This is a genomic window from Oceanobacillus timonensis, from assembly GCF_900166635.1.
Classification (GTDB): domain Bacteria; phylum Bacillota; class Bacilli; order Bacillales; family Amphibacillaceae; genus Oceanobacillus; species Oceanobacillus timonensis.
This window is the reverse complement of record NZ_LT800497.1, coordinates 702,988-818,330: the sequence shown is the minus strand read 5'-3', so window position 1 is coordinate 818,330 and position 115,343 is coordinate 702,988. Positions and strand designations below refer to the sequence as shown.

Annotated in this window: 97 protein-coding genes and 2 pseudogenes (2 of these 99 only partly in view); 20 read left to right on the top strand and 79 right to left on the bottom strand. The window is 35.9% G+C overall.

The features are described from left to right. The 14 genes and pseudogenes from B7E05_RS22040 to B7E05_RS04095 form a co-directional block, all read right to left on the bottom strand. Positions 1 to 22, bottom strand: the start of a protein-coding gene (locus tag B7E05_RS22040; protein WP_179134459.1) for a hypothetical protein. Its footprint begins 140 nt before the window's first position; 22 of the gene's 162 nt are visible here — the first part of the coding sequence; the start codon lies at positions 20 to 22; its stop codon lies beyond the left edge, outside the window. A 104-nt stretch (positions 23 to 126) separates the two neighbouring features. Further along, a pseudogene (locus B7E05_RS22640) lies at positions 127 to 297 on the bottom strand (winged helix-turn-helix domain-containing protein); the annotation flags it as partial. 435 nt (positions 298 to 732) lie between these two features. After that, entirely contained in the window at positions 733 to 1,617 is an 885-nt protein-coding gene (locus B7E05_RS04150; RefSeq protein WP_179134458.1) for a MurR/RpiR family transcriptional regulator, read from the bottom strand. Positions 1,618 to 1,849: 232 nt separating this feature from the next. Next, a complete protein-coding gene (gene ltaE, locus B7E05_RS04145; protein WP_080872742.1) occupies positions 1,850 to 2,887 on the bottom strand; it encodes a low-specificity L-threonine aldolase in 1,038 nt (345 codons plus the stop codon). Between the two features lie 191 nt (positions 2,888 to 3,078). Next, positions 3,079 to 4,464 carry a sodium/glutamate symporter gene (locus B7E05_RS04140; RefSeq protein WP_080872740.1) on the bottom strand — a complete coding sequence of 462 codons (1,386 nt, stop codon included), beginning with the start codon at positions 4,462 to 4,464 and terminating at the stop codon, positions 3,079 to 3,081. A gap of 478 nt (positions 4,465 to 4,942) precedes the next feature. Beyond that, positions 4,943 to 5,980, bottom strand: a complete 1,038-nt coding sequence (locus tag B7E05_RS04135; protein WP_080872739.1) for an ornithine cyclodeaminase family protein — start codon at positions 5,978 to 5,980, stop codon at positions 4,943 to 4,945. Positions 5,981 to 6,016: 36 nt separating this feature from the next. Continuing rightward, positions 6,017 to 7,051: a hypothetical protein gene (locus B7E05_RS04130; protein WP_218672692.1), complete on the bottom strand. Its 1,035-nt coding sequence runs from the start codon at positions 7,049 to 7,051 to the stop codon at positions 6,017 to 6,019. A gap of 719 nt (positions 7,052 to 7,770) precedes the next feature. Then, positions 7,771 to 8,520 carry an HAD family hydrolase gene (locus B7E05_RS04125; protein ID WP_281252496.1) on the bottom strand — a complete coding sequence of 250 codons (750 nt, stop codon included), beginning with the start codon at positions 8,518 to 8,520 and terminating at the stop codon, positions 7,771 to 7,773. A 102-nt stretch (positions 8,521 to 8,622) separates the two neighbouring features. After that, positions 8,623 to 10,731: a BglG family transcription antiterminator gene (locus B7E05_RS04120; protein WP_080872736.1), complete on the bottom strand. Its 2,109-nt coding sequence runs from the start codon at positions 10,729 to 10,731 to the stop codon at positions 8,623 to 8,625. Between the two features lie 155 nt (positions 10,732 to 10,886). Beyond that, the gene (gene hxlB / locus B7E05_RS04115; RefSeq protein WP_080872735.1) at positions 10,887 to 11,450 is read right to left on the bottom strand and encodes a 6-phospho-3-hexuloisomerase; all 564 of its coding nucleotides are present in this window, start codon (positions 11,448 to 11,450) and stop codon (positions 10,887 to 10,889) included. A gap of 1 nt (position 11,451) precedes the next feature. After that, a complete protein-coding gene (hxlA, locus tag B7E05_RS04110) occupies positions 11,452 to 12,090 on the bottom strand; it encodes a 3-hexulose-6-phosphate synthase (RefSeq protein ID WP_080872734.1) in 639 nt (212 codons plus the stop codon). Between the two features lie 18 nt (positions 12,091 to 12,108). Further along, positions 12,109 to 13,269 carry a mannitol-1-phosphate 5-dehydrogenase gene (locus tag B7E05_RS04105; RefSeq protein ID WP_080872732.1) on the bottom strand — a complete coding sequence of 387 codons (1,161 nt, stop codon included), beginning with the start codon at positions 13,267 to 13,269 and terminating at the stop codon, positions 12,109 to 12,111. Next, the gene (locus B7E05_RS04100; protein ID WP_080872731.1) at positions 13,266 to 13,700 is read right to left on the bottom strand and encodes a PTS mannitol transporter subunit IIA; all 435 of its coding nucleotides are present in this window, start codon (positions 13,698 to 13,700) and stop codon (positions 13,266 to 13,268) included. The genes B7E05_RS04105 and B7E05_RS04100 overlap by 4 nt, the downstream gene beginning before the upstream one ends. 97 nt (positions 13,701 to 13,797) lie before the next feature. Next, on the bottom strand, positions 13,798 to 15,282 hold the full coding sequence (locus tag B7E05_RS04095; protein WP_080872729.1) for a PTS transporter subunit EIIC: 1,485 nt from the start codon (positions 15,280 to 15,282) through the stop codon (positions 13,798 to 13,800). Positions 15,283 to 15,742: 460 nt separating this feature from the next. On the opposite strand from B7E05_RS04095, the pseudogene B7E05_RS22350 reads away from it, so the two are divergent. Beyond that, positions 15,743 to 16,035: pseudogene (locus tag B7E05_RS22350) on the top strand (transposase); the annotation flags it as partial. A 91-nt stretch (positions 16,036 to 16,126) separates the two neighbouring features. Here the strand turns inward: B7E05_RS22350 and B7E05_RS04085 are convergent. The 11 genes from B7E05_RS04085 to pgtP all read right to left on the bottom strand — a co-directional run bounded on the left by B7E05_RS04085 (position 16,127) and on the right by pgtP (position 30,148). Further along, complete coding sequence (locus B7E05_RS04085) at positions 16,127 to 16,810, bottom strand: copper homeostasis protein CutC (RefSeq protein WP_179134457.1); 684 nt, start codon at positions 16,808 to 16,810, stop codon at positions 16,127 to 16,129. A gap of 1 nt (position 16,811) precedes the next feature. Next, positions 16,812 to 18,188, bottom strand: a complete 1,377-nt coding sequence (locus tag B7E05_RS04080; protein ID WP_080872727.1) for a leucyl aminopeptidase family protein — start codon at positions 18,186 to 18,188, stop codon at positions 16,812 to 16,814. A 102-nt stretch (positions 18,189 to 18,290) separates the two neighbouring features. Then, a complete protein-coding gene (locus tag B7E05_RS04075) occupies positions 18,291 to 19,757 on the bottom strand; it encodes a M81 family metallopeptidase (protein WP_080872725.1) in 1,467 nt (488 codons plus the stop codon). Between the two features lie 33 nt (positions 19,758 to 19,790). Continuing rightward, positions 19,791 to 20,774: an ABC transporter ATP-binding protein gene (locus tag B7E05_RS04070; protein ID WP_245832950.1), complete on the bottom strand. Its 984-nt coding sequence runs from the start codon at positions 20,772 to 20,774 to the stop codon at positions 19,791 to 19,793. Beyond that, complete coding sequence (locus B7E05_RS04065; protein WP_080872722.1) at positions 20,764 to 21,762, bottom strand: ABC transporter ATP-binding protein; 999 nt, start codon at positions 21,760 to 21,762, stop codon at positions 20,764 to 20,766. Before B7E05_RS04065 ends, B7E05_RS04070 begins: the two co-directional genes overlap by 11 nt. A gap of 14 nt (positions 21,763 to 21,776) precedes the next feature. After that, positions 21,777 to 22,640, bottom strand: coding sequence for an ABC transporter permease (locus B7E05_RS04060; protein WP_080876209.1), 864 nt, complete (start codon positions 22,638 to 22,640; stop codon positions 21,777 to 21,779). A 105-nt stretch (positions 22,641 to 22,745) separates the two neighbouring features. Beyond that, positions 22,746 to 23,666, bottom strand: a complete 921-nt coding sequence (locus B7E05_RS04055; protein ID WP_080872721.1) for an ABC transporter permease — start codon at positions 23,664 to 23,666, stop codon at positions 22,746 to 22,748. Positions 23,667 to 23,774: 108 nt separating this feature from the next. After that, positions 23,775 to 25,346 (bottom strand): glutathione ABC transporter substrate-binding protein, encoded by a 1,572-nt coding sequence (locus B7E05_RS04050; protein WP_080872720.1) that lies wholly within the window; start codon positions 25,344 to 25,346, stop codon positions 23,775 to 23,777. Positions 25,347 to 25,448: 102 nt separating this feature from the next. After that, complete coding sequence (locus B7E05_RS04045) at positions 25,449 to 26,621, bottom strand: ROK family transcriptional regulator (protein ID WP_179134456.1); 1,173 nt, start codon at positions 26,619 to 26,621, stop codon at positions 25,449 to 25,451. 226 nt (positions 26,622 to 26,847) lie between these two features. Next, positions 26,848 to 28,482, bottom strand: coding sequence for an alpha-L-fucosidase (locus tag B7E05_RS04040; protein ID WP_080872717.1), 1,635 nt, complete (start codon positions 28,480 to 28,482; stop codon positions 26,848 to 26,850). Between the two features lie 307 nt (positions 28,483 to 28,789). Continuing rightward, positions 28,790 to 30,148 (bottom strand): MFS transporter, encoded by a 1,359-nt coding sequence (pgtP, locus tag B7E05_RS04035; RefSeq protein ID WP_080872716.1) that lies wholly within the window; start codon positions 30,146 to 30,148, stop codon positions 28,790 to 28,792. An 859-nt stretch (positions 30,149 to 31,007) separates the two neighbouring features. Here pgtP and B7E05_RS04030 point away from each other — a divergent pair. Continuing rightward, a complete protein-coding gene (locus B7E05_RS04030) occupies positions 31,008 to 31,733 on the top strand; it encodes a DUF981 family protein (RefSeq protein WP_080872714.1) in 726 nt (241 codons plus the stop codon). A 417-nt stretch (positions 31,734 to 32,150) separates the two neighbouring features. On the opposite strand, the gene B7E05_RS04025 is transcribed toward B7E05_RS04030, so the two are convergent. Beyond that, positions 32,151 to 32,846: a poly-gamma-glutamate hydrolase family protein gene (locus B7E05_RS04025; RefSeq protein ID WP_080872713.1), complete on the bottom strand. Its 696-nt coding sequence runs from the start codon at positions 32,844 to 32,846 to the stop codon at positions 32,151 to 32,153. Positions 32,847 to 33,246: 400 nt separating this feature from the next. On the opposite strand from B7E05_RS04025, the gene B7E05_RS04020 reads away from it, so the two are divergent. From B7E05_RS04020 to B7E05_RS04000, 5 genes are all read left to right on the top strand, one after another. Continuing rightward, positions 33,247 to 34,014: a DeoR/GlpR family DNA-binding transcription regulator gene (locus B7E05_RS04020; protein WP_342744975.1), complete on the top strand. Its 768-nt coding sequence runs from the start codon at positions 33,247 to 33,249 to the stop codon at positions 34,012 to 34,014. A gap of 245 nt (positions 34,015 to 34,259) precedes the next feature. Further along, a complete protein-coding gene (locus B7E05_RS04015; RefSeq protein WP_179134455.1) occupies positions 34,260 to 35,012 on the top strand; it encodes an HAD family hydrolase in 753 nt (250 codons plus the stop codon). Positions 35,013 to 35,088: 76 nt separating this feature from the next. Next, positions 35,089 to 36,084, top strand: a complete 996-nt coding sequence (locus B7E05_RS04010) for an ABC transporter substrate-binding protein (protein WP_179134454.1) — start codon at positions 35,089 to 35,091, stop codon at positions 36,082 to 36,084. A gap of 19 nt (positions 36,085 to 36,103) precedes the next feature. Beyond that, the gene (locus B7E05_RS04005; protein WP_080872709.1) at positions 36,104 to 37,786 is read left to right on the top strand and encodes an ABC transporter permease; all 1,683 of its coding nucleotides are present in this window, start codon (positions 36,104 to 36,106) and stop codon (positions 37,784 to 37,786) included. A gap of 24 nt (positions 37,787 to 37,810) precedes the next feature. Continuing rightward, complete coding sequence (locus B7E05_RS04000) at positions 37,811 to 38,881, top strand: ABC transporter ATP-binding protein (RefSeq protein ID WP_080872708.1); 1,071 nt, start codon at positions 37,811 to 37,813, stop codon at positions 38,879 to 38,881. A gap of 378 nt (positions 38,882 to 39,259) precedes the next feature. Here the strand turns inward: B7E05_RS04000 and B7E05_RS03995 are convergent, their stop codons facing one another. From B7E05_RS03995 to B7E05_RS03965, 7 genes are all read right to left on the bottom strand, one after another. Further along, the gene (locus tag B7E05_RS03995; RefSeq protein WP_080872707.1) at positions 39,260 to 39,478 is read right to left on the bottom strand and encodes a hypothetical protein; all 219 of its coding nucleotides are present in this window, start codon (positions 39,476 to 39,478) and stop codon (positions 39,260 to 39,262) included. Positions 39,479 to 39,966: 488 nt separating this feature from the next. Beyond that, positions 39,967 to 40,881 carry a cupin domain-containing protein gene (locus B7E05_RS03990; RefSeq protein ID WP_080872705.1) on the bottom strand — a complete coding sequence of 305 codons (915 nt, stop codon included), beginning with the start codon at positions 40,879 to 40,881 and terminating at the stop codon, positions 39,967 to 39,969. A 76-nt stretch (positions 40,882 to 40,957) separates the two neighbouring features. Then, positions 40,958 to 41,746: a class I fructose-bisphosphate aldolase gene (locus tag B7E05_RS03985; protein ID WP_179134453.1), complete on the bottom strand. Its 789-nt coding sequence runs from the start codon at positions 41,744 to 41,746 to the stop codon at positions 40,958 to 40,960. 255 nt (positions 41,747 to 42,001) lie between these two features. After that, a complete protein-coding gene (locus B7E05_RS03980) occupies positions 42,002 to 42,463 on the bottom strand; it encodes a PTS sugar transporter subunit IIA (protein ID WP_080872702.1) in 462 nt (153 codons plus the stop codon). Next, positions 42,453 to 43,904, bottom strand: coding sequence for a PTS fructose transporter subunit IIC (locus tag B7E05_RS03975; protein ID WP_080872701.1), 1,452 nt, complete (start codon positions 43,902 to 43,904; stop codon positions 42,453 to 42,455). The genes B7E05_RS03980 and B7E05_RS03975 overlap by 11 nt, the downstream gene beginning before the upstream one ends. Before the next feature lie 26 nt (positions 43,905 to 43,930). Continuing rightward, positions 43,931 to 45,949 carry a BglG family transcription antiterminator gene (locus tag B7E05_RS03970; RefSeq protein WP_179134452.1) on the bottom strand — a complete coding sequence of 673 codons (2,019 nt, stop codon included), beginning with the start codon at positions 45,947 to 45,949 and terminating at the stop codon, positions 43,931 to 43,933. A gap of 617 nt (positions 45,950 to 46,566) precedes the next feature. Beyond that, complete coding sequence (locus B7E05_RS03965; protein WP_080872698.1) at positions 46,567 to 47,655, bottom strand: CdaR family transcriptional regulator; 1,089 nt, start codon at positions 47,653 to 47,655, stop codon at positions 46,567 to 46,569. Positions 47,656 to 47,817: 162 nt separating this feature from the next. On the opposite strand from B7E05_RS03965, the gene B7E05_RS03960 reads away from it, so the two are divergent. The 5 genes from B7E05_RS03960 (at position 47,818) to B7E05_RS03940 (ending at position 53,179) form a co-directional block, all read left to right on the top strand. Continuing rightward, complete coding sequence (locus tag B7E05_RS03960) at positions 47,818 to 48,960, top strand: glycerate kinase (protein ID WP_080872696.1); 1,143 nt, start codon at positions 47,818 to 47,820, stop codon at positions 48,958 to 48,960. Positions 48,961 to 49,049: 89 nt separating this feature from the next. Further along, a complete protein-coding gene (locus B7E05_RS03955; protein WP_080872695.1) occupies positions 49,050 to 50,246 on the top strand; it encodes a CaiB/BaiF CoA transferase family protein in 1,197 nt (398 codons plus the stop codon). A gap of 129 nt (positions 50,247 to 50,375) precedes the next feature. Further along, positions 50,376 to 51,701 (top strand): GntP family permease, encoded by a 1,326-nt coding sequence (locus B7E05_RS03950; protein WP_080872694.1) that lies wholly within the window; start codon positions 50,376 to 50,378, stop codon positions 51,699 to 51,701. Between the two features lie 106 nt (positions 51,702 to 51,807). Beyond that, positions 51,808 to 52,614, top strand: coding sequence for an enoyl-CoA hydratase (locus B7E05_RS03945; RefSeq protein WP_080872692.1), 807 nt, complete (start codon positions 51,808 to 51,810; stop codon positions 52,612 to 52,614). Between the two features lie 52 nt (positions 52,615 to 52,666). Then, the gene (locus B7E05_RS03940; RefSeq protein ID WP_080872691.1) at positions 52,667 to 53,179 is read left to right on the top strand and encodes a gamma carbonic anhydrase family protein; all 513 of its coding nucleotides are present in this window, start codon (positions 52,667 to 52,669) and stop codon (positions 53,177 to 53,179) included. Positions 53,180 to 53,388: 209 nt separating this feature from the next. Here the strand turns inward: B7E05_RS03940 and B7E05_RS03935 are convergent, their stop codons facing one another. From B7E05_RS03935 to B7E05_RS03885, 11 genes are all read right to left on the bottom strand, one after another. Next, positions 53,389 to 53,973, bottom strand: a complete 585-nt coding sequence (locus B7E05_RS03935; protein ID WP_080872690.1) for a class II aldolase/adducin family protein — start codon at positions 53,971 to 53,973, stop codon at positions 53,389 to 53,391. Position 53,974: 1 nt separating this feature from the next. Then, on the bottom strand, positions 53,975 to 55,249 hold the full coding sequence (locus tag B7E05_RS03930; protein WP_080872688.1) for a four-carbon acid sugar kinase family protein: 1,275 nt from the start codon (positions 55,247 to 55,249) through the stop codon (positions 53,975 to 53,977). A gap of 88 nt (positions 55,250 to 55,337) precedes the next feature. Next, positions 55,338 to 56,708, bottom strand: coding sequence for a homoserine dehydrogenase (locus B7E05_RS03925; RefSeq protein ID WP_080872687.1), 1,371 nt, complete (start codon positions 56,706 to 56,708; stop codon positions 55,338 to 55,340). Positions 56,709 to 56,735: 27 nt separating this feature from the next. After that, positions 56,736 to 58,067 carry a GntP family permease gene (locus B7E05_RS03920; protein ID WP_080872685.1) on the bottom strand — a complete coding sequence of 444 codons (1,332 nt, stop codon included), beginning with the start codon at positions 58,065 to 58,067 and terminating at the stop codon, positions 56,736 to 56,738. A 689-nt stretch (positions 58,068 to 58,756) separates the two neighbouring features. Beyond that, complete coding sequence (locus B7E05_RS03915; protein ID WP_179134451.1) at positions 58,757 to 59,383, bottom strand: GntR family transcriptional regulator; 627 nt, start codon at positions 59,381 to 59,383, stop codon at positions 58,757 to 58,759. A 495-nt stretch (positions 59,384 to 59,878) separates the two neighbouring features. Then, a complete protein-coding gene (locus tag B7E05_RS03910; protein WP_080872679.1) occupies positions 59,879 to 61,648 on the bottom strand; it encodes a glycoside hydrolase family 2 protein in 1,770 nt (589 codons plus the stop codon). A 46-nt stretch (positions 61,649 to 61,694) separates the two neighbouring features. Further along, a complete protein-coding gene (locus B7E05_RS03905) occupies positions 61,695 to 63,242 on the bottom strand; it encodes an arylsulfatase (RefSeq protein WP_080872677.1) in 1,548 nt (515 codons plus the stop codon). Between the two features lie 169 nt (positions 63,243 to 63,411). Next, positions 63,412 to 64,335 (bottom strand): formylglycine-generating enzyme family protein, encoded by a 924-nt coding sequence (locus tag B7E05_RS03900; protein WP_080872675.1) that lies wholly within the window; start codon positions 64,333 to 64,335, stop codon positions 63,412 to 63,414. Between the two features lie 158 nt (positions 64,336 to 64,493). Next, positions 64,494 to 65,417, bottom strand: a complete 924-nt coding sequence (locus tag B7E05_RS03895; RefSeq protein WP_080872673.1) for a carbohydrate ABC transporter permease — start codon at positions 65,415 to 65,417, stop codon at positions 64,494 to 64,496. A gap of 1 nt (position 65,418) precedes the next feature. Continuing rightward, positions 65,419 to 66,294: a carbohydrate ABC transporter permease gene (locus tag B7E05_RS03890; protein WP_080872671.1), complete on the bottom strand. Its 876-nt coding sequence runs from the start codon at positions 66,292 to 66,294 to the stop codon at positions 65,419 to 65,421. 358 nt (positions 66,295 to 66,652) lie between these two features. Next, positions 66,653 to 67,954 (bottom strand): extracellular solute-binding protein, encoded by a 1,302-nt coding sequence (locus tag B7E05_RS03885; protein WP_080872669.1) that lies wholly within the window; start codon positions 67,952 to 67,954, stop codon positions 66,653 to 66,655. A 432-nt stretch (positions 67,955 to 68,386) separates the two neighbouring features. Between B7E05_RS03885 and B7E05_RS03880 the strand changes: the two genes are divergently transcribed. From B7E05_RS03880 to B7E05_RS03865, 4 genes are read left to right on the top strand one after another with little or no spacing between them, the layout of a single operon-like run. Continuing rightward, positions 68,387 to 69,571: a galactokinase gene (locus B7E05_RS03880; protein WP_080872667.1), complete on the top strand. Its 1,185-nt coding sequence runs from the start codon at positions 68,387 to 68,389 to the stop codon at positions 69,569 to 69,571. Further along, a complete protein-coding gene (galE, locus tag B7E05_RS03875; protein ID WP_080872665.1) occupies positions 69,568 to 70,566 on the top strand; it encodes a UDP-glucose 4-epimerase GalE in 999 nt (332 codons plus the stop codon). The genes B7E05_RS03880 and galE overlap by 4 nt, the downstream gene beginning before the upstream one ends. Positions 70,567 to 70,568: 2 nt before the next feature. Beyond that, on the top strand, positions 70,569 to 72,047 hold the full coding sequence (galT, locus tag B7E05_RS03870) for a UDP-glucose--hexose-1-phosphate uridylyltransferase (RefSeq protein ID WP_080872663.1): 1,479 nt from the start codon (positions 70,569 to 70,571) through the stop codon (positions 72,045 to 72,047). Positions 72,048 to 72,055: 8 nt separating this feature from the next. Beyond that, the gene (locus tag B7E05_RS03865) at positions 72,056 to 73,093 is read left to right on the top strand and encodes an aldose epimerase family protein (RefSeq protein ID WP_080872660.1); all 1,038 of its coding nucleotides are present in this window, start codon (positions 72,056 to 72,058) and stop codon (positions 73,091 to 73,093) included. A gap of 653 nt (positions 73,094 to 73,746) precedes the next feature. Here B7E05_RS03865 and B7E05_RS03855 read toward each other — a convergent pair. The 15 genes from B7E05_RS03855 to B7E05_RS03785 form a co-directional block, all read right to left on the bottom strand. Next, positions 73,747 to 74,919 carry an ROK family transcriptional regulator gene (locus B7E05_RS03855; RefSeq protein WP_080872656.1) on the bottom strand — a complete coding sequence of 391 codons (1,173 nt, stop codon included), beginning with the start codon at positions 74,917 to 74,919 and terminating at the stop codon, positions 73,747 to 73,749. A 257-nt stretch (positions 74,920 to 75,176) separates the two neighbouring features. Further along, on the bottom strand, positions 75,177 to 76,085 hold the full coding sequence (locus B7E05_RS03850; RefSeq protein WP_080872654.1) for an NAD-dependent epimerase/dehydratase family protein: 909 nt from the start codon (positions 76,083 to 76,085) through the stop codon (positions 75,177 to 75,179). A 19-nt stretch (positions 76,086 to 76,104) separates the two neighbouring features. Continuing rightward, on the bottom strand, positions 76,105 to 77,475 hold the full coding sequence (gene hydA, locus B7E05_RS03845) for a dihydropyrimidinase (RefSeq protein WP_080872652.1): 1,371 nt from the start codon (positions 77,473 to 77,475) through the stop codon (positions 76,105 to 76,107). 17 nt (positions 77,476 to 77,492) lie between these two features. Further along, positions 77,493 to 78,722, bottom strand: a complete 1,230-nt coding sequence (locus tag B7E05_RS03840; protein ID WP_080872650.1) for a M20 family metallo-hydrolase — start codon at positions 78,720 to 78,722, stop codon at positions 77,493 to 77,495. Positions 78,723 to 78,856: 134 nt separating this feature from the next. Next, positions 78,857 to 80,323 carry an NCS1 family nucleobase:cation symporter-1 gene (locus B7E05_RS03835; protein ID WP_080872648.1) on the bottom strand — a complete coding sequence of 489 codons (1,467 nt, stop codon included), beginning with the start codon at positions 80,321 to 80,323 and terminating at the stop codon, positions 78,857 to 78,859. Positions 80,324 to 80,385: 62 nt separating this feature from the next. Continuing rightward, positions 80,386 to 81,144 carry an SDR family NAD(P)-dependent oxidoreductase gene (locus B7E05_RS03830; protein WP_080872646.1) on the bottom strand — a complete coding sequence of 253 codons (759 nt, stop codon included), beginning with the start codon at positions 81,142 to 81,144 and terminating at the stop codon, positions 80,386 to 80,388. Between the two features lie 431 nt (positions 81,145 to 81,575). Further along, a complete protein-coding gene (locus tag B7E05_RS03825) occupies positions 81,576 to 81,944 on the bottom strand; it encodes a RidA family protein (RefSeq protein WP_179134449.1) in 369 nt (122 codons plus the stop codon). A gap of 52 nt (positions 81,945 to 81,996) precedes the next feature. Beyond that, positions 81,997 to 82,662 carry a helix-turn-helix transcriptional regulator gene (locus tag B7E05_RS03820; protein ID WP_080872642.1) on the bottom strand — a complete coding sequence of 222 codons (666 nt, stop codon included), beginning with the start codon at positions 82,660 to 82,662 and terminating at the stop codon, positions 81,997 to 81,999. Positions 82,663 to 83,796: 1,134 nt separating this feature from the next. Further along, a complete protein-coding gene (dhaL, locus tag B7E05_RS22035) occupies positions 83,797 to 84,453 on the bottom strand; it encodes a dihydroxyacetone kinase subunit DhaL (RefSeq protein ID WP_245832947.1) in 657 nt (218 codons plus the stop codon). Beyond that, positions 84,446 to 85,468: a dihydroxyacetone kinase subunit DhaK gene (locus B7E05_RS22030; RefSeq protein WP_342744974.1), complete on the bottom strand. Its 1,023-nt coding sequence runs from the start codon at positions 85,466 to 85,468 to the stop codon at positions 84,446 to 84,448. Before B7E05_RS22030 ends, dhaL begins: the two co-directional genes overlap by 8 nt. Before the next feature lie 175 nt (positions 85,469 to 85,643). Then, positions 85,644 to 86,951, bottom strand: coding sequence for an MFS transporter (locus tag B7E05_RS03805; RefSeq protein ID WP_080872638.1), 1,308 nt, complete (start codon positions 86,949 to 86,951; stop codon positions 85,644 to 85,646). A 54-nt stretch (positions 86,952 to 87,005) separates the two neighbouring features. Beyond that, positions 87,006 to 87,905 carry a sugar phosphate isomerase/epimerase family protein gene (locus B7E05_RS03800; protein ID WP_080872636.1) on the bottom strand — a complete coding sequence of 300 codons (900 nt, stop codon included), beginning with the start codon at positions 87,903 to 87,905 and terminating at the stop codon, positions 87,006 to 87,008. After that, positions 87,902 to 88,732: a sugar phosphate isomerase/epimerase family protein gene (locus B7E05_RS03795; protein ID WP_080872635.1), complete on the bottom strand. Its 831-nt coding sequence runs from the start codon at positions 88,730 to 88,732 to the stop codon at positions 87,902 to 87,904. The genes B7E05_RS03800 and B7E05_RS03795 overlap by 4 nt, the downstream gene beginning before the upstream one ends. A gap of 135 nt (positions 88,733 to 88,867) precedes the next feature. Further along, a complete protein-coding gene (locus B7E05_RS03790; protein ID WP_218672691.1) occupies positions 88,868 to 89,914 on the bottom strand; it encodes a class I fructose-bisphosphate aldolase in 1,047 nt (348 codons plus the stop codon). Next, complete coding sequence (locus tag B7E05_RS03785) at positions 89,874 to 90,431, bottom strand: glycerol-3-phosphate responsive antiterminator (RefSeq protein WP_080872633.1); 558 nt, start codon at positions 90,429 to 90,431, stop codon at positions 89,874 to 89,876. Before B7E05_RS03785 ends, B7E05_RS03790 begins: the two co-directional genes overlap by 41 nt. Positions 90,432 to 90,848: 417 nt before the next feature. Here B7E05_RS03785 and B7E05_RS22025 point away from each other — a divergent pair, with 417 nt between their 5' ends. Next, a complete protein-coding gene (locus tag B7E05_RS22025) occupies positions 90,849 to 90,998 on the top strand; it encodes a hypothetical protein (RefSeq protein ID WP_179134448.1) in 150 nt (49 codons plus the stop codon). Positions 90,999 to 91,146: 148 nt separating this feature from the next. On the opposite strand, the gene B7E05_RS03780 is transcribed toward B7E05_RS22025, so the two are convergent. The 7 genes from B7E05_RS03780 to B7E05_RS03750 all read right to left on the bottom strand — a co-directional run bounded on the left by B7E05_RS03780 (position 91,147) and on the right by B7E05_RS03750 (position 100,196). Continuing rightward, complete coding sequence (locus B7E05_RS03780) at positions 91,147 to 92,577, bottom strand: aspartate ammonia-lyase (protein ID WP_080872631.1); 1,431 nt, start codon at positions 92,575 to 92,577, stop codon at positions 91,147 to 91,149. Between the two features lie 47 nt (positions 92,578 to 92,624). Further along, entirely contained in the window at positions 92,625 to 93,914 is a 1,290-nt protein-coding gene (locus B7E05_RS03775) for a CapA family protein (RefSeq protein ID WP_080876205.1), read from the bottom strand. A gap of 116 nt (positions 93,915 to 94,030) precedes the next feature. Beyond that, positions 94,031 to 95,449 carry an allantoinase AllB gene (gene allB / locus B7E05_RS03770; protein ID WP_080872629.1) on the bottom strand — a complete coding sequence of 473 codons (1,419 nt, stop codon included), beginning with the start codon at positions 95,447 to 95,449 and terminating at the stop codon, positions 94,031 to 94,033. Positions 95,450 to 95,472: 23 nt separating this feature from the next. Next, positions 95,473 to 96,417, bottom strand: a complete 945-nt coding sequence (locus B7E05_RS03765; RefSeq protein WP_080872627.1) for a dihydroorotate dehydrogenase — start codon at positions 96,415 to 96,417, stop codon at positions 95,473 to 95,475. Continuing rightward, complete coding sequence (locus B7E05_RS03760; protein WP_080872625.1) at positions 96,414 to 97,199, bottom strand: dihydroorotate dehydrogenase electron transfer subunit; 786 nt, start codon at positions 97,197 to 97,199, stop codon at positions 96,414 to 96,416. The genes B7E05_RS03765 and B7E05_RS03760 overlap by 4 nt, the downstream gene beginning before the upstream one ends. Positions 97,200 to 97,229: 30 nt before the next feature. Further along, positions 97,230 to 98,465, bottom strand: coding sequence for a M20 family metallo-hydrolase (locus B7E05_RS03755; protein ID WP_245832944.1), 1,236 nt, complete (start codon positions 98,463 to 98,465; stop codon positions 97,230 to 97,232). A 138-nt stretch (positions 98,466 to 98,603) separates the two neighbouring features. Continuing rightward, positions 98,604 to 100,196, bottom strand: coding sequence for a PucR family transcriptional regulator (locus tag B7E05_RS03750; RefSeq protein ID WP_080872621.1), 1,593 nt, complete (start codon positions 100,194 to 100,196; stop codon positions 98,604 to 98,606). A 593-nt stretch (positions 100,197 to 100,789) separates the two neighbouring features. On the opposite strand from B7E05_RS03750, the gene B7E05_RS03745 reads away from it, so the two are divergent. The 3 genes from B7E05_RS03745 to B7E05_RS03735 are packed head-to-tail and all read left to right on the top strand — an operon-like array spanning position 100,790 to position 103,600. After that, positions 100,790 to 101,809, top strand: coding sequence for a TRAP transporter substrate-binding protein (locus tag B7E05_RS03745; RefSeq protein WP_080872620.1), 1,020 nt, complete (start codon positions 100,790 to 100,792; stop codon positions 101,807 to 101,809). A 16-nt stretch (positions 101,810 to 101,825) separates the two neighbouring features. Beyond that, a complete protein-coding gene (locus B7E05_RS03740) occupies positions 101,826 to 102,326 on the top strand; it encodes a TRAP transporter small permease (RefSeq protein WP_179134446.1) in 501 nt (166 codons plus the stop codon). After that, positions 102,323 to 103,600, top strand: a complete 1,278-nt coding sequence (locus B7E05_RS03735) for a TRAP transporter large permease (protein ID WP_080872618.1) — start codon at positions 102,323 to 102,325, stop codon at positions 103,598 to 103,600. Before B7E05_RS03740 ends, B7E05_RS03735 begins: the two co-directional genes overlap by 4 nt. 461 nt (positions 103,601 to 104,061) lie before the next feature. Here the strand turns inward: B7E05_RS03735 and B7E05_RS03730 are convergent, their stop codons facing one another. The 13 genes from B7E05_RS03730 to B7E05_RS03670 form a co-directional block, all read right to left on the bottom strand. Beyond that, complete coding sequence (locus B7E05_RS03730) at positions 104,062 to 104,286, bottom strand: PHP domain-containing protein (RefSeq protein WP_080872616.1); 225 nt, start codon at positions 104,284 to 104,286, stop codon at positions 104,062 to 104,064. 134 nt (positions 104,287 to 104,420) lie between these two features. After that, positions 104,421 to 104,639, bottom strand: coding sequence for a PHP domain-containing protein (locus B7E05_RS03725; protein ID WP_080872614.1), 219 nt, complete (start codon positions 104,637 to 104,639; stop codon positions 104,421 to 104,423). A gap of 175 nt (positions 104,640 to 104,814) precedes the next feature. Then, positions 104,815 to 105,498, bottom strand: a complete 684-nt coding sequence (locus B7E05_RS03720) for a 3-oxoacid CoA-transferase subunit B (RefSeq protein WP_080872613.1) — start codon at positions 105,496 to 105,498, stop codon at positions 104,815 to 104,817. Positions 105,499 to 105,524: 26 nt separating this feature from the next. Then, positions 105,525 to 106,223 carry a CoA transferase subunit A gene (locus B7E05_RS03715; protein ID WP_080872611.1) on the bottom strand — a complete coding sequence of 233 codons (699 nt, stop codon included), beginning with the start codon at positions 106,221 to 106,223 and terminating at the stop codon, positions 105,525 to 105,527. Between the two features lie 18 nt (positions 106,224 to 106,241). Beyond that, entirely contained in the window at positions 106,242 to 107,432 is a 1,191-nt protein-coding gene (locus B7E05_RS03710; RefSeq protein ID WP_080872610.1) for an acetyl-CoA C-acetyltransferase, read from the bottom strand. A gap of 635 nt (positions 107,433 to 108,067) precedes the next feature. Further along, the gene (locus B7E05_RS03705) at positions 108,068 to 108,802 is read right to left on the bottom strand and encodes an SDR family NAD(P)-dependent oxidoreductase (RefSeq protein ID WP_080872608.1); all 735 of its coding nucleotides are present in this window, start codon (positions 108,800 to 108,802) and stop codon (positions 108,068 to 108,070) included. A 16-nt stretch (positions 108,803 to 108,818) separates the two neighbouring features. Beyond that, positions 108,819 to 110,303: a sodium:solute symporter family protein gene (locus B7E05_RS03700; protein WP_080872607.1), complete on the bottom strand. Its 1,485-nt coding sequence runs from the start codon at positions 110,301 to 110,303 to the stop codon at positions 108,819 to 108,821. 18 nt (positions 110,304 to 110,321) lie between these two features. After that, the gene (locus B7E05_RS03695; protein WP_080872606.1) at positions 110,322 to 110,525 is read right to left on the bottom strand and encodes a hypothetical protein; all 204 of its coding nucleotides are present in this window, start codon (positions 110,523 to 110,525) and stop codon (positions 110,322 to 110,324) included. Positions 110,526 to 110,582: 57 nt separating this feature from the next. Next, the gene (locus B7E05_RS03690) at positions 110,583 to 111,350 is read right to left on the bottom strand and encodes an SDR family NAD(P)-dependent oxidoreductase (RefSeq protein WP_080872605.1); all 768 of its coding nucleotides are present in this window, start codon (positions 111,348 to 111,350) and stop codon (positions 110,583 to 110,585) included. Between the two features lie 18 nt (positions 111,351 to 111,368). Then, positions 111,369 to 112,118, bottom strand: coding sequence for an SDR family NAD(P)-dependent oxidoreductase (locus B7E05_RS03685; protein WP_245833223.1), 750 nt, complete (start codon positions 112,116 to 112,118; stop codon positions 111,369 to 111,371). A gap of 89 nt (positions 112,119 to 112,207) precedes the next feature. Continuing rightward, positions 112,208 to 112,966, bottom strand: a complete 759-nt coding sequence (locus B7E05_RS03680) for an aspartate/glutamate racemase family protein (RefSeq protein ID WP_080872602.1) — start codon at positions 112,964 to 112,966, stop codon at positions 112,208 to 112,210. 300 nt (positions 112,967 to 113,266) lie between these two features. Further along, positions 113,267 to 114,505, bottom strand: a complete 1,239-nt coding sequence (fahA, locus tag B7E05_RS03675) for a fumarylacetoacetase (protein ID WP_179134445.1) — start codon at positions 114,503 to 114,505, stop codon at positions 113,267 to 113,269. 353 nt (positions 114,506 to 114,858) lie between these two features. Then, positions 114,859 to 115,343: the 3' portion of a cupin domain-containing protein gene (locus B7E05_RS03670; protein ID WP_080872601.1), read on the bottom strand. 367 nt of this gene lie beyond the right edge of the window; the window shows 485 of its 852 coding nt (coding positions 368-852); its start codon lies off the right edge, out of view; its stop codon occupies positions 114,859 to 114,861.

Here is a 115,343-nt window from a genome sequence, read left to right as displayed (position 1 = left end):
CACCTTTGTGTTGTCCATGCATTGGGATAATTCACTGCTTTCCCTTTAAAAATCATGTGCGCTGTGTAGCCTGGTAATCTCGTATCATCGGTTCATCTTTACGTATCTCTTCATTTACTAGTTTTTTTAAAGCGGGAAAGGTTGTATCTGTAAATTCTTTCTGTTTTCAGGATCTGCTTTCTCAATCGTATAAGTTGGGCGGGTATAGCTTAATCCAAGCGAGTATAAAAGAGGTAACATCCCACGCAAACTATAACTAATGTCCCTTTGGTTTTTAACAAATTGCGTAATAAGAGATAATGTCCAATTATATCTGGCAGTAAAAACGACATCTGCCGGAACTTGAGTCGATACCGTTTCTCATTGATAGCGTTAGCGTTCATAGTGACGAGAATCTGTAGCAGTTTTCATCGCTTCTTTCAATTCTTCCATCTGGCTTCGAACGTTTATAGCTTTCAAATCCTTTCAAGGTATTTTATAATCTATACCCTGTTTTAAAAACGTTGGAACCTTTAATTCAACTTATATAGTAATTAAATTTGCACTCAAATCAACAATCACATAAGCTTTGCTTTATTAAAACAATATTTTCACATAATCAACCCGGTTATCGGAAAGAAATTCAGCATTATTTGTAAATTGGATATAAATTATTGGCCTAGAACCATGTTTTACTTTTTTAGTTGTTATGTCTTCATCTTTACAATAATTTATTTTACAGTATATTAAAACTCATAAATAAAAAGTATTCTTTTCCATTAAATTTCTTTCATCATTATTTAAATTCTGAATGACTCTTTCATTATAATATTGACCAACAGTTGCTAAAATCGCATTTATAATAGTAAAACTAGAAACATGGGAATAATGGGCGGATAATGAATCTGCAGATGTTAAGAAAAAGTAGTCACTCATAGGTACAATTGGACTCTTAATACTGTCTGTGATGGAGACAACTTTTGCATGTTTTTTTGTTTTTACATATTCTATGCATTCAATTGTATGTTTGGTATAACGCGAAAAAGAAAAAGCAATAACCAGACTTTGCTCATCGGCTGTCATTAAACAATTGTCTAAATCCATTCCAGTAGATGTAATAGGCGTTACGTTCCCTAACATTCTATTCAAAGCAAACCCTAAATAATATGCGTCAGCAATAGACGAGCGAAAACCTAACGTATAGATATTTCTGGCTCCTCCAATCAACCTTATTACTTCTTCAAAATCATTCATATTCATTTTATCTATCGTAGATTGAATGTTGGAAATGTCTGTATTCACGCTTTGGCTAAAGGCATTGTGTTTGTTAATTTTATTACTCGCCATTTGTAATCTTCGGCTAGTCTGATTAAATATGAATTCTTCTTGTATCGATGATTGCATCTCCGAAAAACTCTTATACCCCAAATTACTGGCGACACGAATAACAGTTGACTCACTCACTTCAATGTTTTCACCTATTTTTGATGCTGTCATATAGGAAGACTTTTCTATATTATTGATGATATAATCCGTTACTAACTTCTGAGATTTAGTGAGCTTTATGCTGTTTTCTTTCACACGATCCAGGAATAATTTCTGAACTGAAATAGATACCCCCTCCTTGTTTACGCTCATCATTATTGGTCTTATATGAGCTTCAAAAATATTAATCAATCATTAGCTTGAAGCTCTGTAGGATAGTGAATATATATTAACATAAATGAAATAGGATATAGCTGATAGAGTCTGTCATAGTATTAGGATAGTCATCCCCCGCCCTTACTTAGCCTGCTGTAAGTTTTTGCGCTATGCTTTACTAAGATCGTAAAACATAAAAAAACAATATTCATATACTGCCAGATATTAATTATTGATATAATATTGTTATATCCCTAATAACTTCACTTACTTTCTTAATATCATCCTCTCCAATTTCACGATGTGTAACAAAGCGAACTTTATATTTCTCTAAAGCGTTAGCTAACACGCCTCTTTCTTTCAATAGCTGAGCAAATTGAACAGAATCGATGCCCAACTCCTTAACAGACAGGATGACAATATTTGATTCTATCCCCACTGAATCTATATTAAGTCCTGGAAGTGGCTCTAGCTTCCTTGCTAGTTCTTTTGCATTTTCATGATCAAAAACAAGCCGGTCTATCATTTTTTCTAAGGCAATGATTCCGGCAGCGCCAACCACTCCTGCTTGCCTTGTTCCGCCTCCTAGTGTCTTGCGCCATTTTCTAGCTTTAGCAATAACCTCTTTCTTTCCTGCTAATATGGATCCCATCGGAGCACTTAACCCCTTTGAGAGACAGAATTGAACCGTGTCTGCATACTGTGCAATTTCCTTAGGAGGAACACCTAATCCTATGGAGGCATTAAAAATTCTGGCCCCATCTAAATGAACCGAAATCCCTTGGTTATTGGCAAGCGTGTAAACATCATTCATATAACTAGTTGGCGATATTCTGCCGCCTGATCGTGCATGTGTATTTTCAAGAGCTATTAAGCTCGTTTTCGGATAATGAATATCATTTCCACGAATGGCATCTTGAATGTCATCCATTTGCATTTGACCATTTATCCCCTCTAACGTTCTTGCCTGAACACCAGCTAGAGAAGCAAGTCCACCTGTTTCATAATAAAAGAGGTGAGAGTTCTTTTCTAGGATAATTTCTTCTCCTGGTCGAGTTTGACTTAAAACAGCAACTTGATTCGCCTGTGTCCCACTTGTAAGAAACAAAGCCGCTTCTTTTCCAAGTATATTAGCTGATAATTGTTCCAGCTGGTTTATTGTTGGATCCTCGCCATATACATCGTCACCAACAAGAGCATACAGCATTGCTTCTCTCATTTCTTGCGTCGGTTTAGTAACCGTGTCACTCCTTAAATCTATTTGCATCTTAAATATCATTCCTTTCAGTGCGCTTAAAGTACAAGAAAACCATGAAAATAACTCTCCTCCCCGTTAATGGCTCTCTAATTCAAGGTAGTTAAACAGATGTTCTCAGTGCGAAAGGGGAGCAGAGTGTATATACCGATATCAGAGTTACATTGATAGTATTCAGATCGATAAATGTTTACTCTTCGATACTATTCTCGATTAAAATAGCTGTTATTATGACGACCATACAAGCCAAAAATCTTACATACAACAAAAATCAAAATCATAACTACAATACAAGCAATACCTACTGGCAAAGCCCCAAACGATACAGTGAATATTGGTATGGAAGCAGTCACTAATCCTCCGCCAGCAAACGGGCTACTAAAGGGAGATCTTAATCCATAAGCAACATACGCATCTGATTCCATCTTTGGATCTGCCATTCGTAATAGCATATACCCTACTGCGGCTACACCTGTTGAGGTGCCTAATAAAATAATGGAATGTTCAAACCAATCCTTTGCAAATATTCGAGGTCCAATATAGAAGAAAAAACCAAACATACAAAATAAAACAACTATTGACATGATTAATAACGGCCAAAAATACTCTAAAACAATCGGGATACTTATCGTTGCAACTGCCGATACAACAAGAAAATCTAGTGCCGTACCTTGAATGTTTCGAAAGGTTCCAACGTCCACCGCTTCCCATAAAGTTGTTCGTTTTAGTATCACTCCAACAATGAATCCCCCAATCAATGCTAGCGGGAAAAGCGGCATCCCTGGTACAAAAGGTTCAATGATGGTTTGCAAAATCCATCCAATAAAAATCGCTATTGATATAATCGCAACATGGAATGCATAGCCTTCAACCACTTCACTTTGAACGGTTTTAACCGATGAAGATTTCTGCTCAGATTTTGGTATAAGTCCCATTGTAGCTGAGGTTGAATCTGTAATCGTATCTTTTATGCCGATATAATTTGTATACCCTTTTCTAACTGCGTAGTTTATTAAGATGGTCCCTCCGATTATTCCAATTAATAATCCAACGGTAGCTGTCGTTAGCCCTAATGATCCACCATCTGAATAATTAAGATTTTCATATACTTCAATCATCCCTCCAGCAGTACCATGGCCTCCTGACCACCCCACCTCAACTAACGTTCCAAATAAAGGATCAATGCCAAATACCGGAGTTAAAAATAAGGCAGTTATAATCAATGGTATTCCCCATTGTAAAAAACTACTTGTCCACGAGAACACTAATTGTGGTATCGCCTGCGTCTCTTTAATCCGCTTAAAGTTTACTGTAATCCCAATTAACATTGGAGCAAAAACGATAGAGATTAAAATCGTCGCATACCCTGACCATGTATCATACATCGAAGTTGGCAATAATTTTAGTCCATGTGGACCGATTATCAAGCCAATAAAACCAGCAATGAGTGATGCAGGAATAATGAATTTTGTAAATATTTTAACTTTTAATCGGATAATAATTCCTATAAGTATAAGAATCCCTAAACAAATTGTATATATCAGTAAAGTACTAAGCGTTCCAGATTCAACACTTTCAATCGGGAGCATAGTAACATCTCCTTATCTTCAGTATATTAAAGATTTTTGCACTTTAACTCTTAAAATAGCTGAAGACCTCCTAACAACTCTAGTTTGAACATTTCGTGTTCTCCATCTCCGGGCAAGAACAACATTTATTAGCTCCATAGTACGAGTCACAGGGAGACCGTTTAAACGATGCCAAAATGTACGATTAAGCACAAACCTTATAACATTAATTTATTAATAATCCGCTTACAATATGTTTCACTACTGACTGCGCTACACATGGCCAATTAACTCACCTACTATGGAGCCGAATAGGACTATATTTCTCCAAAGAGAAATAGCTATAAACTAGCACATCGAAAAAATACATTTTTCACTTTATCTATTGAGCGTCGGATTATAACAGGAACGTATATTATTGTTCATGTTCAAACGGAACTGTCGATGCCCAATTTACGAATTATCAACCTGTTCAAGATATCTGAAGAAATCTATTCACTTACATAAAAGTAGAAGAAGCTCCCCATAAATCAAGTTCTGTTCCTATACCTTCTTTTTTTGCATTTTTATAAACCTCTTTAGCTACTGCTATATCTTGGATTCCCATTCCTACACTATTAAAATAGATAAATTCCTGTTCATTTTCCCGTCCTTCTTTTACCCCATTTACAAGTTCTCCTAATTGGGAATGAATACCACTGTCTTCAAAATCTCCATTCGCATGCATATGACTAAGCGTTTTGTTTCCTCTGCTTTTAATTTTTTCCCAATCATCGACAATCACTTTATCGGCTTTGTGAATCACATCAAATTCACATTCATGTGGTCCGACTTGAAGGTAAAGTGAACCTTGATCAATCCATTCTGATTTTATGATTGGTTCTTTTGTTACAGTTGCTGTTACGAATACATCAGACCCCACTACAGCATTTTTAGCCGAGTCACTAATGCTCATTTTTACCGATGGAATATAAGATTGCATGTCATTTATAAAACTTTTTGACCTGTCAAAATCCAAATCAAAAATCTTAACTTCTTCTAGTTGTGGCAACACGGTATTTAAAGCTAACAATACAGCTCGATTTAAAACACCTGCACCGATAAGACCAATTACTCTGGAATCTTCCTTAGCGAGATACTTTGCTGCTAAGCCATTATTTGCAGCTGTTCTCATCGAGCTAATTAGCGTCCCATCCATGACAGCTATCGGAAGGTAGGTATCCGGGGCATTCAAAATAATCGTTCCGGCTGCACGAGGAAGATTAGATTTAAATGGATTACTAGGATTACTAGATATCCATTTTATCCCTGATAAATTAAATTCTCCTCCAATGTATCCGGGCATACCATTTATACGCCCTGTTACAGCTTCAGACTCAACATTTCCCCACCTTAATACGGTTTTATCTGGTAAAACATAGTCCCCTTTTTGATGAAGAGAAAATACTTTTTCAATAATATCAATTGTTCTTTCCATATCCGCTCCGCCACACTGCTTTACTTCTTCTTGGTTCAAAAATATTAAAGGTGCGCTCATTATTAACAACCCTCTCCATAATCAAGTGATGACGTGTTATATACGTGTATTCGGGCTCCCCCATAAATCCAATTGTTTACCAATTTGTTTGAATTTTGCTTCTTCATAAATCATCTTTGCTACCGCAATATCCTGTATCCCCAAACCGACACTATTAAAATATATTTTTTCTTTATTATTTTCACGTGTTTTCTTTTCGCCGTTTACTAACTCGCCTAGACTGGCATAAACAGCACTATCACTAAGATTACCTTCCCTATGCATGATGGCAGGCGTAGACCCGCCTCTGCTTTTGATTTTTTCCCAATCATCCACAACAAACTTATCAGTTTCATAGACAACATCAAATTCACATTCATTACTTCCAAGTTGAAGATAAAGTGATCCTTGTCCGATCCATTCCGGTTTAACGATAGGCTCTTTTGATACAGTTGCTGTCACGAATACATCTGAATCTTTCACTGTGTTCTCTGCTGATTCACTAATACTCATTTGAACAGGGACAGTAGATTTCATATCATTAATAAATTGTTGCGATCTATTTTTATCCAAATCATAAATTTTTACCTTTTTTAAGTTAGGTAACACTTCATACAAAGCTAATAAAACTGTTCGATTCAAAACACCTGCACCGATGAGACCAATAACTTCAGAATCTTTTCTAGCAAGATACTTTGCTGCCAAGCCATTATTCGCAGCAGTTCTCATCGAGCTAATCAATGTCCCATCCATGACAGCTATTGGAAGGTAGGTATCAGGATCGTTCAAAATAATTGTTCCAGCTGCACGTGGTAAGTTAGCTTTAAATGGATTGCTAGGATTACTGGATATCCATTTTATCCCTGATAAATTAAATTCTCCTCCAATGTATCCGGGCATACCATTTATTCGGCCCATTATTGATTCAGAATCACCATCTCCCCACCTCAATACTGCTTTATCAGGTAAAACATAGTCCCCTTTATGATGAAGAGAAAATACTTTTTCAATAATATCAATCGTCTTTTTCATGTCTGCTCCGCCGCATTGCTTCACTTCTTCTTGGTTTAAAAATAGTAAAGGCGCATTCACTTTGCTCACCCCCTGATATTAAGAATCCAGCTCATAATTTTGTTTTCTATTAGTACCACTAATAAAATAGCTCCTCCCCTCTTTACTTTGATTTTTAGGATTCTTTTTATTTAATTTATGAAAGATTTTCATCAAGTATTCATTAATTCTGAAGATAGTCATCTCAAAGCCTGTGAAGTATTCCTGTTAATGTTGATTTACATACAGAAAGCATGATTGATTAGAAGTTTCATATCTTGAAATAACCAAAATACATAGGAATAGTTAATTTAGGAATAATTGTCTTTCTATTAGATTGTTTATCCAAATTTTTCAGTATTTAGTAAACCCGCCCAAGAAGCACTTAAAAATTAAGTAGACGTCACTATAACTGATTATTCCTCTTTTCATGCTGATTTCCTGGATACAGCTCCTCTTCTCTAGAAATAAATTTTATTTCTTTCTCAAATCAATATTTTTTTGGGCGTTAGTTAACCATAGATACGCTGCCTGCTTACGGCAATACCTTATTGAGCTGAGCATCTCTTGATTAAAGAAAGTATTTCTACTTCAGGTATACCACTTTAAAGGTTAAATAATATTTAAAGTGGAATTAACTAGATTATATTGAGCATACAGAAACACCTGAATCATATAACTTTTTGATTCAGGTGTCATTTAAAATTATTCTATTATTTAACAACGTTTTAACTCGTTTACAGATAGTTGTTCAATATAAATCAACTCGAATTAATTAATTTATCCAATATCTGCGCAACGCCATCTTTAATGTTGCTTTCTGTGATCCAATCTGCTGCTTTCTTCACATCAGGCTGTGCATTACCCATGGCCACACCATAACCTGATTCCTTAATCATAGAAATATCATTAAGACTATCTCCCACTGCAAGTACATTATCCAAGGAAATTCCCTTTAGTTTACAAACAGTTTTTAGAGCTTTCGCTTTATTCACACCTTTAGCATTGATTTCTATATTGATAAAATTAGAATTTGTCACTTCCAGTTCCTTAATCTTTATGAGCTTTTCCCAAAAGTTACGTCGCAGATTATCATTTGGTGTTTCCAATCCAAATTTTAACCATTCATAGGCGTGAAGACATTCCGGAAAACCACCTGGATAATACAAATTCTCTGTTGTCATTCCCCAATACTTTGCTTCACTCTTTGCAGCCAAATCAAATATCCATTCAATTAAATCAATTGGGATAATATGTCTTTCAATAAGTTGATTAAAATCCTTCCATATCTCCCCTCCATTAGCTGTAATAAGAAAAGAAGGATTTTCTATAATTTCAGCAAAATCTGTGACTTCATTAATAAAACGACCAGTACTTAATACAACATCAATCCCCTGCTGCTTTACCGCCTGAATCGCTTTAATATTGGCTGGAGATACTCCCCCTTTATCATCCAATAATGTGCCATCCATATCAAGCGCAATTAATTTAATATGACTCAAATTCTTAATCAACAGTTCACTCCTTTGCTAGACATATGATTCTTCCATAACATACAATAATATCCATACATAGTAGGGATTTCAAAGTTTATTGAAATGCTACATTACTCTTCACTTACCATTTTCCATGTTATTAAAAAAATATTTAGTCAATTGGTCAACTAAATATGACCTAATCCAGGATGCATTCTCTGATTCAAATATTAAGATACTTTCTTTTTCTTCAACAAGCAACGAACTGATATATTGAAGTAACTCCAAGGTCACATTATCCGGTTCCAGCGGTGCTAATTGTATTAAAAATGTTTTCGCACGTATCTCTGATCCATCCATTGCAGGGATTGTCAAAGGACTTTCTAATGAAAATATGCTAGATGAAGGTGTTAAAACTGCATCACTGCGGCAATGATATAAGGCCAAGCTTGTTTCAGGTATACCGAGGCCTGATATTTGTTGGCGATTCATAAGATTATTTACAACCGTACTAACATCCGAAATAATTCCTTTCGTTTTCAACAAAGAAATCGCTTGAAACAAAGCATCTTTAACTGTTTTACTATTGTTAAGCTGCGCAAAATGATGGTTTTCCAAAAGGGTAACAATCATAGTAGACATCTGTTTGATTCGTTCAAGTTTTGAAATAGTTGGATGAATACTTTTATTAAAATCTAGTAGTTGCTTTTCTGATGCTTTAACCGACCCACTTTTCCAAAAATCCTTTCGTTTATACTGAATTAAGTTTCGAATATCGAAAACCTCTTTTTCAGTTAAAAGCGGGCTAATTATAATATAATCTTCTTCATCTAACGGCAAAGGTATAGTTGACAGGATTAAATCATAGTCATCTATATCCAAATAGCTAAGTTCAAACAATGAAATGTTATCAATATATTTAATTTCGGCAATTTCTGATTCGATGCGGCTTGCTAACATTTTAGAGGAACCAATACCACTAGAACAAACAATCGCTGCTTTTAATCGACTTTCATATTGACGTTCGAGAGCCGAACCAAAATGAAGTGTCAAAAATCCAATTTCTGCTTCTTCAATAATAAGAGGTACAAAAATGTCATCAGCACTCTGTTTAATCATCTCAAACAGACTTCGATAATTCGAACGGATTTGGTCTAAAAGCGGATTATTAATCCCCAATTGCTGCTGAATTCGGTAAATTGAACGTTCAAGATGGGCCATTAAGCCTTGAAAAAGAAAACGGTCATCGATAAGTCGTGTATTCAACTTATAATCGATATGCTTAATCAAAGTAGTAACCTTGGCTGCCAAATCAATATTTGGTTCTTCAAAAAAGGACCCATCGTCATAGCGCAATTTTGCTCCTCGTAAATGAATAGTAATGTAACCAACTTCCTCCTCTGGCATATCAGCATTTAATTGCATAGCAATCCTTTGTGCAGTTTCATACTCCGGCGTCATTTTCATCTCGTTCAGATAATCTGAGTCAATATCAATCGTTTTCCCCTGTTTTATTCTTTCCATGGTGAGTGCAAGGTGTACCACCAAACCGATATAGGAGCTATCTGCAATAGAATACGGTAAATCACAAATAACTTCTCCCACTATTTGTTCTATAAGCTTAATTTTATCCTTACTTATCATCTCAAGCAGTCGTTTAGAAACAGTATCAACATGCCAATCTGAACTTTTTTGTAAGTTTTGTCTTAACATAGTAATAAACTTCGATTCGTCAAAGTATTGTTTAACCAATGCACTCATAGCCTGGCGTTTGTCTTGTTCTGAGCCCATAATTTGAATGCCATAATTCTGCTTGCGAACAAGATTCAAATGAAACGCTCTAACCCAATCTTCCATCTCTGTTAAATCTTTACTTATCGTGGCCATCGTTACACCAAAATCATTAGCAAACGAAATCAATTTAATAGGGAAAGATGCCTCCAAAAGCTCACCAAGAATCAGAATTCGCCTTTCAATTGTCGTTATCTCATAATCATCAATATCCTCAACCGTTGATTTCAAGGTCTCTTTTTCCTCTGCAGAGCCCTGTATCTGTATGCCCTTCCCGGGTTCTGTATAAAGACTAAGATGAAATTGTTTCAATAAGCTTTCCATTCCCTCTAGGTCTCTATAAATCGTCCGGGAGCTAACCTCTAATGTTTCTGCAATACTTTTTACAGTAACCAGATTATTTTGACCATCTAGGAGCATATCTAAAATTCGCTTTTCTCTTGCTGAAATATACAAGCACCACCCCTCCCAAATTCGTATACAAATGAATTCAGGTTATTTAAATTCGTTTTATTACTTATTCACACCCTAAATACTATATTAACGAAAAGTATTTTATCTTTTTCATTATTTAGAAAAAAGGTGTATAATTATCGTCCAAATAAACTTTTTTATTCTAAGTTTGCATGTCGCGCAAGCATTTGTTCATCCGATTGTTCCGTCTGTTCTTTCAAATCCATGATGACACTATCATAAATAAGCCATACCAACTGCTCAAACGAAGATCCTAAAGGTTGAATCGAAGTTGTCTTATCCGATTTATTATTTGACTTTGCTGTTACGCCAGGTACTTTAATAATCGTTTGAGCTTGTTTTCCAACAGAATTCTCAGGAAAAATGGTGACAGTAGCAATATCAGCACCTTTTTCATTAGCTTTTTCAGCCATTGATACCAGGCTTTTTGTCTCGCCCGATCCTGATCCAATAATTAATAAATCTCCTCGTCCTATTGATGGTGTTGTTGGTTCGCCCACAAAATAAACCATAAAACCTAAATGCATCAATCTATTGGAAAATGCTCGAGCTACAAATCCTGAACGGCCAACACCTGCTACAAAAATACGATTAGCATTCAAAATAGCTTGGCTAAATTGCTGAATCTGTTTTTGTTCAATACTCTTTGCGTCTTCCTTGAGTTCTTTAATAATGGCTAATAAATTTTCTGGTTGAGACATTTTATTTTTCTCCTTTCCCCATAGCTTCTTTAATTACTTTAGCTTCCGTTGATGGATTTTCAGCATGCGTAATGCCAGTTCCTACAATAATAACGTCAGGCTGATAAGAAACATAGCTATTCACCGTGTGGCTATTAATTCCACCTGCTACAGAAACCTTTGCTTTTGCTACGTTTTCACTTATAATTTTTAAATCGTCAATCGGATGCCTTCCTATGGATTGTTGGTCAGCACCAGTATGCACCGCAATATACTGAGCATTAATGCTTTCCATTTCATGCACTATTTTCGGCAAATCTTCAACACAAATCATGTCGACAACCATCTGCTTGCTATGTTTGTCAGCTGCTTTCATCACCCCTTTTGCTGTTAATATGTCTGTTACGCCTAATACCGTTACATAATCAGCGCCAGCATCATAGGCCATATCAGCTTCAAGATAACCGCCGTCCATAATTTTTAAATCTGCTAATATTTCTTTTTCGGGAAAATATCGCTTGAACTCTCGAACACCTCTCATCCCTTCCCGCATGATTAAAGGTGTACCAATTTCAATAATATCAACGTTTTCCCTAACTTTTTCTGCCATTAAAAGTGAGTCAACTAATGTCATATCATCTAAAGCTAATTGTAATTTCATTTCTGTTTTCTCTCCTTGTTATTTATTTTGTATAAGATTATGAAAATGTGATAAAACGTTGGTATACGTTTTTGAATTCTTATCAATCTTTGTATAATGAAGAACAGCTTGTTCAATACCGTTATCATTAATATAATCATTCATTTCGACAGCCTGGCTGTCTTCTGGATTTTTAAACAGTAATGCAGCCGCAATGCCTCTACACAAATAGGTATTTTCCATCCCAAACTTTTCGCATTGCAAAGCTGGCGCTACTAAACGATCAGTCGAGTCCAATTTACGAATGGGGGAACGGGCAACGCGTGTAATTGGATCTTGAATACCTTCAGTCATAAATCGACCTAACACAAACTGAATATAATCTTCTAAATCTTTCTTGCCGAAATTATATTTAGCCAAAAGCATGTCAGCCGATTCATGAACTGCCGCTAACACCTGCTGATAAATAGTCTTATCTGCCAAAGCATCCTGAACATTATCATAACCTTTAAGATAGCCCATATATGCAGCATACGCATGACTACAATTCGTTATATATAACTTCCGCTCTAGAAATTTATGCAAATTATCTGTATATATCGCCCCTTTAATCGGTTCAGAATTCGGGTTTGCCAATTTGTCTCTTTCAATGACTAACTCATAGTTTTTCCCAATATCAACAGCTCTTTTGCCATCTACCAATTTTCCAAACACCATCCGGTCAACCGCTGCATTAGGAAAACTAGCAATTCGATTTAGCTCTTGCTCTGTGATATCAACACCGCAATTTAAAATTTCCCGTTTCAACATATCTGTAGCAAATAGCGCATTTTCACATGCAATCACGTTAATTTTCTGATCAGTCTTTGCCATTCTTTGTTTTAGTCCTTTTGCCAATATATGGGCAATTTTGGGCAAGTTATCAGCCCAAACGGAAGTTGTCACGATTGTACCATTGACAATCATATCGATAACGCATTGCTCATCCTCCACAGGAGAAATCGCCTGGACATAATCAATCACTTTCTTTTCATAGTTATTATCAATCAGATATAAGTCATAACTATTTGTTTCGTTAATTTGTTTAACTAATTGCTTGGATACCTCAACAAACGTGACTTGATACCCTGTAGCATGAAGTAAGTCGCCGATAAAACCTCTACCAATTACACCCGCACCAAAATGAACTGCATTATTCATTCTATTGCCTCCAATAAATTCATAATATCTTCCTTAGAGGACGCTCGTCTCATTTTTTCGATATTTTCTCCTTCTGCACACACTAAAGCAATATTACTCAAAATATCCAAATGCTCATCACCTTTTCCTGCAATACCTATAATGACGTAAGCTTTTTTCCCTTCTCCAAAACTGACACCTTTCGGTACTTGAATAAATGAAATTCCTGATTGAATAATTTTATTCTGCGAGTCTTCAACACCATGCGGTATGGAGACATGATTTCCAATATAAGTGGATGTTACCTCTTCTCGTTTTAGCATGTCATCAATATACGCTGTGTTCACATAACCGTGATCAACTAGAATCTGCCCCGCTGCTTTAATGGCTTCTTTTTTATCTGTAAACGATGCATTTAAAATAATATTTTTCTCGTTAAATATCTTTTTCATAATACTGAATAGCTCCTTTAAATACACTTTTTCCTCACTAACTGTTTGATTACTATAATTTTATTAGTAAACACTAATAATGTTATTCTATAAAACTTTATTCTCTAGATGCTTCGATATCCTGTATGATATTGTCATACTCATCATTGTTTAAAAAGTCTTTAATGGGAACAACTGGAATATCTTTATTAGGCGACATCTGTTTAGCTCGATCTTCTAATATTTTATTAGTTATGATTAAATCGACATCATTTGGAATCGAATTGACGGTAACACTGTCAACATCAACATCTAGCTTGGCCTTTTCCACCTTTTTCCGCAAAATAGAGGCTCCCATGACACTTGATCCCATTCCAGCATCGCAAGCGATTACAATTTTATTAATCGTTTTCCCTTCAAGGTTCTCTTTCAAATTTTCTTTTTCTCTCTCATAATTATCACTATCAACAGTATCTTCTGTTTCTTCATTTGATTTACTTTCATTATTTTCTTCTAAATCTATAGATTCTCCACCTTCAGTTTGCCCGTTACTTTTTGCTTTATCTCTTTTTAATATAAAGGCAACAACAACAAATGAAGCAGCCGCTGAAACAGTATACGCTAGTATATTGGTAATCATAGCACTCTGGGGTGACATTAAGATTAATGAAATGATACTACCTGGCGAAACCGGCCCTGTTGTCCCACCATTAAACAATCCTAGTACAAGAAGAGCGAGCCCATTTCCAATAATCGGACCTAATATAACGCTTGGTTTCATTAATGCAAATGGAAAAGCTACTTCACCTATACCGCCAAACAGTTGAATTGGACTAGCTGCTGCTGCTGATCGTTTCGTTACGCTCCCTTTAGCAAAGATACTGAAAGCAAGTACGACACCAAACCAGTTACCGCCGTTTCCTTCTACTAAAAATAATACTGATTTACCTACATCCTGCACTTGCTCAATACCTAGTGGAATCATAATGCCGTGGTTAACCGCATTGTTAAGAAATAATACTTGAGCAGGTGCAACGAAAATACTTGCTAATGGAAGTAATTGCTCTTCCATTACCCATTCAACCCCATTAGATAGAATAGTAAGTATGAACGTAAATATCGGATTGACAATAATGAAACCGACTACCATTAACAATGCGCCAATAATACCTAGAGAGAAAGTATCCATTAACATTTCTAACCCAGGTTTTATCTTTCTTTTTAGTATAGGATCTAATTTTTTAAAGATTAAAGCTGATAAAGGCCCCATGACCATACCGCCGATTAACATGGTAATATCTGCTCCAATAATAACGCCAATTGTTCCTAGCGCACCGGCTACACCCCCACGTTTTCCATATACGTTAAATCCACCTGTATACCCAAGTAACAATGGAAGCATATAAGTCATCGTGGGATCTACCAGTTCGGCAAGATGTTCATTCGGAATCCAGCCATCAGGTATGAATAATGCTGTCAACAGTCCCCAAGCAATAAAGGCACCAATGTTTGGAATAACCATTGAACTTAGAAAATTACCCATCTTTTGGATTTTAGCCTTTAGCGATCCCTTTTGTTCTTTATCTTGAAGCGTGGCATCCATTTTTAAACCCCTTTCATATGAAATTGAACTGTTCTATAAAACAAGTTCTATCTTTATGCTATTACAGCCTAATTGCCCATTCAATCTATATAAAAGGCAATCTTGTCATAAAAATGATTGACATACGTTAATTATAAAAATATCCAATTTTTACTTTTATAATTTACTTATGAAAAATAATATTAGAGAAATTGTTGATTTAATGAATGACTAAATCAATATTTTCAGATATTTCGCTCAACACAGAAACTCCCTTGAGATTTCATATGGAGAAATCTCAAGGGAGTTTCTATTTAAATGAGCAGGTTTTAATATCTACAAACAGACAATATTTCATTTTATATGATTAACATATAGTTTTTTCCACCCTACTCCCCACCATTATAATTATCATAAGATATAGCAGGAATATTATTGTTAATTTTCCGATTAATAGAAACAACATGTTATTCAAAGAACGATTGACGTATGGACAAGAAATTTTAATCATGTGAAACGGTTTTATGATTATGGAAGTACTATTCGGAAAGTAATGTACACCACGAATGAAGTAGAAAGCATTCATTACAATTTTCGAAAAGCAACAAAAAGAGCATTCTCTAATGAGAATGCCCAGTAGAAAGTATTTTTTTACGAATTAGAGAACTGGAATCCAAGTAGCAAGTCGATTATATCCCAAACTGGATAATGGTTATAAACCAGCTTCTTCTTCATGATGGGTTAAAAGATAGGGTGTTAAAGTACCTTGAATAATTAGAAACTTACACACTTTATTTGACAAACCTTGAAAACTTCTTTTCTAGTGTCCAATTTCGTGACACAAATCATAATCAATTAAACACAGTTACCCTGCCAATTCCCTAATCTGAGCAATTTTTTCTTCAGAAAATAATTGGTCAAAACTACCATCAACTCGAACACCTGCACCGAAATGGAGGGCATCCGACTGAACAGTTTTATGAAAAATATCTATTTTATCCGGACACAAGCCGCTTCCAGGCATAATGGCTAGACTACTATTCTTAGTATATGATACCAAATCAGCAAGACGTTCAATAGCATCTGTTGCCTTATCTTTCCCACCAGAAGTAAGTATCGTTTTTATTTTTTTATATTTTAAAAGCACTTCTAGCGCAACAAATTGATCATTTACTTCATCAAATGCCCGGTGGAAAGTAACTTCCATTCTATCTTCAGCATTCAGTAAACAGTGTAATTGGCCCTCATTAATGACACCATTCTCTGTTAACGTACCTATAACAATCCCATTTGCACCAGCCTGCTTAATAGCACGAATATCTCTTAACATCACATCAATATCCACATCACTGTATACGAATGATTTTCCATGCGGTCGTACCATGACATTGATAGGTATATCCACCGCATCTACAGCAGCTTCAACAACGCCAATACTGGGGGTCAAGCCGCCTTCCGCCATCTCAGCACATAATTCAACTCTGTCAGCACCAGTATTTTCAGCATCTATCACATCATTTACACTTGTCCCGATTACTTCAATTAACAATTTATATTCCACCTTTTTTCGCTTCAAATAATACCATTTCATATAATAACCGTACCCCGTATCCAGATGCACCAGCAGTGTAATAACTTTGTATTTTATGCGGTGTCATTCTGTTTGCCATATCAATATGTACCCATTTATTCGTATCATCCATAAATTGTTTCAAAAATAATGCCGCCATAATAGAGCCGCCGTACGGCGTGTTACTCATATTATTCACATCTGCGACATCGGTTTGCAAATGTAACATGTAATCTTCGTATACAGGCAATGGCCATACGTAATCTCCACAATCCTCGCCCAATTGTTTGTAGTCCCATAAAGCTGATTCATCATTACTAAAAATACCAGCTGCTTTTAAACCAAGTGCCCCACCGATACTGCCAGTTAACGTAGCAATATCAATCACTTTTTTCGCACCAAGCACTTCCTGGGCATACAGCATGCCATCTGCCAAAATTAACCTTCCCTCAGCATCTGTATTACCGATTTCTACATGAATACCATTCCGGTAACGTATCACATCAGAGGGAAGCATTGCGTTACCATCCGCCAGATTTTGCACCATTGGTATAACTGCTACAATATTAACTTGAGTTTTAGATTTTTCCAGTAATTTCATTGCCCCAGCCACAGCCGCAGAACCAGCCATATCCATTTTCATCTCACCAATATCGCTACCTGACTTGGCATTGATACCGCCTGAATCAAATGTTACTCCTTTTCCAACCAGTGCTATTTTTTCTTTTTGTTCTGCACGATTCAAAGTTAAAACTACTAACTTTGGTGGATTGCTGCTTCCTTTTGCAACAGCATGAATACCTGGAAAGTCTATCTCTAACAAGGTTTCATCTTCTATAATTTCTACTTTGACATCTGTTTCAGCAAATTCTTGTCTTAATTTTTCTGCATAAACCGTCGGCGTTAATTTGTTTGCAGGCTCATTACAAAGGTCACGTGTAAAATGAACCGCATTTGCCTTATCTTGTGCTATTTGATTCAAATTCTCAAAATTTTCTTCTTCAGAAACTAGCTGCAACACAGGTAGTGGATGACTTTCCTTTTGATAAGTTATAAATTGGTATGCTGCCAAATGCCATCCTTCCATAAAGCACTGGATAACTTCTTGTTTATTTAATTTACCAGACTGCAAAACTATTGAAGAAAAGTCAATCTGTATTTGGTCACTTGACAATTTTGCCAGCTCTTTCCACGCAAAACCACCAAGTAAGCGAATATCTTCAAAACTAAGCAATGATATTCCCAGCCCTAAATAGCAATACATTTGATTTTCTTTTTGCAATAATCCTATCTGACCAAATTTCAATTCTTTTATAAATGTTTCTTCTTTTTTTACAGGTACAATATGAATCTGCATTTTTAGACTCCTCGCCTTGAGCTCTAATTTATAACAACGATGGCCTGCATAATTTATAATATTCTCTATAAATTATGCAGGGACCCAAGTAAAATTATCTCATTATTCTTCTATACGGTAATCAAGCTTATCATAAGGAAACATCGGTCTCATAATACGTTTATATGATCGAGTTTGTTCAATCTCCTGATTAGTAGGACCTTCTGTTAAAGACATAATACAAAAAGGTGAAATACCTTTAAAATCCGGAGAGATATATCCTTGTTTTACAACGAACAGATCAAAATCTTCTATATTAATATTAGAATCCTCAAATTGTGATAAATCTGTATAACTCAATGATTCCCCTTCAACTACTACACTAATAGGTTTATCATCAATTTTAACTGTAATAGCTTTGCCCATATCGGAGTTAATTTCATATCGACTATTCACGACACCAACGGATGTAATAGTACCCGTGATGTAAACGGGTTTAGATAATTCGTCCATGTCCATGCCCAAATCAAATTTCACATGTGTACCAACTTCTTTACCTAGCAAATCCGTATAACTGTCTTTATCAATGACACCAGCAACAAGGATATTTTTTTCATTATAATCTTGCTTTTCCATCAACTGGCGCAAAATAAAGTTACTGTAACCATCACCGCCAGCACCACAGTTATCTCCAGAATCAGTTACAAAAACAGGCTTACCATCATATTCAATAGCTCTTTGTAATGCTTCTTGAGGTTGATCAACAATACCGTGGTAATGGAACTGGAATCTTCTCGCTACAACAAAATCATAAATATTATCCGCAACTTCATTAGCATAGTCCAAATATTTATCATCATTTGGTACTACTGTAATCGAGCACCCTAATTTATCACCATCTTGTTCCAAATAACCAATATGAAACGATGCAGAAAGAATTCTTGAATCAGATTCTGCCTCGTCTAAATAATGATTAATCGATACCATTGGTTCATCAGTTGATACAGCTCTTTCACCGCCAATCATAATAGGTACTTTCCGATATACAGGTGTTATACTTCTTCTATTTTGTAATAAATCAACCAACATTTTTGCCGTAATGCGATGAGTTTCTACTACGTCTGTATGTGGAGAATGCCTGTATGTTCTTACAATCGTCGTATTATCAACCAAATTCTGTGATAAGTTTCCATGAGGGTCCATCACGACAGCAATTGGCATGTATGGCCCTGTAATTTTACGAATCTCCTGTAGTATCTTATGTTCCGCAGAATTTCCTTCTAAATCCAACACTTTACTTGCCCCATGCAAATAGAGAAAAATCCCATCAATTTCATGTAGATGCTCTTTTACTTTCACAGTCATTCTGTGTAAAATAAAATCAAACGCATCCTTCGTAATTAAACCGCCTGGATGTCCATTCGCATATAGACTTGACACCAGCTCGATTCCCGCATCTTCAAAAATATCTCTTACATTCATCGCATTAATAGAGTCTTTTCCATATCTAAACACAAAGTTCTCAAAATCCATATTCTGATAGGAAAATTCATTAGATTCTGAATTGAAATGACCGGTCAATACTTTCATGTTATATCCTCTCCTAAACAAAAATTATTGTTATTATGATTGGTTTTCTCCATACAAATGACAGGCAACTTGTGTACCACTGTTCAGTGTCTGCATCTCCGGTACTATCTTTTTACATACATCCATAGCGAAAGGACAACGCGTATGAAACTTACATCCTGCAGGCGGATTAGCTGCATTTGGTATTTCACCTTTTAAAACAACCCGTTCTCGCCCAAGTTTCGGATTCGTGTCAGGGACGGAAGAAAGAAGCGCCTGTGTATATGGATGTTTTGGATCCTCAAAAAGCGTATCCCTTGATGCTATTTCTACAATATTCCCGAGGTACATGACAGCCACATTATTACTGATATGGTCTACAACACTTAAATCATGAGAAATAAACAAGAATGTTAAATCAAATTTCTCTTGTAAATCTTTTAACAAGTTTAAAATTTGTGCCTGTACCGAGACATCCAGCGCGGATACCGGTTCATCCAGGATGACTAATTCAGGTCTTAATACCAGTGCTCTTGCAATACCAATTCGTTGTCTCTGACCCCCACTGAATTGATGCGGGTATTTTTCTAGATGTTGACTTCCAACACCACAAATATCTAATGTCTCTTTGACAATCTTTTCTCTTTCTGACTTCGACATTTTTGGGTAATGAATGTTTAGCGGTTCAGCAACGATATCTTTTATTTTCAAATGGGGACTCAATGATGCATAAGGATCTTGAAATATCATTTGCATAGGTTGTCTGAAGGTACGCCAGACAGTTTCATTTTCATGTGTTAAATTATTGCCTTTAAAAATAACTTCACCACTATCCGCTTCAATTAAACCATTTACTAGTCGTGCCAAAGTAGATTTACCACAGCCAGATTCCCCAACAATGCTTACAGTTGTCCCTTTTTCAATAGAGAATGAAACATCATCCACGGCTTTTACATATTTCTTTTCAGCAAACCACCCTTTAGATATTTTAAAATATTTCTTTATATGTTTAATCTCAAGTACTGAATTAGACGTCAACCTTCTTCCCTCCTTCATATCCACCCTGATACAGCCAGCATCTATGTTCCCGATTTCCCTCATCTTTTATCAAATTCGGTTCTTCCTCTCTGCATATATCCATTACATGTGGGCATCGTGCCGCAAACTTACATCTCCTTGGCATGTTTGCAGGGTCTGGAACTTGACCAGGGATGGCATGTAGTCGAGATTGTTTCAGGCCAATTTTCGGCATGGACTTTATTAACCCTTCTGTATATGGATGTTTGGGTTTTTCAAACACTTCAGCTGTTTGTCCTTCTTCTACAACTCTTCCCGCATACATGACAATTACTCTGTCACACACTTCAGATACAACTCCAAGATCATGGGTAATCATTAATATTGTTGTATTTTGTTTATTACGTAAATTTTTCATTAACTGTAATATCTGTGCTTGAATAGTTACATCCAGCGCTGTTGTAGGTTCATCAGCAATCAGAAGCTCTGGATTACAAGACATCGCCATGGCAATCATTACTCTCTGGTTCATTCCTCCAGATAATTGATGCGGGTACTCATTCATAATACTTTCTGCTCTTGGAATACCTACTGATTCCAGCATACTTATTGCGTATTTTCTTGCTTCTTCTTTCGAGTATTTTAAATGTAGCATAATCCCCTGCATCAGTTGTCTACCTATTTTTAATACAGGATTTAAAGAAGTCATTGGATCTTGGAAAATCATAGATATGCTATTCCCGCGAATCTTACGCATTTTCTGTTCTGATAATTGTAATAAATTTTGATCATGAAACCATACTTCGCCATTCTGTATGATTCCGGATGTTCCTTTTAAAAGCCGCATAATGGATAAAGAGGTAACACTTTTTCCACAGCCTGATTCTCCAACAATACCGACGATTTCACCTTTATTAACAGCGAAGCTTACACCACGGACAACTTGAGTAGCTTTATCATCTGCTACAAAAGCTGTTTTCAAATTATTTACCTCTAATAAACCTGCCATATTAATAACTCCCTTCAATTCCTTGTTTTCGGATCCAGTACATCACGCAATCCGTCACCAAACAAGTTCAGCACTAACACCGTTATAAACACTGCCAAGCCAGGGAAAAATATTAGATGAAATGCATGTCCAATATAATCTCTTGAAGCGCTTAACATCGCTCCCCATTCTGGTGAAGAAGGTGACGCACCTAAACCAAGGAAACTCAGACTAGCAGCAGATATAATTGCCCCGCCAATATTCATACTGATATAAACAATGATGGTAGAAATGGTTTGCGGAAAAACATGTCTTAAAATAATCCTTCTCTTTTTTGCGCCAATTGACCTTTCTGCTTCTATAAATAGTCTCTCTTTAATTTCTAGTGTTTCTCCTCGAACAATTCTGGCAAAAGACGGAGTTGAGAAAAAAGCAATTGCAATTATCACATTTTTCATTCCCGGTCCTAGGATCGCAACCATCCCAATAGCAAGTACCAAATCAGGAAAAGCAAATAGAATATCACAAGCTCTCATAATCACTCTGTCCACCCATTTTCCAAAGAAGCCGCTGATCAGTCCTAAAATGGTTCCGGCTACTGCCCCTAATAATACTGCTGATACACCGACACCAAGTGATAGTCTTGCACCAACAATCAACCGGCTTAATACATCTTTACCAAATTCATCGGTGCCAGCCAAATGCTGCCATGAAGGACCTTCCAGTATACTATCGTAATTTGACTCCTGCGGATCATATGGTGTAATCCAAGGTCCAAATATAACAATCAACAACAAGAAAATAATGATGTAAAGGGAATATAAAGCTAATTTATTCTTCTTAAAAGAACGGAACAACATTTTGAAATTGGACTCTTTTTTTTCCTCCACAAATTGCATCTGATCTGTAGTTACCTGTGTTTCAGACACCAGAACACCTCCTTAGATGTTGAAATAATCTGTGCTGACTTTATCTTGCATCTTCCAAAATGTGAATATTTGTTATCAGTTATATCTAATCTTTGGATTAAAGAATCCATATAAAATATCAACAATTAAATTCACTAGTATAAACTCTAAAGAAAAAATTAGCAGTAAAGATTGTACAACCGGATAATCTCTAAATTGTATAGAATCAATGAGTAACCTTCCCATACCAGGGAAAGAGAAGACATTTTCTACTACAATAGAACCGCCCAACAAAAAACCAAACTGAAGTCCTGCTATTGTAAGCACTGTGATCATCGATTTTTTCAGTGCATGCCCAAAAATGATTGATTTTTCACCGAGTCCTCTTGACCGTGCTGTTCGAATAAAATCTTCCTGGAGTGTCTGGACAAGCGATGATCTTGTAAATCTAGTAATCATAGCCATAATTCCTGCACCAAGGGCAAAAGATGGTAACACATATCCCTTCCATGTCTCGATACCACCAGCAGGAAAAATATTAAATTGTACTGCAAACAATTGAATCGTCACCAAACCTAACCAAAAGTTAGGCACTGAAATACCTGATATAGCAATTATAGTACCAAAATAATCTGGCCAGCGGCCTCTAAACACTGCCGAGATAACTCCCAGCAAAATGCCAAACAACGTTGCCCAGCCAATACTCAATAAGGACAGTTGTAATGAAGGCAAAAATCGTTCTCCAAATAGTTGTGATACAGGCGCATTGGATCGTAATGATTGTCCCAAATCTCCTTGGAACAATTCTTTCATATATATGAAGTACTGTTCCAATATAGGTTTATCCAGTCCAAGATATGTACGGAGCGCTTCTACTTCAGCATTGGTTGCATCCTTTCCAGCCATTAACCGTGCTGGATCACCCGGTATAAGATGAATAAATATAAATATTAGAAATGACACTGCGAGGAGAAGCGGAATTAATCCAAGTATTCTTTTTACAATGTATCTACCCACATCAACACCTCCTTAAGTGGTTTAAATATTCAGTGTATTATAATCTGTTTTATTAATAGCCGAGATGCACCTAAATAAAGCTAGTGCATCTCTGATACTTTTAATTCCTTACTCCCACTCAATATCTCTTAAATAAAAGTTTCCGTCAGCAGACCTCCAAATCCCTTTCAATCCCTCTTTCATAGCTGTAGGCTCTTCGTCAACTGCTGTAAATAACCACGGAGCATCATCCCAAAGGACTTCTTGTAATTCTGCATATTTTTCTGCAGCTTCATCTTCATCTTTCGCGTGGAGCCCTTCATCAATTAGCTTGTCTGCCTTTTCATTATCATAATAAGCTGTATTGGAACCATTGGGAGGAAATGAAGAACTGCTAAATAATGGATTCGTAGCATTGTCAGCATCACCAACTTGAGAAGACCAGCCAACATACCACATCTCTACTTCAGAATCCTCCGCAGATTCTGGTTTGTTGATTTCATCTGAAAGCGTCCCACGCTCCATTTGTTTAATCTCAACATCTATACCGATTTTTCCTAATTGTTGTTGAATAAATTGCATACCTCTTTTATCCTTACTTGAATCGCTCCCCCAAATTTCCGTGGTAAATCCATCTTCATAGCCTGCTTCAGCTAATAGTTCTTTTGCTTTATCAAGGTCATAGTCATAAGGTTCCTGACCTTCATAAAAAACGTTTGTAGCAGGAAGAACTGAATCAGAGGCAACTCCATAACCATTTTTGACTACTTTGACAAAATCTTCTTGATTAAGCGCGTAATTCATTGCTTGCCTGACTTCTTTTTTATTAAATGGTTCTTTACTTGTATTAATTGTTGCATAGTTCACGTAAGTAGACTCTACGGTAGATACTTCAATATTATCTTCCGCATCAAGAGATTCTACATCGTTAACAGGGACAGGGAAAATATAGTCTGTCTCACCTGTTTTCAACATTGCAATGCGCGAACCATCTTCCGGAATTGGTTCAAATGTCACCTTATCTATCTTAGGTAATCCTTCTTCCCAATAGTCTTCATTTTTTATTGCTTCAAGATAATCTCCATGACTCCATTTTTCCAATACAAACGGACCTGTACCTGCAGACTCTTCACCGAAATCAATATCCTTTTCTAAAGCATCAGGGCTTACCATGCGAATCATACCGATTTTATCAATAAATTGACTGTTAATATTATTTAAAGTAACTTCGACTTCATAGTCATCTGCTACTTCAACTTCCTCTACATTTCTTAAACTCTTATAATTATTCAATGACCCTTCTGAATCAATAATACGATCTAAATTTGCCTTTACAGCTTCAGCGTTGAATTCTGCACCATCAGTAAATGTTACGTCATCTCTCAACTTAAAAGTATAAGTTAATCCATCATCTGAAATATCATAATCTGTTGCTAATAACGGCTGAAGTTCTCCATCTTTATCAGGTGTAAACATAGACTCATAGATTGCATATTGCACACTAATATCGATACCAGAACTGCCATTATGCGGATCCATTGTCTGAATATTTTCTTGGAAAGCAACAGTTACCTCATTCTTATCTGTATCTCCATCACTACCTGTACTATCTCCTTCTTCTGAAGAGCCGCTTGTTGCACAAGCAGAAAGTAAAAACATAGCAATCGTTAATAAACAAATACTAGTAAATAAATTTTTCAATCAAATCACTCTCCTGTTAGATACTTTATAGTTTGTTGATATTTGCGCCCTTATATAAAGCGCTTTCTTTTTTAGTTATGAAGAAAAAAAGAAGTATACCATTTATACCAACTCCTTTTCATAATTTAATTGGTTAATATATTCTCTTTGAGATTGCATTCCTGCCCCTAAGATGACACCATTTTTTCCAAGCCTAGATATTTCAATTGTTGTGGAATCACTAAGCGGTAACCAAATCCGGTTCCTTGACTCTTTTAAAATTCTATCCTTTAAATAATCGGTTTGTTCTATCAACTTACCAGTTAAAATAACCTTGTCAGGGTTATTCATGCAGACACTATTATTCACTGTAATGGCTGCATATGTAATCGCTCGTTCCAGTATGTTCACCGCCCATTTATGCCCGTATTGAGCAGCTTCAACAATATCTTCCAGACTACTGGCATCAGATTGCTTAGAAGCTTCCTGAATGAGAAAACCTTCAGCAACATAGGTTTGTAAACAACCAATATTACCACAAGTACAAAGCATTCCATTTGGATTAACTATTGTATGGCCAATCTCCCCCGCAGCATTTAGAAAGCCACGGTAAACATCGCCTCCAACAATCAAAGCAGATCCAACACCACTTCCAAAATCAATTACAACAATTGTATGTTCTATTTTATCTTTGCGAAACATTTTTTCGGCATATGCTTTTAACTTCAATTCATTATCCACGAGTACTTGAAACGGCAATACTTCCTGAAGTTTTTGCCCAAACGCCGCGTTTTCCCAACCTAGTTGAGCGGATTTTACAACTACGCCATTTTTATTATCCACCCACCCTGGGATTCCAACACAAACGCCAATAATCTTATTCCTACTAAGATGATGCGTTTCAATAACTTGAAATATCGTTTGTTTTAAATATGTAATAACTGTTTCTGGTGAATCCTTTACTTCTTTTTCTATTTCTTCTGTAATGATTGCTTTACCAAGAAAATCGAAAAAACCAAGTCTAATCTTCTTCTCATCCAATTCCACACCGATAGATATTAATGAATCTGGATTAAGTGAAAGTAGTGTTGCTTTCCTGCCTACCCCTGTCGTATATTGGTTTGTTTCTTTTACAAGGCCAATGTCTATAAGCGAGGTAGTAATGCGAGAAACAGTAGTTGGGCTCATATTTGCAAGTTTTGCTAATTTTGCTCTAGCAATTAATTCATGTTCCTGTATCAAATCCAATATAAGATTTTGGTTCTCTCTCTTTATAAAATCCTGATTTTTCTTCATAATCATTAACCCCCTTTTATTTTCATCATTGGAGTAATTAACAATAAAAATGGAGAATTTTATTGTTTAAACCGCTTACAAATGATGAAATGACAATTATTTTCTCCAGTGATGTTATTGATAGTATATATAAGCACCTTATGAATGTCAAACACTTTTTGTATTTTTCTTTCTTTTTAAAAATTTAAAAGTTCGGCGCTTCTATATACTATCAATCTTTCTAATATCAATTTTCAAAAATATTTATAGATTGTATTTTCAAATTTAAAGGTTCTCCAGGATGAGTTGGATTGGCCAAAGTAATATGAATTGGTGTCACCTTATTTTCTACCAATTGAAGCGGTCCTATACTAGAATCGTTTAGCTGTTTTCCCATCTTCTCATACATTGTATCTCCAATTTTTATCTGATATGTTTTATTTTCGTCAAAATGACCGTGGACTTTGAGGCTGATTTTATTCATATGCTTTTGTATAAAATAGGCAGTATAACGTACGGCAACTTGTTCCATGCTCGTATAATTTCCCCGTTCATGATAGCCGTAATATACATACAAATCATCAACTGTTAACTCATAATTTCCTTCATTGACTAATAATGTATGATTTGGCAGCACTTCCAATGCGCCGTTTAGTACTACTTGCACAACTGGTAAAACAGGATCTTTAAGTTCATCAGAAAAATGGATAGTCAAGGTATCCTCTTTTTTTGACCAGTTTAATTCTTTAGAGGTGTTATTTTCTGTTACTTTAAACACATCATTTAACACTCCATATAATTTGAGTGTTTTATTTTCTGGAATATGTTCTATAATTAAATAAAGTGCGTTATCTTTATATTTTATTTTCCCCCAATCATGTCTATCCAATAAAGTATTCTGTGCTTTCAATACTTCGGGATGGCGTTCAATCCATTTCCCCATCTCCCGCAATACATCCGCTTCAAATGCAACGATAGATCCATCACCACGTGGACCAATATTTAATAGGTAATTATCTCCGCCACTCAAAGCTTTTAAAAGTTCTCTTACCTTTTTATTTTTGCCTTCCCGCACTTGCCATTTTCTATATCCCCATGTTTCTTGGTATATGGAAGCTGGCGTCTGCCATATAACATCTAAATTAACAGAAGGGACTTCATTATCACTAAGCGTTCGAAATTCCCCCATATTGTTCCATATACGACTATTAATCATTGCATTTGGCTGGTAATAATGCACCAACTCTATAAATTTACGACTTTGCTTTTGTGATGGAGATGACATATCAAACCAAATTTCGCATATATCACCATAATTGGTTAGCAGCTCTTTTAGTTGTGTTTCAATTATTTCTTCGATACTTTGTGGAATTGTATTATTATTATCTTTATCAAAAGAGTGCCCTTGATGCCAATCTACCAATGAAAAATAGATGCCAAATTTCAACCCATGACGTTCGCAAGATTCTGATAATAATTTCAATGGATCTTTTCCATAAGGCGTTTGGTTTACAATATTATAGTCCGTCGTCGCTGTATTAAACATACAAAATCCATCATGATGTTTCGTCGTCATAAGAACATACGTCATACCAGCATCTTTTGCTAATTGACATATTTCATCAGGGTCAAAATGTTCGGCAGTGAAATGATGGGCTACCTCCAAATAATCCGATTTTGAAATATTCGCCCACATCTGAATCTGTTCACTATATCCCATTTCCACGGGTTCATTTTTCCAAATACCACCTAATTCCGAATACAATCCCCAATGAATAAACATACCATATTTAAGCTCTTGCCAAGAACGAACTTTGGAATTGCTACTAAATGGTACCGCACCAAAAATCCCCTTCAACTTCTCTTCAGAAAATCTTTTCATTATACCAACTCCTATAATTAATTATTTCTGTGTAAAAGTATAAATGTATAATTTGATAACTTGTTCACAGAATTTTATTTATTATAACTTATTTTGATAATGAGTACCATTTTTGTATAAAATATATACATTTCTGCTTAACTTTATACAATTGATTTCATTCTAAAACTTAACGTTAAATAAATTACCCATTTACAAAAAAGCTTTTTCAGAAAGAGCATTAGCAGCCTCTTCTGAAAAAGCTTAGATATTTTTATCCCTTAATGCTGAAATATTTCTAAGTCTGCATTTATTTTTTCAGAAATACTTATTCACTCATTGTTTCCAGTCTATTTTGCTTTTTCATTGATAAATCAATTAAAGAGCAAAAGATTATACCTAATATGGCTGCTGATAACAATAAGAGGAAGCCACCGTGCCAACCAACAGTATCAATCATTATCCCAAAGATGGTCGTACCTGCTGATGCTCCAAAAATATAACTGATAAAACCGCGTAATCCAGTTGAAGCACCAACAGCAAAAGGAGGTACAACTTCTACTGCTTGTACGGATACTAAAAACATTGGTACATAAATCAAGCAGCCTACTATAGCAGCAAACAAGGTGACTGCAACCAATGAATTACTCTGCCAATAGCCTATAATTCCTAAAAAGATGATAACTAATGCGATAACAGCTGGAGGCATACGATAACCTTTAAAAATTTTATCTGATATATAGCCCGCTAATAAAGTGGAAGGGATAGCCGCCCATTCAAAAATGAAAAAGGCTACACTCATCTCCCCTTGTGAAAATTGTTTCACTTGAATTAAATAAATCGGAAGCCAACTTAAAACACCATATCGAACCATATAATTACAGGCATCTGCAAATGACGTATACCAAACATTTTTGTTTTTTAAAGCATAATTTTTAAAAATATACCAAAAGCTTCTATCCTCCGATGACTCTTCCAACTGCTCCTTCTTCTCTACATAATTTGCTTCTTCTTTACTATATTCATTGATTGGAGGAAGTCCTTCGTGTTTTGGCCTTTCTTTAACAAGCAAAAGAATAATCATTGCAAAAATAATGGCTACAGCAGCAGGGATTTGATAAGTAGCGATTTGCCAGTTATTAGACCCAAACATAGCGAATCCAAATCCAACGATAGGAGCCGCAATTCCTCCCCCTACATTATGTGAAATATTCCATACAGCACTAAGTGTTCCTCTTCGTTTATGCGGTATCCAATGGGCAAGTGTAATATAACTCGGCCCTACTCCCATCCCTTGAAAAAGACCAAGTATGATAACAAGAATCATGAATACCCAGAATGCTGTTCCAAAACCTAACATGATATTTACCATAGCCGCCATCAACAAACCAAAAGCCATAAATTTTTTAGGACTTGCTTTGTCAGCAAGAGAACTCATAATCCCTTTACTTATACCATATGCAATTAACATCGTACTGCTCAAAAAACCTATTTGAGCTGAGCTGAGATGCAGTTCTTCCTGTAAATAAGGAGTCGATAAAGCAAAGTTATTACGTATAATGTAATATGCCATATAACCTAAAAATATTCCCGCTAAAGATTGAAATCCTAAACTTTTATACTTCTTGGGTATTTCTTCTTCAGAAATTGATTTTTTAGCCATTTTTGGTTTTAAAAATGAAAACATTAAACCCCTCATTTCATGATAAAAAATGTATACTCTACCTACGTTCCTCTAAAACTTCATTGCTGTATTATCGAATCAACCTAATAATTATTGTTCCTCTTGATAATTCTCCCGTTTTCTAGTCCCCCCCAAAAGAAACCGCTTTCAAATAACTCGAATACATGACCCCTTCAATATATTTTTCATAGTTAGATTCTATAAAAAATTATCTAAGTTTAATCAAGTAACTATTATCCAGTTATTTTAATAAATGATAGATTTCTAAACTACTATGGATAAACTGTACTTTCACTCCCCAAATGACTATTTCCCATTTATGATATGGAAGAGTATATAACCTGAAATAGTATAACAATCCATTCACATCACCTCTTTAATAATTAATTATTCTGATATTAACACCCTTATCCTAGATTAGCAAAGCAATATTTTGATATCTACCACAGATACGACTCGTGTGTTATTAACTTTTATCTTATACTACATTTACGTGCCAACTTGTAAACAGTGATTTTCTTATAGAAACATCGTATATTTTCAGCCTCCTAAATGACAGAAATTTTCCCCATATACATTCCCAAATCACAAAGTTCACAAAATCAGTATGTGTAAAAAACAACATTTACCATATATCACAGTAATTCCATCTTCAAACAGATTCATAAGCTAATTACCCAATATTCACCAATTATATTCCGCCACAAAGTTTCCTATACTCTGAAAAAACATCTAATTCTAATGTACCTGATTAAAAAGTGGTTCATTTGATGGTGAAAAAACAGAAATTTTGACATAATTCGAGCAACAACATTAAAATAGGATAATATAACCAGTTATAAAATATCAGGAGGTCTTATTCATGATTATCGATTGGGCTACAACGCAAGTCTATAATACTATTATGTGTGTTGCAGCTGGCGTTGGACTATTATTAATTCTGAGATTTGGCTCACATTTAAATAACAGTAAAGTAGGACAATTAGAAGGTTGGGCTATTGGTTTTGAAATTCTAGGATTCATATTGACTTTAACCGGCGGTCATATGAGTTTAACCTGGCCACTTGCCCAGATTGGATTCCCTTTTGATGACATTATTTTTGGAGAACCCGCCCTAGCGTTTGGTGTACTGCTGCTTGCCGCTTCAATACTTTTATGGCGTAAATCAAACCTATACTTAAAACAGGGTATTGATATGAACGATCATAAAGCTGTTTCAAAAATGTTGTCAGAAGAATTGCCTGGCTTATTAAAACCACTATCCTATTTTGCAGCAGCAATGGGGCTTGCGCTTTTTGCAATTGCAATTGCCGGAGTTACTTACCAATTATTTGCAGCTCCACCAGAAGAACCTATTTCAGGGGCTTTTGCAGATTACCCATTAATGGAAGCTATATTTATTTCTGTTTTATATGTAATTATCGGTTTAGGCGCAGTATTATTTCCGTTTGCTCTTAAAAGAAAACCGAATCTTAATGTTGTCAAAACCATTAAATATTGTTGGAGACTCACTGGTGTCATTTTAGTTTTATTCGGTGTCATGAACTATTTTACTCACATCGGATTAATTGTTAATACCATGGAATAGTCAATCAAACTAACATCATATCAAATGATTCAGTGAATATATGTTTAAAAGGCTGTTACCAAATAGTTTTCAAATTGGTAACAGCTTTTATAGTGATATAATCAGTATATTTTAAATGCCTTAATAAGATCAGAAAAAGCGACACCAGCTTTGGTGTGAATGAAATCTTGCTTAATCGGAATAATAATATCAACGAATTACTTCGACAAAATGGGACTCTGGTTCATGCATTGCAATAACAAGAGGAAGATTTATTTCATTCCACCCCCTACCATCAACATAACAATAATCATCCACCATAGTAGAGCAAGCAATGAAAAGATTATTTTAAAAGAGCAGCAAATTCCTGCTCTTTTTCATTTTTCCTTTAGTCGCATTCCTTCCATCTATTCAAAACCTATATTTACATTAACAATCCTAGTCCCCACCCAAAGCTCTACCAACAGCTTCAATATAATCATAAAATTCCTCGGTCCGATTATCCCGGTTCTCAGAAGAGAAATCCCCATCCTCAAAAAAAGCCTGTCGTTGGGCAGTACTTATTTCTAATTGAATTCCCTTTTTCTGTCTATTTTGATTAACAATATTATCCTTCTCTTTCCCATTCAGTTCTTTCGGCGCATCACTTACTGAAAAACCAGCATTTTTTAGTTCTTTCTCCATTGATTGGGCTAACGCTTCATCCAGTCCGCCCAAATACGTGTGTTTTTCCAGTTCATCCTCATATCCATGGAGAGATACGGTATAGAAACTGTCTGACACAAGGTCTAAAGCTTCTGGTTCATCGAAATTTGTTGAATCAATATGCAGCTCTGTATTATTTGCTGCTTTTGTTCCTTGAAAAGAATAAAAGGTATATTCGCCCGCAGAAGCTAATTGTTCCGCTAATTCCGTTGTACCAGGCTCTATTCCTCCACCATGGATTGCTATGAATGCCACATCCGGATTTCGCTTTTCTGAACTAATCCTATAATCCGCTTCTTGCCTCTCATTTTGACGAAGTTCATTAAAATTTTTGTACGTATCGTTCCCGTTCGTTTCATTGGCTAGCAGCATTGCCATCACCACCACGACAACCGCTAGTCCCACAATAAAAAAGTTATTTCTTTTCATCGCTACGACCCCTATTTCAATTATGCTATTCCATCTTTATCATACTATAAATTGATAAAAGGAAAAATATGTGAAACAGCATCAATATACATACCACTCTAGAAATTCCTCAGCTTGAATCCCTTTCCCATTTACCATACTTTTCTGCCTTCCCCTTCCTACCTTCCCTTTTTAACCATTAAACGACCACCTGCTTTAGCAGGTGGTCGTTTAAGACGATAACAAACTATCCTATAATTCGTATTATCCCCCTCTATAAATTCCAAAGCCACAACTTACTTTTTAACAAAAAGCTCCTGCCAAGGATGAAAAATATAATTGGATGGTATACAATATGTGTAACTTGTGTTTCGTTGTATTTAATCGTTATTACATATAAAACTATTACTTTTCCAAAGAGGTGTCGTTTTTGTTTGCTAAAGAGAGACATGAAGAAATCGTAAAAATGATTCAAAAAGATCGTTCAGTGAAAGTATCTTATTTAATGAAGTATTTCGATGTATCATTTGAGACGATACGAAGAGATTTAGAATTTCTAGAAAAACAAGGATTTTTAACACGCGTCCATGGAGGAGCTGTACTGGAAGAAGTAAACAGCAGAGAGCTATCGTTTACAGTACGGGAATCTAAATTTTTAAAAGAGAAACAAGAAATCGCAAATAAAGCAGTAAGCTATGTTAGCGAAGGACAGTCCATTGCAATGGATGTGAGTACAACTAATACAGAATTTGCCAAGGCCTTAAAAAAACATTTTACACGTTTAACCGTTCTTACTAACTCCATGACAATTGCTCATGAGCTTTCAGAAATGCCTGATTACACCATCATTTTTGCTGGGGGGATTTTACGAAATCAAGAGCTTTGTACTGTTGGGGATTTTACGGAGGAATTTATCACCCAATTCCATATCGACACCTTTTTTATGAGTATTAGCGGAATCTCACTCACAAAAGGGTTAACTGACTACGGGGCTGGTGAGCTGCAGGTGAAAAAGAAAATGATGGATATAGCGCAAGATAAAATAGTGCTGGCAGATAGCAGTAAATTTGATATTGTATCTTTATTGAACGTATGTCCGTTTAACCAAGTTCATCGTATTATTACCGATTCCAACATAAGTGAAAATATATTGGATAAATACCGGGATGCAGGGATTGAAATTGTGTAACATGTTTTGTAATCCTTCCTATTCGACAGCTTAACGAAGGAAAAGCAAGTATTTATTAGCTTAGGTGGATAACCTAAGCTTTTTTCATGTCTTATCAAGCGAAATCGGAATATTTGAATTTTGACTTTAATGATATTTCCCTTATAATGTTCAAACATAGACACATAAATACACACAAACACAACTATAAAGCAAGTAAACGCACAAAATTGCTATAGTTGATTAGAAAAGAAAGGAGGGAAATCGTGAGTGTTGTTCAGATTAATGGGGTTGAGTATGAAATAGATTGTATTTTATTTGATAAAGATGGAACAATTATCGATTTTAATTTGTGGCTATACTGGGCAGATGCATTCATTGATATGATTGCTGAAAAGAGTGACGTTACCTACAACAAAAACTTACTGGCCGATGCATTAGGTTTTTCTTACAAAAACGGCATATGGGATCCAAAAGGACCGCTGGCAATTGGTTCACAGCAAGATTTGTTAACCATCCTAACATGGGGGCTTTATCAACAAGGGACCCCTTGGGACCAGGCATATAAAAAGGTCCATGATGCCCACCAGCTATTGGAAGATACTTTTAAAATGCACGCGTATATCAAACCAACGAATGGTCTACTTTCTTTTTTGCAGCAAGCCGAAAAACATGCCATCAAAATGGGCGTCGTTACTTCCGATAATTATAAAAAAACGCTGAAGCATTTAAATGCACTGGGTATTGCACACTACTTTTCAACCATCGTTGGCCATGATCTTGTCCACCGGGGAAAACCATATCCGGAAATGGTTTATTATGCTTGTGAACGGTTAAATGTTTCTCCAGAAAAAACGCTGATCATTGGCGATTCGAATGGCGATATGATACTTGGCAAAAACAGTGGTGCTTTAGCTAGTGTTGGTATTATTTCATCACCTGAAGCGCAAACCAATCATTTGCAGGATGCGGATTATATTATCAGCGATTATCAGACTATGACGTTGATAGAATCATAAAGAATAACGTTTCATCCGTCTAATTACGTCATCATTTTATAAAGAAAATAAACATGAATAAGGGAGAGATGATTATATGAAAAAATATCTTTTTCCACTTTTACTTCTTACATTGAGTTTGTTGGTTACTGCATGTGGCAGTTCTGGTGAGGCCAGTGAACCTAAAGGAGAAATTGATATTTACACCCATAATGATTCTGAGGAAATGCAGGATTTTGTAAAAGGTTTAAAAGATGAGACAGGGATTGAAGCTAACGTACTTAGAACATCCAGCGGAGAAGGCTGGAGCCGGATGCAATCAGAAGCTCCAGATTTTGGAGCGGACATGCAATGGGGTATGTTGCACAGCATTGCACTAAAAGCAGAAGAAGAGGACTACTTAGAACCATATGATTCCCCTACCTGGGAGGACGTACCAGATGAATTCAAAGATGAGGACGGAAAATGGTATGGATGGTCCTACTGGTTTAATTTATTAGGCGTTAATACAGACATTCTGGAGGAGAAAGGATTGGACAAGCCGGAATCATGGGAGGACTTACTCGATCCGCAGTATAAAGGAGAAATTGTATTGCCAGACCCAGGTACTTCAGGAACGGCTTACTTATTCGTTTCCACGATTATGCAGATTATGGGAGAAGAAGAAGGTTGGGAGTATTTAGAAAAGCTAGATGAAAATGTTGGTCAATACGTGAAATCTGGTGATGCTCCTGCACAAATGGTTGCTCAAGGAGAGTATGCAATCGGTATAACGTGGGATCAAGCTGTTTATAATCGGGTGGACGAAGGGTATCCCCTAGAAGCTATTATACCGGAAGAAGGAGTAGGTTATGATCTTGATGTTATTTGGATGTTCCAAGGAACCGAAAATCGTGAATTAGTCGAAGAAGCAATCGATTATATCGGCTCTGAAGAAGGAATGAAGAAATCCGCCGAACACCGGTCTATGGTGACGAAAAGTGGGATCGAAGGAACGGTAGAAAATATAGAAGATTATCTCATTGATTATGATGCCGTTTTGGCGGAAGAGAACCGCGATCGTATCATGAAACAATGGCGCGAAAATTTTTAAATGATAAGAGGTGATTATTGTGGCGGCAACACAGCCAATAAAAAATCAGTTACATCCGTCTCCTTCCATATGGAGGCGGTTCTGGTCTGAACCGTGGTTTGCGATTGCTACGATTATACTTGCTATAGCAATTTTGTTATTTATTGTTGCACCGGTATTTGCTGTGCTATTAAAAAGTTTCGGTATCGGAACGGGTACTTTAACGCTAGATTATTATAAAACATTTTTTCAAGCTCCTTATTATTGGGATGCCTTATTAAATAGTGTACTTTCGGCAATTATTACCACGATTATTGTGTTATTTTTGAGTATTAATATTGCATTATATGTAACACGTTCGCACAGTTCTCTAGCCAAATCGTATAAAGGTATTGCCTTGCTTCCGCTTGTTGCACCTCCTTTCATATTCTCGCTATCACTGATTATCTTATTTGGGAGAAATGGAATCGTGACCGATTACGTTAATCAAATAGTTGGTGCGGAGTTCAGTATTTATGGTTTTTGGGGAGTTGTATTAGCACAGATTATTGGTTACTTTCCGATTGGCTATATGCTGGTAGAAAGTACGTTTCGGAATATGAATGCTGATTTGGAGTATGCTGCCCAGGATCTTGGTGCCAGTCAACGGAAAGTAATCACTGGAATTACATTACCGTTAGCCAAATCTGGCATTGTTAAAGCAGGACTGCTTGTATTTGTAATGGCTTTGGCTGACTTCTCCAATCCACTTATTATCGGTGGTGGAACACACTTTTTAGCATCGGAAGCCTATCTACTTGTCGTAGGACAACAGAATTTAGAGCAAGCCGCTGTATTAGGAGTCTTTTTGATTATCCCCAGTTTATTGATCTTTATTTTTCAAACGTATTTTCTGAAGGATAATGATACAGGTACGATAAGCGGTGAATCCAATTCATTCAACATACCACTTTCCAAATCAGTGAAGACTTTCGTAATGACCATTAGCAGCCTATTTATAGCCTTTATTTTATTAATGTTTATCATGGTTGTGTTAGGTGCTTTTGTTAAAATTATTGGAATTAATAATACTTTCACGTTGGAACATTTTAATAATGAAACAGGTTGGAATTCCTTATATACAAGTATAATTGTTTCATTGATTAGTGCCTTATTAGCGGCTGGAATTGGCATATTACAGGGGTTCCTATTTGCACGAAAGCCGATACCAGGAAAGAAATTACTGGAGTTTTTAACTTTATTTGGTTTGGCAGTACCAGGTACCGTCATGGGAATCGGTTATGTACTTATTTTTAATGGTCCGCCATTCTTCTTGACTGGTACCGTCATGATTCTTGTTTTGAACATGACCTTTCGGAAAATTGGTGTCAGCTTAGAAGCGGCAATTAGCAAAATGCATCAGATTGATATATCCATGGAAGAAGCATCAAATGATCTTGGTGCAGGACCGTATAAAACATTTTGGAAAGTTGTTGTTCCGTTAATGATTCCGCCGTTTACTGCCGGGTTTATCTATGCATTTATGACAGCAATGGTTTCGATAAGTTCCGTTGTCTTTTTAATTTCACCCAACACAAATCTGGTTGCGATTTATATTCTGAATTTGGCGGAACAGGCTAAAATCGGTCTGGCATCGGCTATGTCATTTATTATGATTGTTATTGTTTTAGCATGCCTTGGACTGTTGAAATTTGTTGAAAGAAAGACTGGAATACGCATTTGATGCATTTTATTAGGAGGTTTATACATGTCAGAAAACAGCTTTCTTGAATTAAAAAATTTATATAAATATTTTGGCGATGTAAAAGCCGTTGATGATATCTCCATTTCAATCAAGCGCGGAGAACTTGTCTCCTTTATTGGACCAAGCGGCTGCGGAAAAACAACGCTTTTACGTACGATTGGCGGATTTAATAAACAAGATACTGGAGAAATTTTGTTAGATAACCAAAGCATTGGGTCGTTACCGCCAGAAAAACGGTCTACAGGTATGGTGTTTCAGAATTATGCGCTTTTCCCGCATATGACAGTTTATGAAAATGTTGCTTATGGTCTCAAACAAATGAAGGTACCAAAAAAAGAACAGCATAATCGAATCAGAGAAGCATTATCACAAGTGGAGCTAGGAGAACTTGGTGATCGTAAACCAGGAGCATTAAGCGGCGGCCAACAACAGCGGGTAGCCATTGCACGGTGTCTAGCCTTGCAGCCCAAAGTTTTATTATTAGATGAGCCGCTGTCTAATCTCGATGCGAATTTACGGATTGCACTTCGTGAAGAGATACGCAAAATCAAAGATAAGTTGAATTTAACGGTTATTTTTGTGACACATGATCAAGAGGAAGCATTAAGTATTTCCGATCGTATTGCTGTGTTAAATAATGGCAGGATCCAACAATTAGATAAATCTGACAACATTTATAATTATCCTAGTAATGAGTTTGTTTCTACTTTTGTAGGACAAGCAAATTTCTTCACTGGTGAGTTGCATGAAAGAGACGGGGAATATCATTTAGATACAGGTACAATTCCGATTCCGATCAAAAGCTTTAAAGAAAAAACAGATAATCAACCGAATCTGGGTGAGAAAGTAACCATTCTTGTTCGGCCGGAGCGAATTAAAATCAAATCCTCTAGCCCGCTAAAAGGAACCATTACAGACATTATTTATAATGGAAATTTCACCCGCTATTTTGTTGAAATGAAAGATTATGAATTAAAAATAGATGCGTTTAATACACGCGACGGGAAAAAATATCAAAAATACGAGACGGTTGGGATTGAGTTTCCTGATTCGCCGCATATTATTGCTAAATAGCGTGATTTGAAGTTCTTTATATCTGATATTTAGATCGTACTACATCATTATGGATTTAAAAAAAGATGGCGTTATCGGCTTTATTCAGGCTGATGCGTCATGAAACGTCCTATTGAGTAAATGATGGAATACTAATCAATGCTCGTTCTCAACATCACTCAAATTGAGATTCTACATTCATTAGTTGGTACGATAGATATGCTTTTGTTAGAAACCTCTATTACCACAATATCTACTCACAAAAAGCTACCATTCCATCCTTCCAATAGAATAAATAGCCTTCTATCATGACTTCACTCTTCCTTATACTACGAACTCATAAACATTTGCTTCCTGCTTTTTCCGTTCCGAAATCAATCTATCCGCACTAATCACCAACTATATTCCTTCTCCGCATCCATCATACGCACCAGAACGAATCAAATGCATACGTTTCAACACATATTTCCTCCCCTGCGAATTATCACGTACATCCAGCCCTTCAAATTCCCGTTCATAAAAACCATATATATTCCACGACATTTTGTCTAACACTTCAATAAAACGCTCTCCCTCTTCATCCACAAAAATGATTTTCATCCTATACTTATATTTCATCATAAAGCCTCCCTTACTCTGAAACATCATCTAATTCTAATGTACCAGGTAAAATAAAAAAATGGCACATTCCAGTTGGAACTTATCGATAAATTCACTTTTTATAATATTCATGCACAAAACACATCCTATGATGTTCTCCCCTCTTTTCAGAGTTAAAACTGCTGCACCCATATTTTCTAAAACCTATAGAAAATATTATTTATGTAAACACAACCAGATTGTTCCTTCCCCTGCCATTCGATTATTTTTTAATGAAATACATTATTTTTCGATAAAAAAATAACCAAATCGATGATGCTTTCAACCATCATCGATTTGGTTATGTTTCTCTGTATAATCATCGTAATCTTGATTCCAGCGAAGCCTGTCTATCAAATCAAATACAACCTCTAAAGTCTGCCAAAACCGCACAACATCACCAGCAACATATCTTCTCTAATTATTTCAAATTGCATGTTATCCGCTTCCATTTCATCCATAACAAACTACAACTCAGTAATCGAAAAAATAACTTTGGACGGTTGTCCCTCAAAATTGACTAATTGATACTTTGTCCCTGCTGGAAGGAAAAAAGTGTCCTCAGGTTCTAAAACAAAGCTTTCCTCTCTATCTATAAGATTGATTGTTATCGGACCGTCAATGCAGTACAACGCACCGTCTCCCTTATGCGTGTCCGGATCAGAACATCGCGGGCCATATCCGCCTGCTGGTAAAATCATTTCACCCATATGTCCATAATTATTGCTTGATATAAAACGCAGTAACATTGGGTGTTCTGTCCCGTGTATATTGTTTAACTTTTCATTTTCTCGGACTGCATATACAGCGCCTGCTTTTCTCGCCTCTTCTGCCTCTACGGGCCAGGAACCAATATCATCCGTACAACCTTGCCGGGCCGTATTTTTAATTTTCCCTTTCATATCGGGCAGTTCATGATTATTAGGTCCTTTATAAAATTTCGTTTCACTTTCTGAAGGGATCACCGCAGGAGGAATCGCTTCACTCCAAGCTTTTGGTGTTATAAAGTAAAGGATTCTGGCCTTTTCATTTGAAAAATTATGGCCGCAATGCCAAGCGCCCTCTGGCATATACAAGCCTTCACCCGTTTCCAAATAGGCAAACTGGCCATTTCCGCTGCGCTGCACCACGGGGCCATTCAATATATAATACGTTTCATCTCCCGGGTGAATATCTAATGGTGCAAAAGCTCCTCCTGGGCCTAATTCATAGATTCCCAGCATAAAAGTATCTGTGGAAACCAATGTGAATGTATTGTCAGAAGTGAAAGCATTATTCGGCGGGTATAATGCCGTGGAATAATCTTGTTTTCGAATTAACATCGGTCTTTTTTCATCTTTGTTAAAAGGAAAGTTTTCTAGTATATCTAGTAGTTTCGCCATGATATCACGTTTCCTTTCTAATAATAAGTAATGATGCGTCTGTTAGCCATTTCATGAATCAACGTGTATTTTTAACTTATCTTCTTAAACTTCCTTCCCTCTTGTGTACAATATCCGAGAAGCTGGCCATCAATTCTTTTGCTTCTTCCGGTGATCTTTGCCAAATATTTCTTCCAATGGCTACTCCTCGAACGCCTACATCAATTGCTTCCTGTACGGAAGTTTTTAAATCTTCAATTGTTCCGCTTTTTCCTCCGCCTAATAAAATGAAAGGTACTTGGTAGTATTCCACCCATTTTTTTAGAACTTCTGCATCCCCTGGGTGCGGCACTTTCAAAATATCGGCACCTAATTCAAAAGCTGTTCTAACGCCGTCCGATAATACTTGAATATATTCTTCATGATCATCTATCGGATGTCTTGTTAATGGCTCTACTAATACTGGCAAATCCAATTTATGAGCTTCTTCAATACATTGGGCAATGAGATCCACAAATTCAATACGTTCTTTTGCCGGTCTATCCCAGAATAAAATTAATTTCAGGCAATCATACCCTTTTTTCAAAGCCGTTTCCGGGGAAAATACCAGCTTTTGAAATAATTCTCCATCTTCTTCGTAAAAAATATCAGCACATAACATTTTTGCTGGCGCGTTTCTTCCAAAGAAAACGTCATCACATTGATTGGCTAATCCATCGGCAATTAAAACGGTATCCACATCATCACTCTTTAAATTTTTTAAAACTTGAGCTGGATTTTCTAATCCCTCCACATACCCTAAAGAAAGTCCATGATCCACCGGTAATATAAATGTGTTCCCTGTTTCTGGTCTGAAAATTTTTGACATGCGATATGCAATACTCAATGTCTCCATCTCCTTTTCATTCTATTTTTATTTATTTCAATAACGCTGTTAAAAAACATATTGTGTCATTTATGTTAGATCATTACCCTCACCTCCTTTCATAGAACATAAAGGGAAAACTTCATTTTTCTGTTACATATCCCTTGAATAGCATCAGTTTGCTTATTTCAAACGTACCATAGTCTTCAGAATAGGAATATACCAGCTTGTTGCAACATCCTTCCCGTAATTTTATAACACGGTTGCAGTTGTTATTTACCCCTGGTATACTGCAGGTGTTAACAAACCATATATTTCTTCCTTGTTGGCAGCCTGAAGCAGTTTTTGCCTTATTTTTTCATCCATTAACAGTTTTGCAATGGAAGAGAGTATTTTTAGATGATGACTCTGGCTCTCTTCCGGTATCAATAAAGCAATAAAGAATATCGTTTCTTGCCCATCCATGGATTCCCAATCGATTCCTTGTTCATTTTTTAAAATGAACACACTGACCTGATTTACCTTATTCGATATGACATGCGGGATGGCAAATCCATCTAAAAAACCTGTGGTGGATTGGTTTTCCCGTTCAAATAGGCCGTCCACGATGTCCTTTTGACAATCAATAGCCCGCTTATGGAATGCGATTTCGGCTATGCGCTCAAATATTTCCTGTTTTGATGTTAATGTTTCATGCAAAAATATATTTTCTAATTGCAATACATCTTTATCCAACATGTTTTATTCCCGTCCTTTCTGTATGATCTGATGCGTTTAATGTTGCATTCTTATGGAATGCTCTTTTTTGATAAAGTCCATAAAGGATGGAGCCAGTGATTGATCCAATTAAAACAGCTGCTACCCATAACAAGCCATTCGTTGCGACAGGGAATATCAGAAACCCGCCATGCGGAGCTGGAACTTGAACCGCCATGAGATACGTTAAAGCAGTAGAAATGGAAGACCCCAGCATGAAAATGGGAATCATCACGATCGGATTTTTTGCCGCAAATGGAATAGCTCCTTCTGTAATTTGTGTAGAACCTAATACGAAATTGACAATACCAGCACTCCGGTCCGATTGGTTAAAATATTTTTTGAAAAATACCACTGCAAAAGCGGTAATCAACGGTGGCGTCATACTGGCAGAGAAAACGCCAGCCATAAAATAATAGTTTCCATCCGCTAACAAAGCTAATGCGGTTACATAAGCTGCTTTATTAATTGGACCTCCTAAGTCAGATGCGCCCATACAACCTACTATGATTCCTAAAAGGATGGGACTGGCTCCCTGAAAGCCGGTGACAAATTCTTGCATCCACGTATTAATAGACGACATCGGAACGACCAATAGAGTCATTATTCCAGAGATGGCAAAAATCCCTACTAAAGGCAAAATAAAAATTGCTTTTAATCCATTTAACGATTCTGGAATCCCTTTTAAAGCTCTGGATAAGTACATCATCAGATATCCAGCTAAAAAACCCGCAATCAATGCACCCAGAAAGCCTGCCCCGCCTTGGTCAGCAATCATACCGCCTATAAATCCTGCTACCAGCCCGGACCTTTGCGAAATGGATGATGCAATATAACCTGCCAGAATAGGAAGCATTAAATTGAAGGCAATACTTCCGGAATTATTCAGGAATGCTGCAAAAGCCGAATAAGATGGATCATCAGGATCAGCTGAGTTAATACCAAACAAGAAGGATAACGCGATTAAAACTCCGCCTCCGACAACAAAAGGAAGCATATGCGAAATACCATTCATTAAATGTTGATATATGATTCTGGCTACGGATTTCTTTTCATAGTCGTCATTCCCTTCATCTAATTGCTCCGTCTGGTTACTGGATCGATAGGTTTTTGCTTCTCCATTGATAATGGATTGTATCAGCGTTTCCGGATCTTTTATCGCTCTGGAAACCGAAACATCTATCACCGGTTTTCCGGAAAATCGATCTGCTAACACATCTTTATCCGCAGCAATAATGACACCATCCGCCTGTTCAATTTCTTCTTTTGTTAATTGATTTTCTATTCCTACTTGACCGTGTGTCTCTACTTTTATCTCCGCTCCTAACTTTTCTGCTGCATGCATTAAAGCTTCCGCAGCCATAAACGTATGTGCTATCCCCGTTGGACAACCCGTTGCAGCGACAATTTTTATTTTGCTCAATCTCCTTACCCCTCTCCTTGTTTTATTTAGCCATTTACACTTTCCAAATACCTGCTGGATCCTTTTAAAACATGAAGCAGTTCTTCCGGCGTATTACTGGAAATAACCTTGTTTAGCGTATTTTCAGATTCAAATAGCCGGTAAAAATCCCGAATAATTTTCTTGGAGATCGTTTCATCCATTTTGACGGCAATCATAAAAATCATTTTCACTTTTACGCCATGCCCCCAATCGATTGCATGTTTTAAAATAGCAATGGATACTTTCGTCTCTTGTACATGTCTTGAATCCCCATGTGGCATGGCAACGCATTTCCCTATTGACGTTGGTGTTGTTTGTTCCCGTTCTATAACGGAATCTCCATAATTCCGGCTGACATACCCTTTATTGGCAAGTTGCCTGCACATAAAATGAATCACCGTTTTTTTATCTTGAAAATCGACATCGCAAAATATAAGATCGCTTTCTAAAAAACGTAGCAACTCATAGTAAGAAGTATTTTCTTTTATCAAATGGGAAACAGATAAATTCGTCGTAAAGCTTGATATATTTTTCAAATCTATTTCGTTTACTAAAGGCGAGACCACAACGACCGGTAGCGAATCAAATGGAATAGGCACCGTAGATATAATAAAATCGATATGTTCATCACTACGATCTATCTTGTTTAACTCCGTAAGCGGCATCGTTGCTTTTACATTAAATTGAGGTAAATATCTTTTTATTCGGTTGGCAATCAATTCGGAAGTCCCTATGCCATCCGGACAGACAACAATGACATTTTTTACTGTCATCTGTCTTTCAATAGCAGCCTGGAAATAGGTCGTTAGATAACCGATTTCATCTTCATTTACTCTTAAATCCAATTGGTTCTCAATAGCCGAACTGGCAAGAAGAGTCATGGCAAACGTGCCGGAATACTGTTCTTTAATATCGCTTAACAGTTGATTTTTTATATGAATGGAATAATACAGCCGATTTAACATAGGCTTCACATGCATCAGCAGCCCTAAGTACAATTCTTTATCAGCAGAAAAATCCATATGAACAATTCGCGATGACAGCGTTATCATTTCTGTGACAACAGAACGGGTATCCTCATCGATTCCATGTATTAATTCGCTTAAATCCGCATGCGTCATGTCTTTACTTTTTCCGGAACCAAGGATATATTGATGCAAGTAGATAACCTCTTTTTCCGGAATATCGATACCAAAGTTTTCCGTTATTTGCCCTGCAATAAAGCAAGTCACGAAGTATGTCTTGTCCCTATCGCCGTGCCTCTCATTATTCGAGATATTATCAATCTTATATCCGCTTGTAATCCGGCTGATGGAGATTAAGACATGGGTGATTAAATTCGTGTAATAAGGTTCGATAATATAGTAGTTTAATTGCTTTTCGGCTTCACTGATAATTTCCTCTACAATCATCAAATCAGAAGTCCCAAAAATACTGGCTAACCTTTTAAAAATGCCAAGTTCTACCCGACTTTGCGGAAATTTTTCTTCATCGGAGAAATCATAATGAATATTTCTTATAATTATTTCCGCAATGGCCTTCCTCTTATTTTTTTCGTCTCCTATAATTTGCGTGCCTCTTCTATCCCGAATCAGCTTAATATGATAGGGCTGAACCCACACTTCAATCTCATCTAAATCATTCACTAAAGAACTTTTACTTACTAAATACGTTTCAGAGAGTTTTTGTAACGACGTCGTTTTTTCCGATAATAACAGCTGCTTCAGGATGTCTATTTTTCTCTCATTTGTAGAAAGCGGTATCATTTTATCGTTAAACATGTCCATCGCATTTAGCATTCGGTCCTTCACTTCTTGCTTCATTTGAACCTTTACCCCAGTACCCGGCTTTTTTTGCAGCTTTGCATTATTTTCTTCTAAAAACTGCCTAATTATTTCGAGGTCACTATACATCGTTCTCTCTGAAACCTGCATCATGGAAGCATAACTTTTTATTGTCTTAAACCCTTTTTCGCTTAACATCAGACGCAATAACTTTTTTTGCCTTCTAGTTAAGTTGACCATTGGATTATTCTCCTTTTTCAAGAATTTAGTTATGTTCTTCATTTAAAATATATCACGGTAAACCGGGAAGCAATATACCAACTTATTGCAGCTTCATTCAAGCAATATTAGCACGAATAACACGATGGATTCCCCTGAGATAAAGATGGTGTGATTTTGATTTATACTTTTCGGAAGTAATGATAGACGATGGTATATTCTAATTATTATTTTAAAATTCTTAATTTTCATCTCAGATTTATCGTCATATAAGTTAAATATCGAACACTCTTTGTTATCATCTTTTTGTTTTGCTTCGAGTGATAAAATCTTTTATTTCCTTATTATCTAATCGCTGAGATTATTGTCATTTTATCTCTCCTTCTATGATGGATTTGTGCAATTGCTGTACACTTTAATTATACAGAAAGAAAGGGAGTCAGTAGTGGCTTAAATGGTGTCATGATTGTGACAGCTTGGGTTAATGGAAGAAATGGATTAATAGGATAATAGTGCTCTATTCTCAATAAAAAAGAGCTGTTGCAAAACGCATATGATGCATTTTGTGACAGCTCTTTTTATTATAATTAATGAGTCTGTATATTGAAATAACATTTTAATGTAATAGTTCTTATCAATCACCTTTTACCCTTCTTCGAAATCCATAATGCCACTTGCAATATCAAAGCTTCTTGAAACTTTCTTGGATCATATCCCGTCCCTTCTATAATTTTATGAAGCCTATAAATAAACGTATTTCGATGTACATACAAAGCATCAGCTGCCTTTTGGATATTAAGGTCATTTGCCAAAAAGGCTTCTAGTGTATTTATTTTATTTTCATCCAAATTTTTCAGAACACGATAAGAAAACCGCTTTGTGATATCATCATCGACTTGATAAATTAGAGATTTTGCTTCAATTTCAGAAAAGGAAATGATTTCCTTGTTAGGTTCACTTATGTTTAATGTTATAGCACAATCCAAATAAGCCTGACTGAATTCTTTCAATCTATAGAAAGGTAAACTATAAGCGATCCTAAAAACAACACTTTGTTTCTTCAATATAGCATAAACATTTTCTATTTTTTGTGCTATTTTTTTCTCTTCTAAACCGGAAATTGCTACAATTAATCGATTTACGTTAATAAATCCAACTATCCCATTCTCATCTCCAATCGTTTCCTCCAATTTTTGAATCAATTTCTGGTTTGTAATCGATCGTTCTGTTATTTGTATTGTCATTATGGTAAAAGGAGGACCAAAATTAATCCGAAGCAGGCTGAGCCCCCTATCAATCTCGCTAAAAGAAGGTTCCTTTTTCATCAACTGTTCCATAATCATTTCTTTCGTTCGTTGCTTCCATTCCATTTGTGAGACAACAAATTCCTGCCTAATCATAAGTTCTGTGGTCATCTTCACCAATTCTCCAACATCTCCCATTTCAACAGGGTCCCCTGTAACTCCTATGACTCCAATCATCTTCTCCTGAAAAACAATAGGAAGATTGATACCAGGCTGTGTTCCAGTCCATGATTCCTGCTCAGCAAAAATAACTTGGGTTTCACCACTCTGCAGAACCTCTAGTGCTCCTTTATGAAAGGTACCTATTCTAGAATTGTCACGTGTAGCTATAATTATTCCCTCGGTATTCATAATATTAACGTTTCGGTGAAGGCGAATCGACGTTTCTTCCACAATAGAATTTGCAATTTTTTTCGTTAACATCTTCACTCTATCCTATCTTTTGGTTATAGTGTATAAATTAGAATTAAATTTCCTTCTTATTTTCATATGTTATAACCATGTACAAATATTGTCAATAATCGTATAATTAAAATCACGAAAATGAAAGCCCTTTCCAAGAGAAAGGGAGGGAAGAGTGGTTATATGAAAGTTATCATAGCTCCAGACTCATTTAAGGGAAGTTTAAGTGCTCCTGATGTAGCAAATTCCATAAACAAAGGTGTAAAAAAAGCCTATGCTGGCATTAAAACGGTATTATTACCTGTGGCTGATGGTGGAGAGGGAACTCTAGAAACTTTAATTTCAGCAACAAATGGTAAGACTGTAGAAACTCCTGTTATTGGGCCTATGGGAGATGAAATAAACGCGTCTTATGGAATTTTAGGTGATGGTAAAACTTGTATTATTGAAATGGCAACAGCTTCGGGCTTTATGCTTGTTTCAGAAAATAAGTTATCTCCACTACAAGCAACAACTTTTGGAACAGGACAATTGATTAAAAAGGCACTCGATGATGGATTTTCGTCCTTTATTATTACTTTAGGGGGTTCAGCTACAAATGATGGAGGAGTAGGAATGCTTCAAGCGCTAGGAATGAAAATTCTAGACGCCAAAGGGAGATTTCTGAGTTATGGAGGTGGATATCTAAATGAAATTGATGCAATTGATGTAAGAACGTTTGACAAAAGAATTAAAAAAAGTAAATTTGTTATTGCTTCCGATGTACAAAATCCGCTAACTGGATTAAATGGAGCCTCCCATATCTTTGGACCACAAAAAGGAGCTTCATCTGAAGATATTAAATTACTTGATGATAATCTTTCCTATTGGGCAGATAAAGTTGCTGAATTAACTGGTATTTATCTTCACAATCTACCTGGAGCAGGAGCAGCTGGGGGATTAGGGGGAGCTTTAAAAGCATTTTTTTCGGCTGAGATAAAAAGAGGAATAGATGTAGTACTCGATTATATTAAATTGAATGATCATTTGTTGCATGCAGATTTAGTAATCACTGGTGAAGGATGTGTTGATCATCAAACAAATTCAGGAAAAACACCTCTAGGAGTTGCACAAGCAGCAAAAAAGGAAAATGTTCCGACTATTATTTTAACTGGAACCATAGGTAACGAAATCGAAAAACTTTATGATTATGGTGTTGTAAGTGTTAACAGCATTATCGATAAGCCAATGTCTCTTAATGAATCTATGAGTAAAACTTCTCAATTGTTGGAGAGAAGCGCTGAACAGATTACACGCTCTTATTTTTATAATTGTATGAGAATATGATTATAAAAATAAGTAGTTTTGTAATATATATGCCTTTGTTATAGAAAAAGATAATTTTATATAAAACCAAAAATAATGAGGTGAAAAAAATGGGACCACTTAATGGTTTAGTAGTTTTAGATGTTTCACAAATCATGGCTGGACCTTATTGTACTATGATACTTGCTGATCTTGGAGCAGAAGTTATTAAAGTAGAAAAAACACAGGGAGGTGATGATTCAAGACAAATGGGTCCATATGTTAATGGAGAATCCACTTGTTTTTTTCAAATAAATCGTAATAAAAAAAGTATTGCGCTAAATTTAAAAACTGAAGAAGGAAAAAAAGCATTCAATGATTTAGCAAAAAAATCAGATGTAATCGTTGAAAATTATAAACCGGGTGTAACTAAATCCTTACAAATAGATTATGAGTCTATGAAAAAAATTAAAGAAGATATTATTTATTGTTCTGTTTCAGGTTATGGTCAAACAGGACCTTATTCGCATAAAGGCGGGTTCGACCTTGTTTCACAAGGAATGACAGGTTTGATGAGTATGACTGGAGAACCGAATTCTAGACCCATGAAATCAGGTATTGCTGTATATGATATAGGTGCAGGGCTCACCGCTGCATACTCTATTATGGCAGCATATATTCATAAGTTAAAAACTGGAGAGGGGCAAAATATAGATTTATCCATTTCAGAAGCTGGTTTGCCTTGGTTTACTTGGGAAGCTGCTGCTTATTTTGCTGAGGGAACAATTCCACAACCAACAGGAGGAAGACATAGAGTCTCAGCACCATATCAAGCTATTGAAGCGAAAGATGGTTTTATGGTATTAGGATGCGCAAATCAAAAAACATGGGAGAATTTATGTAAAAAAGTATTAAATAAACCAGAATGGATTGAAGACTCTAAATACAAAACAAACTCTTTAAGACATGAAAACGTTAAAAAATTGGAAAAAGATTTGGAAACTATTTTAAAGAAAAATAATAAACAATATTGGATTGACAAATGCGAAGAAGCAGGTGTACCAGCAGGACCTATTAACAATTTTGAAGAAGCTGTAAATGATCCCCATTACCTCGCACGCGATATGATTACAGAAATTAATCATCCAGTAATAGGTAATATGAAAATGATGGGTATTCCTACGAAGTTTTCTAAAACACCAGGATCAATTCGTTCAGCGGCACCGTTACATGGCGAGCACACATTAGAAATTCTGAAAGAGCTTGGATATGATGATAATGAAGTTAAAGGCATGGATAATACGGGAGCAATAAAGCTACAAAAATAAGGTGATTTAATATAGAAGAACCGGTTTCACTATTTTATTTTTAAAAATAAAGAAACCGGTTTCAATATTAATTTGATAAACACGAATATTTTGATTATATATAAGCTCTTAACTAGTGAGGTGAACTATATGTCAACAATATATGTTCTTTCAGTTTTAGCTATAGTCATTATTGCAATGATTTTTTTAATATCTGTAGTAAATCTTCATCCTGTTATCAGTCTTTTATTCGCCGCCATCGCTTTGGGCATCGGGTTAAAAGTACCATGGGAAGATTTAGAAGGTGTTATTAATTCTGGCTTTGCTTCTACAATAGAAGACGTTGCCATTGTAATTGTATTAGGTTCTATATTAGGTAAAGTACTTGAAGAAACAGGGGCAGCTCGTAAGTTAACAAATTCTACAGTGAAATTAGTTGGCGAAAAGAGAGTTATATGGGCTATAGGGATTAGCTCTTTGATTCTTGGGATTCCAATATTCGCAGATACAGTAGTAATACTTTTAATTCCAGTGGTTTCAGTACTTGCACAGAAAACTAAAAAGTCTATGATATCTTATGGAAGTGCATTGTATGTAGGGGCTCTTGTAACTTCATCCCTTATTCCTCCAACGCCTGGCCCTATAGCAGCTGCGTCATTACTAAATGTACCACTATCTGAAGTAATCATATGGGGAACAGTGGTTGCGGTACCCAGTGTTCTAGCTGCTGTAGCTTATTGCAATACTTTAAAAGAAGAAGTACAGCCAAAAGAAGAATATTTAATAAGTAACAATGATGATAATCAAGAAAAACTTCCAAAATTAACAAGCTCTTTAGCTCCAATATTCTTACCTTTAGTTCTTATAGTTGGAAATACTGTCATCAATGCTTTGTATCCAGATTCTTTCATTGCTAATTTCTTTGCATTTATTGGTTCTCCACTTGCTGCATTGTTATCAGGTTGTATACTATCTCTAATTCTAACAGGGCAAAAATGGAAATCTAAAACCGTCCTAAATGATTGGGTAGAAAGTAGTCTTGGCGCTGCAGCCATGCCAATTGTTGTCACTGGTATGGGAGGAGCATTAGCAGAATTCATTAAACAAACAGGGGTTGCTGATAATATTGGATCTATTGTTGGAGATACAAACTTTCCAGGCATATTAATCCCTATTATTATTGCAGCATTAATTCATATAATTACCGGATCAAATACTCTAGGGGTAATGACTACTGCCGCTCTTGTTGCACCGATGCTAAATGGACTCGGTATTTCACCACTTGTAGCACTTCTCGGCTGTGGAGCGGGCGCGCTTATGTTTAAACATACCAATTCCAGTGGTTTTTGGGTTACGGTATCACTTTCAAATATGAATGTAAAACAAGGTATTAAAGGTGTAAGCGTAAGTTCTACAATCGCCGGATTTGTAGGTGCTATTATTACTTCTATTTTACATTATTCTGGAATTATTTAATCAAGATAATAATTATTAAGTAATGAATGGAAACATAATAATAGGTGGTTCTAAAATTTAATTATCACCAAACAATACAAATAAATTAAAAAGAGAGGTTTTTATAATGGAAACAGAAAATAATTCTAATGTTGGTTATGTTAAACTAGAACGTTTCGGTTCAGTTTCACAATTAACCTTGTCCAGAACAAAATCACTTAATTCACTAACTTGGGAAATGTATAAGCAATTAGAAGAGCACTTAGAAAATATCTCTAACGACCCTTCAGTTCGTGTTTTAATTATTCGAGGTGATGGAGATAAAGCATTTGCCGCGGGTACAGATATTCATCAGTTTAAAAACTTCACAGGAAATGATGGTATTAATTATGAAAACAAAATAGATAAAATTGTTGATAAGCTAGAAAAAATAAATAAACCCACTATTGCAGCTATTAATGGATATGCTGTAGGGGGCGGAATGATTTTAGCTACTGCTTGCGATTTACGTTACGCTACACCTAAATCTAAATTTGGAGCACCAATGGCTAAAACACTTGGTAATTGCTTAAGTTTGAATAATTATCAAAGGCTAGCTAGTGAACTAAACAATATGTATACAAAAGAATTGCTTTATACTGCAAGGATGATGGACGCTAAAGAGGCAATTTCGAAAGGCTTTTTAACAGATGTTTTTGAAGAAGAGGGTTTTTATAATAATGTGATAAAAATCGCAACTAAAATAAGTGAAAATGCTCCCTTAACAATTAAAGCAACTAAACTTGCTTTTAACAAACTAAATAGTGGAGAGAAGATTCTCGACTCTATATATGAATTCGATAATATAATACATGAGGTATACGAAAGTAAGGACTTTGCTGAAGGAGTAAATTCTCATATAGAAAAACGCCATCCATTATGGCAAGGGGAATAAGGAATCTAAAAACAATTAAATTAAATTAAATTGAGAAGGAGAAAAATGAAGAATGATAAGGTCTATTAGGGAAATAACTCCAACTATTCATCCAAACTCTTATTTAGATGAAGCTTCTAGAATTATTGGAGATGTGCGTATTGGAGAAAACGTAAGTGTTTGGCCATTTGCAGTTTTACGAGGAGATGATGGCAACTATATCGATGTTGGCGAAGGAAGTAACATACAAGACAATTCTGTTTGCCATGTAACTAAAGAAAATCCACTTATTATTGGAAAAAATGTTACTATTGGCCATGGCGTAATTCTACATGCCTGTACCATTGAAGATGAGGCAAGAATAGGTATGGGAGCAACTATTCTAGATGGTGCAGTCATTAAAAAAGGAGCACAGGTTGGGGCGAACGCACTTGTTACCTCTGGAAAAGTTATCCCAAGTGGAACAGTTGCTATGGGCGTCCCTGCAAAGGTAATTCGTGAATTAAATGAAGATGAGAAAAAAGATATCAAAATGAATTCTGAAGAATACGTAAAACTATGGAATAGTCACTACGATTATTCGTGATTTTACGCTTACCTACCTTCTTAGTTCAGAACTTCAACCGTAAAGAACACGCACGTGCCTGACGCACAAAGAGTACTAGATCTGTTCCCACAGCATCTAGTACTCTTTTAAATAACTAAAAATTCCTTTTATTATAATTTAGTATTTTTACTCTCTCCCTAAAACTTGCTATCCTTAATATTTTTATAAAATAACTCGTCACTTTTCCATTAAAAATGTTCCACCAACCAAGCATTTTTGGCGGCTTCCTCTAATTCTTCTAATTTGTAAAATGCATCAAATATACTTTTATCTCCTACAATAGGACCGTGATTCTCCAATAAATAACTAGTTGAATCTGTAATGGCATCATCGAAATTAGTAAATAACTTTACTGACCCAGGATCTGCATATGGAACGAAAACTAAATTACCAACCTTCATTTCTAAATATGGTGTTGGTGATGGAATTAGCGTTTTGTCTTTGATAGTTTTCTTACATGCCCAGTAGGTTGAAAAAGTACTGTGAGTATGAATTACACAATTAACGGAAGAATGTTTGTTATATAAAGATAAATGCATTGGATATTCTTTACTTGGTTTTTTTTCGTTCAATACATTTGAATTTAAATCTACAATTGAAAAATCTTCTTTTGTTAAGTTCCCAAAGCAGGTATTTGAAGCTGTAATATAGATTTTATCCTCATATTTAAAACTCATATTAGCTGAAGAACCACTAACTTTTCCTCTATCAAAAAGCTTTTGCGCTACCCAGATAGTTTCGTTATATAGTTTGTCCAAATCCATTTTATTCATGTTAACTCTCCCCCATTATATAAAGTGCTTTTACAAAGAAGTCTTCTTCACCAAAGTTACCAGATTTTAATACTAATTTTATTTCTCTATCTTTATCAAGTGGTTTAAGTATCGGTACACCTTGACTGATACTTTGTCCTATTTTAAAATTATTTGATCCAATTTTCTTAACTACAGCTCCCGAAGTTTCTCCACCAGCCACAACTACATTATTAATTTCATTATCTAGTGCGAACATTCCAATTTCTGATATAACCGTCTCCAAAAGATTATTAATAGGAACATGAAATTTTTCTCTTTCATTATATATAAGCATCGGTGACGTTTTATTTTTTCTAATAAACCTCTTTATATTTTCTAGTTCATTAATATGGTTCTCATAAATTTTTTTGTTTTGAATTTCATAAGAAGGATAATTATATTTTTTGAAATTTTCTATCTGCATTCGAGTGGCCTTAGATAATGAGCCTGCTAATATTATACCATTTGTTGGAGTCTGTGTGCCTTCCAATAGTGATTGCGATATTGATGGATACTTATTTTGAGATTTATTGTTTTTTATTTGGTATAACCATCCACCAAAGACTGATGCTCCAGTATAAAAATTTAAATTCGAGAATAAGTCAGCAATTAATTTACCGTGACTATTTTCAAAGTAATCAGGTATTATATAAAAATGTTTATGTTTTTTAGACAACTCCAAAATATAATTTTTAAACTCTTTTTTATCTCGGATATAGTATTTAATATCATCTATACTTAAATGATATGCTTTATAAGCACTTTGATTTTCCATTAGTTTTATTAAATTACTTTCTTTCATTGGATTAATAGGATGATTTCGCATATGTGTATCTTCAATCTTCTTTCCATCTACATATAATATACCGTCCTTTACTATCCGATTATTACCTGGAAATGAAGGTATTATTAGCGAATATTTTTGATTTATAGTTTCTAATAAATAATCGGAAACCGGACCTATATTCCCATCATTAGTTGAGTCAAATGTTGAAGCATACTTAAAATATATATTTTTTATATCATTTTCAATTAAAAATTCATATGCTGCTTTTGTATAATTAATTGCATCTTTTACATTAACGCTACGTGTTTTTAGAGCAATAACAATAACATCGTAGGATGAATAATCATAGTGAGAATTTAAAGGAATTTCATTAATCAGGATTGAATTTGCACCAGCAAGGTTCATAAATGAAGCAATATCACTTGCTCCAGTAAAATCATCTGCTATAATACCAATTTTTTCATTCATAGTTATAAACCAGCCTTCCGTTGTTTAATAAAAAAGTATTAATACTATATATAAGATTGTAATTTTTGCCTTGTATACTTATCAAAAATTATTTCAATTCTAACCCCTTCTGATATATATTAAATGCTTTATTATCAATTAATTCATCGTCAATATCATCTAAACTAATTACATCGCCTTTTTTGATGTCTTTTTTTAGTTTTATATCATTTAATAAATAGAATGGTACAGCATTATTGGCCTTATCTATTTCGAGTAAACGAGGAGTTACATTTTCTATTTCATGGTGATGACCATAAACTTTAAAAGTGTGCCCTTTTTTTATTTCATCTTCAGCTACTCCGACCATTACAGATACTTGTCGTGTATCATTTCGAACACCTATGCCGAGTCTATCACCAAGAATAACGGATAATGGTGCCTCAATTCCCATCATATGATATGGTTCATAAATACATCCATATTTCTCATTCTTGCTAATCAAATGTCCTTTACCTCTTAATAAATCAATCATTTTTTTATTTTTAATTTCAAAAATTAGAAATACTCCACCAGCAAAACTCGGTTCATTTTTTTCCCTTAATTGATAAAAAACATCTACCACGCCTGAGTGATCTAAAATTCCACCATCTTCTTTAGGGACAAATATATCAGCTAATTCATTTACTTTGGCAATCGGATAATTCAGGCTAGAATTTGCAGGTAATAGCCCTGTTACATTGGAGACTAAATTCATTTCACAAATGTCTGCTGCAATAGTACCAGTCAATCCTTTCAAAATTTCGTATCTTTGATTGAGTGTCGTTTTATCTTTATACTCCCAGTAATGTAACAATTCTTTCGCACTAAAATATTCTTCTTTTCCATCAGTGTATGTGACCTCTCCTGAATCTCTATCCCATACAAAATCATATTCACTGGATTTCCCTGCTGCTATAATGTCTAACCCTACAAGTCTTCCCCAGGAATATAAATCTATTAAATTTCGAGGTTGATCTCCATTTACTAATGTATAAATCACATTATTTTCATAGGCTAATTGATTAAAATATGGCCCGGCAAAACTGTCCGTTTCTTTAGATACCATATACACATTAATCCCTTTGTTTAATGCATTCTCAGAAATATAAGTACCAACTGTTATATTCCCAGTTGTTTCAATTATTGAAGTGATTTCAGCTTCTAAAACTAACTTGTAATCGTCTACAATAATTATTTTACTTTCATCAGTTTTTTTAATCTCTTCAACAGTATGACATATTACTATTCTTTCTTTGTTGTAGCCAGTTTCTACTAATGCTTTATAACTTTCTTCAATATCTATTGAAGAAACAACACGCAAATCAATTTGTTCTATATTTTTTACTTGAACTAAGGTTGTGTAACCAAACCCTTGAGATGCCCCGATAATACCCAATTTAATTTTTTCGTCATAATTTAATAAATTAGTATAATCCATTAATTTTTGCCTCCATTTTAAATGCTTTTAAATAACCCCTGTATAGTGTAATACTATAGTTATTAATGCGCCCACTCCACCAGCTATCGTTGATGCAACCGATATACCTTTAATTCCTTGTTTAACATTCATATTTGACATCGTAACTGTTACCCAAAACCCACTTGAGTTTGCATGTTTAAACATTAAAGCACCTGTACCGCTAGCTAAAAAAGCTGCTAGGGGGCTAATTCCTAACGTTCCTAACATAGGTTGAACTAAGGCAGCTGCTGTCATTACTGCTAGCGCATTTGAGCCAGTTACAATATGAAGAATAGCAGCTAAAATGATAGGTATTAAGATAGATGGGAACCCAAAACTAACAACAGTATCTGCTATAACTTCTGCAACCCCTGCTCTTTCTATAAAAATAGCTAGTACTCCACCTAATCCCGTTACAAGAATTGGCATCGCTGCAGCACCAATACCTTTGTCTACGTAACCATCTAACACTTCTTTCGAATTCCATTTGCTTCCAGTTAAACTTAATGCCAAAACACATCCACTTAATAAAGCTACCATTGGAGAACCAATGAATGAAAATAATTCAGCAATAAACGTGTTAGGAGCAGCAGCAGAAATAGCAGTATTTCCTACAATTAGTATTAATGGCAATAATATTGGTGCTAATGAACCTAATAAACTTGGCTGCTTTACACCATTATTATTAGCTTTCTTCGTTTCATCTACATATTCTTCTAAAGGTTCAACATGCTCCTTTAAAGTTAAAGCGTATAGAGTAGCAACAACTATACTAGGTATCGATATTATTGTTCCCCAAATAATTGCTTCACCTAAAGAAACTCCTAGTAAAGATGCTGCTGCGACTGCTCCTGGAGTAGGTGGTACTAATGAGGCAGTTACTAAAGCGCCCAAATATAAAATAGTACCTAAACTCAACATGGACCTTCCAGTATCTAATGCAATTTTTGATACTATTGGTATTAAAAGAACCACTACAGTATCTCCCCAAATTGGAATCCCCAAAAGTGCAGAGCTAAAAACTAAAGCCCATACAATATATTTATCACCAAAATATTTGATGGCACTATTAGTAATTTTTGCTGCTCCTCCAGTTCTTTCCAACATTATTCCTAATACAGACCCTAGAAATATTACAATTCCAACGCTTTTAATCGTATCAGCAAATCCTTCATTCATAATTTCTTCTATTTCTCCTAATGGAAATTGAAGGAATATTCCTAATAAAATCCCTGATATTAAAAGAGCCATTGAAGCATGTATCTTAAACTTAGATATAGCTAAAACCATAAGAATTATTATGGAAAAGAATACAGCAAGTACATAACCAGTTGACATATTTTTCCCTCCTAATTTAAATAATTACAGTTGATAAGAAAAATAGTTAGCTTCTTTTACACCTCCCTTTTCAAAAATACACAAAGTATATTCTGTGTATACAAGAAATATAGCACGATGATCATTACTTGTAAACACTTTCAAAAAAAGATTTTTTTGAAATAAAACAACAGTTATCTAATTCACTCTAATGATTATCATCAATTATGACCATATCGACGATTTTTAATAGACTTGCCTTGGATATTTTTGCCGTTGAGGATCATGTTCTGTAATCATATAACGTGGAAACATGGAGCAGCCATCAAGACTATTCGATAGAGCAAGGAAGCAGCACCTTTCACCCTCTTTTACAGAATTAATATTTTGAAGCATTCTGGAAAAATACGGATTAATTTATCACATTGGAGAAAGTAGCAAAATTTGTGCTTCATCGAGAAGAGATGTATAAAGTAAGTGGGAATTTCAATCAATATATGAAAGTGGATGATCTGTTTTAGAATATTTCAGAACAAATGAACTAGACTATTTCGAAAAATTTTTAACATATTCCATAATAGTGTGGAATCAGGAACACATTATTTCAGTTGTTATGCCAAATTATTTTAGAAATGAAGTGCTGAGATAATGTGCTCGTATAAACTTGGATTAATTATGATTTTATTAGTGCGACAGTTGAGTAATTAATTTTATATCAAGCTCTTAAAATAATACTTTTCTGTAGAAGAAATATGACTCTCTAATAATTCAATAGATCGTTGTTTATTAGCAGTTAAAATATTGTCAATTATCTCCAAATGTTCTTCCGCTCCACCCAAAGTGCGATTTTTTGTGTAAAATTCTTGAGTTCTCACACGTTGAAAGTTATCTTGTATACGACTTAGAAAACTATGTAAGTACTTATTGCCACATTTAGAATTAATATAATTATGAAATTCATAATCTAACTCGTGTAATACTTGATAATTTTCATTCCTTATTTCTTCAATAAATTTATTTTTAAAATTTATTAGTTCTTCCTTCTCTAATTTATCAAATGATAAATCAAGTGCAGATGTTTCGATAATATATCGAACTTGAAAAATTTGTTTGATATCTTGAGTTGATAATGTGGTTACAAAAGTACCTTGTTTAGGAACCGAATAAACTAAATTTTCAGATGCTAATTTATTCATAGCTTCTCGAACTGGCGTCCTACTCACTTTAAATGTTTCACAAATTTCCTTCTCTTCTAAGTACTCTCCTTGTTCATAATAATTATTCAGGATTCTTTTTTTTATTTCAATATATACTTGTTCTTTTTTACTTGAAGCCATATCTAACACCAACCTTAAGTTATCTATCAAATTTCTTTTATATATTATATCACATTTAATCATTATTAATTTTATGCATGTAAATATAGGTGTTGTCAATAGAAATTCAATCAATATTTAAAGAACTATATAACGGATCCAAGAATCTAGACACGGAAAAAGGAGATGTTAAGGTAGGTATATGAAACAAAAAAGATATACAGCTGAATTTATAAATCACGAATCGTGTTAGAAGTTTTGAAAGAAGAAAAATCTATGAGCCAAATTGTATTAGAACACAGAATCCATGTGAATCAGATTCATAAATGGAAGATACAGTTTCTGTAAGATACGCTCCAAATCTTTGAGAAACTTGATGTCTTGACAACGGGTCACTTTAAAATGATGGAAATATGTAAGAGTAAAAAATGAAAATTAATTGTATAGGATGACAAAATAAAGACCACAGATAAAGGATTGTCTATCCAAATTGACAACCCTTTATCTTACTTTCAACTATTTAATTGAATCATTCACTGCCTTTATCTTTTCTAATTCTATCTTAGGTGTCCGATCTTCTTTTAATAAACCATTAATTTCCTGCTGAACATCAGTTATTTGTGTATAACAGTAACCATTTATATAAGGAGTTGACTTAATAGCATCCGTAATGCTCTGGTATCGATTTAAAAACTCCTTCTCTGTATTCACCTGGTTCCCGTACCCCCAGCCACTTTCATCGTTAAAAGCAATTCCTCCATATTCGGTTATCATAATAGGCTGTCCTTCATATTTATAACCATTTGCAAAGGCATATTTATGATTATTATGAGGTAATTCATTATTTAAAATTTTATCCTTATCTTTATAACGTTCTAGGAATTCTTCGCCAAGTTCCTCATAATCATGAAGCGCAATAATATCAGAAATTGTGTGTTCCCAGCCATCGTTTACGATAACAGGACGTTGTGAGTCAATTGATTTTGTTAAATAGTAAATAGATTCTGTAAATACCTGTTGCTGTTTATTAGTCGAAATATTGGGTACGCCCCATGATTCATTAAATGGTACCCAGGTAATGATAGATGGATGGTTATAGTGCTGTTGAACGATTTCCAGCCACTCTTTCGTAAAGTTTTCAACTGCCTCATCCGAAAATTCATACGTAGCAGCCATCTCAGACCACACAAGTAATCCTTTTTTATCGCACCAATATAAAAAGCGTTCGTCCTCCAGTTTTTGATGTTTACGAACTCCATTGAAGCCCATCTCCATCGTTTTTTCAATATCTTCTATTATGGCATCATCTGAAGGAGGTGTGAGCATCGTATCCGCCCAGTATCCTTGATCTAAAATAAGCTTTTGGTAAATAGGTACGTTATTAAGAAGCACCTGTCCATCTTTAATGGAAATCTTTCGCATTCCAAAATACGAATCAACTTCGTCTACTAATCTTCCGTTCTCAAATAATCGAAATGTAACATCATATAAATTAGGATGCTGAGGTGACCAATGTTTTATTTTCCACTCATGTAGGTCCGTATGAAGATCCACTAAAAAGCTCATGTTAGAACGATCTGGTTTCATAGAAAATTGTTTTACTGTTTCACCCAAAAAACTGATTGTTGTTTCTAAATCACATTCTCGACCAAATGAACCGCTCAATGTATAATCAAAATGGACCGAATGTGCATCGAATTCAGGAGTAATCTTTACATTATCAATATTTACCTTATTCAAGAATTCCAGCCAGACTGTTTGCCATATCCCTGTAGTCTGTACATACCAGCATCCGAAATTTTCATCTCTCCACCGTTGTTTCCCCCTTGGTTGATAACAGCTCATACTATCTTCTACTTTAACAACAAGTTCATTCTTCGTTTTGTAGTCAACAGCATTCGTAATATCAAATGAAAAAGAAGCATTCCCACCAATATGATTACCAATATAATGGCCGTTAACCCATACTTTCGTTAAATAATCGGATGCCTGGAATCTCAAAATTGTTCGTTTTCCTATTTCATCTTCTGGAATTTCAAATGTTTTTTGATACCAAACATAGGGGTGGAAATCCTCTTCACCAATCCCACTTGCTTTCGTTTCATACGTAAATGGCACCTGTATATCTGTAGTAAAGCTAGGTTTATTCGTCCATTGCTCTTTCTCTCCAATATTCTCATCATCAAAAGCAAACTTCCATGTCCCATTCAAGTTCTTCCATGAAGTTCTTTGGAATTGTGGACGCGGGTATTCTGTTCTTTGATAAGTAGCAATTGTTTTTTCCATGTGCATATTCTCCTCTTCTATGATTTCATACATTTTTTAATAAACATCACTTTTCAGCCTTAGTACGAGGGTGTACATTGGTTTTTTCAGCCCATTCTTCCCACATTTGTTTCATCTTTTCTACACGTTCAGGATAATTATTTGCCAAATTATTCATCTCTGTTCGGTCATTATTCATGTTGTATAATTCCCATTCTCTTTCCTTTATTTTCACAAGTTTCCATTCATTCTCACGTACAGCACAATGTTCTTCATGTTCAAAGTATAATATGCGTGTTTCAGTTGGCTTCCCCTGGAAAACGGGCATCAAGCTCTTTCCCTCCATCGGGAGTATCTTATTTCCTTGAAATTCCTCTGGATACGACGTTCCCGTAATATCAACGAAAGTTGCCATAAAGTCAATAAAGTGACCCGGGTAATGATCAACCTCTCCGCTTCGATTTACTTCTTCTGGCCAGTGGACTATCAATGGCGTACTAATTCCACCTTCATGTGCATAGTGCTTGTACATTCTAAGCGGCGTACTACAAGCATTTGCCCAACCGGATCCGTAGCTGTGATAAGAGTCGGGACCTCCCATACGATCTAGATCTTCTTTTCGGTGTAAAAAGTTTGAAGTCGTAATCCAATCATCAAAACCCCAAGGATCCCATTCCGCACACGCCCCGTTATCAGAACAAAACAATACCAATGTATTATCGAGTTCATTATGGTCCCGTAGATTCTTAATCACCCTGCCGACATTCTGATCCATGCGGTCTACCATCGCAGCATAAATCGCCATTCGCCGTATCAGATCTTTTTTACGGTCTGGATCAATGGATTCCCAAGCTGGATTGACCCCGCTGTTCTCACGATCACGATCCCAATATTCGGAGCGTGGTGTCAACTCCATATTTTCATTTATCGTCTGTAGCTGTTTCATTCGTTCCAACCTTTCTTCCCTTATCTTATCCCACCCTTTTTCATATAGTTTTTCATATTTACTAATATCTTCTTTCGGTGCCTGCAACGGAAAATGTGGTGCATTATAGGATAGATATAGAAAATAAGGCTGTTCATCATGTCGAGACTCTTCAATGAAATCTAATGCATGATCCGTAATTGCATCTGTAGCATAAAATTCTCCTTCTGAATAGCTTCGTTCAGGCCGACCTTTGGGTAAACGAACATAGTTCTTCTTATCCCAGAAACTCGCAAAACCTCCCAATAATCCATAAAAATCATCAAATCCACGTTCTATTGGCATTCGTTTTCCTACATGCCATTTTCCTGATAAATAGGTGTGATAGCCACCCTCTCGCAACACTTCTGCAAGGGTAACACACTGATCTTTCAAATAACCACGATATCCGGGTGTTTCTCGATCCTCATCCATTAAACCTATGCCCGCTTGATGTGGATACACCCCGGTTAAAAGGGAAGCTCGACTCGGGCAACAGCGAGCTGAATTATAAAATTGAGTGAAGCGTAACCCATTCTTAGCCAGTTGATCTAGATTTGGTGTACTGATTTCACCTCCATAACTTCCTAAATCAGAAAATCCTAAGTCATCAGTTAAAATCAATAAAATATTTGGCTTGCTTTTTACCATTTTTCACCCTCCAAGTTCAATGATTTTTACACATAGTATGAAATAATCCTTCGTTCATTAACTCGGTCATGTGCATTCTTTAAGCTTGAATTCTATTCCCCGCCAATCGTATTCCCTGCAAGACACTATGATTTGCTAAAGTTACAATTGGGAAATCAGTCCGTTTGATTCATACATCACGTACACAACGAAAGCCAATATTCCCCGATGAGCTGTCCATTGTATTTGAACTCCTTGCAGCTACACGATAACGATTACAATAAGAGTTATGACATAGGTATGATCCACCTCGCATACTCTTTTGAGATTGGTTATCCTTATTGAACCAATCTGAACACCATTCCCATACATTTCCTGACATATTATATAGCCCATAATTATTCGGTGGAAAAGACGTTGCAGGAGCAGTACCTAAATAACCATCATCTTTTGAATTATATTGTGGAAATTTTCCTTGCCAAATATTGCAGTAATGTATTCCATCTTTAGTGAGCTCATCTCCCCATGGATATTTTTTTTGTTCAAGTCCGCCACGAGCAGCAAATTCCCATTCACGTTCTGTTGGCAACCGCTTTCCTGCCCATTCGCAAAAGGAAACAGCATCATACCAGGATATGTGCACAACAGGATGGTCCATACGCTGATCAACCGACGACCCACTCCCTTCAGGCTGATACCAAAAGGCATCTCTAACCGCATACCACCATGGCACGTTTTGTAATTGCTTTTCACTATTTAATTGCTCAAAGGTTAAAAATTCATGAAACACAAAAGACCAGCCAAATCTTTCAGCCACAGTCTTATAGTTCGTTGCCTCAACAAATTGTTTGAATTCCCTGTTACTAACGGTATGACTATCGATATAGAACGGCTCTACGGTTTCGTTTCTTATTGGACCTTCCTTGTCAGATGGAAATCCCTCTTTATTATCCGTCCCCATTAAAAATTCACCACCAGATAAATACACCATTTTGTCTTGAAATCTGATATTTTTTTTTCGATAATCCGAAAGGGATATTTCGATATTCGTTTTAGAAATATCTGATCTGTTTACAGAACAGCATGAATGTTTTTTTTCCTCCTTCGCTCGCATTCTCCACCAACCTTTCATTCAGTAGTTTTACATGTTAATTAGTTATATTTATTCATAGAGAGTTTCTCCTTACTTTAATAATGGATTCTGCCAATACCGCTCTTTTTGTTGATATAGATTATTTGCATAGATTACTATTAATTTTAAATATCTTTATATTATCCTTTAATCCCTGTAAAGCTGATTCCCTTAATAATTTGTTTTTGAAATATTAGGAATATGATAATAACTGGTATAGACGCAAGAGCATTTGCTGTCATTGGGAGTACATATGCTTGAGAATAACTGGAATTAAATACAGGAAGACCTACCGGTAATGTATAGAGCTCTTCAGATAATATAGACAAGTATGGCCACAGAAAGTTATTCCAGGATCCAATAAATGTAAAGATTGCTATTGCTGCTAAAGCTGGTTTGGCCAGGGGCAAAGCAATTTTATAAAACAATTTAAAATTTGAACATCCATCCATTTTTGCGCTTTCGAATAATTCTTTTGGTATACCATCAAAAAAGCTTTTTAATATAATAACACCTAGTGGTGAAGCAACCATTGGAAGAATAAGCCCTGCATAGCTATCAATCAGATTTAAACTCTTCGCAGTTTCATATAACGGAATAATTGTTGCTTCTCCAGGTATCATCAAGCCAAGTAGAAAAAATACAAAAATCGTCTTTTTGAAACGGAATTTCATTTGAGATATTGCAAATGAAGCTAATGATGTCACGATTAACGTTAAAATTGTTGTAATAAGCGCAACGATAAAACTATTAAATATCCATCGGAGTATTAAAGTATTAGCAATCATATTTGTGTAATTCGAGAATGTAAATGGTGGTAAAAACCATTCGAGTGGATTAGCAGTGCTGAACCCATCTGGTTTCAAGGAAACAAAGATCATCCATATGATAGGAAGAACAAACAGAAGTCCAACAACAATCGCTACCGTAATTTTAATAGGATGAAAAGGATCACGACTTCTGTTCAGTCGCGTTGAACGTTTTCTTTTATTATTTGGTTTTTTATTCTTTTTTTCGAATGTTTTTTGTACATCTATATTTGGTATTGGATTAGGTTGTCCCATGTTAATTCTCCCCCGATCTTTGTGACCTTAACTGGATTATCGACAAAATTAATAGGATAAAGAATAGCGCAAAGGACATTGTAGCAGCATACCCTAAATTATTTTGTGTAAAGCCACTTTCATAGATATATTGGATAAGAGGTCTAGTGGCATCACCAGGTCCTCCGCCAGTGATTAACATAATTTGTGCAAACACTTTAAATGAGGCAAGAACCTGCAACAATAAAATAACTTTGGAAATTGGTTTAAGCTGCGGCAGCGTAATGTACCAAAACTGCTGCCATCGAGTTGCTCCATCTATTTCACTAGCCTCGTACAATGACTCTGGAATATCCTGTAATGCTACAAGAAATAAAATCATATTCGTTCCTACCGTCCACCATAGTGTAACAACTACAATCGTAATCCAAGCAAGATATTTATTAGCCAGCCAAAAAGGCTCGGCTTGCACTCCTATGCCTTGAAGAATGGTATTAACAAATCCGTTATATGGCTGTAGCATGAAGATGGCCAAAAAGGAAATAACCGCAACAGATAAGATACTTGGGAGAAAGTAAGCTCCTCTGAAAAAAGTCTGAAGCTTCGTATTCAAATTAGCTAGTAATGCCAGTCCTAGTGCTAGCACCATCATTGTTGGTGTTGTTAAAATAACAAATAATGTTGTATTTCCAAGACTTCTCCAAAAATAAGGATCACTAAACATAACTGTAAAGTTTTCCAACCCTATGAACTCCAATTTTCCAATCAATGACCAATCATAGAAACTCATTTCCAGCCCTTTGATAACAGGAAAGATGGTAAAGATCATATATACAATTAAAAAGGGTATTAGAAAGGGAAGCGCCTTCATATCCTGTAACCATAACTTGTTTTTCATAAATAGACCCCTTTTCCATAAAAATCAAGACGGTTGGGACATAAGAATATTTTATCAACTCGGAACATGATTGGTGTGAATTACTCATCTAGGAAATATACTTCGCATATCTTTGAGTCTCCTCTTGTTCTTACTGTTACAAGGCTCCTGGAGCTACGAAATCCCTCTCAGAAAAGATTGTTATCTCGTCTTTAGGAATCTCGCCAATGCCAACAAGGTAGGCATCGGCAGAAATATAACACACTTAGTAAACGCATATGCATTTTCTAGTAGTCTACATATTTTTCCTACGCAGAGTATGTCCATTGTTCACTTATTTATATATTTTTTTCCTTATGTCCTCACCCTAAAGTTCAGATTACTCTCCTATTAACGATTTCACTTCATTTTCAATCAATTCAAACGCTTCTTCAGGAGTTGCTTCGTCTGTCCAAATCAAATCAAGGTTGCGAACCATTATATCCTGGATACCACGTGCATGAATAGTTTGATCTGGAAAATTAACATAGTCCGCTACTTCAACATAATCACTGCGATATGGAAGTTCTGCATATTCTTTTGATTCAACAACGGTTGATTTTGCCGGAATATGTCCTGCTTCTGCCCAAACAACACCTTTATCAGTTGCATAATCCATAAATTCAATGGCACCTTTTTGAACTTCGGGATCTGCATCTTGACTAGTAGGAATCACAAAGGTATGCGAATTACCAAATGCAGCATCTTTGCCAAATATATTTGGTGCTGGTAGTGCTGTAAACTCTAGATCTTCCGTAGCTTCCCAAGTACCAGTTGCCCATACCCCAGTAGAAATAGTAGCTGCATTGCCAGATTGGAAATCAGCATAGAATTCCGCTAAATTCGTTGGAATAACTTCATGCTCGTGCCATAAATCATGCATATAATTTGCAGCTTCAATCGCTTTATCAACATCAAGTACATATTCTGGATTTTCTAAATTATCCGTTACAATATTTTCTCCTCCTAGTTGACTATAGAAGGAAAACCATAACCTATAGGAATCGACACCAGCTGTAGAAAACGCCATCGGAAATTTATCTTCTGGCAATTCTTGTTTAAGTGTTGTTAGAAATTCAACAAACCCTTCTGGCGTCTGTTCCATTTTCACACTCCCATCCTCATTCATAAGTCCTGCATCACCAACAAGTTCATTATTCACGAAAAATATATGCGGATGTGTATCGATCGGTACTGCGTAATGCTGCTCATCAAAAACAGTCGATTCCAAAATATTCTGATTAAATTCATCCCAATTTACCCCTACTTCCGAACCTTGTGTGTCTAGCTCCTGAATCAGTCCCTGACTAACCAATTCCGGAAGTACATTCGTGTGGGAAATAGCTAAATCCGGTCCTTGACCCGCGGAAACACTCGTAATCAATTTTGTATAATATTCTTCAAATTCTTGTTGAACATTATTTATAAAAATCTCATCTTGACTTTCGTTATATTCATCAACAATTTCCTGCATAAAGTCAGCATCACCACCTCCAAATAGATTCCACATAACAACCTCTGTTGCCCCCTCTGGCACCTCAACATCTTGATCGGCATCAGCATCATCTGATCCGCCAGAACATGCTACAAGCGTGATAGCCGTTAAAATGATTCCAATTAGTAACACTAGCCTATTCTTCATTGCTGAACCTCCCTTAATTACTCAAATAGATACAAACCAATGAATACTATCCTTTTTCACTCCTTTCAATATGACCGTAAATGCACGTACAGTTAGAACGCCAAAAATGAATCCGCTTTCAAAAAATAAATAAAAAGTCTAACTGCAACAAACCAAGTCTTATAACAGATTAATTAAATTAATTAACTATATAAATAATAAACTCACTTTTTAGAATTGTCAACATAATTTTTATACTAATAACTAATATTTTGCACTTTGAGAAAGAACATAAAGTGTTTTTTTCTCCTAAATTACTTCTTGTGTTTATAAAATAACTGTAGTAACATTATCTTAATTAAATTAATTAACTATTGTATTATGAAACAGAATGTTTTAAGCTTTATCTCATTTATTAAATTTCAATTAGCTCTAACATAATAGGAGGTTATCATGAACATTCAAAAACTAATAAAAGAATTTCAGGCAACATTCAAAACATCTCTAGTGCCCCGTTCATTTTTCGCGCCAGGTAGAATCAACCTAATTGGTGAACATACTGATTATAATGGAGGTCATGTTTTCCCAGCCTCCATTTCATTTGGCACTTATGCCTTGGGAGCCCTACGAAAGGACCAAAAGTTGCGTTTTTATTCTATTAATTTCTCAGATAAAGGAATAATAGAATGCGATTTGTCAAATTTATCTTATAATGATGAACATAATTGGGCCAACTATTCAAAAGGAATGTTTCTTTACTTGCAAAAAGCAGGATTTGATATTAGATATGGGGCAGATATTTTATTCTATGGAAACATTCCAAATAGTGCTGGACTGTCTTCCTCCGCTTCAATCGAAATCGTAACAGGTGTACTTTTAGAAAAGTTATACGGTCTAACCATGGACCGTATAAAAATAATCCAATGCGGTCAAAAAGTGGAAAATGATTACATTGGTGTGAACAGCGGAATCATGGATCAGTTCGCCATTGGAAAAGGAAAAATAAATCATGCTATTCTATTAAACTGCCGTACATTAAAATATGAATACGCACCACTTGAGCTGGAAAATCACGATATTATAATTATTAATTCAAACAAACAACGTACACTTGCAGGTTCTAAATATAATGAACGCCGCGCACAATGTGAACGTGCTCTGAAGGATTTACAAACTGAATGTACCATTGAAAGTTTAGGAGAATTGACTAAAGTAGACTTTGAGAAACATAAATATCTAATCAAAGATAAAACAAATCGAAAGCGTGCTAAACATATCGTATATGAAAACGCCCGAACATTAGAAGCGCTTGAAAAACTGAAAAAACCCAATCTTCAAGGTTTTGGAAAACTAATGAATGAATCCCATATTTCTCTTATGAATGATTATGAAGTAACAGGCCTCGAACTTGATACCATTGTACACGCCGCCTGGAAACAAGAAGGTGTACTAGGTGCGCGAATGACCGGCGCTGGATTTGGCGGATGTGCAATTGCAATAGTGGAAAAAGATAAGGTGGAAACTTTCAAAAAAAATGTAAACAACACTTACCGTCAAGTGATTGGCTTTGATGCAACTTTCTATACAGCATCAATCGGAGATGGTGCAAAAGAAATTTTGGAGGAAGTGGTACAATGAGTATTTTAGTTCTAGGTGGTGCCGGCTATATCGGATCTCATGCCGTCTATCAATTAGTGGATCAAAAGGAACAAGTTGTTGTTGTCGATAATCTAGAAACTGGCCATAAAAGAGCAATTCATCCAGAAGCAACCTTTTACCAAGGAGACATTCGTAATATCAATTTTCTCCGTTCAGTGTTTGAGAAGGAATCGATTGATAGTGTCATCCATTTTGCAGCAAATTCATTAGTTGGCGAATCCATGGAAAAGCCATTGAAATACTTTGATAATAATGTTTATGGAACGCAAGTATTGCTTCAAGTAATGGTGGAAAACGATGTCAAATTTATTATATTTTCTTCTACCGCAGCAATCTATGGCGAAGCCGAAGCTGTTCCAATTAAAGAGAATATGTCGACAAACCCTACGAACACATACGGAGAAACAAAACTGACGATGGAAAAATTAATGAAGTGGACAGAACAAGCTCATGGAATCAAATTTGTCTCCTTACGATATTTTAATGTTGCAGGTGCAAGAGAAACAACAGAAATTGGTGAGGACCACCAGCCGGAGACACATCTAATTCCAATTATTTTGCAATCTGCTTTAGGACAGCGTGAGACCATTACAATATTTGGTGATGATTATGATACCCCAGATGGTACCTGTATACGCGACTATGTTCATGTAGAGGATCTCATTCAAGCTCATATCCTTGCATTAACCTATTTAAAGGAAGGTGGCAAGAGTGATATTTTTAATCTTGGGAGTAACCAAGGTTTTTCAGTAAAGGAAGTGATTGATACAGTAAGGGCCGTTACTGGTAAGGAAATCCCAACACGGATTGGTGCTCGCCGTAGCGGGGACCCTGGTGCATTAATAGCCAGTTCGGAAAAAGCAAAACAAATTCTGGGATGGAATCCAACGAAAACATCCATCAAAAAAATAATTGAGGATGCATGGAATTGGCACTCTCTGTATCCGCAAGGCTATAAACAAAAAGGAGTGTAAACATGGTATATGAATGGATTGCAGGACTTATTCAAAAAGGGTTAGAAACACAATTAATAGAGCCCGAAGATAAGATCTATGTACGTAATCAGGTTATGCATCTATTAGGTTTAGAATCATTCACTGAAAATGTAGAGTATCCAGCAGATGACATGATTCCAGATCTTCTTGATAAATTAGTAAACTATGCTGTGGACCACCACATTATTGAAGATGTACTTGATGAAAAGGAAATTCTTTCTGCGAATATCATGAACTGCTTTACTGCCCGTCCATCGGTTGTCAATGAAATTTTCAATAACAAGTATGAAGTGTCACCAAAGTCAGCGACTGACTATTTTTATTCCCTTAGCAAAAACAATAATTATATTCAGATGAATCGAATTCGGAAAAATAGTTCTTATCAAACCGACACACCCTATGGAAAATTAGAGATTACAATAAATCTTTCTAAGCCTGAAAAGGATCCGAAGCAAATTGAACGAGAAAAGGAAATGAAGAAAACAATCCATTACCCGAACTGTCTTCTTTGTGTCGAAAATGAGGGATATAATGGAAGGTTAGGGCATCCAGCAAGAGCCAATCTTCGTATCATTGATATTCCTTTATTAGGAGAAAATTGGTATTTTCAATATTCCCCTTATGTATATTACAACGAACACAGTATACTACTTTCAGAAGAACATCGTGATATGAAGATTGATAAACTTACTTTTGAAAGGCTTTTAACATTTACGGAAAAATTCCCCCATTATTTTATCGGGTCAAATGCAGATTTGCCGATTGTTGGAGGTTCTATTTTAAGCCATGATCATTATCAAGCGGGAAATTACCAATTTGCAATGGCTGAGGCTGAAAAAGCCTTTCCTTTTACGCTAAATAACCATCCTGAAGTGGACGCAGCTGTTCTAAAATGGCCGATGTCGGCTATTCGTTTACATGGATATAAAATAAATAAACTAGTTGATGCCGCGGACTATATTTTACGAACTTGGAGAGAGTATTCCGACGAGCAAGCAGACATATTAGCATATACAAACGGAAAGTCTCATAACACGATTACTCCGATTGCAAGAAATCGAAAGGATCATATTGAACTAGATTTAGTATTACGAAATAATCGTACCTCTCCGGAGCATCCATTAGGAATTTTTCATCCACATGAGGACGTTCATCATATAAAAAAAGAAAACATTGGACTAATAGAAGTAATGGGACTCGCAGTACTTCCCCCAAGACTTAAGGGAGAACTTTCAGAGATTAAGAATTATCTCCTGGATAAGTCAAGTCATGTCACGGATTATCATCAAGACTGGGCAAATCAACTAAAGGAAAACTATGGCACCTTAACTGATAACGAAACAGCTGAAACAATTTTACAAAAAGAACTTGGAAAGAAATTTATAAAAGTACTAGAAGATGCAAGTGTGTACAAAGACCGCCCTGCATTTGAGAGATTTATAAAGACATTAAATAAGTAGGTGAATGGATGAAACTGAACTCCGAAGAAGTATTAGGGAAATGGACAGAATATACATTAGAAAACGGTCACGGAATGAAAATTAGTATCCTTAATTATGGAGGAAGAATTACTAAAATCATGGTTCCAGATCGTGAAGGAAAATTAGAAAATGTTGTCCTAGCGTATGATTGCTATGAGAATTACGTTACGGATACCAATTATTTTGGGGCACTTATTGGTAGGGTCGCTGGAAGAATTTCAGGTGCTTCATTTGAACTAAATGGCAAAACCTATTCCTTAGGTGCAAATGAAGGAGAAAATCATCTTCACGGTGGAACGCAAGGCTTTCATCAAAAGATATGGAATGTGTATCCTTTTCATACAGAAAATACGATAGGCTTAAAACTTTCCATTAAGGTGCCCGATGGCGAGGGAGATTATCCTGGGAACTTGGTGGTTGTTGTTACGTATACGCTGAATAACGACAATCAACTTATTATCGACTATTATGCTAGTAGTGACCAATCAACCCCTGTAACATTGACAAATCATACGTATTTTAATTTAAGCGGTAATTTAAAGAATACTGTACACAGTCATCAGGTTACGATGAATTGTAATTCATTTATTGAACTGGATGAAGAATTAATTCCAACTGGAAAAGTAATGGATGTTGAGGGAAGCCTTTTTGATTTTCGACATGGTCGTTCGCTAAAAGAAGGATTATCTAATAAGTCCTTGCAAAATGAAATCGTTGGGCATGGGTATGATCACTATTTTATCTTTGATGATAATACTGAAGATTCAATTCATGTAAAAGATACGGATACTGGGAGGGTCTTAACAATTGAAACAAATCAGCCTGGAGTGGTAATGTATACGGGAAATAGTTTGGGAAATGATTTAACGTTGAAAGAAGGTTCAAGCAGGAAATATCTAGGCGTTTGTTTTGAAACACAAGCATCTCCCATATCCTTACTTCATAAAGAATTTCCAGATATCATCTTGAAGGCTGGGGAAACCTATAATCGACAAACTGTTTTTTCGTTTGGAACAGATAAATAGAAATCCGAGTAGGTGTCGCCATTACTGACTATGCCTCTCACAGAGCGCATACGTGTAGGTCTACGCATATGGTTTCTCCCATATATTTCTTTTAGAAATAACGTTCATCATAAACAGATACAAGACTAACTAAATCAAGTTCAGAGAAGAATTCATTATCTAATACCGCATGGGCCATAGGACTTTTCGAACTACGTCATGCAAACATGCGAATTCCTCTCAGGTTTTCTTCCCTCCATCCTCTCTTTCTTAAGAGACGATGGAGGTTTTTTAACGTGACGCCAACTTCTTAATTGATCCATTCGTAGCCTTTTTCTCATCCAACTGTCCCATTCTCTGAATTTAGACTTCACCTTTCCATGCATAAACCACCTTGGTTTTCTCTTGATTGACTGTAACCTCTAAATTCTTTTCCAGAAATTTGGTGACACTGCGCATTCACTCTATCCGCGCCTTTTTGGCTTTTACACAAGATAATGAAATCATCCGCAAAGCGTACGATACGATGCCCACGTTCTGTCATCAGTTCATTTAATTGATGAAAGTAAATTTTGGAAATCAATGGACTTAACACGCAACGATATCCTTGTATAGTTTCGCTTATGTACTGTTACTCACAAGAAAAGAGCTGAACCTGCAAGTCCAGCTCTTTTCTAAACTGCTTCAAATAACTCCACCAATAACAACGACACCGCACCTAATAATGTAGCATCCTCGCCAAGGCTTGTTATCGCTACTTCAGTCTCTTTTGCTTTTGGCGTCAGTGCACGCTCTTCTATTGCCTGCTTAATCATAGGTAAAATGAATTTCTCACTCTTCATCACTCCACCACCCAATACAATTTTGCTTGGATTAAATAAATGGATTAAATTCGTTAAGCCAATACCGATAATCGTCCCTGTTTCCTTTAGGATATCGATATAAGTGTCATTTCCGGTTTGTGCTAATTCAAATACTTTCTTGCCAGTTAATGTATCAGAAACATCTATATCTTGTACCTTTTTTCTTGCCCGTTCAGCAACGCCTTCTCCACTTACAAAAGTTTGGAAACAGCCCCGATTCCCACACTCACATACTTTTCCATGTATATCAATTGTCATATGTCCAATTTCACCCGCTATATCCTGGTCACCATGATATAGTTTCCCATTGACGACCATTCCAGAACCTACGCCACGCCCTATATTAACAGCAACCATACTATCCAAATCCCCATGTCCACCAAACCATGACTCTCCTAATGCCATTGCCCTAGCGTCATTTTCAACTTTTATCGTAAGATTAAATTCCTCTTCAAGTCTAGTTTTGATTGGAATATTTTTCAAATTCAAATTTGGAGCGTTTAACGAAGTTCCCGTCTCAACATCAACCACACCATGCATGGCTACACCAATACCGATAATTTTATCTGGTTTTGTTGTTGATGTCTTTAAAATTTTATAGATATTTTCTTTTAAAATCGTAATAAACTGATTATTTGTTATCGGCTTTTTAAGCTTACTAAAAGTTCTTTCATAAATTTCTCCCGATAAATCTGCTAGAATACATTCCACAGTTTCCGGTCCTGCATCTACTCCAATTACATAAAAACCATCATTATTGATATGGAGCATTGTTGGCTTACGTCCGCCTTTCGATTCACCAAGATTACTTTCTCTTACAAGACCTTGTTCAATCAACTCTTTCACAATACTACTGACCGTAGGAGGAGTTAACTTCGTCTCTTTTGCAATTTGAGCACGAGAAATAGGCTCTGATGTACGAATTTTGTTTAGTATATTTGATTTATTTACTGATTTCATTAACTGAAATGAACCACGTTGCATGGATGTTCCTCCATTCTTCCTTTATCTTTATGCATATTATATCACATTATCATTAATTAATTTAATTAATGATAATTAAATAAGGAACAAAGGAGAATTAAATATACGACAATGGATGAATTTCTGGTCACCATAAAATGTAAGAAGCAGACGACCGCATATAAATGAATTAAAAAAGAGGAATTTCATATCAATACTCGATGCGAAATTCCTCTTTTCTTTATTTTTAGCTAGTTTTGTCCCAGTTCCTATATAGTTTATCTCTTAAGGAAATCATAATATTCATTTATCCCCTCAACAATTGAGTAGGAAGATATGAAATTTAGTACTTCTTTTGCTTTCGTACAATCAAGCGGTGAAGTTTCATCATACCCAAAACCACCTGATCCCAAATCAAATACTATATTAGGAAATAATTTCTCCATTACATCTATTATTTCTCTAGTGCTCTTTAACTTTTCAGTTCCAATATTTAATATTAAACCATTTGCGTTTTTACTATTTAAAGTTAACCAGATAGCATCTACAACGTCCTTAACATAAATATATTCTAATCTTTGATCCATACCTGTTTCTTCTATTATATTTTCGCCATTTAATGCTTTTTCTAGTATAAACTTAATTGGATCGTGCGTTGCCCGCCCAGGTCCATAGACAAAAGGAATCCTGAATGAGGTTGTATTTATCCCGTATTTTTCATAATAAACCTTAGCTAAATGTTCTCCAGTTAATTTAGTTACACCATATATAGTATTTGGTTCGGGAACTGCACTTTCAGTAAAATTAATAGTTTTACGATTTCCATAGACAGCTGCCGAACTTAAGTATACAATTTGTTTTACTTTGGAAAGTCTTCCGGCCTCAAATACATTTGAAGTCCCAACTATATTGGCATTGATTATCTTGTTAGGGAATTCTTCAGATTCTTTTGGATGTGATATCCCGCCACCGTGTATAATTCTATCTATTTTATATTTTTTTATTACTGATACAACACGTGAAAAATCATCAACATTGCCCTGTTCAAAAGTAAAGTGGTGAGACTGTGAAAACCTCTTCTCAGGAAGGGTAATATCAAAGCCAATAACACGTATGTTTTTGTATAGTAAAAATTCTACCAAATGGCGTCCAATTAATCCATTACTGCCAGTTACTAAGACATTCATTTTTTATAGTCTCCCTTTTTTAAGACCTCGCATTAAATTTATCCCGATATAAATAATTTCCGCGACCTGGTTTTCCAATAACCTTTTTATCTTTAACAATAACTTCTCCTCTGGATAAAACATAATCTATATAACCTTGTACCTTCATACCTTCATATACATTATATTCGGTTCCTTGTTTCTGGGATTCCTTAGTGAGAACGGTAGATTTGTTTGGATCAAAAATAACTATATCGCCATCACTACCTATATTGATACTTCCTTTCTGAGGGTACAATCCAAAAATTTCAGCTGGATTTTGGCTTGTTACCTCAACAAGTTTAGACAAGGAAATCCTTTCTTCACAAACTCCGTAATGATAAAGTAATAAAAGTGTACTTTCTATACCTGGCAGTCCATTTGGAGCTTTAGTAAAGTTATTTATACCGTTTTCCTTTCCGTTTACATACGGATGTGAAGAATGATCAGAACCAATGGTAGAAATCGACCCTGATTTAATTTTATTCCAAAGTGTATCTTGATCTTTTTTTGTCCTCAATGGGGGAGAGCAGATATATTTAACTGCCTCCTTATCTTCTTTTTTTAAATAATCCTCATCCAAAACTAAATATTGAGGACAGGTTTCTCCAAATGCATTGACTCCTCTTTCCTTTGCATGAATAAATTCTTTCAATGCCTCTTCGCAAGATATATGAACAATATAAGTTGGGGCTTCTGTAATTTCGGCAATTCGTAAAGCTCTTGCTGTTGCTTCAGCCTCCATCTCAGGAGGTCTAGTATAAGCATGATAAATTGGTTTTGTGTTATTTTTGTTTAATGCTTCTTCAATAAGTTGGTCTATCACAACACCATTTTCAGCATGGATATTGGTTACTATCCCCGCCTTTTTCGCTGCATTCATTAGTAAATATAATTCCTTATCATTTACCATATTTTCTTTGTATGCCATAAACAGTTTTATTGATGTTACTCCTTCATCTGGTAATTTAGAAATCTGCTCTAGTACGTCTGAATTACATTTATTTATAATTGAATGAAAACCGTAATCTATTAAAGAATTTTTAGCTTTATTCTTCCACTCCCTCAAATCTTCTAAGAATGTTTGTGAATTATCCGGATCTGTAAAGTTTATAATTGTGGTTACCCCACCAGATGCTGCTGCGTTAGTACCAGTTTCGAAATCATCCAAAGTTCCTTCAATACCAAGGTGAGTATGTGGATCAATTAAACCAGGAAGTATATATTTGTTCGTTGCATCGATAATAGTATCATTTTTTTCACCATTAATCTGGCTAGATATCATACTTATTTTTCCATTATCTATTTTTAAATCTCTTTGGGAGACTTCAGAAGCTGTAACTAATATTCCGTTTTTTATAATTATAGACATATTTAATCCTCCCGTATTTATCTGTTGATATAATGAATAGCTGTATTCGCTAATAAATCTACACCTAATTTAATATCTTCTGCTGATGCAAATTCCTCAGGGTTATGGCTTCCGTTTTCAGAACGGACAAATATCATACCCATATCAGTAATTTCTGCCATTAGTTGGGCATCATGCCCCCCGCCACTCGGCATTTCAAAAGTTTTAATGCTAAGTTCATTACTTCCCCTTCTCATTGTTTCTAATATATGGGATGCAGACTTTGCCGGATTAGCTTTTAACTTAGTAGAAAACTGATATTTCAATTTTCTTCTATTACATATTTCCTGTACCTTCGTTTCTAATACTTTTATGATTTTTTCTCGTCTCTCTAAATCTGTATCACGAATATCAATAACAGTGGAAACTTTACCCGGAATAATATTTACTTGGCTCGGTGTAACATCCATTGTGGCAGCTGTTCCTACTGCGTCACCTCCGTATTGATTAACAATTTCCTCTACTGCTAGAGCTGTTTCACTAGCACCTAATAAAGCATCATAACGTAAATCCATTGGAGTACCACCTACATGATTTGGTTCTCCCTCAAAAATTACCTCGGTTAAAGATAAACCAGTAATAGCAGTTACAATACCGACTGGGACATCTTCCCGAATCAGAATAGGTCCTTGTTCAATATGCATTTCTAGATATAAATCAAACTCTTCCTTATTTCTTATTGCATTACCAATATTATCTGGGCCTAACCCAAAGTTTTTCAATACTTCATACCTAGTTTCACCATTGCTATCAGTTACTTGCAGATCTTCTTTTGTTAATTTACCAGCCATCGCTCTACTACCAAAAACTCCACCAGATTGAAATCTTGAACCTTCCTCTTCGCAGAAAGCCATTATTTCTATTGGCCGTTTGTTAGAGATACCTTCTTCCTTTAAATGCTGAACAACTTCAATTCCTCCAATAACACCAACAGTACCATCATACTTTCCACCATTCCCTACAGAATCTATATGAGAACCTAATGCAATAGCCTTTGTTTCAGGAACTGTTCCTTCCTTTCTGCCAATTAAGTTTCCCGCTTGATCTAATCGAACTTCCATTCCTGCCTCTTGCATCCATTCACTAATTAAATCTAGACCTTGTCTATATTCTCGAGTTAAAGCAATTCTACTTACGCCACCGTCCTTCGATTTCCCAATTTGAGCTAAAGATTCTATTCTTTCTTCTAATCTATCCTTGCTAATCATATATACATAACTCCCTTTATTTAATACGTTTTTCTATATTATAAATATTAATTATCAAAGATATTTCCGATACAACTACTTTGATAAAATAATTCTCAATAGAAGTATTCTAGTTTACCTTATAAGTAGGTATCTTATGAATGCTTCCTACTCTCATCATAGGAATTTAATGATTTACCATTGCTTGCCCTCTTAGACCACATAATGACTAAATAAGCAATCGCTGAAACTCCAACTCCTATAAACCAATTAAAATCATATAAATAATTTAACTGGGGTATTATGAGCCCTACAAAAGCAGCTAATATACCTATTCCCAGTGCTATAAAGCTATTTTTATTCCATTTACCGTATACCCCATCATGTCTATACAAACTACTTAAGTCGTATTCAAAACGACGTATTATAAGAAAGTCAACCAACATAATACCAAGCACTGGTGCCATTATTGAACCGATAGCTCCCAGTACTACATCCATGGCTCCGCCTTCTTCATACCACAGCCAAGGAGCTGATATAGCGCCTATCGCTAAAGCAATAAATCCAGACCTTTGGAAATTTAATTTTTTTGGTAACAAATTGGTTAAATCATATCCTACTGCGACACCATTGGTGGCAATATTTGTAGAAAGCGTGGCAACAAATATTGCAATTGCACCTACAATAACAATAACAGGATTGTCGAATTCAGCTAAAACGTATATAGGGTTAGTAATAGGTTCTCCATACGCACTTATAGTTCCAAAAGTAGTAATTAAAGCCATTAAAGAGAAAAGGATAAACATGATAGGCATACCTATACCTTGCCCAATTATATGATCCTTTTGACTGCTTGAATGTTTGGTTATATCAGATATATTTAACATTAAGGTGGCTACTGTACCGAGAAGTGCAGTCATTCCTATGAAAAACGCTGACCAAAATTCAACCCCTGAAACAGTAGAAGATGTTGATACTATATTTCCAATTCCTCCTGTAGCATTTAATGCCCAAAAAACTAAAGCAATAGAAATAACCATTATTAAAGGGCCTGCCCACCCTTCAAATCTCCTAATTCTACCCATCCCATTTTTAATTACATAAGCATGAATAAAAAAACTGGCGACTAGAGCAATAAATTCATTTAACCCTAAACCTAAAATACTCGTTTCACCTAAATTTGCCCACCCATGGAAAGTAGAACTGAGAATCACATTAACAGCCATACTACTTATATACATATGGACTCCAAACCAGAAAACCCCCAGTCCTGCTCTTAAAAAAACAGGAATCTGTGCTCCTTTTGTACCAAAGCTTGCCCTAATCAAAACCGGAAAAGGGACTCCATATTTTGCTCCTGAAAAACTATTGAGTAAAATAGCTATAAAAGCTATAAAATATGCACTGGATACACAAGCAAGAGCTTGCCAAAAACTCATTCCAACTGCAATTAAATTAGCAGCTACTTCCCATGCTACTATGTTGGCAACAATCCCCATCCACATAGCTGAAAAATTCCACCATGTCCAATTTTTATTTTCACCTTCGACCGGAGCAAGATCGGAATTATATAAAGATAGATTTGGGTTAACTCCATTAATTAGTTTTTTTTCATCACTCATTTCCCCACTCCCCCCCCATTTATAAACGCTTTCATTATTTCGTATATTTAAAGATGTTCATTTTATAGCATCACATCGCCATTATTAGGACCTAATGTTTGACCAGTGTATAAATTTCCATCTGGACTTGAAGCTAAAAAGACAGCGGTAGGTGCGACTTCTTCAACTTTTCCCAGACGCGGTATCACTAATTCTTGTATTTTTTCTCTTCTCCATTTTTCGCTTACCTCTCCCATTAATTGTGTTTCAATTGGTCCTGGTGCAATACAATTGGCTGTTATACCATATTCCCCTAATTCCATAGCAACTGACTTGGTAAAAGCTATAACTCCAGCTTTAGCTGCTGCATAATGACAATGTTCAACGCTACCTTTTTGACCTACTTGTGAAGAAATATTTATTATTCTGCCAAATCCATTGGAAATCATTGTTGGTACCACTAGTCTTGTAGTAAGAAAAACACTTTTCAAATTAACATCTAACATACGATCCCAATTAGATACTGACATGTCTTGAAGTAAGGCAGGAGTAGAAATACCGGCACTGTTTACTAAGATGTCAATTTTCCCATACTTTTCTATTGTATTGGATATCAATTTCTCTGAAGTTTCTTCTTTAGTAATATCCCCCTCTGTTATAAACACATTGTCTCCATATTTATTCATTTCATTTTTAAACGCTTTCTTTTCTTCAAAATTTCTAGCCAAGTAATTTAACGATACCTTTGCCCCTTCTTGAAGAAATGTTGTTGCTATAGTATAACCAATGCCTCCACCAGGCCCTGCTCCAGTTATAACTGCTACTTTATTTTTTAATTTCACTCTCATCCACTTCCTTGTATTGTAAGTTTAAAATAATTTTTCTTAATCTTTTATAACTTAATGCTTTTTCATAATTCACTAAGAGAATCTAGAAAGAGGTCATATATGGATTTATGAACATGAGGCCTGACCATGAGCCAATATTATTAACCGTTTGACAGCTTTACTCTTGACTCACGATCGAAAAAGCTCCATATTAAATCAACTGTGTTTTACTTCTTTATGATGAAAAGTGTGAATTATATTTACTGTTGGACACTCACGATATTCTTGGATATTAGAATTGAAAATGGATCTAATTGAGATATATTTATCATGCTTATAGTTTTACCAAAATTAAAAATTTTGGCTTTATATTTAAATATGACTCATTTAATTGAATATTCGGTCTACTCAACTTAACTTCGCATCGAAGTCTATAAATTTATATATTATAATTCTGCAATAGCATCTATTTCTAAAGGTATACCCTTTAGATCACAACCAATTGTGGTTCTGACAGGTAAATTATCAGTGAAAAACTCCTGATAGATTTTATCATATTTTTTAAAGTCTTCCACATTAGTTAAATATGTATTAACTTTAACAACATCTTCTAATTTAGCACCTGCTGCTTCTAAGACATTCTTAATATTTGTTAGAGCTATTCTTGTCTGCTCCTCTACAGTTTCTGGAACCTTTCCTGTTTCAGGATCAACAGGCGGTTGCCCTGCAACATAGACCCTATTATTCATTTTAATTCCTTGTGAAAAATGTCCACCTGGCACTGGCGCCATGTTTGTATTTATAACTTGCTTCATAATCAATCTCTCCTTCGAATATATTTTTCTAAATAGCTTGCCTTTATTTGGTTCACATCCCCTGCCCCTGCTCATTACGGACTGTATCTAGATAATTATAAAGCGTGTATTTTGATATACTAAAGTATTCACAGATTTTATCTCCTGATTTTTGAATTAAAAAAGCCCCTTTTTGGTCAAGATACTTTATTCCTTTCATTTTATCTTCTTTAGTCATATGTGCCACCGGTTTATCCACATGATTTTGGGCTTCTTGAATCAAGATTGCTAAAACGTCATTTACATTATTAACGAATACTTCTTTTACATCAGTGTTGATTTTATTTAAATCTGTAAATTCTTTAATAGCGGTTTCTGCCATCATAAAGCTTGTGATATCAAAGTTTATACATATGCAACCTATAGGATTTCCTTTGCTATTTCGGATATACATTGTAGACGACCTTAACATTCTTCCGTCTTTGGTTTTTGTCAGATAATTGTGTTTATCCCCTTCTCTGTTTGTCCCTCTTAAGACTTCCAGCCCTATATTTGTTCCTGAATCACCAACTTTTCTCCCTGTTACATACCCGTTTTCAATCAAAACGATTAAACCGCTTCCATATTGCTCGTACTGCGTTAAATCTAAAAGTACTACCTCGCATTGACTCCCAAACTGTTTAGAAATACCTTTTACAATGGAAGTTAGAAAATCAATCTCATCATTAATATGTTCCATTTTTAAACTCCTTATCTTTGAATATCTATAACTATATGCTAATTAATTTTTTTTAGCTTGTCAATATTTTTTTTAGCTACTTGCTAACATTTCGTTTTTATGCCTCGTATTTTATTTTGTTTAATGGCTCCCCACTTGAATCTATAAAAATTTTTGCATAATTGGATACAATCCCGGATTTTGTAGTTATCAAAATTCTTTTGGTAACATCATTTTCATATATTACGTCAATCATTTAAGTGCAAACTATTAAAGAGATTAACCACATATAGAAAGTTATTGGAGTTTTTACAACCTGTGCAAGAATAAAGTAAGATTATTAGTGAAAATTACTGGAACCTATTTTACCGAATATGCTGTTTCTATTTATGTAACGCTATTGATTTTATACAATACAAAAACCCCCTTAAGATTTCTCCATATCGTAAGGGGTTTCTGATATTATGTTGCATCCTGGTGAAGTATACCATCACCATACATCCTATTTGTTTGAAGTAGAATAAATTTATAGCTTAACAGAGCTTGTTAGCATACTAACAAGCTCTGTTATTTTATTACCCAGTTCTCCTCCAGTAATATCTTGGCTGATTAATTTTATAGCTATATTTGTGGTATTGACTACAACTATCGATATAAGGTAAACATCTTGCTAAAAGGTTAACCTAGAAAAAGTTATCAGATATATTATCTATTTTGTTTATCGTTATAGTAAAAGCCATTAGAATTACGGATAATTGTCCTGAACTTAATAAGTGCATTACACCATTATCATCAGTATTTGGATCTGCCCCAATAATATCAATAAGTATAAATAGTCCACTTCATTATAAATGGAGGGATTTCACCCTTATCTTTATTTTTTGCATATTAGTCATTTTTCCAAAACATTATTGAGTCACCAATTTCAGTTTAAATGATTCAAAAAGGGCTTTACAGTCATTCAGACTTATAAAACCCTAGATGATATTTCATTCTGATGACACCTGCACTGATCAAAAACCTTTCAAATTAGCCATCCCTATTTTATCAAGTTCACCATTTTCTTTACATATAACAGGATACGGAGAGAATAAAGCCTTGTATCTTTTCTGTTGTATTTGCAATTCTCCCCCTCTTAATCTATATGATTATCTTTTAATTATTTTCTACCCATTCACGCATGGATTTGAAAATAATCCAAACTGTTGTTGCACCAGCATCTTGGTGGCCAATAGCTCGTTCCCCAAGAGCTTTAGCACGTCCAAACTTAGCTGAATAGTTCTTAGTATTTTCAACCCCTTGTGCCGCACTATTTTCTGCATTTTTAAGACCTTCACTAAAACATTGGTTAGAAGATACACTTTCATGTAGTGCTTTAACAGCTGGTTGAAGGGCATCAATCATTGTTTTATCTCCTAATTCTGCCTTACCACGTTCTTTTATTGCGTTTAGAGAACCTTTGAATATTTCAGTTAGCATTTCTAAATCTAGCGTTTCCCTATTATCTAACCCTTTAATTCCACCGATAAACAATGTTCCAAAGATTACACCTGAAGCACCGCCCATTGATGTAATCATGGACATACCTATTGTTTTAAATACTTCATTTACCGTTTGAAATTCTTTTCCACTTAAGTTTTCTTCAGCTTTTGAAAATCCTACACTCATACCTATGCCATGATCGCCATCACCAATTGCACTATCAATCTTTGTTAAAAACGGCTTATTTTCTTGTACCTTTTGCCCAGCATAGATGAACATATCTTTTACATTAGAGGGTGATAAACGTGTTAATTGTTCAGTTCTATGCATTTTCATCCACTTCTTTCTTTGGTAATTTTACATAATAAGGAGAAATAGCTGAGGCATCATAGTATGCTTTTAATTCTTCATCCAATTCCAATAACGTAATAGAGAATCCAGCCATTTCTTGTGTTGTAATATAACTATTTACATCCATATCATGAATTGTAATGTGTTTTTCTTGGAGAAGTTGGGCTACTCTTCGATTAACAATTAATAATTCCATTATTGTTGTTGAACCAAGACCATTGACCAAAACAGCTACTTCTTTACCTTTGCCGAGTTTCCTTTCACTTAAAATTCTATCCATCATTAAATTAACAAGCTCATCGGCAGGCATTATTTTTCTTGTTTCAATTCCAGGCTCACCATGAACCCCCAAACCTACTTCAATTTCATCATCAGCAATGAGGAAGGGTGGTTCAGTAGCACCTGGAATCGTTCCTGGAGACAAAGCAACTCCCATTGATAATGCGTAATCGTTTGCTTTTTGAGTGATTCTAAATACTTCATTTAACGAAAGACTTTCTTCCGCAGCAGCACCCGCTATTTTCATAATGAAAATATCTCCAGCAACACCTCTTCGGTCTTCTTTTCTGTCTTCTGGTGCAGATGCAACATCATCACTTACTCTTACCGTTTTCGTTTCAATTCCTTCAAATTCTAACAATTCTGCAGCCATATCAAAGTTAAGAATATCTCCTTCATAATTACCATAAACAAAGATTACTCCTTTACCAGAATCTATTTTTTTCGCAACCTCAACAATGGTATTTGGAGTTGGTGCTGCAAAAACGTTTCCTAAAGCTATTCCATCCGCTAAACCTTCACCAATCAAATCTAAAAACAACGGTTCATGGCCACTACCGCCTCCAACTAAAACACCTACTTTATCCTTTAACTCTTTTCGGACAATCCCAGTAACCCCTTCAACTTTTTCATATTCTTTGTTAGCAATAAGAAAACCTTCAAGCATTTCTTCAACAACATTACTAGGATTGTTAATAATTTTTTTGATCATCATTCAAGTCCCTCCTAAGCAGTTTAATTAACTGAAAATAATAAGTTTAATAATACAATACATTCCGATTCCCAAAGAGAATTTTAATAATTTAAATGGATAGTTTAACCAAGAAGAACATATTCTATTAACTACATTCCGAATTGTCTTTATGCATATCACTATCAAACTTCTTTGATTAAGCCATTGCCTCTTTAATTGGTTTTTTTACAACAAAGAAATAGAATAGAGCTGCGCATCCTGCAATAATACCGCCGCTAACAAATGCTAATGAATAAGAACCTGTAACATCAACAATTATACCGGCAGCGATAGGTGAAAACGCTCCTCCAAAGTAACCTCCAAAGTTTTGGATAGATCCGACAGAAGCAACCATTGAGGACGGGGCAACGTCAGATGCTAATGCCCAAGCATTCCCAGTAATGGAGGAAATAAAGAATAAAGCAATTGTCAATAGTGTAACAGTTAATCCCAGCGTATCAACAAATGGAATAACAACAACCGCAATCGCTGACATAATTGCACAAATAGCAATAACAATTTGTTTCGCTTTCATCGGAGAAAACTTCCCTGATTCTGACATCTTTTTCGTTGTATAACCGCCAATAATATTTCCAAGACCCCCTCCAATCCAAGGAATACTTGCCATGAGGCCTAACGTTGCAAACGACACATTAAATTTATCTAATAAATAAAGCGGTAAGAATACTAAGAAAATATTCCAAGTCCAAATCGTACAGAAATAACCTAAAATCATTCCCCAAACACTGCGATATTTAAATAAGGAAAACCAGTTTATATTTGAAACATCGTTTAAATTCTCGGCTTTATCATCTTGTTTAATATATTCATATTCCTCTTTCGATAACCGCTTACTTTTTTCAGGATCATGATAGAATTTAAGAAATACAGCGCCATAAACAATACCTAATAACCCAGCAAAATAAAACAATTCTCTCCAGCCAAATGTAGCCATGATAAATACTAAAATGGGAGGTGCAATTGCTGGTCCCCATTTTGTTGAAGAATCCCAAATTCCAGAAATAAGTCCCCGCTCTTTCTTCGGATACCATTTACTTGTAATTTTTGCTGCTGAAGGGAAACAAGGTGCTTCACCAACTCCAAGTATTATCCTTAGTAAAACAAATACCCAAAGTGCACTAACTAAACCGCCAAAGAAAGTTGCGAAACTCCAAACAATAACACCAATCCCTAACATCTTTTTAGGCCCAACTTTATCTATCAGCCAACCAGTAGGCAGCTGTCCGATGGCATATGCCCATGAAAATGCCGTACCTAACAAACCAATATCAGTTGCTGTAAACTTTAAATCATTCATCATTTCAGGAGCTGCAATGGATAAAATAGAACGATCCAAATAGTTAATCATACCAATTATTAACAGCCAAATAACTACAGTATTACGAAGCTTCCCTTTCGGTTTTGGAGTAGTGCCTGCTGATAAAGGCACGGAATTTATACTCATGTATTTCCCTCTTTTCTATTATTTAAATTTTTAGTATTTATTTTAATGAACGATTTACTTATAATTAACTAGATTAAGTGCATTATCTAATAAATTTTTTACGTTTTCTGCACTTTCTTCTAATTTTTCCTTGCTAGGTGTCCTGGCTTCAATTGCAACGCGCATTCCAAATTCTTTATTCATATCAAGCTCTTCCGCTTTTTGTAATATTTCAAATATTTTTTCGTTATTTAAAAAACCAGGCGAACCAATTGGCATATGATTATCACCATATAATTCATTTAATGGATCCAATACTGCATTTGAAAAGTGAATTTGTTGAATCAACTGACTTCCTTCTTCAATGGCTTCTAGGATATTTTCGCCATTGAGTGCTGAGTGAGCAGTATCAAATGCAAGGCCAATATTTTGATAATTTTCTTTGACTCTTAATAATAATTGTACTGTTTCATCAATTGGCCCTAGGATTCTTTTTTTGTCTGCAATTCTATCCAGATGTTCAACTAAAACAGTGATATTATATTTTTCTGCTTCTTCACAAATAGAGCAAAGGCTTTCAAAAAGACCATCCATGCCTTTTTTTCTTCGTTCTGATCCAGGGTCAGGACCAGTAATAAAAGCAATGTTAGAAGCGCCACATTCAGCGGCTAAATAAATATTATCCTTTAATTGCTGTACAGTTTGTAATCTCAATTTTTGATCTAATGAAGAAACATCAAGTTGATTTCTGTCAATTAAGAATGTCAACCACTCTGTAATTACAACATCATTTTTTTCCTTCATTGACAATATTCTTTTTCTCTCTTCTTTATTTTGTATATCACCAATTTCAAAAGATTGGTAAAAACCCTCAGCTGTTGATTTTTCAATAATATCCGCTGTAAAGCCTCTTTCATCCTTTACAGGAAAATACGTTTCCGCAATTAATAGGGAAGGAATAAAATAATTATTCATGATTGTTTCACACCCTTTACAATCGGAATAACATTTTCCTCAAAATACTTATAGATATTATGAATACAGCCGTCCGGATTTGTTTTTGTTTCTTCTGTTTCTTCCTCTACCATAATCCAGCCATTATACCCATTGTTATACAGAAATTGAACAATAGCAGGATAATCAATATCGCCAGTACCCATCTTTTTCCATTCATATTTATTGGAGCAATCTTTAAAATGAACATGACGAATAATAGAGAGATTGTCTTTTACTATATCAAAAGGTTCCATACCTCCTGCTTTAATATGTCCGCAATCAGGTGTATAGCCAATGTAATCTGTATCTAACCCTTCAAATAACACCTTATAATCATCAGCTGTTCTAAAATAGGATGTTTGTGGTGACGCCGGGTGAAACGATGCAATGACACCATTATTAAATGCTCGTTTACCAACAGCATTCGCACTTTTGATAATTTGCTTTTGCCTAACCAGTAAATTATCTCTATTAGGCCCAACTCTTGATGGCAGATTCATTATTGCACCGGGGAAATTTTTCAAAAAATCAATATAGAAATCTGCTTTTTCTTTTTCTTCAATAGATTCCTCATCACCATCCCAATTAAATGGTACCGTAATAGCAGCTAATTCTACTCCTTTACTTTCTAATTTTTCTTTAAATAATTCAGGATTATCTTTATATTTCCCTAATAAAGGAGCTTGAATATCAAGTCCTTTGAAACCTGAATTACTTACGACATCAATTATATGATCAATAACATCTACTTCTTTATCATAATCCAATACCCAGGTTGAAGTATGACAGCCAAATTTAATACTCATCACAATTCCTCCAATTAATTTATTGTTTATTGATATTACTGTATTTTATTGGATGGTTCTGAATCATTAAACAAAATGTTCGTTTTGATTTGTGTGTATAGTTAAATTCTGATTTCTTAAACAATGAGAGAATGTTTAAGTTACTACTTTTTCTGTAAAGGATTGATAGACTTCATATGCTTCATCTACTGTGCCATTTTTATGAATAATTGTGTTTAAGCCTGCAACCACGCCGACCGGACTTGGATCGAGCGTTATTTTTCTACCCACAGCAACTCCTTTAGCACCTACATTCATACAATGTTTTGCATATTGAAAGTAATTATAGATTTCAGTTGTTTCCGATCCCCCTAAAACAAGGACAGGTTTCTTTGCTGATTCAATTATTTCCCGGTCTCTTGGATGACCAGTTAATCTTGTTTTGATGATATCCGCCCCAAGCTCTGTTCCAATTCTTGCTGCTGATGCAAGGGTTTCCACTTGATGAGATTCAGGTACAGTTATATGGTAACTGTATGGAAGCGTCTCACACATAAATGGAACATTCCAGTAGTCTGAGTCCTTTGCAATCTTCCATGCAATTTTATGGGAATTGGCTTCATTTTCCGCTCCCGGAAATGTCATTGACACAAGTCCGTCTGCTGCCAACCTAACTGTATCTTCTACTGACAGAAGTTCTGTCGTATAAGGAACTGTATTTTCAAAAATATTAGTTGAAAGGTCAGCTCGCACTATTACACCTAAGTCTAAAAATGATTGTTCATACATTTTCGCCATACCGTAAGTTACAATGACAGCATTCAAACCATTTTGAATTAGTTCCGGAAGAATTGAAATTGTTTTATCAACTCCGCTAGTTTTAGTGGAAAAGTAATAACCATCTAATGCTAACGTAATAGATTTCCCATTCTCTGAAAATAATTTTGACATCCTTCTTTCTTTCAACATTCCTACACCTCTTCCGCTATTTTCTTTCGTAAAATACAAAAAATCCCCCACAAAACCTGTCAAATTAACATTTGACAACAGCTTCATGAGGGATTCTCTACACACAAACCCTTTATTTCTATTTTGTTTTATAGATTTATAATAATTAAGAATTTTATAAATGTCAATAGCTTTTGTAAGCGTTTCGTAATTTTTATATATTCCATAGTTCACTAGCACTTGTTGTCGCACCATAAAAACCCGATTCTTTTGCTTGTTCAATCATTTCTTTACTATCAAGAAATCCACTTAAAATATATGGAACATCACGAATTTCTTTAAATTTATCAATATATTTTATTCCGTAATATGCAGGTCTTAATTCTACCATATCCGTTTTCGAGTCTTCTATAAATTTTAAAGAAGATTTAAGAGAAAGAGAATCTTCTAATATAATATGTTGGACTGTTGTTAATCCAACTGATTTCGCTAAATTAATTTTAGAAGTCCCTCTTCCAATAACAACATCCACTTTAAATTGTTGTTTTAATAATTTTATACCCACATTATCTGGATTCAATCCTCCAACAAGATCTATATTTACTATTACTTTTTTATTCGACTGATGGCAAATTTCCACTAAACTCTTTAAGTTACCTATATGCGTATCTGACAATAAAATATACTCAAGATCTAACTTTAGCGCAAGAGACAACTGTTTTAAATCGACTATGGAAGGTATGATGTGAAACTCTGATTCTGATTTAATCAAAAAACACCCCTAAAATAAATTTAATTAATTTGGTAATATAAAGACTTGCAATTATAAATGAAATAAATTACTAGCCACTCCGAAATTATTCCTCCTCTTATTGTGTCTGAAATTCAATGATATTTACGTTATCTTTTATATTATTTTCATTTAGGTAAGCTGGCTCCTATTATCAAGACACAAATTAAATATTTTTAAAATGGGACAGAACCAACTAAGAGGTATCTGCTTTTGAAAGCTAGAAGTGCTTAAGAGGGCAAAAAGGGGGCAGAGACCATTTTTTGAGACAATCCATCTTGCTTTATTGTTTCTTTTTCAAGGGTATTCTGTCAAGGGCGAACTTGCGAGGGAGTAGCCGCCCCCTTAACGGAACGACTATAAAAGCGGCTCTAAATTTATATTGGGGTAGAGCGTGTAATGCAAAATACAGATGAAGATAGAATTCAAACAATTAAAAATACAGAGCGAAAAGACATTACTCCGTATTATTGGCTGGTTAAAGGAAGCTTTATAGAAAACCGACTTATCTATGGCTGCATTGGTTTGAAAAGAAAACCCGTCCCTTGATAAAGAGAAGAAAACAGATAATCACAGTAATTCCATATTCCTTTTGTTATCGCTGAACTTTCACTCCAATTGAATCATCTTCCAAACTGACCCGTTAGTATGTAATTGTTACATACTAACGGGTCAGAAACAGCTATTTACCTTTTATTTACACCTGTTTATTCATCAAAAACTCACTTCCCGCAATCCCCGGTGTCGTCATCTCACTAGGATTCAAAATAATGTCCAATTCCTCCTCGGGTAAAAGTTTATGCGCCCTGCAAATTTCTTTGATTGTCAGTCCTGTTTCTATAGCCTGCTTGACTACATTTGCAGCTGTTTCATATCCTAAATGTGGATTCAATGCTGTGATAATGCCATAACTTTCTTCCACATACTCTCGGCAACGCTGTATATTAGCTTCGATTCCGCTGACTGCATAACGAGTGAATACATCCAGGCCGTTTTTCATGATTTTTAATGATTGCAACAGGTTAAAAATCATGACAGGTCCCATCACATTTAATTCAAATTGCCCTGCTTCGGAGGCCATGCAAATCGATTGATCATTGCCTGCGACCTGAAACGCTACTTGATTTACCACTTCAATCATGACGGGATTCACTTTCCCCGGCATAATGGACGAACCGGGCTGCTTGACAGGAAGCTTAATCTCTTGAAACCCTGTCGTTGGTCCAGATGCCATTAAGCGAATATCGTTACAAACTTTGGACAAATTCATCGCCGACACTTTCAAAACCGATGAAAGTGTTGTATATGCATCCGTATTCTGTGTTCCATCGACTAAATTCTTTACCGAGCAAAATTTCACACCAAGCTGTGCGGATAATTGCGTAACAACCTTTTCTACATATTCCGTTTTGGCATTAAGACCTGTCCCAACAGCAGTTGCACCTAAATTAATCATCCGCATTTCCTCTGCAGCCTGTTCTATTCTGTGAATATCCCTTCCGACGACTTCTGAATAGGCACCAAATTCTTGGCTTAAACGTATGGGAATTGCATCCTGAAGGTGGGTCCGTCCCATTTTCATCACGTGCTGGAATTCCGTTTCTTTCCGCATCAGTTCTTTTTTTAGCGTAGTCATAATTGTTACCAATTCTTGTGTCATGCGGTAAGAAGCAATTTTAAAAGCAGTTGGTATCGTATCATTCGTGGATTGTGACATGTTAACGTGCGTATTGGGAGAACAGAAATCATAGTCTCCTCTATCCCGTCCTAACATTTCCAAAGCAATATTAGCCAAAACTTCATTCATATTCATATTTATAGAGGTACCTGCTCCCCCTTGAATGGAATCGACGATGAATTGGTCGGAATATTTCCCATCGATTACCTTATCGGCCGCACTTACAATGGCCCTTCCAATCTTTTGGGACAACATATTTGTTTCCATATTGGCGATTGCTGCCGCCTTTTTCACTTCTGCAAGCGCCAGAATCAACTCTTTATGAATGGGAATTTCAGTGATAGGAAAGTTTTCAAGAGCACGTACGGTTTGTACTCCATAGTATACATCTTGAGGCACAGCTTTTTGACCTAAAGCGTCTTTTTCCATTCTAAAATATGTTTTCTCCATTAAATGCACTTCCTATATAATTACTAAGCTATTATTTTTATAATGCTTCAAAAACGAATGATTCCTACTCCATCCTTTATTTCAATCGTTGTTCCGTACGGTTTACTCAATTTCTGCAGGTTTTTTAAAATACGATCGCTATTCTCATTTGAAAGCTCCGGCCAACCTTTTCTATATCTTGGTAAGTCAAATCCAAGTTCTATTGGATGGAGACGAATGTTTGTTACCTTTTTTTCCTTTATGTCCCATTCAGCAATAACAGATTCCCATACAAAAGGGTTTGCTCCCAGCCCTTTTGTGTTGTTATCACTTCTTTGATCCAAAGCATCTGCCACATTATGTTGATAATTCAGATTATATTTTTCATAAAAATCTGCAGGAAGAGCTGATACGGTTTCATTATGAAAAATGAAATTTCCCAGACTATAAAAAATAGGCTTCTCTTGATACACCTCAATTCCTCGCAATATATGAGGACCATGACCAATAACTGTATCTGCACCACTATCAATGCAATTCCTTGCTGCCATCTCTAAAAATTGTGCAGGCAATGCTTTGTTCTCCTCTTTCATTTCATGCGAATGAATACTAACAATTACAACGTCAGCCTGTCGACGCGCCTCAAGTATAGCGTTTTCTAATCGCTTCATGTCAGACGGAAAAGGTTTCGTTTCTTTTCTTCGAGATTCTCCAACTATAAAACGTAAAGGGCCAAAAGAAAATTCATCCTTTTCATCAATCTCGAAACCTTCTTTAACCGCTAAATTATGATCAGCATTGATAAATGTGCTGTCCGCAATTTCTTGAAGTTTTTTCATTTCCGGTTTTGTAACATAATGTGTCGTACTGTATCGCAATGGGTTAACGCCAGGACGTCCAATCATATCAGGGCGCTGTTCTCCTGCCCGCCATGATTCGTGAAATGTAGAGGTTGCACTGATCAAAGCAACTCTGCCAGAAGAAGTTTCAAGATATTTGGGTGAACTGGCTTCTGCCAGATTTTCCCCAACTCCACCATGAACTAATCCATGTTTGTTCAAATACCTTTTGGTTGCCAATAAACCTCCTTGTGAATAATCCATCGTATGATTATTCGCCCACGCATACAGGTTAAACCCATATGCCTTCAGATCATGCAATACTTCCGGTGCTGCCATTGCCCATGTTCCACCACTTACAGCTGAAGGGTACCCCTCCATTTGATGGGTTGTTACCTCAAGATTTGTAAAACGCACATCAGCATTTTGTAACAGTTGCGAAATCCGTTGAAAAGAATGTCCTGAATACGACGGTAATCTTCTAGTAATAAAACTGTCACCAGTAGCAGCAATCGTCATCTTGTCTATTTCCAACTTCCGTCACCTCTTTTCAAACTTTTATTCATCAGGACGGACAGGGAACGAACTGTTTTTCTTTATTCCCTGCATTAAAATGGATGTTTTACCCGCGATTTTTAATTAATCTCCCTTGTACCTTTAGCATTCGGTTTAATCCATTGCCCTTGACGTTCATTAACCATTTCCCCATTTTTCATAACGGATTTACCACGCACAATAGTCGCTAGCGGTTTTCCCTTTCCTTTGAAACCGTCAAATGCGGTAACTTTACTCTTACTATGCAAATACTCTCTTTTTATTTCAAACGGTTGCTCTAAATCAACAATCGTAATGTCAGCATCTGAACCAATTTGAAGAGAGCCTTTTCTCGGATAAAGATCGAATTGTTTAGCAGGGTTCGTAGACAATAATGCTACCAAATGCTGCATCGTAATCTTTCCTTCATTTACCGCATTTAGCATTAATGGTACCGTCGTTTCCACGCCACACATCCCAGCCGGGATTGACCATAAATCACCATCTTTTTCTTCTTCCGTATGCGGCGCATGATCAGAGCAAACAATTGAAATAGTACCATCTTCAATACGTTCCCAAAGTTTATCCTGATCTGTTTTATATTTCACAGGTGGATAAACCTTCATCATTGGGCCAATCGCGTCATAATCATCAGCATTCAAAAAGAGAAAATGAGGACAAGTCTCGGAAGTAATATTTTCTCCCTTTTCCTGTGCCTCTTTCACTGCATCTACTCCTTTTTCAGAAGTAATATGAAGTATATGCAATCGTGCTCCCGTATCTTTCGCAAAAGCAATTCCAGTTTGGATGGTAGTTAATTCTGCTAAATCCGGTCTTCCTTCAACAAGTGCTTCATACTCTTTACGTCCCTCGTTTTGAATCTCTTTTGTCAACTGATGAATTAATTCATTATTTTCTGCATGGATAGCCAAAACTTTACCTGTCTTTGCAACTTCTCTAAATATTTTATAAACATCGCCATCACTAAGAGGAGGAATAATGTCTTTCATATCAGGACTATAATTATAAACCAATTCGTAAGTATCCTGTTTAATAGCATATCCCCAAAAAAATTTGAATCCAATGACACCGGATTCATATAGAGACTGAATACTGCTTAAATTTAAATCTCCTAAACAAATTCCCCAAATACCAAAATCAACGTTCGCCTTTTTTGATAGATTCTCCACTTGATTATCAAAGTTTTGTACATTATTGACAGGGGGATTCGTATTTGGCATCTCAAATACAAGCGTGATTCCACCAGCAGCTGCTGCCAATGTAGCGTGATAAAAGTCTTCCTTATGCGTAGAGCCTGGATCTCTCGAATGAATATGCGTATCCATTAAGCCGGGCATTACGTAACATCCGGCAGCATCCGTCGTTTCATCAGCCTCGCCAGGTAATTCCTCTGACGTAATAGCCGCAATTTTCCCATCCTTAATATAAATATTGCCGTCATAACAATCATCCGATGTTGTAATTTTCCCATTTTTTATAATATGATCCCATACTGTCATTCATAATACCCACTTTCTTTTTATTAGATATAATCTTCTTCCCTTTGGTCCGTTACTATAATGCCTCCAATAAGGTCATCGATAGTATTTAGTTGATGTTCTTCCATATATGTTTGAATTCCCTCAATGATATCAATCATTGCTGTTGGAGATATGAAATTTGCTGTTCCTACTTGTACTGCAGATGCACCGGCTAACATCATTTCAATCGCATCATCAGAAGTCATGACACCTCCACAGCCAATAATCGGCAATCGTGATACTTTGCTAACCTGATATATTTGTCTGATAATGATAGGTTTAATTGCAGGTCCTGATAATCCCCCCATAATATTTCCGATTTTTGGTCGACGAGTGTGGATATCAATCGCCATCGCCAAAGGGGTATTTGCAACAACTAAAGCATTCGCTCCGGCATTTTCTGCAGCTAAAGCAATCGATTGAATATCCGTAACATTGGGTGTTAGTTTTACAATAATTGGTTTTTCTGTTACCTCTCTCACTTGATGAACCAATTCAAAGGTATTATTGTCACTCATTCCAAATGCCTGACCATTATTTTTTAAATTAGGACATGATATATTCAATTCAAGTGCAGCCACATTTTGAACAGACGAAATGATACTGGACATTTCAATAAATTCATCAATGGATTCTGCAGAAATACTGGATATTAACGGTGCACTATACTGGTTATAATACGGAATAATTTCTTCTAAATAATAATTTATCCCTTTACTTTGGATACCAATCGAATTAATCATTCCCCCATTCGTTTCACACGCTCTGGGATTTCTGTTACCTCTTTGGGGATATTTTGTTATACTCTTAGGTATCAGTGCACCAAGCTGATTAAAATCAATAATCTTGTCCATTCCTTCCCCAAAAGCTCCCGAAGCTGGCATAACAGGGTTGGCTATTTTGATTCCTCCAATATCTACTTCCATCTTTAATCCATTTTTCATCATTCCATAACCACCTCCTCAAGTGGAAAAACAGGACCATCTTCACAAGATTTAACGGTATACGTCACTCCCTGCTTTTTAATATCACATACACATGAATAGCAGACCCCCATTCCGCATGCCATGTATTCTTCCAAAGCGATTTGACCGGCAATTCCATTTACTTTGGCCATTTTTTGCAAAAGCATTGATAATCTTCTTGATCCACAAGTGTACGCTGTATCAATATGATGTGTCTTTATCAAATCACGAATCATTTCACGCACATTTTCTACATCACTTGTTCCTGCTTCCTCTGTAACACAATAAACTTTTGTACAATATTTCTCCATTGTCTTCATAGCCAATAAATCGTCCTGTTTTCGAGCACTTAAAATCGCATATATTTCAATATTCATTTGAGCGGCTTTTTGAGAAAGAGCTGCAAGTGTTGCAATGCCTACTCCCCTCGCTAAAAGTAATATCTTTTTATACTCTTTATTTATGGAAAAAGAAACACCTGCAGGTCCAAGCAAGTTGACTTTTTCACCTGGATGATATGTTGATATTTGCTTTGTCCCTTCTCCTTCAACTTTATAAAGAAATTCCAACGTGTTATCATTAATCAAATAAATACTGAATGGTCGCCTGAGCAGAGGATAATACGTCTGTTGATCTGCAGTTTTTATATTAAAGAATTGACCTGGTTCAATTTTTTCTTGAATGACGGATGAATCTAATACCATATGCCAATAACGGTTACTTACTTGTTGATTTTTTAACACTGTTAAATAATAATCCTTCATGATTTACCTCCATCATTTTGACATTATGTGCTATTTCACTGGTATTGCCCATTTTAATATTTCCTTCTCCAAAACGTCACAAGCAATCCCAATCGCATCTAGTGATGAAAACTCATCTTTATGGTGGCTTAAGCCATCACGACAAGGAATAAAAATCAGTCCTGTCGGGCAAAGTTTTGCCATATTCATCGCATCATGACCCGCACCACTTGGCATTTCCCTATATGAAACACCAAGTTGTTTACATGTTCTCAAAATGGAGGAAGTGACATTTTCTTCTAATATTACGGGTTCATCGTTCGTCAATAATTCGGAATGTACGAGAAGCCCTCTTTTCGTTTCTACATTTTTAATGACTTTTTCTACATGTTTGAGCACATTTTGTTTAGAATTCATATCAACACTACGGATGTCAATTTGCATTTCTGCTAATTCTGGAACAATGTTCATGGCGCCAGGAGCAATTGTGCATTCTCCTACAGTAGCAACCGTTCCTTTATCCGCCTCCGCTATCGCTGCTTTTTCCACAGCTATGCCGATTTCAGCAGCGCCCAAGAACGCATCTTTTCGTAAATCCATAGGCGTTGTGCCTGAATGAGAAGCTTTTCCTTCTACTGTTACTTTTAAGCGAGTCGGTGCTGCAATCCCGGTTACAACCCCGATGTCCAATTGCTCTCTCTCTAATACAGGTCCTTGCTCAATATGAACTTCAAAAAAGGCTTTGATGTCTTCGTTTTCTCTGGAAGCGCCTTCAGCATGACTTAAATTTAATCCTGCTTGGGAAAAGGCAGTTTCTAAACTTACATTATTTTTATCTTTTAAATTTTTAACGTTACACGGTTCCAAAATTCCAGCCATACCTTTACTTCCTATCGTAGCGATACCAAACCTTGATGACTCTTCTGCTGCAAAACCAATAACCTCGATTGGATGATTCGTGCGTATCTGTTGTTCATTTAGACGACGGATTAATTCAATAGCAGCAACAACACCCACCACCCCATCGTATTTCCCTCCATTGGTGACGGTATCAAGATGTGAGCCAGTCAAAACAGGGGGTAATGTCGGATCCAACCCTTCTCTGTATGCAATCATATTACCAGCATGATCCATTCGCACACTTACATTTTCACTTTCACATATTTCTTTAAAAAATTCTTTTGCTTTACGTTCGCTGTCTGTATACGCCATCCGGTTCATTCCGTCTTTTGTATAACCTATCCTGTTGAATTGACTTAGCATTTCTTGAATCCGATGCAGACTCATCATGTATCCTCCCAACATCTTCATATATACTTTGTCTGTTTAACCTGTTGCTTAACTCTTATTATATGAAAACGCTTTTAAAAAATCTTTGTCTTTTTAAACATGATTTTATTTTATTTATTGTCTGTATAAACAATGCTATAGCGACAATTCATTTATTTTTAAGCCTAGATACAACATCACTTTTCCGTCTGTATCATTCACTGAATATCCGGTTATAGAAGCGATTTTTTTAATCCTGTATTTTAATGTATTCACGTGAATGTATAGAAAACGGGATGTTTCTTTGAGATTTCCATTGTGTTCAAAATAAGCATCTAACGTTTTTACAAGCTTTAAATGATGTAATTCATCATATTTGATTAGTTTTCCTACCGTTTGATTAAAAAAATCTGTTAGCTCCTTACTTCCAATTAACTCTCCAAGCAGTCGATATACACCTAAATCTTCATAAAAAGTGACAATTGCGGGGTTGGTTAAATAGCCTCCTAACTTCAGTGCGTGCTCTGCTTGAACAAAACTTTCTCGTAATCCTGTTATTCCAATGTGTGTATTTCCGACACCCATGTTTAATACAAAATGCCGTTCAACATATGTATCTATATAGTTGTATAACACCTGGAACTGATTCTTGTGCTCTGTTTTCGTATCATCATACACGGGAAAAATAACACAAATATAATCACGAATATTGCCTACAATAGCATCCGGCCACTGCTGCCGAATAATATAGTCAACCCTACTAATCTTTGTCGCTTCAACATCTTTGTTTTTTTGTTCTTTATTCCTTGTTTTTAATAAAATACAAGCGTACATTTTTTCGTTATCAAATTGATATTTTTTCCCTTTTTCAACGATGTCTTGGAAGCTCATGGAGTTGTTAAATAACAATTCCTGAATGAAGTCATTTTTATATTGTTGTTCAACATCATGTTTTACTTTAAGCCTTAAAAACTCAAGAGATAAAAACACAGATGCCTGTTCAAGGATGGATAAGTATAACTGTAAGTTTTCATTTTCATATCCCCAACTTGTGATATAACCATGTATTACGCCATCTAACAAGATAGGTGCAACAATACATGACACTTCCTCTTCATTACATTGACGCTTCATGCGAATTGGGTGTTTGATTAGTTCCAGTTCTCTTATTTCCTCTTCCGTTATAGGTACCATGTCAAAATTTGGAGTAGGAAGTTTTATAAAAGGTAGCCAGCTTTCTATCGTAACCATACTTCTAGTAAGAAACTCTAATGCTTCAATAAAATCATTGACCTTTCCCCCGTTTATAGAAACTTCTCTTAAAATTTTATTTGCTTGTTCCATATCATCTTGAAGTAATGCTTTACTGTTAAAAATGGTACTCATAACAGGAGATAATATATCCAGATAACTAATCTTTTCAGGTATTTCTATGATCGGGAGCCCAAACTTCTCTGCTTCTTCCAATAAGAAACTAGGAATCTCACCTAAAAAATGATATGGTTTTATGGCTAAAGCAGAAGTGTTAACAGCAGATAATTGCTGTATGAATCGCTGCTGATCAAAGGGCTCATTTTTGGCAAAAAAGCTGGTGATTAATAACTCATTACCTTTCAACCAGCGTGTGACATCGGGGACTTCCATAATTGTTACATTATCAATTCTATTTGATAAACCTTCTCTTCCCGCTAAAATGCGGCATTCTTTTAAACCTCCTATTTCCATTGCACTTTCTAATGTTATTCCCATCTGTTTCACCCCATTTTTATAGTTTCAAACCTACAAGCTCCATATTTCTAACCGAATCGTTTTCAAAACGTTTACTCCGCCATTATGACAAGTTACGTAGTATAGAATTATAAGCATATCATATCGTATTATGTTTTTATGGACAATATTCTGTCGATTAATTTAGCTCTATCGACAATACTATTACAGATTATTTATGTTAAAATCTATTTATGTTTTTGTTCAATAAATAGAAAACGCTTTCTTTTAAAATTTGGTAATCTAACTTTTTATCTAATAATTTTAATCCGCAATAAGATGCACCATTTTTTATTCGGAAGGAATTTGAGGGGGAAGGAGGCATACACCGACAATAATATCTCCTAATGAACGGATGATTTTTATATGGAACCCTTTAAGAACATTATGCTGAAGTCAGCTATATTCTTTTTATGGGAGATTACAAACATACGGTCATTTAATACTTCACGAATAAATTCTTTTGTGACATAACAGAAGTAATACAGATTGATTTTTAATTAATATAATCTGAAATTTCTATATAATATTGTGGTTATCCGAAACCATAATCATCAAAGGGGTTTTGAATAAAAATGAGGAAAGTACACGCATGGATAGTAGTTATTGGATTAGGGCTCATCGTTTCAGGCTGTCAAAGCGGTGAAGCATCAGAGAAAACACTCGAGATTACGTTCGGTCACAATCAGCCATTAATGAGTCCTGAACATGCAGGAGCAGAAGCTTTTGAAGAATATGTAGAATCCCATACGGATAATGTCGACGTCAATGTGTACCCAGCCTCTCAATTAGGTTCACTTCGTGAGCAAGTCGAGGCGACGCAACTAGGCGAAATTCAATTGACGATGCAACCAACAGCCATGATCGCACCGTTTGTAGATGATATCAAAGTCGTTGACCTCCCTTACTTATGGCCGCCCGATACAGAAACAAAATATAAAGTACTCGATAGTGAGGTTGGTGATGAAATTCTAGCCACACTTGATCAAGGGGGATTTGAAGGTCTGGGATTTTGGCCAGGTGGATACAAATTGATTACAACCAGCAATCGAGAAATCCATGAACCTTCTGACTTAGAAGGGGTAACCATCCGAACGATGGAATCACCTTTATTACTTGCCCAATACAAACAGTGGGGTGCAAATCCTGTTCCGGTTCCTTATTCTGAGGTGTATAACTCTCTTCAACTTGGCATTGTCGATGGTCAAGAAAACCCGCTACAAACCGTTTATTTGAATAACTACCATGAAGTCCAAGAAAACATCGTGGAAACGTACCATGGAACAATGACGTATGCGATGATTGCTAACCAAGATTGGTATAACGACCTTCCTTCAGAATTACAGGAAATCCTCGTTGCTGCAGAAGAAGTTGGTCGTAACGAAGCTCGAGAAGTACTCGCTGAAAATGAAGCAGAATATCGCGCGGAACTTGAAGCATCAGACAAGAATTTCTACTCGTTTACAGAGGAGGAAATTGAGACATTCAGAGAAGCTTCTCTACCTGTTCATGAAACAGAATATAATGAACCTGGACAGCAAGAACTTCTCCAAAAAATCTACGACAAGATTGAAGAAGTGTCTAGTAATCAATGATAAGGAGAATGATTTTATGAAAACGATAAAACGAATAGAAGAGATTTTCATTGCAACTTGTCTCATCATTGCAACGGTTATTTTATCCATAAACGTTGTCTTACGATATGGGTTCGCGGCTAATCCTTCTTGGGTTGAAGAACTAGTTCGTTACTTGATGATTGCTATTACATTCATTGGGTCTGCTGTATGTTTTCGAAAAGGCACGCATATTTGCGTCGATTTTATTCTCACATTTACGAATAAAAAAACGACACGCATCTTGAATATTGCTGTCCACATATTAACACTATTTTTCTTAACGGTGTTAACCTTTTACAGCTCCTATCTCGTGATTTTAACGTTTCAAAGTGGACAGTTAGCACCTGCACTAGGAATTCCCTTCTTCTTCATCTATTTGGCAATTCCAATAGGTACGATTTTGTCTATCATCCATCTTATCGTTGCAACACCTCGAATTTGGAAAGGGGAAGCTGAAGTTGCTGGGTCTACTCCGGAGGTGATGGAAGAGTCATGACAACTACGCTGATTATTTTAATTCTACTTTTATTATTAACTAGTGCACCAATCTTTGTCGCCTTTGGGCTAGCTGCCTTTCTAACGGTTATATTTATAACAGATATTCAACCAGTAGTTTTGGTTCAACAAATCTTTGGAGGGATTGATCAATTTGCCTTGATGGCACTGCCTTTCTTTATTTTTGCAGCGAATATCATGGATGCTGGCGGCTTGTCTGATCGACTGATGCGGTGGGCACGGGCTCTCGTTGGCCATGTTACGGGCGGGGTAGCCATGACAGCTCAAGTCTCCAGCATGTTCTTTGGGGCATTGTCAGGTTCCGGTCCAGCAACTGTTATGGCTATCGGGAAGATTATGTACCCGGAAATGCTCAGAGCGCATTTCAAGCCTTCTTTTGCATCTGGTTTATTGGCGTCTGCCGGGGCTGCGTCGCTCATTATTCCTCCAAGTATTACGCTCATCGTCTTTGGATCCGTTACCGGTACTTCCATTGGAGACTTGTTTCTAGCAGGGATTGGTGCGGGAATTGTTATTGGAATAAGCTCTATTATCTATATTTATTTCTATTCCTGTTATCACCAATTTCCACGTAACAAACGTGCGTCGTTAAAAGAATTACTAGTTTCTACCCGCCAGGCAATATGGGCACTGATTATCCCAATTATTATACTAGGTGGGATTTACGGAGGGTTCTTTACACCAACAGAGGCAGCAGGTGTAATCGTTATTTACGCACTTATTGTGAGTGCGTTTATCTACCGACAACTGACTTTAAAGCAATTTTATCGTGTTTGTGTGGATTCAGCGACAACATCTGCGCAAATTCTAGTACTGGTAGCATCCGCACAAATCCTCGGTTGGTTATTAACCCGTGGAGGCGTGCCTCAACAAGTTGCTACATTTGTTTCTGAAAATATTAGCTCAGCGATTTTATTTTTACTAATTCTTAATCTCGTATTACTTGTAATGGGAATGATGATGGAAGGAATTGCAGCAATTGTCATCACTGCACCATTGCTATTTCCAGCAGCAACTGCGTTAGGAATTGATCCTGTTCATTTCGGGATTATTATCGTTACTAACTTAGCAATTGGAATGTATACGCCGCCTTTCGGAATGAATATTTTTGTCGCACAATCCGTGTCGAAACTCAATATGTTGCAGATACTGCCAGGAGTTATGAAATTCGTAGCTGTTAACTTGTTTGCATTACTTGTGATTACGTATGTACCAGACACAACGATGTTCCTCGTTGAATGGATTTCACGGTAAGGAGATATTCTCGTAAAACTCGATTCCGTGTGAGATATCATAGTTATAGTAATGTTGGATATAGACATTTGTTTAAGGGACAAATTATTACTTACAAAGTTTGTTAGGAAGGAGCACGGGACAATCCAAAGGTTCTGCTGATATTTGTTGATAGATAAACTCAAATATTATCATTAACTTGATTATTCATGCACTCCTTGAAAATTGTACATTGAATCAGCTTGCAACCTATTTGTTTTACAACTCACTAAAAATCCGGTGATTATCACAATTATCAGTTACAAATTCTATCTTCCCATCTAAAAACATATTGCGGACTAAAAAAGAAATTCCTTTGAGAATGAACACAACCACTCTCAAGGGAATTTCTTTTCATTCTCCAATTCACAATACTTCACATCTCACCATTCCATTTTCTCCAAATAGAACATGCACCAATTTTTCACCTTGCCTCCATACTTCTAAATCTCTACCTCCACTCGCTGCCGTTCCCGGAAGAAAACCACCTTATCAAACCCTATCTTTTTCAAATGCTGACGAACCTCCTCCCAATCATCACCAATCCGTTCTGGAGTATGCGCATCAGAACCAAATGAAACAAACACACCATAATGGTAAGCCAGTTCCAGAATTTCATCACTTGAGTACCATCCGTCAGGATTTTTTTGCTTTGCAGATGTGTTCACTTCAATAGCTACCTCATTTTCCGCAATAACTTTAATCGCTTCTTGCAGAGTGTTGAATTAAATCATAATACCTTTCTTTTTCTTGAAGCATTTCTTCTTCAGTTAATCCCTACCCAGCGATCTCTATTAAATATCTAATTGCTAGGTTGGAACAACTGGCCTTCCCCGCTAAAAAGCACGAACCTGATAATGTAGTCAAATAGATATCGCTGATAGACTTGCTGGTAACTATCAAGTTGATTTGAGAAGAAATCTGATTCCACACCAATCTGATTTTTATATTGTTCCTTCAACCATAATGCTTCTTCAATATATACAGGGAATTCACTCTTATCCATTGCAATATGAGGCATTAACTATACAACATCAGATAGGACTGCCATGCTTGCACTTGTACATACTTTAATAGTTTGATTTCCATAAATAAATTTTGTTCCATAGTACCTGTATCCTTTGGTTTGAATTTTTTTATCATTTACCATTAAAACATGACCAAAGGATAGCTTTATATATTTTACCAATAATTGACTATTTATTTATTTCAATATGCCTCATTTCTTGACTTTCACAAACACAACTAATTTTTAATTCTGCCTCGGTTGACTTCACAACATCATCGATCGTGTATCCATCAAGTACTTCTAATAAAACGAGTCCATTTTCAGTTACCTCGATAACAGCCCGATCTGTTATAATTTTATTTATAACATTTTTTCCGGTTAGCGGGAGAGTGCATTTTTTTAAAATTTTGGGATTTCCATCCCTTGTTACATGATCCATCATTACAATAATTTTTTTTGCACCATTAACAAGATCCATGGCGCCCCCCATACCTTTAATCATTTTACCTGGTATCATCCAATTGGCTAAATCACCTGTTTCCGAAACTTCCATCCCACCTAGGATAGCTAAATCAATGTGACCTCCGCGTATCATTGCAAATGATTCGGCGTTATCAAAGATTGCTGATCCATTAATCATTGTAATGGTTTCTTTTCCTGCATTTATAAGATCAGCATCTACCTCATCATCTGTTGGATAAGCACCTATACCCAAAAGTCCATTTTCCGATTGCAGCACAACATTTTTATTACTTGAAATATGATTTGCTACGAGCGTAGGCATACCTATACCTAAATTGACATAATGACCATCTTCAATTTCTTGTTCCACCCGGTGCGCCATTGTTTCACGAGTCTTTTCTTTATTCATTTCAATCCACTCCAATTTGATGAATATTAACTACTAACCAAAGAGACTGTTCGTTTTTCAATCTGTTTTTCTTGATTACCTTGAATAATACGTTGAACATAAATGCTAGGCGTATGAATATAATTTGGATTCAACTCGCCATTTTCAACAACCTTTTCTACCTCTGCTACAGTCACTTTACCTGCCGCTGCAATGATAGGATTAAAGTTTTGGGCTGTTTTATTATAAATTAAATTTCCCATTCTATCTCCCTTATACGCTCTTACAAAACTAAAGTCAGCAGTTAACGCTTCTTCCAAAATATATTCCCTTCCGTTGAATGTTCTTATTTCTTTTCCCTCGGCAATCTGTGTGCCAACACCTGCAGGGGTAAAAAACGCAGGTATTCCCGCACCACCAGCTCGTATTTTCTCAGCTAATGTCCCTTGAGGAGTTAATTCAACTTCTAGGCTTCCATCAATAACTTGACGTTCAAATTCTTTGTTTTCACCAACATAAGATCCAATCATTTTTTTTATTTGTTGATTTTTCAACAACAATCCAAGACCGAAGTCATCTATACCACAATTATTCGAAATAACAGTTAAATTTTTAACATTGCTATCAACCAAGGCTCTTATTGAATTTTCAGGTATGCCACACAGTCCAAAACCGCCAACCATTATTGTTGAATCATCTTGAATTCCTTTAAGGACATCTTCATAATCAGTATATATCTTTTGCATCTTGCAATTCTCCTTCTGTTAGCTCTCTCTTTCTATTATTGTAGCTACTCCTTGTCCTCCACCTATACAAAGACTCGCTAGACCGTATTTAGCTTGACGATGCTCCATTTCATATAAAAGTGATATAAGTATCCTAGTTCCACTAGCTCCGATTGGATGTCCAAGTGCAATTGCTCCGCCGTTAACATTGACACGGGCCATATCCAATTGTAATTCTTTGCTTACTGCTATAGACTGAGCAGCAAAAGCTTCATTTAATTCAATGAGCTCGATATCCCCGATAGAGAGATTGCTTTTTTCTAAAACTTTTTTTATCGAGGGAACTGGACCAATCCCCATCATCTCAGGGTCAACGGCAGCATGTGCATTTGCTTTAATCACAGCCATCGGCTTTAAATTGAGTTCTTTTGCTTTTTTACGGCTCATTAAAACAACGGCCGCTGCACCATCATTAATACCTGAAGCATTTCCTGCTGTCACGCTTCCATTTTCTTTAAAAGCTGGTTTGAGTCTGCTAAGACTTTCAACTGTAGAATGCTTCTTTGGATATTCATCCATATTAAATGGAGTAAAATCTCCTTTTCTTTCCGGAACATCAATTGTTACTATTTCCGGTTCGAATGTTCCAGTTTCAATCGCTTTAATAGCTTTTTCTTGACTGTCAGCTGCAAATGCATCTTGTTCTTCTCTTGTTATGTTATATTTGTCGGAAAGATTTTCTGCCGTAATTCCCATATGGTAATCATTCATGGCGCACCATAAGCCATCTTCAATCATACTGTCTACTACTTTACCGTCTCCCATCCGATAACCGTTACGTGCTTTTTTTAGTAGATAAGGTGCTTGTGACATGTTTTCCATACCGCCTGCGATAATCACTTCGGCATCTCCTAGTAATATTGATTGGGCACCCAGGTGCACTGATTTTAAGCCTGATCCACATACTTTATTAATTGTTAATGCGGGAGTATTTATCGGTAATTCAGCTTTTAAAGCTGATTGTCGAGCGGGATTTTGTCCTAAACCAGCTGACAGAACATTTCCCATGATAACTTCATCAACAGAGTTATAATTCACCCCTACCCGCTTCAAAGATTCACTAATTACTTTACTGCCGAGCTCTATAGCTGACACCTTTGCAAAAGCACCATTAAACTGTCCAATAGCAGTTCGAGCCCCGCTCACAATGACAACATCTCGATCTGACATAGCTTTTCTCCTATCTATATACTTTATAGTATGATATTTTTATTTGCTTCTCGTTGGATTACCACATAATCCAATTTTAATTCTTCTATTACTTTCTTCTACCATATTTGTAAATATATCAATAGCAGTCATTTAAGGAGTGGTTTTATCTAGATATGAAGCTATTTAATTATGATCTTCTTTGTTGTTTTCGGATGCCGTATTTTTTACATCGGCTCAAGCAGTTTTGGGAAATCTTTTTTAACTTTACTCTTTTTCATAAAAATGATCCTTAGTCTAATTAAAAGCTCGACCCTAAAACATTATACAGCGTTTATTTTTTGTAATTATCAAACTATATATGTTATAAAGCAACGAAAAAACATATCGACTATCTTTTTAGAAGCTAATCGGGTTATTAGTTTTACAAGTTTTTTTAGTTAATTTTAATAAATATTTACAACAACATTGAAGCTGCTATGCCTAGGTTATTCTCCGATCTTCATATCTAATACAGAGTTTAAAAAGCGATGTAACACAATAGCATCGTAGTCTGTATTTTGCTCCAACAATATCACACGGAATATTCTGTTATTATTTATGCAACGCTAGTGTTTGTTATATCAATAAAGTACTTCTTTTCTTTTTAACTCCCTTTAGATACACCTACCTCCATCAACTTCTAAATCAACCCCAGTGATCATAGAGGACTCATCAGATACTAAAAATAAAGCTGTATTAGCCATATCTGTAGGTTGAGCAACTTTTCCAAGAGGGATAGTTTTAACGAATTTACTTCTTTGCTCTTCATCTACCATGCTAGTTTCAGTCACAACTGGACTTAAGCTGTTTACTCTAATTCCAAAAGGAGCAAGTTCTAGAGCTACAGACTTGGCTAATGCAATAAGTGCGCCTTTTGATGCTGCATATATATTTAATCCTTCTCTAGGTCGAGAAGCAGATGTAGAACCCGTGCATAATATTACTCCTTCACCAGCTTGTTTCATATGTGGAGCAACTGCTTGGATACCATAAAAAGCCCCTTTTACATTTATATCCATAATTTTTTGATATTCTTTTTCACCTACGTCCTCTATATTAGTAACAGGCATCGCTATACCTGCGTTATTGTGAAAAATGTCTATCTTTTTATAACGTTTTATTACAGTTTGTATTAATAAATCAACTTCAAACTTTTTGGTCATATCAGTAGGAATGAATTCAGCTTTTCCTCCCTCTTTTTTAATAAACTGTACAACACTCTCCCCATCTGTTTGAGGTAAATCTGCTATTATAACAACTGCTCCCTCTAAACCGAACCTTTCTGCAACTGCTCTTCCAATACCAGAAGCTCCTCCTGTAATAATTGCAATTCTATCTTTAAGTTTCATTTGTGGTGTTCCCTCCTTAACTAATTTTTTTAATTCTAGTTCCATCTTCATTATATTTAGGATTTATTTGACTAAAAACCTTTAACGCTTTTTCGGAAGGTTGTCCAAATAAAGAACCCACTACAAAAGCTATTGCTGTTAAAATAAGCGAAAATAAAGGTGGAACGAGCCAAGGCGCTGCAGCAATTGAAAAATCAGTTAACCAAGTAAAAACTGCTGAGCAAGACCCTATTATTAAGGCAGAAATTGCTCCTGCTTTAGTAGCACCCTTCCAAAGAAAACCTCCTAACCAAGTAACTAGAAAAGCTGGCCCCATTACAGCCATGGATACGTTTATAATTTCTAAAATCCAATTTGCATTGTAAAAAGCTAAAAAACAAGATGCTGTACACATGACAAGCATTGCCCACCTTGTCACTATCATCATTTCTTTTTCTGAAATAGATTTCTTTCTAAGTTTAGGCCCAATTAATTTACCATATAGGTCTCTTCCAACCGCCATTGATGAAACCATCAATTGCGTACTGGCCGTTGATTGAGCAGATGCTAAAAATCCTGCAAATGCAAGTCCTGCTATAACAGGAAGTAGCCAGTCTTGAGCCATAATCAAATATATTATTTCTGATTCTTGTCCTTCTAATCCGGGTCTAGCGATAACTCCGATCATCCCATAAAGAAAGAAAAAAGTTCCACAAACCCATATAACTGGCGTTACAAACATTATAGCTTTATAAACTTCTCTAACATTTTTAGCTAAATACGCCCGGCTTATTAAGTCTGCACGTGCCAGAGATCCTATTATCCAAACTAACATGACACTCCATATAGCCCAAGTATCTCCTAATCCATTATCAGATGTTAAAAAATTAGGGTAGTATTTCTCAACTTGAGAAACTAAATTGAATATTCCATTTGTTTTAATTACACCTAATATCAAAACAATAATCGCAGTAATCCAAGTAACGAAAAATTGGACCGCATCTATAATAGCGTTTGCCATCATTCCTCCAGCTATTGTATAAAAAGCAACAATTGCTATGGAAACGATAATTCCTACCCAGATAGGTATATCAAATAATAATTGGAACAATACAGATACCCCGATTATTTGGCTAGAAATATAAAGGAAAAATCCCACAAATAAGATTACTGCAGATATACCTCTCGCAGCCCCGCTGTCATATCTTTGTCCCAAGAAGTCGGGGATTGTAAATTGCCCAAACCTTCTTAATATAGGTCCGAATAAAGCTAGACCAGCAATATAGCCAATCGTTGATCCCATGTATGCTCCATTTCCTAGGAAACCTTCGTGATAAACTAAACCAGAAGTTCCCATAAAACTAGCAGTACTTAAAAAAGATGCTACATATCCTGAGCCTATAATCCAATAAGGCTGATTTTGCCCCGCCACAAAGAATTTATCTGAATCGTTTCCAGCATACGTCTTATACCCTAGATACAAGATAAATACTAAATATAAACCAAAAACAAATAATATCATCTTTTCCTCCTTAATTCTTTAATTGTTTTTGTCATGTCTTGTTTTATATAATCCGTAAATTCCAGTTCCAAACCCAATAATTAAAGCTGATAAGCTTATATAAAAGAAATATCTTAATTGTGGTGCGGCAATAAAAAATTGAATTATATAAACAGCTGGAAATATGGCCGCTACCATAGTAATGATTACAAAAAACAATCCAAACCATTCCATTTTAGTCATTTGTCTCCCCTCCCCCGCATAGAAGAAGTTAATCATAATAACAATTAATCTAATAGCCTAATAACTAGCAGTATGTCCACCATCAATTAAATAACTTCCTCCTGTAATAAAAGAAGACTGATCAGAAGATAGAAAAGCAACTAAATTGGCAATTTCTTCCGAAGTAGCATACCTTCCAAGAGGGATTTTTTTTGAATAGCTTTCACGTGCTTTTTTCGGATTTTCAGGATTTTTTTCTTTGTCTAGCTCACTCATTAATTCTGTATCTACAGGTGATGGGCAAATAGCATTAACGCGTATGTTATATTTCGCAACTTCTAATGCAGCAGTTTTTGTTAAACCTATGACTGCATGTTTAGTTGCAGAATATGGCGCTAAAAATAAAGAACCATTTAGCCCAGCAACAGAAGAAGTATTTATCACCACACCATCATTCTGTCTTTTCATTATTTGTAGTACATACTTTAAACCGTAAAAAACACCTTTAATATTTATATCAATCGATTTTTCTAAATTTTCTGTTTTTACTTCCGTTATTTCTGCAAGTTTTCCTGATATACCAGCATTGTTAAAAAATACATCAATATTCCCATAAGCTCCTATTGTTTGCTGTACATAATTTTTAACTTCTTTTTCTTTAGCGACATCTGCTTGTATAAGAAGACAATTCTTTAAACCTAACTCATGTGTCGCATCTTCTAAAGCCTTTTTATCTATGTCTACTAATGCTAGCCTCGCTCCCTTTCTATGAAATAATTGTGCTGTTTTTTTGCCAATTTCTCCAGCAGCCCCAGTTATTAAAATTACTTTTTCCTCAAAACTCAAACAATCACCTCATTAAATTTATTGAGCTGTATATCCTCCGTCCACGGGTAGATCAATTCCTGTTATATAAGAAGATTCTTCGGATGCAAGAAATAAGGCCGCATATGCTATTTCAACTGGTTCAGCAGGTCTTCCAATTGGTCCAATCCGCCATGATTCCTTTGGATCAGCTAATAAAGACTCTGTCAGAGCAGTCTGTACGACCCCAGGGTGAATACAATTAACCCTTATACCAAATGGAGCAAATTCTATTGCAGCTGTCTTGGTTAACATTCTAGCCGCTCCTTTTGCTGCGTGATAAGATGCTGATAGCCCACTTCCAACTAATGCCCATATGGATGAATTATTGACAATAGACCCCTGCTTATTTTTTTTAAGTAAAGGTAGCATTGATTTCATTCCAAGTAAAACACCCTTGGCGTCCACATCCATGACCTTCTGCCATTCCGTTTCTGTCATATCCTCTATAGAGCTTCTCCCCGCTATGCCAGCATTATTGACAAGTATGTCAAGATTCTGATACGTGTCTTTTATAAATTTAGCTACCTTACCCCAATCACCTAAATTTGTAACATCCATTTGTATAAAATTTGCATCACCACCCTCACTTGAAATCTCTGCTGCAACTTCTTTTCCTTCCATATTCATGTCTGTTAAGATCACACTTGCACCTTCCTGAGCAAATAATCTTGCCATTTCTTTTCCTTGGCCCATAGCTGCTCCAGTAATTAAAGCTATCTTTCCATCAAGTCTACTCAAATTAGTCATCACCTTTTTCATTTTTTGTATGCTATAGTTATTGTTTCATGTTGCCTTTTCTTGTATTCCGTTGGTCACACATAAGTTCCGTTTCTTATTTAAGTTTGTGCCTCCGGTAAAAATCTCGGTTTCTCATAATAGCCATTTCTACTTATAGTTGTTCCTGAAATGTCTTGTAATGTAATTTTTGTATCTGCCATTTTTAATACTGCTCCGGTAACATCCAAAATGGTTGCACCTGTATTTCTAACCTTTGAAAGACCGTTTTGAACACATACAATATTAAGCAAACCACATCCGGGCAAAATCACTTCTGCTCCCTTTTCTACTGCTATTTCACAAGCATCTAAAAACTGTTTAATAACGGCTTCAGGATCAGAAAAAGCATTTTCTAAATCCAATAGACTTACATCAAAATATTGTGTGTTGATTGAAGAATGATTTAAATCGTATTTTTTAATTAAGCTTGGAATCTCTTTTTTAGCCAATTGAGCAGAATGTGTTATCACTGCAAATTTTTTACCATACATTTGTGACAATAACATCGATGATTCAGCCATGCCGACAACAGGTATATTAACTATTTCCCTGGCTTCATCAAGAACAGGATCTAAAAAGCAGTGCAATACAACCGCATCATAACCATCTTTTTCGGCATTAATAATATTTTGAAGAATTTCCTTATTGTTTAAAAATTCACTTGCCATAAAACCTCCGGGAGTATATTTCTTCGTCACACCAGCTAGGTCAAAAGAATAGTTACCCGGGAGTATTTTTTCCATGTGATTTTTGATACCATCTCTATATTCTGGAAAACCATCAATTTCAGTACTGCTTTGAATCAGAATTTTTTTCATACTATATCTCCTCACTATTTTAAAATTAAAATGAACTTGTTCCATATGTGATGTATTAGATTTCAATAAAATCAAAAATTAACCAGTTTCAAATGCATCTTGAACTATTTTGGGTATTTATCCAACCTATTCCATTCCGGTTATAGCTCCAGGATAGGACTTACATATTTTAATAATATTGTTAAACGGGGTACCTTGACTAAATCCAAACTCGACCAGGAACTGTCGGATAGGGAAAGTGCAGTTTCTTCAACTATCTGGGAAACCTCAACGATTTTACGCATGGCAACTGGCAATACCTTATGTGGCAGGTCGTATGGTACCGGTACACTCGCCGAAACCAATTGTGCTCCCCATCGGGCCAGGTGCGCTGCCACGAAGTGTTACCTGCTGGCCATCTTGGAGGAAATTGTATTTCTCTCCCATTCTAGAAGTTAGCGGTTCTTCCCCTCCCAATGTCAGCTCAATCAATGATCCACACTGATCCGGTTCCGGCCCAGAGATGGTGCCAGAACCGAAGAAATCTCCTGGGCTAAGGGTAGCGCCATTAACTGTCATATGGGCCAACATCTGAGGGGCTGTCCAGTACATCGTTGAATACGGGACTGTAGAAACGTGTTGATCGTCGATATAGACCTCTACTGAAATATCAAGCCCGTATGGGTCGGCACTGGAGTCGTCCAAATATTGCACGAGAGACTCATCTCGAACTGGTGGAACTACTCGGGCTGCGTCCAATGCATCCCAGGGCACCACCCACGCTGAGATCGTTGAAGCAAACGATTTACTCAGGTTGGGTCCCAGAGGCACAGATTCAAACGCTTGGATATCACGAGCAGACCAGTCGTTAAACAGAACTACCCCAAACAAATGGTTCTCGGCGGCTTGCGCCAAGCTAACTTCGCCCTGAGGCGCCGAACCGCCCACGATGAATCCGAGCTCTGCTTCGATATCTAGACGCCTAGAAGATCCAAAGCTTGGTGCAGTCCCCTTCTCTGGCCGTATCCCCTTTGGTCGATACACAGGAGTTCCTGAAACGGACACAGTCGAGGCGCGACCGTGATAACCTACTGGCAAATGTTTCCAATTTGGTTTCAGCGGCTCCTCATCCGGTCGCAATATACGACCAAGATTAGATGCATGATTCTCTGATGCGTAGAAGTCAACATAATCGGTCACGGTAAAGGGCATCGCCATGTTAACATCATTTACGTTAGTTGCCACAGCTTCCACTGCTTTCGTATGGTCAGGATCAGTGAGTGTCTGCCTTATCCAGTTACGCAGCTCAGACCAGACAGGTCTACCCGCTGCCAGCAATGCGTCCAAATTAGGTTGATTTGTCACAGCGCTTTTAGTCTTTTTTCCTAACCCACCGACCGTCGACGTCAAAGAACCCAAATCAATCGCGTGGTCCCCTAGTCTGACAACCAACCTAGGAACAGTATCCTCATCTGTGTATACTGAACCGTAGGGGAGATTTTCCACTCCGAATCCGGACTTGGCCAAGAAATCAACGGCGGTGGTAAATTTTTTTTTCACCAAATAATCCTCCTTACAACATATAGTTTGAACGTTCTGCAGATAACAATGTTCGATCAATCAAGTTCAGCCGATTAAGTGATCCCGCCAGCTCTACTATCGAATAAATTCCAAAAGAATCAAACGAAAGACGCCTCCATCACTAATATAGATACTAAACTAATTGGGGCGACGCTATCCAAAAGGCAGGAATATTGCAGAGGTGGGAACCCCAAATAAGTGACTTGGAGCTTGGAGACAATCTACTATTCTACCCCGTGAAACTTAAACAGCCCTAAGTCGTCCTCCTGTGAAGTGACTGCAAATCAGATGCGATTCTAAGCTATAAAGACCATGAGCGGGCTCGTCAATGCTTAAAGTGATGAGCCTTCAGGTGCTTCTACAGGCGTAGCATCTTTCCATCCTGGAACACATAATTCCACGAGTTTGTAGTCCGAACTTACACGATCAACAAAGTGACGATTTGTGTCTCCTGCACCTATACAGAAGGCGTCCCCTGCACTAAGTGCGTATCGTGGGCCCGTCTCCACTCGAAGGTCCGCGTGACCATCTAAAACAAAAAAACACTGAGCCCAAGAATGGTAATGCCATCCCGTACCTGCTTCATATGGCTGGCCGGTAGTACGTATGACATGAACATATACGCGACCATCAGTTGGCTCCAATGTGCCTAAATCCCGATACTCAAAAAATTCGCGGAGACCTTCACTCCAAGCGCTTTCATCCTCGTGCAAAATAACTAGGCGTCGGTGAGGATCAAGGGTTTGCACGCGCTCCGGCAATGCCGCATCCTTCCCCCAAATAATGTTATACTCATCCGGGGCAAAGAAATGGAGTG

Excerpts from the sequence above, each read along its gene's own strand:
- B7E05_RS03855 (WP_080872656.1), bottom strand. The coding sequence starts at position 74,919 with ATGCAACGTGGTTCATTTCAGTTAATGAAATCAGTAAATAAATCAAAT.
- B7E05_RS03720 (WP_080872613.1), bottom strand. The coding sequence starts at position 105,498 with ATGAATAAAGAAAAGACTCGTGAAACAATGGCGCACCGGGTGGAACAA.
- B7E05_RS03740 (WP_179134446.1), top strand. The coding sequence starts at position 101,826 with ATGAAAACGATAAAACGAATAGAAGAGATTTTCATTGCAACTTGTCTC.
- B7E05_RS03750 (WP_080872621.1), bottom strand. The coding sequence starts at position 100,196 with ATGGGAATAACATTAGAAAGTGCAATGGAAATAGGAGGTTTAAAAGAA.
- B7E05_RS04095 (WP_080872729.1), bottom strand. The coding sequence starts at position 15,282 with ATGGATGCCACGCTTCAAGATAAAGAACAAAAGGGATCGCTAAAGGCT.
- B7E05_RS03910 (WP_080872679.1), bottom strand. The coding sequence starts at position 61,648 with ATGGAAAAAACAATTGCTACTTATCAAAGAACAGAATACCCGCGTCCA.
- B7E05_RS04150 (WP_179134458.1), bottom strand. The coding sequence starts at position 1,617 with ATGAGCGTAAACAAGGAGGGGGTATCTATTTCAGTTCAGAAATTATTC.
- B7E05_RS04030 (WP_080872714.1), top strand. The coding sequence starts at position 31,008 with ATGATTATCGATTGGGCTACAACGCAAGTCTATAATACTATTATGTGT.
- B7E05_RS03890 (WP_080872671.1), bottom strand. The coding sequence starts at position 66,294 with ATGAAAAACAAGTTATGGTTACAGGATATGAAGGCGCTTCCCTTTCTA.
- B7E05_RS22025 (WP_179134448.1), top strand. The coding sequence starts at position 90,849 with ATGCAAAATACAGATGAAGATAGAATTCAAACAATTAAAAATACAGAG.
- B7E05_RS03775 (WP_080876205.1), bottom strand. The coding sequence starts at position 93,914 with ATGACGATTGCTGCTACTGGTGACAGTTTTATTACTAGAAGATTACCG.
- B7E05_RS04065 (WP_080872722.1), bottom strand. The coding sequence starts at position 21,762 with ATGGCAGGTTTATTAGAGGTAAATAATTTGAAAACAGCTTTTGTAGCA.
- B7E05_RS03960 (WP_080872696.1), top strand. The coding sequence starts at position 47,818 with ATGAAAGTTATCATAGCTCCAGACTCATTTAAGGGAAGTTTAAGTGCT.
- B7E05_RS03715 (WP_080872611.1), bottom strand. The coding sequence starts at position 106,223 with ATGCAAAAGATATATACTGATTATGAAGATGTCCTTAAAGGAATTCAA.
- B7E05_RS03895 (WP_080872673.1), bottom strand. The coding sequence starts at position 65,417 with ATGGGACAACCTAATCCAATACCAAATATAGATGTACAAAAAACATTC.
- B7E05_RS03840 (WP_080872650.1), bottom strand. The coding sequence starts at position 78,722 with ATGATTAGCAAGGATAGATTAGAAGAAAGAATAGAATCTTTAGCTCAA.
- galE (WP_080872665.1), top strand. The coding sequence starts at position 69,568 with ATGAGTATTTTAGTTCTAGGTGGTGCCGGCTATATCGGATCTCATGCC.
- B7E05_RS04060 (WP_080876209.1), bottom strand. The coding sequence starts at position 22,640 with ATGCAATTTGTGGAGGAAAAAAAAGAGTCCAATTTCAAAATGTTGTTC.
- pgtP (WP_080872716.1), bottom strand. The coding sequence starts at position 30,148 with ATGTTTTCATTTTTAAAACCAAAAATGGCTAAAAAATCAATTTCTGAA.
- B7E05_RS22030 (WP_342744974.1), bottom strand. The coding sequence starts at position 85,468 with ATGATGATCAAAAAAATTATTAACAATCCTAGTAATGTTGTTGAAGAA.
- B7E05_RS03745 (WP_080872620.1), top strand. The coding sequence starts at position 100,790 with ATGAGGAAAGTACACGCATGGATAGTAGTTATTGGATTAGGGCTCATC.
- B7E05_RS04100 (WP_080872731.1), bottom strand. The coding sequence starts at position 13,700 with ATGAAAAAGATATTTAACGAGAAAAATATTATTTTAAATGCATCGTTT.
- B7E05_RS03805 (WP_080872638.1), bottom strand. The coding sequence starts at position 86,951 with ATGAGTATAAATTCCGTGCCTTTATCAGCAGGCACTACTCCAAAACCG.
- B7E05_RS03925 (WP_080872687.1), bottom strand. The coding sequence starts at position 56,708 with ATGGATTATACTAATTTATTAAATTATGACGAAAAAATTAAATTGGGT.
- B7E05_RS04135 (WP_080872739.1), bottom strand. The coding sequence starts at position 5,980 with ATGAGCGCACCTTTAATATTTTTGAACCAAGAAGAAGTAAAGCAGTGT.
- galT (WP_080872663.1), top strand. The coding sequence starts at position 70,569 with ATGGTATATGAATGGATTGCAGGACTTATTCAAAAAGGGTTAGAAACA.
- B7E05_RS03705 (WP_080872608.1), bottom strand. The coding sequence starts at position 108,802 with ATGAAACTTAAAGATAGAATTGCAATTATTACAGGAGGAGCTTCTGGT.
- B7E05_RS03885 (WP_080872669.1), bottom strand. The coding sequence starts at position 67,954 with ATGAAGAATAGGCTAGTGTTACTAATTGGAATCATTTTAACGGCTATC.
- hxlA (WP_080872734.1), bottom strand. The coding sequence starts at position 12,090 with ATGAAATTACAATTAGCTTTAGATGATATGACATTAGTTGACTCACTT.
- allB (WP_080872629.1), bottom strand. The coding sequence starts at position 95,449 with ATGACAGTATGGGATCATATTATAAAAAATGGGAAAATTACAACATCG.
- B7E05_RS03835 (WP_080872648.1), bottom strand. The coding sequence starts at position 80,323 with ATGAGTGATGAAAAAAAACTAATTAATGGAGTTAACCCAAATCTATCT.
- B7E05_RS03865 (WP_080872660.1), top strand. The coding sequence starts at position 72,056 with ATGAAACTGAACTCCGAAGAAGTATTAGGGAAATGGACAGAATATACA.
- B7E05_RS03905 (WP_080872677.1), bottom strand. The coding sequence starts at position 63,242 with ATGGTAAAAAGCAAGCCAAATATTTTATTGATTTTAACTGATGACTTA.
- B7E05_RS03695 (WP_080872606.1), bottom strand. The coding sequence starts at position 110,525 with ATGACTAAAATGGAATGGTTTGGATTGTTTTTTGTAATCATTACTATG.
- B7E05_RS04025 (WP_080872713.1), bottom strand. The coding sequence starts at position 32,846 with ATGAAAAGAAATAACTTTTTTATTGTGGGACTAGCGGTTGTCGTGGTG.
- B7E05_RS04140 (WP_080872740.1), bottom strand. The coding sequence starts at position 4,464 with ATGCTCCCGATTGAAAGTGTTGAATCTGGAACGCTTAGTACTTTACTG.
- B7E05_RS03825 (WP_179134449.1), bottom strand. The coding sequence starts at position 81,944 with ATGAAGCAAGTTATAAATACAAACATGGCGCCAGTGCCAGGTGGACAT.
- B7E05_RS03725 (WP_080872614.1), bottom strand. The coding sequence starts at position 104,639 with ATGCCTCATATTGCAATGGATAAGAGTGAATTCCCTGTATATATTGAA.
- B7E05_RS03680 (WP_080872602.1), bottom strand. The coding sequence starts at position 112,966 with ATGAAAAAAATTCTGATTCAAAGCAGTACTGAAATTGATGGTTTTCCA.
- B7E05_RS03920 (WP_080872685.1), bottom strand. The coding sequence starts at position 58,067 with ATGTCAACTGGTTATGTACTTGCTGTATTCTTTTCCATAATAATTCTT.
- B7E05_RS03940 (WP_080872691.1), top strand. The coding sequence starts at position 52,667 with ATGATAAGGTCTATTAGGGAAATAACTCCAACTATTCATCCAAACTCT.
- B7E05_RS03820 (WP_080872642.1), bottom strand. The coding sequence starts at position 82,662 with ATGGAACATATTAATGATGAGATTGATTTTCTAACTTCCATTGTAAAA.
- hydA (WP_080872652.1), bottom strand. The coding sequence starts at position 77,475 with ATGTCTATAATTATAAAAAACGGAATATTAGTTACAGCTTCTGAAGTC.
- B7E05_RS03900 (WP_080872675.1), bottom strand. The coding sequence starts at position 64,335 with ATGCGAGCGAAGGAGGAAAAAAAACATTCATGCTGTTCTGTAAACAGA.
- B7E05_RS03935 (WP_080872690.1), bottom strand. The coding sequence starts at position 53,973 with ATGAATAAAATGGATTTGGACAAACTATATAACGAAACTATCTGGGTA.
- B7E05_RS03685 (WP_245833223.1), bottom strand. The coding sequence starts at position 112,118 with ATGACTAATTTGAGTAGACTTGATGGAAAGATAGCTTTAATTACTGGA.
- B7E05_RS04010 (WP_179134454.1), top strand. The coding sequence starts at position 35,089 with ATGAAAAAATATCTTTTTCCACTTTTACTTCTTACATTGAGTTTGTTG.
- hxlB (WP_080872735.1), bottom strand. The coding sequence starts at position 11,450 with ATGTCTCAACCAGAAAATTTATTAGCCATTATTAAAGAACTCAAGGAA.
- B7E05_RS04075 (WP_080872725.1), bottom strand. The coding sequence starts at position 19,757 with ATGAAAGTATTGACCGGTCATTTCAATTCAGAATCTAATGAATTTTCC.
- B7E05_RS03790 (WP_218672691.1), bottom strand. The coding sequence starts at position 89,914 with ATGGTGCGACAACAAGTGCTAGTGAACTATGGAATATATAAAAATTAC.
- B7E05_RS03765 (WP_080872627.1), bottom strand. The coding sequence starts at position 96,417 with ATGATGAAAAATGGATTAAAGATGGAAGTAGATATTGGAGGAATCAAA.
- B7E05_RS03850 (WP_080872654.1), bottom strand. The coding sequence starts at position 76,085 with ATGAATGTCTTAGTAACTGGCAGTAATGGATTAATTGGACGCCATTTG.
- B7E05_RS03990 (WP_080872705.1), bottom strand. The coding sequence starts at position 40,881 with ATGGCGAAACTACTAGATATACTAGAAAACTTTCCTTTTAACAAAGAT.
- B7E05_RS03880 (WP_080872667.1), top strand. The coding sequence starts at position 68,387 with ATGAACATTCAAAAACTAATAAAAGAATTTCAGGCAACATTCAAAACA.
- B7E05_RS03795 (WP_080872635.1), bottom strand. The coding sequence starts at position 88,732 with ATGAGTATTAAATTTGGCTGTCATACTTCAACCTGGGTATTGGATTAT.
- B7E05_RS04000 (WP_080872708.1), top strand. The coding sequence starts at position 37,811 with ATGTCAGAAAACAGCTTTCTTGAATTAAAAAATTTATATAAATATTTT.
- B7E05_RS03760 (WP_080872625.1), bottom strand. The coding sequence starts at position 97,199 with ATGAAGGATTATTATTTAACAGTGTTAAAAAATCAACAAGTAAGTAAC.
- B7E05_RS03800 (WP_080872636.1), bottom strand. The coding sequence starts at position 87,905 with ATGAATAATTATTTTATTCCTTCCCTATTAATTGCGGAAACGTATTTT.
- B7E05_RS03780 (WP_080872631.1), bottom strand. The coding sequence starts at position 92,577 with ATGGAGAAAACATATTTTAGAATGGAAAAAGACGCTTTAGGTCAAAAA.
- B7E05_RS03755 (WP_245832944.1), bottom strand. The coding sequence starts at position 98,465 with ATGAGTCTGCATCGGATTCAAGAAATGCTAAGTCAATTCAACAGGATA.
- ltaE (WP_080872742.1), bottom strand. The coding sequence starts at position 2,887 with ATGCAAATAGATTTAAGGAGTGACACGGTTACTAAACCGACGCAAGAA.
- B7E05_RS04045 (WP_179134456.1), bottom strand. The coding sequence starts at position 26,621 with ATGAAGAAAAATCAGGATTTTATAAAGAGAGAGAACCAAAATCTTATA.
- B7E05_RS04080 (WP_080872727.1), bottom strand. The coding sequence starts at position 18,188 with ATGCAGATTCATATTGTACCTGTAAAAAAAGAAGAAACATTTATAAAA.
- B7E05_RS03930 (WP_080872688.1), bottom strand. The coding sequence starts at position 55,249 with ATGAATGAAAAAATTGGTATTATAGCAGATGATTTTACTGGAGCAAGT.
- B7E05_RS03970 (WP_179134452.1), bottom strand. The coding sequence starts at position 45,949 with ATGGTCAACTTAACTAGAAGGCAAAAAAAGTTATTGCGTCTGATGTTA.
- dhaL (WP_245832947.1), bottom strand. The coding sequence starts at position 84,453 with ATGCATAGAACTGAACAATTAACACGTTTATCACCCTCTAATGTAAAA.
- B7E05_RS03955 (WP_080872695.1), top strand. The coding sequence starts at position 49,050 with ATGGGACCACTTAATGGTTTAGTAGTTTTAGATGTTTCACAAATCATG.
- B7E05_RS03945 (WP_080872692.1), top strand. The coding sequence starts at position 51,808 with ATGGAAACAGAAAATAATTCTAATGTTGGTTATGTTAAACTAGAACGT.
- B7E05_RS03980 (WP_080872702.1), bottom strand. The coding sequence starts at position 42,463 with ATGTTGGATAAAGATGTATTGCAATTAGAAAATATATTTTTGCATGAA.
- B7E05_RS03950 (WP_080872694.1), top strand. The coding sequence starts at position 50,376 with ATGTCAACAATATATGTTCTTTCAGTTTTAGCTATAGTCATTATTGCA.
- B7E05_RS04105 (WP_080872732.1), bottom strand. The coding sequence starts at position 13,269 with ATGAATAATGCAGTTCATTTTGGTGCGGGTGTAATTGGTAGAGGTTTT.
- B7E05_RS03735 (WP_080872618.1), top strand. The coding sequence starts at position 102,323 with ATGACAACTACGCTGATTATTTTAATTCTACTTTTATTATTAACTAGT.
- B7E05_RS03965 (WP_080872698.1), bottom strand. The coding sequence starts at position 47,655 with ATGTTAACGAAAAAAATTGCAAATTCTATTGTGGAAGAAACGTCGATT.
- B7E05_RS03710 (WP_080872610.1), bottom strand. The coding sequence starts at position 107,432 with ATGTCAGATCGAGATGTTGTCATTGTGAGCGGGGCTCGAACTGCTATT.
- B7E05_RS04040 (WP_080872717.1), bottom strand. The coding sequence starts at position 28,482 with ATGAAAAGATTTTCTGAAGAGAAGTTGAAGGGGATTTTTGGTGCGGTA.
- B7E05_RS03915 (WP_179134451.1), bottom strand. The coding sequence starts at position 59,383 with ATGGCTTCAAGTAAAAAAGAACAAGTATATATTGAAATAAAAAAAAGA.
- B7E05_RS03995 (WP_080872707.1), bottom strand. The coding sequence starts at position 39,478 with ATGAAATATAAGTATAGGATGAAAATCATTTTTGTGGATGAAGAGGGA.
- B7E05_RS03700 (WP_080872607.1), bottom strand. The coding sequence starts at position 110,303 with ATGATATTATTTGTTTTTGGTTTATATTTAGTATTTATCTTGTATCTA.